This window comes from Pseudomonas sp. LBUM1672, assembly GCF_059695655.1.
Map to the genome: position 1 here is coordinate 112,447 of NZ_CP166781.1, position 115,343 is coordinate 227,789.

The window sequence follows — 115,343 nt, forward strand, 5'->3', positions numbered from 1 at the left end:
AGCCCGGCTTCTGTCAGCTTCACTCCGCGTCGCGAGCGTCGGAAGAGTTCGACGCTGAGGAACTCCTCCAGGCTGGCGATCTGTCGGCAAATGGCGCCTTGGGTGAGCGAAAGCTCCTGCGCCGCTTTGGTAAAGCTCTCGTGTCGCGCTGCCGCTTCAAAGCTGATCAGGGCGGTGGTGCTAGGGATTTTCCGACGCATGTACTCCAACCTCACTAATACATCGCATAAAGGCTATCTCGCGACGTTACGGAGTGAGAAATTAGCACAACAGTATGCAAAATCCTCGTTTGCCGTAATGCCGAACCGGGCCTAGGATCAGTCCACGTTATTTGACCCGATTCGAGAGGACACACTCATGGGCGGTAAAGCTAGCTTCAACTGGATCGATCCCCTGCTGCTGGATCAACAGCTCACCGAAGAAGAACGCATGATCCGCGACACTGCCGAGCAATTCGCTCAGCAGAAGCTGGCGCCGCGTGTTCTTGAAGCTTTCCGCCATGAAAAGACCGATCCGGCGATCTTCCGCGAGATGGGCGAAGTGGGCCTGCTGGGCGCGACTATTCCTGAGCAGTACGGTGGCAGCGGCCTGAACTACGTCAGCTATGGTTTGATCGCTCGTGAAGTCGAGCGTGTCGACTCCGGCTACCGTTCGATGATGAGTGTGCAGTCCTCGCTGGTCATGGTGCCGATCAATGAATTCGGTACTGAGGCCCAGAAGCAGAAGTACCTGCCGAAACTGGCCTCGGGCGAGTGGATCGGCTGCTTCGGTCTGACCGAGCCTAATCACGGTTCCGACCCGGGCGCGATGATTACTCGTGCACGCAAAGTGGAAGGCGGTTACAGCCTGACCGGCAGCAAGATGTGGATCACCAACAGCCCGATCGCTGATGTGTTCGTGGTCTGGGGCAAGGATGATGCGGGTGACATCCGTGGCTTCGTTCTGGAGAAAGGCTGGAAAGGCCTGAGCGCTCCGGCGATTCACGGCAAGGTGGGCCTGCGTGCATCCATTACCGGTGAGATCGTCATGGACAACGTGTTTGTCCCTGAAGAGAACATCTTCCCTGACGTCCGTGGTTTGAAAGGCCCTTTTACTTGCCTCAACTCCGCACGCTACGGCATTTCTTGGGGCGCACTGGGTGCAGCAGAATTCTGCTGGCACACCGCTCGCCAATACACCCTGGATCGTCAGCAGTTCGGTCGCCCATTGGCTGCCACTCAACTGATTCAGAAGAAACTGGCTGACATGCAGACCGAAATCACCTTGGCTCTGCAAGGCTGCCTGCGTCTGGGTCGCATGAAAGATGAAGGCACTGCGGCAGTCGAGATCACCTCGATGATGAAGCGCAACTCCTGCGGCAAGTCCCTGGACATCGCGCGCATGGCGCGCGACATGTTGGGCGGTAACGGCATTTCCGATGAGTTCGGTGTTGCCCGCCACCTGGTCAACCTGGAAGTGGTGAATACCTATGAAGGTACGCATGACGTCCACGCACTGATCCTCGGTCGCGCGCAGACCGGCATCCAGGCGTTCTATTAATAGGAGAACGTCATGGGCGCGCTTTCGCATCTACGGGTACTGGATTTATCGCGGGTGCTGGCCGGACCTTGGGCCGGGCAGATCCTTGCGGACCTTGGCGCCGAAGTGATCAAGGTCGAGCGTCCGGGCAATGGCGACGATACACGCGCCTGGGGACCTCCCTTCCTGAAAGACACCTATGGCGAGAACACCAGCGAGGCCGCCTATTACTTGTCGGCCAATCGCAACAAGCAATCGGTGACCATCGACTTCACGCGTCCAGAGGGTCAAAAGCTGGTGCGTGATCTGGCGGCCAAGTCGGACATCCTGATCGAGAACTTCAAGGTTGGTGGCTTGGCGGCTTATGGGTTGGACTATGACTCGCTTAAGGCCATCAATCCGAATCTGATTTATTGCTCGATTACCGGGTTTGGTCAGACTGGGCCTTACGCCAAGCGTGCGGGTTATGACTTCATGATCCAGGGCTTGGGTGGGCTGATGAGCCTGACAGGTCGACCTGAGGGAGATGAGGGTGCAGGTCCGGTGAAAGTCGGTGTGGCGCTGACCGACATCCTGACCGGGCTCTATTCGACGGTGGCGATCCTTGCTGCGTTGGCTCATCGGAATCATGACGGTGGCGGTCAGCATATCGACATGGCGTTGCTGGATGTCCAGGTCGCGTGCCTGGCCAACCAGGCGATGAATTATCTGACGACGGGCAATGCGCCCAAGCGTCTGGGTAATGCTCATCCGAACATCGTGCCTTACCAGGATTTTCCTACGGCGGACGGTGACTTCATTCTCACCGTGGGTAACGACGGGCAGTTCCGCAAGTTTGCGGAAGTGGCTGGGCAGCCACAGTGGGCGGATGATCCACGCTTCGCGACCAACAAGTTGCGGGTGGCGAATCGCGCGGTGTTGATTCCGCTGATTCGTCAGGCGACGGTTTTCAAGACCACGGCTGAATGGGTGCTGCAGCTGGAGCAGGCGGGTGTACCGTGCGGTCCTATCAACGACTTGGCGCAGATGTTTGCTGATCCTCAGGTCAAAGCGCGTGGGTTGGCGATTGAGCTGCCCCATGTGCTGGCGGGGATGGTGCCCCAGGTCGCAAGCCCTATTCGTCTGTCGGAGACGCCGGTGGAATATCGCAATGCGCCACCCTTGTTAGGCGAGCACACGCTGGAGGTTCTGCAGCGGGTGTTGGGTCTGGACGCTGATGCGGTCGCCGCTTTCAAGGTGGCTGGGGTGCTCTGAAGATCTCTTCTATATAGAGGGAGTGGTTTTGCTCTTCTATATAGAAGGAAAATCAGCCTGTTTCCCGGCTTTCTCCAAGTTATTGATAGAAAAGCCAAATCAGGGGTTGACGGCAGATTCTGGAAGTCTATAATTCGCCCCACTTCCGGCGCAGTCGAAACGGAAAACTCCTTGGTAAACAAAGAGTTACGCAGTTTTCGACAGTGAGTTGCTTCAGGTCATCGAAGCCCAGAAGGAGTTGATCAAGCGGGTTTGTGTGGCTTGATTGACGGTTCGATCTTCTCGGTCGAAAGCGGAGAAAAAGAGGTGTTGACAGCAGCGAGTAACGCTGTAGAATTCGCCTCCCGCTAACGAGAGATCGGAAGCGCAAGTGGTTGAAGTTGCAAAGGAAACTTTGAAAACTTCTGAAAATAACCGCTTGACAGCAACAGAGGCTGCTGTAGAATGCGCGCCTCGGTTGAGATGAAAGATCTTAACCAACCGCTCTTTAACAACTGAATCAAGCAATTCGTGTGGGTGCTTGTGGAGTCAGACTGATAGTCAACAAGATTATCAGCATCACAAGTTACTCCGCGAGAAATCAAAGATGTAACCAACGATTGCTGAGCCAAGTTTAGGGTTTCTTAAAAACCCAAAGATGTTTGAACTGAAGAGTTTGATCATGGCTCAGATTGAACGCTGGCGGCAGGCCTAACACATGCAAGTCGAGCGGCAGCACGGGTACTTGTACCTGGTGGCGAGCGGCGGACGGGTGAGTAATGCCTAGGAATCTGCCTGGTAGTGGGGGATAACGCTCGGAAACGGACGCTAATACCGCATACGTCCTACGGGAGAAAGCAGGGGACCTTCGGGCCTTGCGCTATCAGATGAGCCTAGGTCGGATTAGCTAGTTGGTGAGGTAATGGCTCACCAAGGCGACGATCCGTAACTGGTCTGAGAGGATGATCAGTCACACTGGAACTGAGACACGGTCCAGACTCCTACGGGAGGCAGCAGTGGGGAATATTGGACAATGGGCGAAAGCCTGATCCAGCCATGCCGCGTGTGTGAAGAAGGTCTTCGGATTGTAAAGCACTTTAAGTTGGGAGGAAGGGCATTTACCTAATACGTAAGTGTTTTGACGTTACCGACAGAATAAGCACCGGCTAACTCTGTGCCAGCAGCCGCGGTAATACAGAGGGTGCAAGCGTTAATCGGAATTACTGGGCGTAAAGCGCGCGTAGGTGGTTTGTTAAGTTGGATGTGAAATCCCCGGGCTCAACCTGGGAACTGCATTCAAAACTGACAAGCTAGAGTATGGTAGAGGGTGGTGGAATTTCCTGTGTAGCGGTGAAATGCGTAGATATAGGAAGGAACACCAGTGGCGAAGGCGACCACCTGGACTGATACTGACACTGAGGTGCGAAAGCGTGGGGAGCAAACAGGATTAGATACCCTGGTAGTCCACGCCGTAAACGATGTCAACTAGCCGTTGGGAGCCTTGAGCTCTTAGTGGCGCAGCTAACGCATTAAGTTGACCGCCTGGGGAGTACGGCCGCAAGGTTAAAACTCAAATGAATTGACGGGGGCCCGCACAAGCGGTGGAGCATGTGGTTTAATTCGAAGCAACGCGAAGAACCTTACCAGGCCTTGACATCCAATGAACTTTCCAGAGATGGATTGGTGCCTTCGGGAACATTGAGACAGGTGCTGCATGGCTGTCGTCAGCTCGTGTCGTGAGATGTTGGGTTAAGTCCCGTAACGAGCGCAACCCTTGTCCTTAGTTACCAGCACGTAATGGTGGGCACTCTAAGGAGACTGCCGGTGACAAACCGGAGGAAGGTGGGGATGACGTCAAGTCATCATGGCCCTTACGGCCTGGGCTACACACGTGCTACAATGGTCGGTACAGAGGGTTGCCAAGCCGCGAGGTGGAGCTAATCCCAGAAAACCGATCGTAGTCCGGATCGCAGTCTGCAACTCGACTGCGTGAAGTCGGAATCGCTAGTAATCGCGAATCAGAATGTCGCGGTGAATACGTTCCCGGGCCTTGTACACACCGCCCGTCACACCATGGGAGTGGGTTGCACCAGAAGTAGCTAGTCTAACCTTCGGGAGGACGGTTACCACGGTGTGATTCATGACTGGGGTGAAGTCGTAACAAGGTAGCCGTAGGGGAACCTGCGGCTGGATCACCTCCTTAATCGACGACATCAGCTGCTCCATAAGTTCCCACACGAATTGCTTGATTCATTGAAGAAGACGATAAGAAGCAGCCCGAAATTGGGTCTGTAGCTCAGTTGGTTAGAGCGCACCCCTGATAAGGGTGAGGTCGGCAGTTCGAATCTGCCCAGACCCACCAATTTTGTGTGGGAACCTGTAGAAATACGGGGCCATAGCTCAGCTGGGAGAGCGCCTGCCTTGCACGCAGGAGGTCAACGGTTCGATCCCGTTTGGCTCCACCACTACTGCTTCTGTTTGTTGAAAGCTTAGAAATGAGCATTCCATTGTGATGATGGTGAATGTTGATTTCTAGTCTTTGGATTAGATCGTTCTTTAAAAATTTGGGTATGTGATAGAAAGATAGACTGAACGTTACTTTCACTGGTAACGGATCAGGCTAAGGTAAAATTTGTGAGTTGCTCTTAATTGAGTATTATCGAATTTTCGGCGAATGTCGTCTTCACAGTATAACCAGATTGCTTGGGGTTATATGGTCAAGTGAAGAAGCGCATACGGTGGATGCCTTGGCAGTCAGAGGCGATGAAAGACGTGGTAGCCTGCGAAAAGCTTCGGGGAGTCGGCAAACAGACTTTGATCCGGAGATGTCTGAATGGGGGAACCCAGCCATCATAAGATGGTTATCTTAAGCTGAATACATAGGCTTAAGAGGCGAACCAGGGGAACTGAAACATCTAAGTACCCTGAGGAAAAGAAATCAACCGAGATTCCCTTAGTAGTGGCGAGCGAACGGGGACTAGCCCTTAAGTGGCTTTGAGATTAGCGGAACGCTCTGGAAAGTGCGGCCATAGTGGGTGATAGCCCTGTACGCGAAAATCTCTTGGTCATGAAATCGAGTAGGACGGAGCACGAGAAACTTTGTCTGAATATGGGGGGACCATCCTCCAAGGCTAAATACTACTGACTGACCGATAGTGAACTAGTACCGTGAGGGAAAGGCGAAAAGAACCCCGGAGAGGGGAGTGAAATAGATCCTGAAACCGTATGCGTACAAGCAGTGGGAGCCCACTTTGTTGGGTGACTGCGTACCTTTTGTATAATGGGTCAGCGACTTATTTTCAGTGGCGAGCTTAACCGAATAGGGGAGGCGTAGCGAAAGCGAGTCTTAATAGGGCGTCTAGTCGCTGGGAATAGACCCGAAACCGGGCGATCTATCCATGGGCAGGTTGAAGGTTGGGTAACACTAACTGGAGGACCGAACCGACTACCGTTGAAAAGTTAGCGGATGACCTGTGGATCGGAGTGAAAGGCTAATCAAGCTCGGAGATAGCTGGTTCTCCTCGAAAGCTATTTAGGTAGCGCCTCATGTATCACTGTAGGGGGTAGAGCACTGTTTCGGCTAGGGGGTCATCCCGACTTACCAAACCGATGCAAACTCCGAATACCTACAAGTGCCGAGCATGGGAGACACACGGCGGGTGCTAACGTCCGTCGTGAAAAGGGAAACAACCCAGACCGTCAGCTAAGGTCCCAAAGTTATGGTTAAGTGGGAAACGATGTGGGAAGGCTTAGACAGCTAGGAGGTTGGCTTAGAAGCAGCCACCCTTTAAAGAAAGCGTAATAGCTCACTAGTCGAGTCGGCCTGCGCGGAAGATGTAACGGGGCTCAAACCATACACCGAAGCTACGGGTATCACTTAGGTGATGCGGTAGAGGAGCGTTCTGTAAGCCTGTGAAGGTGAGTTGAGAAGCTTGCTGGAGGTATCAGAAGTGCGAATGCTGACATGAGTAACGACAATGGGTGTGAAAAACACCCACGCCGAAAGACCAAGGTTTCCTGCGCAACGTTAATCGACGCAGGGTTAGTCGGTCCCTAAGGCGAGGCTGAAAAGCGTAGTCGATGGAAAACAGGTTAATATTCCTGTACTTCTGGTTATTGCGATGGAGGGACGGAGAAGGCTAGGCCAGCTTGGCGTTGGTTGTCCAAGTTTAAGGTGGTAGGCTGGAATCTTAGGTAAATCCGGGATTCTAAGGCCGAGAGCTGATGACGAGTGTTCTTTTAGAACACGAAGTGGTTGATGCCATGCTTCCAAGAAAAGCTTCTAAGCTTCAGGTAACCAGGAACCGTACCCCAAACCGACACAGGTGGTTGGGTAGAGAATACCAAGGCGCTTGAGAGAACTCGGGTGAAGGAACTAGGCAAAATGGCACCGTAACTTCGGGAGAAGGTGCGCCGGTGAGGGTGAAGCATTTACTGCGTAAGCCCATGCCGGTCGAAGATACCAGGCCGCTGCGACTGTTTATTAAAAACACAGCACTCTGCAAACACGAAAGTGGACGTATAGGGTGTGACGCCTGCCCGGTGCCGGAAGGTTAATTGATGGGGTTAGCTAACGCGAAGCTCTTGATCGAAGCCCCGGTAAACGGCGGCCGTAACTATAACGGTCCTAAGGTAGCGAAATTCCTTGTCGGGTAAGTTCCGACCTGCACGAATGGCGTAACGATGGCGGCGCTGTCTCCACCCGAGACTCAGTGAAATTGAAATCGCTGTGAAGATGCAGTGTATCCGCGGCTAGACGGAAAGACCCCGTGAACCTTTACTATAGCTTTGCACTGGACTTTGAATTTGCTTGTGTAGGATAGGTGGGAGGCTTTGAAGCGTGGACGCCAGTTCGCGTGGAGCCAACCTTGAAATACCACCCTGGCAACTTTGAGGTTCTAACTCAGGTCCGTTATCCGGATCGAGGACAGTGTATGGTGGGTAGTTTGACTGGGGCGGTCTCCTCCTAAAGAGTAACGGAGGAGTACGAAGGTGCGCTCAGACCGGTCGGAAATCGGTCGTAGAGTATAAAGGCAAAAGCGCGCTTGACTGCGAGACAGACACGTCGAGCAGGTACGAAAGTAGGTCTTAGTGATCCGGTGGTTCTGTATGGAAGGGCCATCGCTCAACGGATAAAAGGTACTCCGGGGATAACAGGCTGATACCGCCCAAGAGTTCATATCGACGGCGGTGTTTGGCACCTCGATGTCGGCTCATCACATCCTGGGGCTGAAGCCGGTCCCAAGGGTATGGCTGTTCGCCATTTAAAGTGGTACGCGAGCTGGGTTTAGAACGTCGTGAGACAGTTCGGTCCCTATCTGCCGTGGACGTTTGAGATTTGAGAGGGGCTGCTCCTAGTACGAGAGGACCGGAGTGGACGAACCTCTGGTGTTCCGGTTGTCACGCCAGTGGCATTGCCGGGTAGCTATGTTCGGAATAGATAACCGCTGAAAGCATCTAAGCGGGAAACTAGCCTCAAGATGAGATCTCACTGGGACCTTGAGTCCCCTGAAGGGCCGTCGAAGACTACGACGTTGATAGGTTGGGTGTGTAAGCGCTGTGAGGCGTTGAGCTAACCAATACTAATTGCCCGTGAGGCTTGACCATATAACACCCAAGCAATTTGCTTGCTTCGAGCCCAAAGGCGAAAGAGCACCAGATTGCGGTGTGTGAAGACGAAACGAACCGAAAGTTCGAGATACTCACAAAACACCAAGCTGTCACATACCCATTCGCTGGAGCGTGAACCCGCAAGGGCCCACGACCTGGCTACCGAATTTCTTGACGACCATAGAGCATTGGAACCACCTGATCCCATCCCGAACTCAGCAGTGAAACGATGCATCGCCGATGGTAGTGTGGGGTTTCCCCATGTGAGAGTAGGTCATCGTCAAGATTAAATTCCGAAACCCCTATCTGCGTATGCAGGTAGGGGTTTTGTTTTAGTAGAAGTCACCAATTTTGCTGGCACGTTACGACTGTAATGGGCTGGTCACAGAATTTCTTGACGACCATAGAGCATTGGAACCACCTGATCCCATCCCGAACTCAGCAGTGAAACGATGCATCGCCGATGGTAGTGTGGGGTTTCCCCATGTGAGAGTAGGTCATCGTCAAGATTGAATTCCGAAACCCCTGTCTGCTAACGCAGACAGGGGTTTTGTCTTTCTGGGAGCCCCAAAAGCTTTACCCCAGACTGGCTCACGGCCTCCAGGCCCGAAGCACTGAGCAAATGATTCAGCGCCTGATCGACCGAACAGTCGCCCTGCACACCCGGTGACTGACGCCCGCTAGTTTGCGCCGGTTGGCAACAAGTCGACACCCAGCGTGGTAGAGAACAGCGCCGCGCGAACGGCGTGGCGTGAAATGCAGGTGTCCGGAGTGAGACAAGGAAGATTCTTACCGATGGCGCGCATATTGACTAAGCCGGGCTTGTACGAAAAACCCGCCACAAATAATTCAGACTTGCCGCTCCAGCGTCACCCACCAGCGAGTGCGATAGCGCAACTGCACGGGCAGGGTTTGCGGCAGAATGGCCATCTGCTTATCGGTGCTATCCAGGCGGAAGACTCCGGACAGTCGCAAGTCGGCAATGTCCGATGAGCACGTCAGATAACCGTGCCGGTAGCGTGCGACCTCATTGAGGAATTCCCTCAGGCGCATGTTGCGAGTGACGATCAAGCCATCGACCCACGCGCCGGCATCCATATCCAGCGGCGCCGCCACTTTCGCCTGGTGGTGGTCGGTTAAATAACTCTGCCCGGCCTGCCTCCGAATCGGCTCACCCTCAGCGACCCGTGGCGAATGAATCGCGACGATGCCGCTGGTGACACTGAGCCGTGTGCAGTCATCGTTCTGACGCAGGATGAACCGCGCGCCCACGCCTTCATACACCGCGTGACCACTTTACACACGCAACGGTGGATCAAATGGAGACGCTTCGTCGATCCCGCCGCAGGTCACGATGATTTTGCCGCGCGTCAGTTTGATTAGCCGTTGCTGCGCGGCGTAATCGAGATCCACCGCGCAGACGGTGTCGAGCTCCAGTCGGGTGCCGTCGGGCAATTGGAACCCCGTCGCTCCCCCTTGGCGGTGACTAGTCGGCGGTCCGCTGTTGCCAACCCACCGCATCCTTTCCCAGCCATGCCGCCGAACCTACCAGCAACGCACCTGACAACAGCTTCAGAGCCTGTCGTCGTCCCAATCCCTGGGCGCTGTTTTCCAGGGTGTTGAAGGGGATTTGAGCACCGGGTACGACGCGCGGATTGCTGCTCAGCTCGGCTTGCAGGGACTGCACGCGCTGCCACCCCAGTTCGTGTTCCAAATGCTACGCGCGCAAGACGGCACGCCGTTCGGCGGGAATGTCGGGCATTTCATACAAACCCCTAAGATTTCTCCGACTGGTGCCGACAGACTGGGGAGACATGCGTGCACCAAAGTAGCGCGGCCGAAGAATACCGCCTGCGCTGTTACATGGAATGTTGCACCTGGAACGCATCCCCACTTTTTGCATAAGAAGTCCCATGAAATGAATCTCAAATTCAGCCATAAAATCCTTCTGGCCGCCTCCGGCGTCGTGGTGCTGGCTTTTGCGTTGTTCACTTTGTACAACGACTATCTGCAGCGAAACACCATCCGGCAAAACCTCGAGTCCTCCGTCCAGCAGGCCGGCGACCTGACCGCCAGCAGCGTGCAGAACTGGATGAGCGGTCGTGTGCTGGTCCTGGAAAACCTCGCACAGAACGTCGCTCACCAAGGCGCCAACGCGGACCTTCCAGGCCTGGTTGATCAGCCGGCCTTCACCTCGAACTTCCAGTTCACCTACGTTGGCCAAGCCAATGGCGTGTTCACCCAACGCCCCGACGCGAAGATGCCGGACGGTTACGATCCGCGTCAGCGTCCCTGGTACAAACAAGCCGTGGCTGCCGACAAAACCATGCTGACGCCGCCGTACATGGCAGCGGTCGGTGGCTTGGTGGTGACTATCGCCATGCCGGTGAAAAAGAACGGTGAATTGCTCGGCGTAGTCGGCGGTGACCTGAGCCTGGAAACCCTGGTGAAGATCATCAACTCGGTGGACTTCGGTGGCATCGGCCACGCGTTCCTGGTCAGCGCCGACGGTCAGGTGATCGTCAGCCCGGACAAAGACCAGGTGATGAAAAACCTGAAAGACATTTACCCGAACGCTGGCGTGCGCATCGAGAAGGGCAATCAGGACGTCACCCTGAACAATCAGGACCGCATCCTCTCGTTCACCCCGGTGAGCGGTTTGCCAAATGCCGAGTGGTACATCGGTCTGTCAATCGATAAGGACAAGGCCTACGCACCACTGAGCCAATTCCGCACCTCCGCGCTGATCGCAATGTTCATCGCCGTGAGCGTTATTGCCGTGCTGCTGAGCCTGCTGATCAACGTGCTGATGCGTCCCCTGACCACCATGGGCCGCGCGATGCAGGACATCGCCCAAGGTGAAGGCGACCTGACCCGTCGTCTGGCCGTGGAAAGCAAAGACGAGTTCGGTGAGTTGGGCGGTTCGTTCAACCAGTTCGTGGAGCGGATTCACGCCTCCATTTCCGAAGTGTCCTCGGCGACCCGTCAGGTCCACGATTTGTCGCAACGAGTGATGGCATCGTCCAACGCCTCGATCGTCGGTTCCGACGAACAAAGCGCACGCACCAACAGCGTGGCGGCGGCGATCAACCAACTGGGTGCCGCCACTCAGGAAATCGCGCGCAATGCTGCCGATGCTTCGCAGCATGCCAGCGGCGCGAGCGAGCAGGCGGACGATGGTCGTCAGGTGGTGGAGAAAACTATCCTGGCCATGACCGAGCTGTCGCAGAAAATCAGCCTGTCCTGCACCCAGATCGAAACCCTGAACGCCAGCACTGACAACATCGGGCACATTCTTGATGTGATCAAAGGCATCTCCCAGCAGACCAACTTGCTCGCGCTCAACGCCGCCATCGAAGCGGCACGTGCCGGTGAAGCCGGCCGTGGTTTTGCGGTGGTGGCGGATGAGGTGCGCAATCTGGCGCATCGCACGCAAGAGTCGGCGGAAGAGATCCACAAGATGATCACCTCGCTGCAGATCGGTTCTCGCGAAGCGGTGACCACCATGAACGCGAGTCAGGTTTCCAGCGAAGAGAGCGTCGAAGTGGCGAACCAGGCTGGCCTGCGACTGGTCAGCGTGACCCAGCGCATCGGCGAAATCGACGGCATGAACCAGTCGGTGGCTGCGGCGACCGAAGAGCAGACGGCGGTGGTGGAAACCCTCAACGTCGACGTCAACCAAATCAACTTGCTGAACCAGCAGAGCGTGGCGAACCTCAATGAAACGTTGAAGGATTGCGATGCGTTGTCGTTGCAGGCGAACCGGTTGAAGCAGTTGGTGGATAGCTTCAAGATCTGATCAAGGCCCGTTCTACCACGTTATCGTTCTTCGCGAGCAAGCCCGCTCCCACATTCGACCGCATTCCTTCAGAAGGAAATCGGTCAACCTGTGGGAGCGGGCTTGCTCGCGAAAGCGGTACAACAATCACCGCTTAACCAAAGCCCTACACAAACAGCTTCAATACATTGTTCATCGCATCATCCGCAAACCCCTGCACAAAATCCTTGAACCCCGGCAGCGCCTCATCACCCCCCTGTGCCGGTTCGGCAATAATGGTCCAGGTCGCTCGCGACTTGCTCGCACCCAACGGTTCAACACTCATCGCCGCCCACAGATTGGCCACGCCCAGCGTGTTGTAAATCGTGGTCCACGTCATGTTCAATGCCTGGTCATCCCGCGAGTTGAGTTGCTCGACCACCAGGTTGCCATCCTTGAAGAATTTCTTGCGCAGCGACGACTCGCCTTCGCCTGTCATCTCGATGTGCGACAGCGCCGGAATGAATTGATCGAATCCGGCAAAGTTGCCGACCACCGCCCAGACCTGCATGGCATCCGCCGGCACTTCCACCGAAGACACGACGTGGCAGCCTTCAGGGTTTTTGATCAGGGTATCGGGTTGCAGGGTTTTCATGGTTTTGCTCCGGTTGAGTGAATCAGATGAAATTGATTTCTTTGAGGTAGTCGCAGCCGCGACGCAGCAGCGCCGGGGATTTTTCCGGGTAGTGCGCGCCCATCTGCCGCACGCCGGCCTGGGCGTTGGCGTGGCCGATCATCGAGATGTCGCCGATGTCTTCCTCGAAGCCGTTCAGGTAGAAACCGAGCACGCCGAACAGCGCGTTGTCGCTGTCGACCCGGCCCAGTTGTTGCTGCCAGTCGGCGACGCTGACCATTGAAAATTCCCGGCCGGCCTCACGGAATGACGCGACGTAATCGTCCCAACTCAGGGGCTCGGGGTTGTGCAGGTTGAACACCGCTTTTTCAGGCGAATAACGGCTGGCATGGAAGGCGATAAAGCGGGCGAGAAAGTCCACCGGCATCAAGTCGAAATTCAGCGCGAACTCCGGCACCTGGCCGAGCTGGATCGAGCCTTTGAGCATCAACATCAAACGATTTTTGTGCGGCTGACAAACGCCAGTCAGGCTGTTGAAACTGATGTTGCCGGGGCGATAGAGATTGACCCGCACCCCACGCTCGCGCGCCCGTTCAAGGATCCGTTCGCCGACCCATTTCGACAGGTTGTAGCCGTTCTTGATGTAGATCGGCGGCGTCTGCGCGGCGGGTAATTCCAGCACCCGGCCATCGTCTGCAATCGTGCTGGACGCCGAGAGCGTGGAGACGAAATTGAAGATCTTCTTGCTGCGCCCTTCGCACAGCCGAAGGCATTCGAAAATCGGCTCGACGTTGTCCCGCGCCAGCGACTCGTAATCGAGCACGTGATTGACGTTGGCGGCGTTGTGCACCAACGCGCCGAACTCTCGATCGAGGCGCTCGTAAACGTGCGCATCGAGCCCCAACGCCGGGCGCGTAATGTCCGCCGCGTAAACCTGCACCCGGCTCAAGTCCAGATGCTCCAGACGATTCTCGCGCAAGGCGTGGGCGAAGCGCTCGGCCGCCGATTGCCCGCCGCCATCGCGCACTAGGCAAGCGACTTCAGTGGCTCCCCACCCCAGCAACGCCTCGACGATGTGCACACCGACAAAACTGTTGGCGCCGGTGACGATCACCTTGTGCACATTGCCCATGTGGCTGATGGGCAGCGGCTGAATATCCAGTTCACGGAAGGCATCCGCCAGCGCCTGCACACTCAGGACTTCCTCGGTGCCAGAGCCACGCACCAACGTCGCCAGCTTCACAATAGTCGGCAATTCAATGAAGCGGTTGATCGAGATGCTGCGACCGAATTCCTCCCGCAATCGCAGCAGCATCCGCGACAACAGAATCGAATGGCCGCCCAGATTGAAGAAGCTTTCGTCGGTCGAAATATCGCTGGCCGGCAGCTCCAGCAGCTCGGCCCAGATCTCCAGCAACAACGCTTCGTCGGCGCTGGCGGGCAAGCGCCGCGCGGTGTTTTCGGCCACATTCACCGGCATCGCCAGCAGCGCTTGGCGGTCGACCTTGCCGTTGCTGGAGAACGGCATGCTCGGCAGTTCTGTCCAGGCAATGGGTTGCATGTAGTCCGGTAAAAACTGCAGCGCATGAGCCTTCAAGCTTTCGCGAGCGGCACTTGGTTGTTCCTCCTGAGGTTGCGCGAGGAAAGCCAGAATTCGTCGCTGACTGTCGATGACCACCGCCACTTGGCGGTACAACTGGCTGTCGCGCAGGCAGCGTTCGATCTCTTCCGGCTCGACACGAAAGCCGCGGATCTTCACCTGATTGTCCCGTCGTCCGCACAGCTCGACTCCGCCGCGGGTCCACTTCGCCATGTCGCCGGTACGGTAGGCACGCAGGCGCTGGCCGTCCGGCAAGTGCAAATCCAGGTAACGCTCGGCCGTCTGCTGCGGATTGTTCAGATAACCCAGGCACACGCCCGGCCCGACGATGTACAACTCACCGACGGTCTGCTCGGCCACCGGTTGAAACGCCTCGTCGAGAATCAGCACCTGGCTGTTGGCGATCGGCGTCCCGAGTGTGCGGTTGTTGTCGCTGGCGCGCAGTTGACGCGCGGTGATCAGCACCGTGGCTTCGGTCGGGCCATAGAGGTTGTAGAGGTTGCCCTGACGGGTGAGCTGTTCGATGACGTAGGGCTCGCAGACATCGCCGCCGGTCATCACATGGTCCAGGACCTGCAGCTGATCCAGCGGCAGAATGCTCAACAATGCCGGCGGCAAAAAGGCGTGGCTGAGGCGTTGATGGCGGATCAGCTCGACCAGTTGCAATGGATCACGGCGCTGGTCATCGCTGGGCACGATCAGTTCGGCGCCCTGAAGCAGGGTTGGGAAGATGTCGATCAGCGACGAGTCGAAACTCAACGACGAAAACTGCAAGGCTCGACTGTGCTCGGTGAGTTGTACATAGTCGGCGTACCACGCGGTGAAGTGCGCGAGGTTGGCCTGGCTGAGCAACACGCCTTTGGGATGCCCGGTGGTGCCCGAGGTGTAGAGCGCCATGCACGGCGCGTCGAGGTCGGGGCGCTGGCGCATCAGGGGTTGGCTGCGGTCCGCGTCATCAACGTCGATGCAACTGATGTCCAGCGCCGGCATTTCATCGGCGAGTGGATGTTGGCCGTCATGCAGCAACAACACCGCCCCGGCATTCGAAAGGATGTACTGCTGACGTTGCAGCGGATGGCTCGGCTCCAGCGGCAAATACACCGCGCCGCTGCCCAGAATCGCCAGGATCCCCGCATACAGCGCGCTGCATTTCGGCAGGCAAATCCCGACCACCAACGGTCCTTGATGCTGAGCGAGCAACGGCAGCAATCGCTGCTGGATCGCGCGGCTGTGAGCATGCATCTGCCGATAGCTCAGCGAGGTGCCGTCGATGTTCAGCGCGGGGCGTTTGGCTGACTTGATGAAACGCTGTTCGAGGCGCTCGATCATCGGGATCCGGGCGAGTTCTTGCAGCCACGGTTGAGCCGTGTTGTTGAGTTGATGGATGAACGCCAGGCGTTCTAAAAACAGCAGATTTTCCACTTGGTCAAAATGGGCTGTCGATGCCGGCTCAGCGTGAAGAAAGTACTCGGCATCCCGTGAGAATCGACTGACCAGCAGCGAGACATGGTCCACCAGTTCCGCCATCACTCGCAGGCGCAACGCCTGGCCGTTGCCAGAGGGCTCACCGGCAATCGGCACGCGGGTGAACAGCGTCGATCCCTGCATGCATAGCAGGTCCATCGACGGCAACCCAGTAATGTCTGGCGCGCCGACGCCCAGTTGCAGCGTCAGGTGCGGCGCATCACCCGGGACTGAAAATGCCTGGCTGGCGTCGTCAATCAGCAGATCAAACGACGGCGCCTCCTCGAATGCCTCTAGCCGCACCAGCGAATGACCTTGTTGTTCAAGTTCCAGCGCCAGGTCGGTCAAGGCCTGGCTGTGCCCAATGAGCAGAATGTCGAGACGTCTCATGATGTTCTCCTCGTTAAACCAGGTAGTCGCTGAGGGCGTCTTGCACGCACGGCGAATCCAGCAGCGAACTGCTGTGGAAAAACCGCACGATGTTGGCGACCAGCGGGTGATGACGATTGATCGGGAAGGCCATGCCCGAGATTTCGTTCTTGAGTGCCTGGCGTGTCGCGTCGCTGATCTGCAAGGATTCGATCAAGCGAAAGTCGAAGGACTTCTGGATGTCGTTGGTCAGGTAATGGCCGATGAACACCGGCAGGATTTTCGCGATGAGCTGGCGGTCGTCTTCGCTCGCGGTGTGCCAATAGATGCGCACCATGCGTGACCAGAACCCGGAGTGGCGGCCTTCGTCGAGCAAGTGGTCGGCCATCAGGCCCTTGATCGATTGTTTGACCGTGTCGTCCTTGGCAAACGCTGCTACATCGCCGGTTACAGTGTTCTCGGCGATGGCCACGCAGATCAGTTCCACGGCGCTGCGCAAATGCTCCGGTGCGAGGGCCACGGCCGCCGGAATCGCCCGGCTCAGCTCGATTTCATCCGGCAGCCGGATCGGCGTGATGCCGGTCATGGCGACGGTCTGCTGCATGAAATCCATGGCCACCAGCGCGTGGTAATCCTCGTCCACCACCACGGTCATGGCGTCATAGCGGCAGGCGAACGGGAACGCCACGGCGAAGCGATTCTTGGCGATGCTGCGGGCGGTCTTGTCGACGATCTCGGTTTCGAAAATCACCACGTCGTTGATGAATTTGTAGAGCGTCTGCACCAGCGCGAAGTCCCGCTGTTCCGGGCATTCACGCAGGAAGGTTTCGCTCAGCACCAGTGGCTGGCGGCTCAACGGGTAGATCAGTTTGTCGTCGTTTTCCAGCACCCGCCGGGGCCGTGTGCGGATGGTCGCTCGGCTTTCCCAGGCGTCGGCGAAGGATTGGTAGTCGGCGGCGTTCATGCGTTCACCTCTGCAACCGGTTCGCTCATGCTCAGGCGCAGGCCATCCCACAGGGCGATGCGGCTTTCCACGGCGGCGATGGCGCTGGCGTAGACGTCTTCTTCGCGTTGCGAATCGCCATTGACCAGCCGTGCCAGGAGCTTTTCTGCCGCCGGGCCGTGGTCCTCGGAATCGACTTCGATGTGCCGCTCCAGGTAGTAGCGGAAGGTAGGCGCTTGCTCGATGCCGATGCCCCAGTCGTCGAGAATCCGCTGGAACATCTGCGGAATGACACTCTCACGACCATGCAGAAACGCCGCGGCGACGCTGTGTCCTGGTGCATGCAGCGCGGTGTGCAAGGTGTGCCGCACGAATTGCGCGGCCGCCGGATCGACGTCAACGCTTTGCAACGCCACGTCATAACTCACGCCTTCTTGTTGCAATGCCACGAAGCGTTCCACGGCGACCGTGCTGGCCCCGACTTCGCGCATTGCATCGAGGTACAACTCGAAGTGACTGTAATGACCCTGGGCCGGACGATCATCAGACTCTTCACCCAGTACGATCTCATTGATAAGACGCGCGGCCTGCGGATCTCGCGGTGGCAGCCAAGGCAGTTGAACGCACGTCAGTTCCTGTTGCAGGCGTTTGGTTAGCGACATGAAATCCCAGACTGCAAAGACATGGGTTTCCATGAACCGTTGAAGTACCGAGAGTGAATGTATTTCAGAGAAAATCGGGTGCGCACTAAGTTCTGCTTTCTTCTGGTTGAGGCGGTCTTTATTCGTTTTCATGAGCGGGCCTATAAGTGATCTGAAGTGCCGTTAAGAATGTTGTGATCAATAAGTGACGGTCGTTTAACGTTTTTTATTGGCGAGCAAATGCCTCAATTAAATTGATCTCATTAAGTGCGATGCAGTCGTTTTGGTGCCGTGTTTACTGGTGGCGGAGAAAAACTAATACACGAATAAAGTGTCGGGCAAGTTATTTTTATATTATTTGCAAGTTCAGCTTTCTCGCGCGCGACAAGTTCCAATAAAACTATAACTGTCGGTTTTATTTGGGCGTAGTTGCTCCTTTCGGCGAAGTATCGTCAAAATTCAAATGAAGAGTGAATGCCTCACTCAAAGCAACTTTCAAAGTTGTTCCGTTGAATGCTTCAAGGGGGTGGAAGTTGGCTGGGATTGACGCCGGTGCTTCCTTTCCCGTGACAAGACTCCTTCCGTAGGTTCTTGGTGCGAGGACTGCACCGCCAATGCGGTGCGCCGCCCGTTCATTATTCGTTGGCAGCCCAAGAGTGAGCGTAAATCACGGCCGCCGCTATCGCCCGGACGTCATCTTTGCTGGCGTATTGATGGAGCTTGAGGAAGGTCAATCGATGGCAAGACGTTGGAGAGGGAAGTGCGGTCGCTGAATGCTTGGTGTGAACCGAGGGGATGGGTAAGGAGATTATCCACGGCAAGCGCGGCGCGCAGTTCGAACTGCGCGCCCAGGCTTGGCGCCGGGATTTACCGGGAAGTTTTCTTGCTCTGTGCTTCAGGGCTGTTGAGGTAGCGCGTGATGACCTCAACACCGCGATTGAGGTGGTGTTCGAGCATTTTCACCGCGCTTTCGATGTCGCGGTCTTCGGCGGCCAGTAACAGCGCCCGGTGATCATCCTGGGACAGTTTGCCCAGGCCCATGGCTTCCAGGTTGAAGCGCAGGAAGCGCTCCTCTTCGTTCAAGCCGTCTTCAATCAGTCTCAAGAGCCGACGGTTAGGTGCCTTGCTGTAAAGCGACATGTGGAAGAGGCGATTGAGCCGTCCGATCTCGGCGTAGTCTTGTTCTGTCTCCAGGCTATCGATATAGCGGGCTGCGTCTTCGAGATCCTTTGCATCAAGCAAGGGAATCGACAGGCGCAACGCCTCTGACTCCAACAGAATCCGTAACGCATAGGTTTCAACGGCATCGCCCTGTACCAGCGGTGCAACCACCGCGCCTTTATGGGCGATGACGTTCAACAGCGACTGAGCTTCAAGTTGGCGCAAGGCTTCTCGCACCGGCATGCGGCTGACACCGAACAGGTCGGCCAGATCTTGCTGGCGCAAAGCGGTGCCGCAGGGAATGCGTCCATCGAGAATGGCCGAACGCAGGGTTTCTTCGATCACCGAGCGTGCCAGGTGAGCAGGAATCGGGCCGTTGACCTTGATGCTGCTGAGGGGATTGGGCTTCTGTGTCACGACTACGCACCCTGTTTGGCTGAAATATTTGGATCCAAATGGACACTAGTGACTGCCATGCAGCTTGTCAAACGGACAAAAGACCGCAGCCTTCGACTCTTCATGTCATTCACCATTCAAAGTCTAGCGCGTCGCCGGTGATTGCACCGTGCCATTGTCTTTTAACGGGCTAACCTGCACCATCAACCGAATTCCACCTGCCTGACCTGGATGCCTCGCATTGGCGGTACGTTTCGCGATCCCTCGGACTTTGCGCTGGTTGTGCTGCGCGTTGCTGCTGGCTGGCGCCATGCTGGGCGGGCTGCATGCCGACTGGGATTTTTCGCTTATCAGCCGCAAGGCGCAGGCCTTGTACGGACCATTGGGCGACGGGAAGCCGCGCATCGACGCCTGGCAACAGTTGCTGGCCACGCAAAAACAGGTCAGCGAGCTTGAACAGCTCAATGTGGTCAACCGGTTTTTCAACAAGCAGGTGCGTTACGTTGAAGACATCGACCTGTGGCACGAGGTCGATTATTGGGAAACACCCATCGAAGCCCTGTGGAAGGGTGCCGGCGATTGCGAAGACTACGCGATCGCCAAATACTTCAGCCTGCGCCATCTCGGCGTTTCCAGTGACAAGCTGCGCATCACTTACGTCAAGGCTCTGCGGCTGAACCGGGCGCACATGGTGCTGACTTACTACTCGAGCCCCGAGGCTATGCCGCTGGTGCTCGACAGCCTGATCGATGCAATAAAGCCGGCCAGCCAACGAACCGATCTGCTACCGGTCTACTCTTTCAATGCCGAAGGGTTGTGGTTGCCGGGCGCCAAGGGCAACAAGAAGGTCGGTGATACCAAACGCCTGTCTCGCTGGCAGGACGTGTTGAAGAAAATGCAGGCCGAAGGTTTCCCGGTCGAGACGACTAATTAGGAGCACGCGCTCAGATGTCTTTGTTCAAACAGCTGTTGATCGCTATCTGTCTGTTCCTGGTGGTCGCCTTCACCGGCAGCTTCATGGTCAGCCTGGAAAGCTCGCGCACCCAGTACGTCAACCAGTTGCGCTCCCACGCCCAGGACGCCGCGACGGCATTGGCGCTGTCCCTGACACCGAATATCGACGATCCGGCGATGGTCGAGTTGCTGGTCAGTTCGATCTTCGACAGCGGGTATTACGCGAGCATCCGCGTGGTCGATCTCAAGACCGACCAGACCATCGTCGAGCGCAACGGCATTCCGGCGGTGAACAACGTGCCGGACTGGTTCATCAAAATGATCGGCCTGGAACCGGCCGGCGGCGATGCGCTGGTCAGCCGAGGCTGGGAGCAGGCGGCGCGGGTCGAGGTGGTCAGCCACCCGATGTTCGCCTTGGCCAAACTGTGGCAGAGCGCGCTCGGCAGCCTCGGCTGGTTGTTGATCTGCGGCGCAGTGAGCGCGGTGTTGGGTGCGCTGTTGTTGCGTCGACAACTGAAGCCGCTGGACTACATGGTCAAGCAATCCCACGCCATCGCTCGCCGCGAGTTCCTCAGCCTGCCGGAACTGCCCCGCACGCCTGAACTGCGCCGCGTGGTGCAGGCGATGAATCAGATGGTCGAGAAGCTCAAGGCGCTGTTTCAGGAACAGGCCGAGCGCAGTGAAAAACTGCGGGTCGAGTCCTACCAGGACAACCTGACGGGTCTGGCGAATCGTCGCTATTTCGAGATGCAACTGAATGCCCGGGTGAGCAATCCGGAGCAGGCGAGTTCGGGTTATCTGCTGTTGTTGCGGGTCAAGGACCTGGCCGGTTTGAACCAGCGTCTGGGTGGTCAGCGCACCGACCAATTGTTGCAAGCCGTGGGCGAGCAACTGTCCCGCGAGTGCGCCAAGTACCCGGAAACTCAGAACCTCGTCACGAGGATCCGTGGCGGTGAGTTTGCCGTGCTGGCGCCGGGGCTGGTGCGCGAAGAAGCGCTGCAACTGGCGCAGAACCTCGACAGTGCCTTGGCGAGCCTGCATGCGACCGGCGCCACTGACGTGGCCTCGGTCGCGTCAATCGGGCTGGCACCGTTTGTTCATGGCGATTCACCGCAAGCCGTACTCGGGCTGGGCGACCAGGCACTCGCCCAGGCTGAAGGGCAGGGAGAACAGAGCTGGGCGTGCCTCGATCACAGCGCTTCGGCCAGCGTCGGGGATGACCATCACGCCTGGAACAACTTGCTGGATCAGGCGCTGAATCAGCGGCGGTTCCAGTTGTATTTCCAACCGGTGGTGGCCACTCAGGACACGCAACTGGTGCTGCATTACAAGGTACTGTCGCGGTTGATCGACTACCAGGGCCAGACCATTCCCGCCGGACGCTTCCTGCCGTGGCTCGAGCGCTTTGGCTGGACCGCGCGCCTGGATCGGCTGATGTTGGAGCTGGTGCTTGAGCAGATGGCCGAGCATGAAGAGTCGCTGGCGCTGAACCTGTCTTCGGCAACGCTGGCCGATCCGCAGGCGCTGAATAAAGTCTTCGAGATTTTGCGTGCCCACTCCGACCTCGGGCCGCGGCTGACCCTGGAAATCGGCGAGGAGCAACTGCCCGAGCAAGCGATGCTGGAAGAACTGACGCGGCGTTTGCGTGAGCTTGGGTTCTCGTTGAGCCTGCAACGGTTTGGCGGGCGCTTCAGCATGATCGGCAACCTGGCGCGGCTGGGGTTGGCGTATCTGAAAATCGACGGCAGTTACATCCGCGCGATTGATCAGGAAAGCGACAAGCGCCTGTTTATCGAGGCGATCCAGCGGGCGGCACACAGCATTGATCTGCCGTTGATTGCCGAGCGGGTGGAAACCGAAGGGGAGTTGCTGGTGATTCGGGAGATGGGCTTGTATGGAGTTCAGGGGCAGTTGTTTGGTGAGCCGAAGCCCTGGCAATAAGGCGTTATAGCTGCATCGCCAATGAGTCCGCCTTCGCGAGCAAGCCCGCTCCCACAGTGGAGCTGTGTTGACCACTAAATCCGGGTCACCCCAAAACCCTGTGGGAGCGGGCTTGCCCGCGAAGGCGCCAGTGCAGACACCAATGAACTCGGGGCCTTAGATCAACCCCGTCTCATCATCATCGATCAAATGACTCAACCCACCCAACGCCTCACGGGCCTGGGTCCGGTCCATCAGCTTGGCCTGGGCGGCAGCCGGCAGGTCGGTGACGCGGATCACGCCTTTGCTGGTCAGGACCTGGATCAAGTCGTCGAGTACCCGGATCATTTCCAGGTCGCTCTGCTTGAGCTGCTTGAGGCTGGTTTCCATCACTTCATTGGCATACCAGGCCTGGATTTCATGGTGGTCGGCTGGCAGCGTTTCCGTGGCCTCGGCGTAGGCCGCGGCTTCCACGCGCACTAACTGACCTTGCGCATCGCGTTGCACGTAGAACATTGAGCATCCCTCAGAATTGAACCAGCGTCATGCTGTCAGCAGCATAGGCCAACTGGACGCGAGTATGCGGTGCGGCGACGAAATCGTCACCGGGGGATGGGCACAAATGCAACGGCCGCCCCATAAGGGCGGCCGTTTTTTGTTGGATCAGCTGTTGTTGTGATCGACTTTGATGGTCGGGTCACTGCCGGCAATCAACGTGTGAATGTTGGCGCTGGACCAGTTGTTGCCTTCCAGTTTGATCGTCACATCCGGCGTTGCGGCGGCCGCGTCGCCCGAATTGAACTTGCCGCCGGAACTGACTTGCAACGACGACACGCCATCCACGGTGCTGATTTTCAGGAAGTTGTCGATGGTGCTGCCGGTTTCGCCTTGCAGCAGATCGCGCAGGTCGATGCGATCACCTTCGCTGGCCTTGAAGTCCTTGATCACGTCGCTGCCCGTGTCGCCAGCCTTCCAGACGAAGGTGTCGGCACCCGAGCCGCCAATCAGGATGTCGTTGCCCTGACCGCCCATCAGCGAGTCGTTACCCGAGCCGCCGAGCAGAATGTCATTGCCCTTGCCGCCGTCGAGCAGGTCATTGCCGCCCTGGCCGAAGATAATGTCATTGCCCGCACCGCCCAACAGCGTGTCGTTGCCGTCATGGGCACCGGACACGTCGAATGCGCTGTAGTGCTCGGTGATGAACTGGTGCACGTTGCTGGTCGTGACTTTGCTGACGTCCACGCCGGTTTCTTTGGCGACGAACGCCTGCATCGCCTGATAACCCTCGCCGGCGATACCGTTGAAGCTCACCAGGTCGCCGAACAGGATGTCGTTGCCGTTGCCGCCATTGACTGTGTCGGCACCCGGCAGGGTCGCTTCGGTGTGACCGATGATCGAGTTGGCCAGGTCTTTCGGATCGATGTTGGTTTGCGGCGTCTTGTCCGAGTCGTACGGCTTGAGGTCGCTGAGGGTGACGTCTTTGTTCAGGCCGATGGCTTCAACCGTCGACACCTTGTCCAGCAGCGCGAAACCGCTGGTGGAGTTGTCGATGGCGCTGGAGCCGGTGCTGCTGCCGTTGCCGTCGCGATAGGACAGCTCATACGTGCCGTTACCCTCAGCGCGAATGGTGCCCAGTTCGGAACTGCTCCAGTAACCGCCCCACGAGCTCTTATACGTCTGCAGCGTGACGGTGCCGGAGTTATCGATGGTCAGGTAGTGAGTGCTGTCCAGGTAGCCCGAGTAGGTCTGCCCCAACTTGTAATTGGTGGTGGTGATGACGTCATCGAGCTTCACGTTGCCGAACAGGGTCGGGTTGGTCTGCTCACCGCTCTGGTAGTAGGTCGGCTTGCCGTCGGTGATGAAGTACGTGAGGTTCTTCGCCCCGGTGTTGGCCATGGCGTCGGCGCTCTGGAACCAGTTCGCCGTGGTTTTGAACACGTCCTCATAGTTGGTGCCGCCGCCGGACGCCATGGAATCCAGTACTGCTTTGAGCAGGATCAGCGCATTCGGATCGTTCAGGTTCACCGAGACAGACTTGTTGACCTGATTATCGAAGTCCGCGAGGAAGATGTTCACGGTGCCGGAGTTGCCGCCCATGCTCTGCTTGAGCGTGTTGAACACGGCGGTCAGCGAGTCCTTGGCGGCGCTGATCGACGACGCACTCATGCTGCCCGAGCTGTCGACCATGAACGCGATGTTGTAGTTGGTGCCTGGCACCACGGTCAGCCCGCCAATGTCGGCGACCATGATGTCGTTGCCGTCGGTGCCAGTGATGGTGTCATCGGCCGCCGTGGCGGTAACGGCGTTGTAGACCGCCGGGTAAACCGTGACCGGGATTGTCGCGGTGCTGACCGCCGAGCCGCCGAGAACCTCGGTGGAGGTTGAGGTCACGGTCAGGTTGAACTGGCCGTTGTAGTACGGCGGCGGGGTCACGGTCAGGGAGCCGAGGTTCCAGCCGGTGACGTTGGCTTCACCCGACGAGGTGCTGGCGGTGAAGGTGTGGCCGGCGCCGTCGGTGAGCACGGAGCCCGCCGGGATGCCGCTGATCTTCACGACCAGGCTTTCGGAGCCGTCGGTGTCCGTGAGCGCAGTCTTGATCGCAGACAGGTGAACGCTGGTGCCTTCGGCCGCTTCGTTGAGCTTGTAGCCGTCGTAGTAGCCTTCGCCGTTGGTGCCGTGCAGGTCGGACACCGTCACGCCGGAAGCGGCCAGGTCTGCAATGCCGGTGTACAGCGGCACACCAGCGCTGCTCAGGTCGACCGCTGCAGCGCCGTTGACCGACAGGTTGACGTCATAGCTGCCCGGGCCGCTCTGGTTGTGGTGGTAGATGTCCAAGGTGTAGTAGCCGCTGGCGGTCGGGGTGAACGAACCGCTCAGGCTGCCGCCCGCGCCCCAGAGCGCGCTGGCTACGTTTTTGCCGCCGATGGTCACGAGCAGGCTGTCATCGCCGGTGCCGTTGAAGCTGTAAGTCTTGCCAGCTTCGAGGTAGATCAGGCCCGAGGTTTTCGACGCGGTGCCCGCGGTCACGCTGCCGTCGGACTGCACGTTGGTCACGGTAGTGCTGCTGTTCGGTTTCCCGGCTGCATCGATCACTGACTTAAGCGTGTTCGACGCCGCGCCGCTGCCGTCGGTGCCGAGGCCCGACAGGCCGGTCCAGACTTCCTTGATCAGCCCGGTGGATTTGACGCTGTTGTTCGCAACGCTCAGGGACGGCGCGTCGGCAACCGGCGTGATGTCGATTTTGATCGTGCCGGTGTTGCCCAGCAGCGAACCGTCGGTTGGCTGGAACTTGATCTGTGCGTAGTCCGCCAGATTGTTGCCCACGCCGGTGCCGCCGTAGCCGTTGGTGCCGGATTCGTTGGCATCCGGCAGGAAGCGCACTTTACCCGCGTCGATGTCAGCCTTGGACAGGGTCTGATTGTTCGTCACGTCGGTCCAGGTCGAGCCGTTCAGGTACTGCAATTTGCCTTCGCCCGGCAGGCCGGTGATTTTTACGCCGAGGCTGGCGGCCGGACTGTCGACATCGCTGACGCCGAAGGTCGACCAGCCGAGGATCAGCGGGGTGTCTTCGGTGCCGGTGACATTAACCGGCGCGGCGGTCGGTGCATCGTTCACGGCCACGACGTTCACGGTGGTGGTCGCGGTGTTGGAGTAGTTGCTGCCATCGGTCACCGTCACGGTGATGATCCGCGGCACGGTGCTCGGGTCTTCACTGCTGTTGGTGAAGCTGATGTTCTTGATCTGTTGCATGTAGTCGGCCAGCGTCGCGTTGCCGGACAACGTCAGCGTGACGGTGCCGTCCTTGCTGTTGGCATTGATGCTGATGCCGTTGACGCTGTTGCCCAGGTTCAGCGCATCGCCCGGCTGACGGTTGGTCAGCACAATGGTCGCGCCGGTCAGCATCGTGCTGTCCGGGTCGGTGATTTTCAGGTCGGTGTCGCCGATGGATACGCCCTGGCCCGTGGTGCCTTCGGTGAAGGTCACGTTGTAGTTGGCACCGCTGGCGCCGCTGGAGTTGTTGGCATCCAGGTCGAGCACGGGCGGCACGTCGTTGTCGACGATCGCGGTGCTGATGCTGCCGTTGGTCGCGCTGATCGCCAGGTTCTCGAAGTTGCCGCCGGTGGCCGAGTCGATCTTGACCACGAAGTTTTCAGTGCCTTCGGTGATCCGGTCGTCGAGGGTCGCGACGTTGAAATTCGCCGTGCTGGCGCCCGCCGGAATTTTCACGGTGTACACACCGGTGAAGTCCGAACCGTCGGCGGCGGTGCCGCTGTAGGTGATCTTCAGGGTGACTTCGGTCTGCGCCGGGCTCGTGAGGCTGACGGTGTAGCTGGCGGTCTGGCCTTCGGTCACCGAAGTACTGCCGGTGATGCTGACCTCAGTTCTGTCTTGAGTGTCGGTGACGCTGGTGACGGCTGCGGCCGGGCTCTTGACCAGGTTCTCGAAGTTGCCACCGGTGGCGTTGCTGATGGTCGCCTGGACCGTGCCCGCGTCTTTGTAAACGTCGTCTTTCGGCGCATCAACGCTCACGGTGCCGGTGGTTTTGCCGGCATCGATGGTGATGGTCGCGCCGTTGCTCAGGGTCACGGTCACCGGTGTGCCGGCGGCGTTGGTCAGGGTGGCGGTGTAGATGATCTGGCCACCTTCGGCCACCGAGTTGCTCGCACTCAGCGACAGCGTGGTCGTGTCGGTGGTGTCGGTCACGGTGGTGCTGACCGGGGTTTTATCGGCCACCAGATTTTCGTAGTTGCCGCCGCTGACGTTGGTGATCGAGTTGGTCAGTGGTGTATGGCCGGTCAACGCATCGTTGGGAGCGAGGGTGGTCACGAAGCCGGTGGTTTTGCCGATGTCGATGGTGATCGTCTGGCCGTTGGCCAACGACACAGTCACTGGCGAACCGGTGACTGGCGCACCGACGGTGGCGGTGTAAGTGACGGTGCCACCTTCAGCCGCGGTGCCGGTAGCGCTGAGTTTGACCGTCGACGTGTCAATGGTGTCGGTGACATTGGTCACGGCTGGAACCGTGCTCGGCACCAGATTTTCAAAGTTGCCGCCGGTCGCGGTGGTGATCGTGGTGCTGACCTTGCCGGCGTCGATGTAGACGTCGTCTTTCGGCGCATCAACGGTCACGGTGCCGGTGGTTTTACCGGCGTCGATGGTGATGGTCGCGCCGTTGCTCAGGGTAACGGTCACTGGCGTGCCGGCCGCATGGGTCAGGTTGGCGGTGTAGACGATCGAGCCGCCTTCAGCGACCGAGTTGGTAGCGCTCAGGCTGACGGTGGTGGTGTCTGCGGTATCCGTAACCGAGGTGTTTGCCGACTTGCCATCGACATCGAGCTTCTCGTAATTGCCGCCCTTGGCTTCGTCGATTTTGACGCTCAGGGAGCTGCCACCGGCCAGGGCATCGTTCGGTGCAACGAAGTTCACGCTGCCGCTGCTCGAACCGACCGGAATGGTGATGGTCTGGCCGTTGGACAAGCTCACGACAACCGGCGAGCCGGTGACCGGAGCGGTGACGGACGCGGTGTACACCACGGTGCCGCCTTCGGCGACAAAAGACGTCGCGGTAAGGCTGACGGTTGACGTGTCGACGGTGTCGGTCACGTCAGTCACAGCCGCAGCCGGATCTTTCACCAGGTTTTCGAAGTTGCCGCCATTCGCGTCCTTGATGGTCGCTTCGACTTTGCCGGCATCTTTGTAGACGTCATCGGCGGGTGCTTTGACGGTGACGGAACCGCTGGTAGCGCCGGCGGCGATGGTGATCACCGCGCCGTTGCTCAGGGTGACGGTGACCGGCGTGCCGGCTGCGTTAGTCAGGTTGGCGGTGTAGACGATGGAACCGCCTTCGGCCACGGAATCCGTCGCGCTGAGGCTCAGAGTCGTAGCGTCCGCAGTATCAGTGATCGAGGTGTCGGCCGACTTGCCGTCGACATCCAGCTTCTCGTAGTTACCACCCTTCGCATCATCAATCTTGACGCTCAGCGAACCGCCGCCAGCCAATGCATCGTTCGGTGCAACGAAGTTCACGCTGCCGCTGCTCGAACCGACCGGAATGGTGATGGTCTGGCCGTTGGACAAGCTCACGACAACCGGCGAGCCGGTGACCGGAGCGGTGACGGACGCGGTGTACACCACGGTGCCGCCTTCGGCCACGCTGCTATTGGCCGTCAAACTGACGGTCGAAGTGTCGACGGTGTCGGTCACATCGGTAACCGCAGCCGCCGGGTCTTTGACCAGGCTTTCGAAGTTGCCGCCAGTAGCATCCTTGATGGTCGCTTCGACTTTGCCTGCGTCTTTGTAGACGTCATCGGCTGGTGCCTTGACAGTCACGGAGCCGGCAGTCGCGCCAGCAGCGATGGTGATCACCGCGCCGTTGCTCAGAGTGACTGTGACCGGCGTGCCGGCTGCGTTGGTCAGGTTCGCGGTGTAGACAATCGAGCCGCCTTCAGCCACGGAATCCGTCGCAGTCAGGCTAATAGTCGTGGTGTCAGCCGAGTCGGTGACCGAGGTGTCCGCCGACTTGCCATCAACATCGAGCTTCTCGTAGTTACCACCCTTCGCATCATCAATCTTGACGCTCAGGGAACCGCCGCCGGCGAGGGCATCGTTCGGCGCAACGTAGTTCACGCTGGCGCTGCTCGAGCCGACCGGAATGGTGATGGTCTGGCCGTTCGAGAGGCTCACAACCACTGGCGAACCCGTAACCGGTGCGGTCACGGACGCGGTGTAAACCACGGTGCCGCCTTCGGCCACGCTGCTATTGGCCGTCAAACTGACGGTCGAAGTGTCGACGGTGTCGGTCACATCGGTAACCGCAGCCGCCGGGTCTTTCACCAGGTTCTCGAAATTGCCGCCAGTCGCGTCCTTGATGGTCGCTTCGACTTTGCCAGCATCTTTGTAGACGTCGTCGGCAGGTGCCTTGACGGTCACGGAGCCGCTGGTGGCGCCAGCCGCGATGGTGATCACCGCGCCGTTCGACAGGTTTACGGTGACCGGCGTGCTGGCAGCGTTGCTCAGGTTCGCCGTGTAAACAATCGACCCACCTTCAGCCACCGAATCAGTCGCGCTCAAGCTCAGCGTCGTGGTATCCGCACTGTCGGTCACTTTGGTGACGACAGCCGAGCGGTCGGTGTCGAGTTTTTCGAAGTTGCCGCCAGCGCTCTCTGCAATCGCTGCCCGGACGGGCGATGCGCCGGTGTAGACGTCATTCGGCACGGTGTACGGCGCCGAGCCGCTGGACTCGCCGGCCTTGATGTTGATCACCAGGCCGTTGTTCAGGGTCACGGTCATGGCTGTGTCGGCCGGGTGGCTCAGCGTGGCGGTGTAGGTGATCTGGCCACCTTCGCCGACGGAGCTCACATCAGCACTGAGTTTCAGTGTGGTGGTGTCGATGGTGTCGTTGACGGTGGTGGTGTGCGTGGTTTTGCTGACGTCGAGTTTTTCGAAGTTGCCGCCTTCGGTGCTGGCGATACCAACGGTGATCTTGCTGCCGTCCTTGTAGACGTCATCGGCCGGCGCCGGGATGGTGATGAAACCCGACTTGTCGCCGGCCTTGATCACGACGCTCTCGCCGTTGCTCAGTTTGACCGTCATGTCAGTGCCGGCGGCGTTGCTGAGGTTGACGGTGTAAGTGATGGTGCCGCCCTCGACCACGTAGTCGCTGGCGGTCATGGTCACTTTGGTGGTGTCCAGGGTGTCACTGATGGCGGTCGAGGTCGGAGTCTTGTCGGCGACCAGGTTCTCGTAATTGCCGCCTGTGACTTCCTTGATGGCATTGGTCAGCGGTTCGTGGCCGACCAAGGCATCGTTCGGTGCTTTGACGGTGATCGAGGCGTTGCTTTCGCCGACCGCGATGGTGATTTTTTCACCATTGGACAATGTCACGACGACCGGCGAACCCGTGACCGGCGCGGTGACGGAAGCGGTGTACACCACGTTGCCGCCTTCGGCCACGGACGAAGTCGCTGTGAGGCTGACGGTCGACGTGTCGATGGTGTCGGTGACGCTGGTCACGGCTGCTGCCGGGTCTTTGACCAGGTTCTCGAAGTTACCGCCAGTGGCGTCCTTGATGGTCGCTTCGATTGTACCTGCATCTTTGTAGACGTCATCGGCAGGTGCCTTGACGGTGACGGATCCGCTGGTGGCGCCGGCGGCGATGGTGATTACCGCGCCATTGCTCAGCGTCACGGTCACCGGAGTACCGGCCGCGTTGGTCAGGCTCGCCGTGTAAACAATCGAGCCACCTTCAGCCACGGAATCCGTCGCTGTCAGGCTAAGAGTGGTGGTGTCAGCCGAGTCGGTAACGGAGGTGTCCGCTGATTTTCCATCGACATCCAGCTTCTCGTAATTGCCACCCTTGGCGTCGTCGATTTTGACGCTCAAGGAGCCGCCGCCGGCGAGGGCATCGTTCGGCGCAACGAAGTTCACGCTGGCGCTGCTGGCGCCAACCGGAATGGTGATGGTCTGGCCGTTGGACAGCGTCACGACGACCGGCGAGCCGGTCACCGGAGCGGTAACGGACGCGGTGTAAACCACGGTGCCGCCTTCAGCCACGGACGAAGTCGCGGTCAGGCTGACGGTCGAGGTATCGAGAGTGTCGGTAACGTCAGTCACTGCCGGAATAGTGCTTGGCACCAGGTTTTCGAAGTTGCCGCCAGTCGCGTCCTTGATGGTCGCTTCGACCTTGCCGGCATCTTTATAGACGTCATCGGCCGGTGCCTTGACTGTCACGGAGCCAACCGTCGCGCCAGCCGCGATGGTGATCACCGCGCCGTTCGACAGGTTCACGGTGACCGGCGTTCCGGCAGCGTTGGTCAGGGTCGCGGTGTAGACAATCGAACCGCCTTCAGCCACCGAATCCGAAGCGCTCAGGCTCAGGGTGGTGGTGTCTTTGACGTCGGTCACCGAAGTGACCGCCGGGGTTTGATTCGCCACCAGGTTTTCGTAGTTGCCGCCGGTGGTGCCGTCGATTTTCACACTCAGCGAACCGCCGCCGGCCAAGGCATCGTTCGGTGCAACGAAGTTCACGCTGCCCGAACTCGCGCCGACCGGGATGGTGATGAACTGGCCGTTGGACAACGCCACCACCACTGGCGAACCGGTCACTGGCGCATTGACCGAAGCGGTGTAAACCACCGTGCCGCCTTCGACCGTGCTGGCCGTGGCAGTCAGGGACACGGTGCTGTTGTTGATGGTGTCAGTCACATCCGTGACCGCTGGCGTCTTGTCGGCCACCAGGTTTTCGAAGTTGCCACCCGTGGTTTTGGTGATGCTGGCGTCGACTTTGCCGGCGTCTTTGTAGACGTCATCCTTGGGCGCGGCGAAGTTCACCGAACCGGTGGTGGCGCCCTTGGCGATGTTGATCACCGCACCGTTGCTCAGCGTCACGGTCATGGCGGTGCCGGCGGCATTGGTCAGGGTCGCGGTGTAGACGATCGAACCGCCCTCGGCGACCGAGCCGGTGGCGCTCAGGTTCAGACCGGTGGTGTCGGCGGTATCGGTGACAGTGGTGACCGCCGGCGAATGGTCGGCGACGACTTTTTCGAAGTTGCCGCCGCTTTGGCTGGCGATCGTCGCCTGGACTTTGCCGCCGTCAATGTACGGCGTGTTGGCCGGTGCAGCGAAGTTGACCGAACCGCTGCTGGCGCCGGCGGCGATGTTGATCACTGCGCCGTTGCTCAACTTCACGGTCATCGCCGTGTCCGTCGGGTTGCTCAGAGTGGCGGTGTAGGTGATCTGGCCACCTTCGCTCACGGTATGGCTGGCCGACAGGGACAGGGACGTCGTGTCCACCGTGTCTTTGACGGTGGTGCTCACGGACGCCTTGCTGATGTCGAGTTTTTCGAAGTTGCCACCGCTGGCGTCAGTCATCTTGACGGTGAGCTTGCCGGCATCCTTATAGACGTCGTCGCTTGGTGCCGCGATGGTGACCGAACCACTGGTCTTGCCGGCCGCGATGGTGATGGTCTCGCCGTTGCTCAGCTTGACGGTCACCGGGGTTTGCGCGGCGTTGCTCAGGGTCGCGGTGTAGGTGATGTTCGAACCTTCGAGTACAGACTTGTCAGCGCTGAGGGTCAGTTGAGTGGTGTTTGTGGTGTCGGCAACGTTGGTCACGGCCGGATTCGGGCTGGTGACCAGGCTTTCAAAGTTGCCGCCAGCGGCGTCCTTGATGGTGACTTCGACTTTGCCGGCGTCCTTGTAGACGTCGTCTTTTGGTGCGTCGACGGTCACGGTGCCGGTGGTTTTTCCGGCCGCAATGGTGATCACGGCGCCGTTGCTCAGGGTCACGGTGACTGGAGTGCCGGCCGGATTGGTCAGGGTCGCGGTGTAGACGATCGAGCCACCCTCGTTGACGTTGCCAGTGGCGGTCAGCGACAGAGTGGTGGTGTCGACGGTGTCGGTCACGCTGGTGCTGACCGGGGTTTTATCGGCGACCAGGTTTTCGTAGTTGCCGCCGCTGACGTTGGTGATCGAATTGGTCACCGGCGCGTGGCCGCTCAGCACATCGTTGGAGACCACGGCGTTGACGGTGCCGCTGCTGGCGCCGACCGCGATGGTGATGGTCTGACCGTTGGCCAGCGTCACGATTACTGGCGAACCGGTGACAGGTGCGCCGACGGAGGCGGTGTAAACCACGGTGCCGCCTTCAGCCACAGTGCTTGTGGCGGTCAGCGTGACGGTCGACGTATCGAGGGTGTCGGTGACGCTGGTCACGGCGGCTGCCGGGTCTTTGACCAGGTTCTCGAAGTTGCCGCCAGTCGCGTCCTTGATGGTTGCTTCGACTTTGCCGGCGTCTTTGTAGACGTCGTCGGCTGGCGCCTTGACGGTGACGGAGCCGCTGGTGGCACCGGCGGCGATGGTGATTACGGCGCCGTTCGAAAGGGTGACGGTGACCGGCGTACCGGCCGCGTTGGTCAGGTTTGCGGTGTAGACGATCGAGCCGCCTTCAGCCACGGAGTCTGTCGCGCTGAGGCTCAGAGTTGTGGCGTCAGCAGTATCAGTGACCGAGGTGTCGGCCGACTTGCCGTCGACGTCCAGCTTCTCGTAGTTGCCGCCCTTCGCATCATCAATCTTGACGCTCAGCGAGCCGCCGCCAGCGAGGGCATCGTTCGGTGCGACGAAGTTCACGCTGGCGCTGCTGGCGCCAACAGGAATGGTGATGGTCTGGCCATTCGAGAGGCTCACAACCACTGGCGAACCGGTGACCGGAGCAGTCACGGACGCGGTGTACACCACGGTGCCACCTTCAACCACGGACGAAGTAGCGGTCAGGCTGACCGTCGACGTGTCGACGGTGTCGGTCACGTCAGTCACAGCCGCTGCCGGGTCTTTGACCAGGTTTTCGAAATTGCCGCCAGTCGCATCCTTGATGGTCGCTTCTACTTTGCCGGCGTCTTTGTAGACGTCATCGGCTGGTGCCTTGACGGTCACGGAGCCGCTGGTGGCGCCGGCTGCAATGGTGATCACCGCGCCGTTCGACAGGTTTACGGTGACTGGTGTGCCGGCCGCGTTGGTCAAGTTCGCGGTGTAGACGATCGAACCGCCTTCGGCGACCGAATCGGTTGCTGTCAGGCTAAGCGTGGTGGTGTCCGCCGAGTCGGTGACCGAGGTGTCGGCCGACTTGCCGTCGACGTCCAGCTTCTCGTAGTTACCGCCTTTGGCGTCGTCGATCTTGACGCTCAGGGAGCCGCCGCCCGCGAGGGCATCGTTTGGTGCAACAAAATTCACGCTACCCGAACTTGCGCCAACCGGGATGGTGATGGTCTGGCCGTTGGACAAGCTCACAACGACCGGCGAGCCGGTCACTGGCGCAGTGACGGACGCGGTGTACACCACGGTCCCACCTTCAGCCACGGACGAAGTCGCGGTCAGGCTGACCGTCGACGTGTCGACGGTGTCGGTCACGTCAGTTACAGCCGCTGCCGGGTCTTTCACCAGGTTTTCGAAGTTGCCGCCGGTAGCGTCCTTGATGGTCGCTTCGACTTTGCCGGCGTCTTTGTAGACGTCGTCGGCTGGCGCCTTGACGGTGACGGAGCCGCTGGTGGCGCCGGCGGCGATGGTGATTACGGCGCCGTTGCTCAGGGTGACGGTGACCGGCGTACCGGCCGCGTTGGTCAGGCTAGCGGTGTAGACGATCGAACCGCCTTCAGCGACCGAATCAGTCGCGGCCAGGCTCAGAGTGGTGGTGTCTGCAGAATCAGTGACCGAGGTGTCCGCCGACTTGCCGTCAACATCCAGCTTCTCGTAGTTACCGCCCTTTGCATCATCAATCTTGACGCTCAGGGAACCACCGCCCGCGAGGGTATCGTTCGGTGCAACAAAATTCACGCTACCCGAACTGGCGCCGACCGGAATGGTGATGGTCTGGCCATTCGAAAGGGTCACCACAACTGGCGAGCCGGTCACCGGAGCGGTCACAGACGCGGTGTAAACCACGGTCCCACCTTCAGCCACAGACGAAGTCGCGGTCAGGCTGACGGTCGAGGTATCGAGGGTATCGGTAATGTCGGTGACTGCCGGAACAGTGCTCGGCACCAGGTTCTCGAAGTTGCCGCCGCTGGCGTCCTTGATGGTCGCTTCGACTTTACCGGCATCTTTATAGACGTCATCGGCAGGAGCCGGGACGCTCACGCTGCCAGTGGTCGCGCCCGCCGCGATGGTGATCACCGCGCCGTTCGAAAGGGTGACGGTGACCGGCGTGCCCGCCGCATTGGTCAGGGTCGCGGTGTACAGAATCTGACCGCCTTCGGCCACTTCGGTGGACGCTGACAGGCTCAGGCCGGTGTCGTCCTTTGAGTCGGTAATGGTGGTCAGCGCCGGTTCGGTGCTCGGGGTCAGCTGCTCGAAATTGCCGCCGGTGGTCCCGGTGATGGTGGTGCTGACGGTGCTGCCGTTGTTGTAGACATCATTCGCCGCCGTATCGACGGTCACACTGCCGGTGGTTTTGCCCGCTTCGATGGTGATGACCGAGCCATTGCTCAAGGTCACGGTCATCGGCGTGCCGGCCGGGTTGGTCAACGTGGCGGTGTAGGTGATCTGGCCGCCTTCGACGACGGTGCCGGTGGCGCTGAGGCTCAGGCCGGTGTTGTCGACCGAGTCGGTAATGGTGGTGACCGCAGGCGTGGTGCTCGGGGTCAGTTGCTCGAAATTGCCGCCGGTGGTCCCGGTGATGGTGGTGCTGACGGTGCTGCCGTTGTTGTAGACGTCATTTGCCGCCGTCTCAACGGTCACGCTGCCGGTGGTCTTGCCCGCCTCGATGGTGATGACCGAGCCATTGCTCAAGGTCACGGTCATCGGCGTGCCGGCCGGGTTGGTCAGCGTGGCGGTGTAGGTGATCTGGCCGCCTTCGACGACAGTGCCGGTGGCGCTGAGGCTCAGGTCGGTGTTGTCGACCGAGTCGGTAATGGTGGTGACCGCGGGCGTAGTACTCGGCACCAGGTTCTCGAAGTTGCCGCCGGTGGCACCAGTGATCGTTGTGCTGACGGTGCTGCCGTTCTGATAAACGTCGTTGGCCGCGGTGTCGACGTTCACGGAGCCGGTGGTTTGGCCGGCTCCGATGGTGATGGTCGAGCCGTTGGACAGGGTGACAGTGACCGGCGTTTGAGCCGGATTGGTCAGGGTGGCGGTGTAAGTGATCTGCCCGCCTTCGGTGACTGTCGAACCCGCCGTCAGTGTGAGGGTGGTGGTGTCCGGCGAGTCGGTAATGGTGGTCACGGCCGGAGCCGGGTTAGGCACCAGGTTCTCGAAATTGCCGCCGGTGGCACCGGTGATGGTGGTGGTGACCGTGCTGCCGTTGTTATAGACGTCGTTGGTCGGTGTTGACACGTCAACAGTGCCGGTGGTTTTGCCAGCCTCGATGGTGATGGTCGAACCGTTGGACAGGGTGACGGTGACCGGTGTCTGCGCCGGGTTGGTCAATGTTGCGGTGTAAGTAATCTGGCCGCCTTCGGTGACGTTGGCGCCGGCGGTCAGGGTGACCGTGGTGGTGTCGACGGTGTCGGTGATCTGGGTTGCGGCCGGGGTCGTCGGCGGGGTGACGGTGATGCCGTTGCCACCCGTGGTGCCGGTGACGGTCACGTTGATCTGGGTCGAGTCGTTATAAACGGTGTCGTTTGGTGCGAGCGGGACGTTGACGGTGCCGGTCAACTGGCCGGCCTGGATCACGATCACCGAGCCGTTGGACAAGGTGATGGTCAGGTCGGTCAGCGGTGCCTGGGTCAGGGTCGCCGTGTAAACGAGTACGCCGCCTGCTTCGGTAATCGTCGGCGTAGCGCTGAGGCTCAGGTTCGATTCGCGCTGCACATTGGCACTGGTGTCAGCCGTCTGGCCGCCAGTGGTGAGTTGTGCAGCCTGTGCCGCAGAACTGAGGCCCGCGGTTGGGAAACCAATGGTCGGATCGACGCGGCCAGCGGTTGCGTCCAGCATCACGAAGCTGTGGCCGCCACCCGCCGCACCGCCCGTGCCCGCAGCAGTAGGGCCGGCTGCGGTGGCTTCGAGTTCAGTGGTCGGGTCGGCACCGGCAACGATGGCTTGTTGCAGTTCTTCAACCGATGGCGCGGCTTGTGCAGTGGCTTCTGACAGGTCAGCGCTGGAATCCGGGTCGCTGGCGCTCCATTGAGTGTCGCGGCCCAGGTCCAGGGTCCGGCCGTCAGCCAGTTCCAGCGTAACGGCGCCCGCCGCGCCCGTGTCTACCTGATCGCCGACAAACAACCGGTCGCCTTCAACGAGTACGCGGCGAATGCCCTCTGGGGACACCGCGAAAACCTGACCGACAATGCTTTTGACGATGGCCACAACACTGCTCATTGAAGACTCTCCGGGTGTCACGTTCAGTTGACTTCCATGAACCTGATGGCGTTTTCGCCAAATCAGTCTGGACGTACTTTCAAGATATAATCGGCACAACTTTGACGCGGTTAATCGTCAACAAATTGGCTATATTTTTTCGCTATAAACTATATGCCAAACTATTGACCTTAGTGCTGTCATCCTAAACACTCGCCTCCGTAATGTCACATTGATATTTAGGTAACTACCCGCCCCACAGAGTGTGACTCAGCTACAAATTCAAACTTTCCGACACACGGTCATTCCGATGGTCATCATCCGATGCAGCGGCACGTCCTGCAGTGATTCAAGACAAGTAATTCCGGGAAATTCCAATCATGCGTTTGCACCTGTTCAAGGCTTTACCGTTCGCCCTAGCCGCCAGTTTTGTTCAGGCGCAGTCACTTCCGGAGGCCATGCAACAGGCGTTGGATGTCCATCCGGAAATCCAGGCAGGTGTTAATAGTCGATTGGCCGCGGATTATCAGTTAAAGGCGGCAAAAGGTGGATACCTTCCACGGGTCGATCTGCTGGGCGGTTATGGTCGCGAGGGCACTGACAGCGTCACCACGCGGGCTGCCGGCAATGACAATCACTGGGAAACCCTGAACCGCAGCGAGTCGAGTTTGCGTCTGTCGCAAATGGTTTTTGACGGTTTTGCGACGTCCAGTGAAGTGGGGCGTCAACAAGCCACCGTTAATTCCCGCGCCTATTCCTTGCTGGGCACGTCCGAACGCACCGCGCTGACTGTCGCCCAGGTTTATCTGGAAGTGCTGACCCGCCGTGAATTCGTGCGCCTGGCCACAGACAACCTGAAGAGCCACGAAAGGATCTATGACCAGATCAAATTGCGCACCCAGCGCGGCGTCGGCAGCGGTGCCGACCTCGATCAGGCCGAAGCGCGTATGGCCCAGGCCCGCAACAACCTGATCACCGAACAGACCAACCTGGCAGACGCCGAGACCAACTTTCTCAGCGCCGTGGGCCAGATGCCCGATCAACTGGAGCGGCCTGCCGATTTCCTCGCGCTGTTGCCGGCCAACCTGAACGAAGCCCGCGCGCAGATGCTGGAGAACAGCCCGATCCTGCGTTCCGCCGAGTCCGACATCGCCGCGGCCGAGAAACAGTACGACGCGGCCAAATCGTCCTTCTACCCGCGCTTCGATGCCGAACTGGGTCGCTCCGCCGACAACGATCTCGACGGTCAGAACGGCCACAGCAACGAATGGCAGGCCATGCTGCGCATGCGCTTCAATCTGTATGCCGGCGGCAGCAACAAGGCTGATCTGGAATCCAAGTCCTACCTGTCGAGCCAGGCGCTGGATATCCGTAACAACGCCCTGCGCGTATTGAATGAAGAGTTGGGTCTGGCCTGGAATGCTTTGAACAACGCCAACGCCCAAGTGCCGATCGCCCAGCAATATGTCGATCACAGCACCAGCGTGCGCACCGCGTACCAGAAGCAGTTCAGCCTTGGCGAGCGCACTTTGCTCGACCTGCTCGACAGTGAAAACGAACTGTTCAGCGCTTCCCGTCGCCTGGCGGAGATCAAGAACATTCAGTTATTTACTCAATACCGAATCAAGGCGACCATGGGCGAGTTGCTCAAGAGCCAGGGAGTGGTCGCACCGTTGGCATCCGTTGTGCAGAACGACGTGAAGCCCAGGGTCCAGCTACCCGGGATGAATTGAGTCTTCCCTTTTTTACTGTTAGCCAAGAGTGCCGAGCGTGGAATCAGAAGTCAGTCGAGTTCAACTCATTCATGATCCACGCGCGCTGCACGACGATCCGTTACTGGATGGTCTGCTAGCCCTTTGCACCCTGCATCAGAAACCGGCCAGCGCCGCGATGCTGACCACCGGCCTGCCGTTGCCCAAGCAGCGCTTGAGCGTCGAACTGCTGCCCCGCGCCGCCGCTCGCGCCGGCCTGCAAGGGCGAGTGCTGGTGCGCAAGCTGGAGCAGATTCCGGCGATTGCGATGCCAGCGCTGTTGCTGCTCAAGGACGGTCGCAGTGCCGTCCTCCTCGGCTGGCACGGTGAAGACCAGGCCCGCCTGCTGATCAGCGAAAGCGACGGTGGCGAAAGCCTTGTCAGTCGCGAACTGCTGGCCGACGACTACATCGGCAAAGTGTTCTTCGCTCAACCCCAGCACAAATTCGACGTCAATCACGGCACGCTGATCCCGCGCGCGCGCTCGTGGTTCCGCGACACCCTCAAGCGTTCGCGCTGGCTGTACGCCGATGCCATCGCCGCCAGTTTCCTGATCAACATCATCGCCATGGCGGCGCCGCTGTTCGTGATGAACGTCTATGACCGCGTGGTGCCGAACCAGGCTGAATCGACGTTGTGGGTGCTGGCTATCGGCATCACCGGCGCTTACTTGTTCGACCTGATTCTCAAAAGCCTGCGCAGTCTCTGCCTGGACTTGGCCGGGAAGAAAACCGACCTGATCATCTCGGCGACGCTGTTTGAACGCATCGTCGGCATGGCCATGAAATACCGCCCGGCCCGGGTCGGCAGCTTCGCCCAGAACATCCATGAGTTTCAGAGCCTGCGCGATTTCCTCGCGTCGCTGACCCTGACCAGCCTGATCGACCTGCCGTTTACGCTGCTGATCTTCATGGTCATCGCGATTCTCGGCGGGCATCTGGTGTGGATTCCGGTGCTGGCGTTCCCGATAGCGCTACTGATCGGCTATGCGCTGCAGAAGCCGTTGGTGGCGACCATGGAACGGACCATGGCCCTGGGCGCCGAGCGTCAGTCGAGCCTGATCGAAACCCTCGCCGGCCTCGATGCGGTGAAGGTCAACAACGCCGAAAGCGAACGCCAGTATCAGTGGGAACAGACCATCGGCACCCTCAGCCGCCTCGAGTTGCGGGTAAAAATGCTTTCCGGCCTGGCGATGAACATCACCTTGCTGATCCAGCAACTGGCCGGGGTGATCATGATCGTCTTCGGCGTGTACCAGATCATCGCCGGCAACCTGAGCATGGGCGGTCTGATTGCCTGCTACATGCTCAGTGGCCGCGCGCTCAGCCCGCTGGCTTCGTTGTCCGGCCTGCTGACCCGCTACCAGCAAGCGCGGGTGACCATGGTCTCGGTGGACCAGATGATGGAGCTGCCGCAAGAGCGCAACTTCGACGAACGCCCGTTGAGCCGCAAGGTGCTGCAAGGCGCCATTGAATGCCGGCAGATGAACTTCACCTACCCGAACCAGCAGAACGCGGCGCTGAACAACATCAACCTGGTGATCAAACCGGGTGAGAAGATCGGCATCATCGGTCGCAGCGGCTCGGGCAAAAGCTCCCTGGCCAAACTGCTGGTCGGTCTCTATCAACCGGATGACGGCGCGCTGTTGGTGGACGGCGTCGACATCCGCCAGATTGATGTCAGCGAATTGCGCCACAACATCGGCTACGTCGCGCAGGATATCCAGCTGCTGGCCGGCACCCTGCGCGACAATCTGGTCTCGGGTGCACGCTATGTAGAAGACGAAATGGTCTTGCAAGCCGCCGAACTGGCCGGCGTGCACGAGTTCGCTCGCCTGCACCCGCAAGGCTATGAACTGCAAGTCGGTGAGCGCGGGCAGAACCTGTCCGGCGGTCAGCGCCAGAACGTGGCCCTGGCCCGTGCGTTGCTGCTCAATCCACCGATCCTGCTGCTCGACGAACCGACCAGCGCCATGGACAACACCGGCGAAGAACGCCTCAAGCAACGCCTCGCGGCAGTAATTGAAAACAAGACCGTGGTGCTGGTGACGCACCGGGCATCGCTGTTGTCGCTGGTCGATCGCCTGATCGTCATCGACCGTGGACAAATTCTCGCCGATGGCCCGAAAGCCGCCGTGATGGAAGCGTTGAAAAAGGGGCAGATCAGTGTTGCTTAAGTCGGGTTTCAAGGATTCGATCCGCCGTTACTTCAAAGGCTCCGAGTCGCTGCATGGCCAGCCACTTCCGGAGGTCAATAAAGCGCTCATCGAAGACGCCCCGCGCGTGGTGCGGCTGACGATCTGGGCGATCATCGGCTTCTTCGTGTTCCTGATGCTCTGGGCCAATTACGCGGTGATCGACGAAGTCACCAAGGGCGACGGCAAGGCGATTCCGTCGTCGAAGATCCAGAAAATCCAGAACCTTGAGGGCGGTATCGTCTCCGAGTTGTTCGTCACCGAAGGGCAGATCGTCGAAGCCGGTGCGCCGCTGATTCGCCTCGACGACACGCGGTTTGCCTCCAACGTCGGCGAAACCGAAGCCGATCGGCTGTCGATGTTGCTACGCGTGGAGCGCTTGAGCGCCGAGGTCGATGACCGTCCGCTGAATTTCCCCGCCGATGTGCTGAAGGCTGTTCCCGGCCAGGCGGCCAGCGAAGAGTCGCTGTACATCAGTCGTCGTCAGCAACTGCACGATGAAATCGGTGGTTTGCAGGAGCAGTTCATCCAGCGTCAACAAGAACTGCGTGAGTTCACCTCCAAACAGTCTCAGTATCGCAACGCGTTGTCGTTGCAGCGTCAGGAAATCAACATGTCCGAGCCGCTGGTGGCCCAGGGCGCGGTGTCGCCGGTCGAGGTGTTGCGACTCAAGCGTGCCGAGGTTGAAACCCGTGGACAACTCGATGCCACGACGCTGGCGATCCCGCGCGCCGAATCGGCGATCAAGGAAGTGCAGCGCAAGATCGACGAGACGCGCGGCAAGTTCCGCAGCGAAGCCCTGACCCAACTCAACGAAGCCCGCACCGACCTGAACAAGGCCCAGGCCACCGGCAAAGCGCTGGAAGACCGGGTCAGCCGGACGCTGGTGACATCGCCGGTACGCGGCATCGTTAACAAGTTGCTGGTGAACACCATCGGCGGCGTGATCCAACCGGGCAGCGACCTGGTGGAAATCGTGCCACTGGACGACACCTTGCTGGTGGAAGCAAAGATTCGCCCGCAAGACATTGCGTTCCTGCATCCCGGACAGGAAGCGACGGTGAAGTTCACCGCGTATGACTACACGATTTATGGTGGGCTGAAGGCCAGGCTTGAACAGATCGGTGCTGACACCATCACCGATGAAGACAAGAAGACCACGTACTACATCATCAAGCTGCGTACGGATCGCAGCCATCTGGGGACGGATGAAAAGCCGTTGCTGATCATCCCGGGGATGGTGGCTTCGGTGGATATCATTACCGGCAAGAAGACTGTTCTCAGTTATCTGCTGAAACCGATTATCCGGGCTCGGGCAGAGGCGTTGCACGAGCGGTAGTTCTCCGCCGGGCCTTATCCTCATCGCGGGCAAGCCCGCTCCCACAGGGTTTTGTGATCGTCATAGAACCTGTGGGAGCGGGCTTGCCCGCGATGGCGGCCTCAAGAGCGATAAAAATCAAAAGCCATATCGTTATTCAATAACGATATTTAAATTTCAATTCTTATATCTATAAAGTCATCCTCCTGCGTACCTGCCGACCAATCGGCGCGCCGCACGACACGAACCAACACGGGACTTCCGTGAGTTTCTTGATCGACGCGCGCGCCCTTGAGCGTGCCGTGCGTGGGAGTGATTTTTATGTCAGCCGTCTCTGCGTCAACCGCAATCGCGCCACAAACCTTCGACATTCGCCCGTTCAGCGGCGCTGTCGGTGCCGAAATCATCGGCCTGGACCTGTCCCGCCCGATCAATGATCAGGATTTCGCCCGTATCCACCGCGCGCATCTGGATCATCACGTCGTGGTGTTCCGTGACCAGCGCATCTCTCCCGAGCAGCACATCGCCTTCAGCCGTCGCTTCGGCGTGTTGCAGATCCATGTGCTCAAGCAATTCCTGCTGGCCGGTCACCCGGAAATCCTCATCGTTTCGAACATCATCGAAAACGGCCAATCCATCGGCCTCGGTGACGCCGGCAAGTTCTGGCATTCCGATCTGTCTTATAAAGAACTGCCCAGCCTGGGCTCGATGCTGCACGCCCAGGAACTGCCTTCCGAAGGTGGCGACACCTTGTTCGCCGACATGCACAAAGCTTGGGACAACCTGCCCGAAGCACTGCGCAAAGCCGTCGAAGGTCGTTCGGCCGCGCACTCCTACACGGCGCGCTACAGCGAGACCAAATTCGAAGGCAACTGGCGCCCGACCCTGACCCCGGAGCAACTGGCTCAAGTCGTCGAAGTGGTCCACCCGATCGTGCGCACGCACCCGGAAAACGGGCGCAAGGCGTTGTTCGTCAGTGAAGGCTTCAGCACGCGCATCGTCGGTTTGCCGGAAGACGAGAGCAAGCAACTGCTCGACGAGCTCTATGCCCACAGCGTCTTGCCGCAAAACATCTACCGCCATCAATGGCAGGCCCATGACCTGGTGTTCTGGGACAACCGTTCGCTGATCCACCTTGCCGCCGGATGCCCAAGCCATCTGCGCCGCAAGCTGTATCGCACCACCATCCAGGGCGACGCGCCTTTCTGATCTGTCGGAGAACTTCCATGTCCAAACGTCTTCCATTCGCGCCGCTGGCCGCTGCCATCGGTTTGGGATTCAGCCTGATCGCCGGCAGTCTGGTGGCGCCGACCGTGGCCCACGCCGAAGGTGAAATCCGCATCGCCGAGCAGTTCGGCATCGTCTACTTGTTGCTCAACGTGGTGCGCGATCAGAACCTGATCGAGAAGTACGGCAAGCAGGAAGGCATCGACATCAAAGTCGACTGGACCCAGTTGTCCGGTGGCGCGGCGGTCAACGATGCGCTGCTCTCGGGTTCGATTGATATCGCCGGGGCGGGCGTCGGTCCGTTGCTGACCATCTGGGACCGCACCCACGGCAAGCAGAACGTCAAGGCCGTGGCCTCCCTCGGCAACTTCCCGTACTACCTGGTGAGCAACAACCCCAAGGTCAAAACCATCGCCGACTTCACCGAAAAAGACCGCATCGCGGTGCCGGCGGTCGGCGTTTCGGTGCAGTCGCGTTTCCTGCAATACGCGGCCGCCAAGCAGTGGGGTGACAAGGAATTCAATCGCCTCGACAAGTACACCATTGCCGTACCGCATCCGGATGCCACGGCTGCGCTTATCGCCGGAGGTACCGAGTTGAGCGGGCACTTCTCCAACCCGCCATTCCAGGATCAGGCGCTGGGCAATCCCAACGTTCATGTGGTGCTGAACACCTATGACCTGCTGGGTCCGAACTCGCCAACCGTGCTGTTCGCCACCGAGAAATTCCGCAACGAGAACCCGAAAACCTATAAAGCCTTCGTTGAAGCGCTGACCGAAGCCGCGCAGTTTGCCCAGAACGATAAAGGCGCCGCCGCCGACACCTACATCCGCGTCACCAAAGCCAAAATAGACCGCGCCGCGCTGCTGAAAATCATCGACAACCCGCAGTTCGAATTCAGCGTCACGCCGAAAAACACTTACCCATTGGCCGAGTTCCTGTACCGCGTCGGCGCGATCAAAAACAAACCGGATTCGTGGAAGGATTACTTCTTCCAGGACGCCAAGCCACTGCAAGGGAGCTGATCGACATGAACGCCCCTTTGCAAGGCCACACGGCCAGCAACCCGATCGCGGCAGCCCAGGCGCTGCTGTCCGTCGACCATGTCAGCCTCGAATACCGCACGCCGCAACGGGTGGTTCGGGCGACGCACCAAGTGAGTTTTGAAATCGATCCGGCGGACCGCTTTGTGCTGCTGGGTCCGTCGGGTTGCGGTAAATCGACACTGCTCAAAGCGGTCGCCGGGTTCATTCAACCGTGCGAGGGCGAAATTCGGCTGCAAGGCCAGACCGTCCATGCGCCGGGGCCGGACCGGATTGTGGTGTTTCAGGAGTTCGATCAGCTGCCGCCGTGGAAAACCGTCAAACAGAACGTGATGTTTCCGCTGCTGGCGTCGAAAACGCTGAAGCGAAAAGAGGCTGAAGAACGGGCGCTGCACTACCTGGACAAGGTCGGTCTGGCGGCGTTTGCCGATGCCTATCCGCACACCCTGTCTGGCGGCATGAAGGCGCGTGTGGCGATTGCCCGGGCGTTGGCGATGCAGCCGAAAATCCTCCTGATGGACGAACCTTTCGCCGCCCTCGATGCGCTGACTCGCCGCAAGATGCAGGAAGAGTTGCTGCTGCTCTGGGAGGAGGTGCGCTTCACGCTGCTGTTCGTCACGCACTCCATCGAAGAAGCGCTGGTGGTGGGCAACCGTATTCTGTTGCTGTCGCCGCATCCGGGGCGGGTGCGGGCCGAAGTTCACAGCCATCAATACGATTTGCACAGCCTCGGCGGCGTGGCGTTTCAGGAATCGGCGCGACGGATTCATCGGCTGTTGTTCGATGAAGGCCAGTCGCCGGAAACCGAGCGTGAGCTGGATTTTTCTGACATTCGCATCGCTTATTGAGCCATTGAGAGGAGTGTCCGATGAGCCATTTATCATCTGCGCGTGAAGAGTTTGAAACCGTTTTGCAGCCATTGACCAGCGTGCCGGTGGAGCGCGAATTACCGCTCGGCCAACGCCTGTGGCAACAGGGCTGGCTGCGTAAGAGCCTGATCCTTATTTTGCTCGCAGTGCTGTGGGAGGTGGTTGCGCGCATTCAGAACAACGACCTGTTGCTGCCAAGTTTTCTACAAACCGGCAGCGCGCTGTATGACGGTTTGCTCAGCGGCGAGTTGCTGGGAAAAGTCTGGATTTCGCTGGTCGTTCTGCTCAAGGGCTACTTGATCGGCATCGTCCTGGCGTTTGCCTTGACCACGTTGGCGGTGTCGACTCAGTTCGGTCGCGACCTGCTGAGCACTTTGACCTCGATGTTCAACCCGCTGCCGGCTATTGCGCTGTTGCCGCTGGCGCTGCTGTGGTTTGGCCTGGGGCAGAACAGCCTGATTTTCGTGCTGGTGCATTCGGTGCTTTGGGCGTTGGCGCTGAATACTTATGCCGGGTTTCTCGGCGTCTCGGAAACCCTGCGCATGGCAGGGCGCAATTACGGCCTCAAGGGTATGCGTTTTGTGTTGTTCATCCTGATCCCGGCGGCGCTGCCGTCGATCCTTGCCGGGCTGAAAATTGGTTGGGCGTTTGCGTGGCGAACCCTGATCGCAGCGGAATTGGTGTTTGGCGCGACCAGTGGCAAGGGTGGGTTGGGCTGGTACATTTTTCAGAATCGTAATGAGCTGTACACCGACAAGGTGTTTGCCGGGTTGGCGGTGGTGATTTTGATTGGGTTGCTGGTGGAGAACCTGGTGTTTGATTCGTTGGAGCGGGTGACCGTTAAGCGTTGGGGGATGCAGCGCTGAGTTTTGCGGTGTCTGAACCGGCCCCATCGCGGGCAAGCCCGCTCCCACAAGGATCTTCAGTGGATGCAGATGTTCTATTCACAAAGAACCCTGTGGGAGCGGGCTTGCCCGCGATGAGGCCAGTCCAGCCAACACAATAATCGGGGATGTTTGCTAGCATTGCGTCTGAATCAACCCATCCCAGGCACGAGTGCTCAGCATGCAACTCCCGGACATGAACCTGTTGGTCGCCCTCGACGCCTTGCTCGATGAGGGCAGTGTGGTGGGCGCCGCGCGGCGGATGAACCTCAGCCCGGCGGCCATGAGCCGAACACTCACGCGTATCCGCGAGGCCATCGGCGACCCGATTCTGGTGCGTGCCGGTCGTGGACTGGTGCCTACGCCCAAGGCGCTGGAACTTCGCGAGCAAGTGCGCGACGTCGTGGAGCAGGCTGCGCTGCTGTTTCGCTCGGCCGATGCGGTGGAGTTGGGTTCATTGCGCCGTCGGTTCAGCATCCGCGCCAATGATTTTTTCGTCGGCGTTTACGGCGGCAAGCTGTTCGACACCCTCGACCGCCAGGCGCCGCATTGCGAGCTGCGCTTCGTCCCTGAAGGCGATGGCGATGATGAAGCGCTGCGCGAAGGGCGGATCGACCTGAACATCAGCAACACCCGGCCGCTGACCCCGGAAGTGAAGGTGCAGAATCTGTTCTCCACTCATTTCGTTGGTCTGGTTCGCGAGGACCATCCGCTGTTCGACGAAGAGATCACGGCCGAACGTTTCGCCGGGTTTTCGCATATCAGCATGTCCCGGCGCGGCATTGCCCGTGGTCCTATCGATACGGCACTGAATGCCTTGGGGCTGGAGCGGCGGGTGGCTGTGATTGCGCCGAGCTTCCACGCGGCGATGTTTGCGCTGCCGGATTCCGACCTGATTTTGCCGGTGCCCAAGGAAGCGTTGTTGAGCGTGCGACGCCTGGGCTTGAAGCTGCGCTCGTTTACCCTGCCGATTCCCTTGCCCACCCTCATGCTGACCCAAGCCTGGCATCCGCGTTTCGACAAGGATCCGGCCCACCGCTGGCTGCGAGAAACGCTCAAGGCTTGCTGTGACGAAACGTGGCTGGCTGCGCAACCCACTTGAAGTTCACCGCCAATCCCTGTGGGAGCGGGCTTGCCCGCGATAGCGGTGTATCAGTCACATTGATGTTGGATGGGCTGCCGTCTTCGCGAGCAAGCCCGCTCCCACAGGGATATGTATTGCTGCACATGGCGCACTTATAACCTGCCGATAAGTCAATTTTCGTAACGTCCCACGCTTCTTAAAATGCTTCGGTATTCAACCCCGGAGCTTGCAGCAAATGACTTCCCTCACGGTCACGGCACCTCTCGCCGCGGCCAGTCCAGCCGCTGTCACGCCCCCGGTCTTCGGCCCGCGAATCATCATCGGTCTGGTGGGGGTGCTGCTGGCGGTGCTGGTGTCGGGCCTCAACGAGATGGTGACCAAGGTCGCCCTGGCGGACATTCGTGGCGCATTGGCCATCGGCTACGACGAAGGCACCTGGCTGGTCGCCAGCTACACGGCGACCTCGGTAGCCGCCATGGCCTTCGCGCCGTGGTGTGCAGTGACCTTCTCGCTGCGGCGCTTCACCCTCTGCGCCATCAGCGCCTTCACCCTGTTAGGCGTGTTGTGCCCGTTCGCCCCGAATTACGAAAGTTTGTTGGTTATGCGTACCTTGCAAGGCCTGGCCGGTGGTGCGCTTCCGCCGATGCTGATGACCGTCGCGCTGCGCTTTTTACCGGCCAACGTGAAGCTCTACGGTCTGGCGGGTTATGCGCTGACGGCCACCTTCGGCCCAGGGCTCGGCACTCCTCTGGCCGGTTTGTGGACCGAGTACGTCGGCTGGCAATGGACCTTCTGGCAAATCATCGCCCCGTGCCTGATTGCCATGGCGGCCGTGGCCTACGGCTTGCCGCAGGATCCGCTGCGTCTGGAGCGCTTCAAACAATTCAACTGGCGCGGTTTGCTGCTGGGTTTTCCAGCGATTTGCATGCTGGTGATCGGCATCCTGCAAGGCAATCGGCTGGACTGGTTTGAGTCGAGCCTGATCTGCGGATTGCTTGGCGGTGGGCTGTTGATGTTGGTGCTGTTCCTGATCAACGAATGGTCGCAGCCGATCCCGTTTTTCAAGATGCAGATGCTCGGCATCCGCAACCTGGCGTTCGCCTTGTTGACCCTGGCCGGGGTGCTGGTGGTGTTGCTGGCGGTGATCATCATTCCGTCCAGCTACCTGGCACAGGTGCAAGGTTATCGCCCGGTTCAGACCGCACCGATCATGTTGCTGGCGGCCCTGCCACAGTTGATCGCGCTGCCCCTGGTGGCGGCGCTGTGCAACCTGCGGTGGGTCGATTGTCGCTGGGTGTTGGGGCTCGGACTGAGCATGTTGGCGCTGTCGTGCATCGGTGGTTCACAGCTGACGTCGGTGTGGATTCGTGACGATTTCTACGCGCTGCAATGGCTGCAAATCTTCGGTCAACCCATGGCGGTGCTGCCGCTGCTGATGCTCTCCACCGGCAGCATCATGCCGATGGAAGGCCCTTACGCCTCGGCCTGGTTCAACACCGTGAAAGGCCTGTCAGCGGTGATCGCTACCGGAGTGATCGAGGCGTTGACCACGGCAAGGCTGCATTTCCATTCGAGCATGCTGGTGGACAACCTCGGCAATTCCCCTCTGGCCGACAGCGACAGCGCCGGTCTTGCTCATCGGCTGCATGAACAGGCCGTGGTGTTGACCTCATCGGATCTTTATCTGTGCATGGCCGGCGTCGCGCTGGCGCTGATCCTGCTGATTTTCTGGCTGCCGACGCGGATTTATCCACCGCGCGCACCGACCTGAACGCTTCACTGAAACAGAAGGTTTTTATGACGACTCAAACAAATCAAAAAGTGGTGGTCGGCGTCGCCGCAGTGGTGGCGGTCGGCGTGCTGATTTATTTGCTGGCGCCAGGCGTTTTTGGCAAGCGCACGCAGCAGAGCACCAACGACGCCTTCGTCTCGGCGGACTTCACCCTGGTGGTGCCTCGCGTGGCGGGGTTCATCAAGGAAGTGCTGGTGGAAGACAACCAGCAGGTCAAGGCCGGGCAATTGCTGGCGTTGATCGACGACCGCGACCTGCGTGCCGCCGCCCAGGCCGCCGACGCCGAAACGCTGGTGGCCAGGGCGCAACTGCAAAACGCTCGGGCAACCCTTGAGCGCCAAACGTCAGTGATCGCTCAGGCCCAGGCCACGGTGGTGTCGGCCAAGGCTGAAATGGCCTTCGCCGAGCATGAATTGAACCGCTACAACCACTTGGCCGGAGTCGGAGCCGGCACGGTGCAGAATGCGCAGCAAGCGCGCACGCGCATCGATCAAGCCACGGCGCGGTTGGCCAACGTCACGGCGGTGCTGGCGGCGGAGCGCAAACAAGTGGAGATTCTCACGGCTCAGCGCGATGCGGCCGAAGGTGGATTGAAGCGGGCGCAAGCGGCACTGGAAATGGCCAGCTACGAGCTGTCTTACACGCGCATCGTTGCCCCTCAGGACGGCATGGTGGGCGAGCGTGCGGTGCGGGTCGGCGCTTATGTGACGCCGGGCAGCAAGATCCTGGCAGTGGTGCCGCTGGCGCAGGCTTACGTGGTGGCCAATTTTCAGGAAACCCAGCTAACCGACGTGAAGCCGGGGCAGGACGTGCAGGTGCGTGTCGACAGCCTCGGTGGCGACGTGTTGACGGGGCGTGTCGAGAGCATCGCGCCGGCCACGGGTGTGACCTTTGCGTCGATCAAACCGGACAATGCCACCGGTAACTTCACTAAAGTGGTGCAGCGGATTCCGGTGAAGATTGTGCTGGAACCGGGTCAGGCATTGGCCGAACGGTTGCGGGTGGGGATGTCGGTGGAGGCGAGCATTGATACCGCCGGTGGGGCGACTGCGTCTGAGGTGGTTCAGCGATGAAGAGCTTTGTTGACCGGGCTGACGCCTTCGCGAGCAAGCCCGCTCCCACATTGGGCCGGTTCAATGCACACAATCTTGGTACAAAAGGAGATCCCCTGTGGGAGCGAGCCTGCTCGCGAAGAGGCCGCCGGCCCCAACTCACCTTATGCGCCTTGCTGGTCATGAGCCTTTCAGCCTGCACCGTCGGCCCAGAGTTTAAAAAACCTCAACCCCAACAAATCACCGAATGGTCAAAACCGTCCAAAACCGCCGCCAGCGAAGCAGTCCCCACCGACATGAACGAACGCTGGTGGGAAGTCTTCAACGACCCGAAACTCGCCGCTCTGACCCAGCGCGCCCTGACGGATAACCTCGACCTGAAACTCGCCAGCAGCCGCTTGCAGCAAAGTCGCGCCGCCCGCCAGGTGATCACCGCTGACCGTTATCCCAACACCGCCGCCACCGGCAGTTACGGGCGCAAACGCAACAGCGGCGAAGGTCTGAACGACCCATCGGGCAACAACGGCAATTCGGCGTTCAACCTCTGGGACGCCGGTTTCTCCGCCTCTTGGGAGCTGGATTTCTGGGGCCGCGTACGCCGCGAAACCGAAGCCGCCGACGCGACCCTGGAAGTCGCGGAAAACGATCGCCGTGGCGTGCTGCTGTCGGTGCTCGCCGAAACGGCTCAGGACTACATTCAACTGCGCGGCGTGCAGAGCACCCGAGTCGTCACCGAGCAAAACCTCGACGTCGCCCGACACAGCCTGAAGCTCTCGCAACTGCGCCTGGCCGACGGCGTTGCCACCGACCTGGACGTCGCCGAAGCGGCCGCGCAAGTCGCCGCCATCGAATCGCGCCTGCCGGCACTGGAACAGCGCCAATCACAACTGATCAACGCGCTTAGCCTGTTGATGGGCGAACCGCCGCAAGCGCTGCACGCCGAGTTATCCACAGACGCCCCCGTGCCGCCTACCCCGCGTCAGGTCGCCATCGGGCTGCCGTCGCAACTGGCCGAACGCCGCCCGGACATCCGTCAGGCCGAAGCCCGCCTGCATGCCGCCACTGCGAGCATCGGCGTGGCCAAGGGTGACTTCTATCCGCGGATAACCCTGTCCGGCAACATCGGTTCACAAGCCATGCAGCTCAGCGATTTCGGCTCCTGGGGCTCGCGCGCGTTCGGCATCGGTCCGCAATTCAGCCTGCCGCTGTTCGACGGCGGCCGCCTGCGCGGGGTCCTGAATTTACGCGAGGCCCAGCAACAGGAAGCCGCCGTCGCCTACCAGCAAACCGTACTGCGCGCATGGCATGAAATCGACGATCAACTGAGCGCCTACAACGCCAGCCAACTGCGCCGCGACAGCCTCGCCGAAGCTGTCCGCCAAAACCAGATCGCCCTGCGCACCGCGCAGCAGCAATATGTGGAAGGGGTAGTGGATTTCGTCAACGTCCTCACGGTGCAAGGCGCGTTGTTGGCGACTCAGGAACAGTTTGTGGAGAGCTCGACCGGGGTGTCGCTGGCGATGGTGGGTTTGTATAAGGCGTTGGGTGGGGGATGGGAGTCGGTGTATCCGTTGGTTAGCGTCGTTACCAGTAATCCGGTCTGATGGCCGGGGCCTTACGGGTAGGTACCTTGTCCGGAAACTGGTGTGACTGCAACTCTTCTGCGGAGATGGCTTTTCGCATCCAGTGCGAGTGTTCTTTCAACGAACCGGGTGGGATTCGTTTGAACCCTTTCCTGTATGGAAGAACGATACCTACGTTTATTTGAGGAAAGTCTTCCCGGATGGCTTTCAGTGCGGGAGCCATGTCTGTATCCCCGGACAGGGCGCGCGTGCAGGTTCGAGTTGGTGGCGACCATAGTGAACGGCAACATTGTGAGCCTTAAGGGCGCGGACGTAAGTGTCTTGAGCCTCCTTGGAAACGATGCCGCGGGTAGCCAGTTCTAGTTTGACCGAAGACGTGAAGTAGTCAATTGAGGCCGTAGAGCTTTGAGGGTTTTCAATGTGAGCGATGTAAGTCAACAACTGCGGCAGGTTTAGCCATTTATAAGGCGTTAGTTGCCAAGTCATGCATTGACAGCACTGACGCCATCGCGGGCAAGCCCGCTCCCACAGGTGATTTTCGGTGAACACAAAGTTTGTGTACGACTGCGATCTCTGTGGGAGCGGGCTTGCCCGCGATATCGATCTTCAACTCACCACAAATCTACCCGGCTAAACCTTTGCCTGAGCCTGCTGAATCTGCAACGCCTCCCAATGATCCATTGCCCGCTCAACCAGCAACTGCACACCATCAGCCATGCGGCTAAGCGCCAGGGCGACCGAGCGCCGTGTCCCGTCCACGTCATCCGCGAGATCGGCCGCAATGGCGCTGATGGACAACAAGTCTTCGGAGGCATTGGCTAGCAGGGCTTCGGTGTCGATGTCGGGGGAGACGGTGAAGAGATGGCCTTTGCGGCGCTTGGCTGGTTTTTCGCTAACCGGGGGGAAGTAGTGGGCGAAGGCGCGGTCTGCGGCTTCTTTGAGTTTTTCGGCTTCGAGAGAATCGTCGGAATCGGTGCCAGGGTTACCTGGCGGATTCGGAGTAATCTTGTGCATATATAAAAATCCTAAACAGTAAGTGAGAGCCGTCACCGTTCGCTTGCACGCGAATGGGGTGGCGGCCGAGCGCAGGTGTGCAAGACCGGGACTGTTTAGGACACCCAGCAGATCCGAGGATCTCCTGCGCGCAGCCGCCATTAAGCAATGAGACATGGCAATTGCGACCCAAACAGTTTCGTCGGACTTGCACGTCCGTGTCACCGTTTATTCAGTGACAAACCCAGACTAGACCTGGGTTCAGGCCGGAACAAGTTCACCAACACCACTACAACTTGAAGGAAATCTCCGACGGAGTTACCAGACGTTGGTGTTTTCGCAGAGGGTCAGGATTTGGACGACAAATCCGCCATCCCCTTGAGCAATTCGATCGGCAGCGGAAAGACAATCGTCGCTGTCTTGTCCCCGGCAATCGAACTCAACGTCTGCATGTACCGCAACTGCATCGCCCCCGGCTGACGCCCCAACATCTCGGCCGCTTGCATCAGTTTTTCCGAAGCCTGCAATTCACCTTCGGCGTGAATCACCTTGGCCCGGCGTTCCCGTTCGGCTTCGGCCTGTTTGGCGATGGCGCGGACCATCGATTCGTTGAGGTCCACGTGCTTGATCTCGACGTTCGCGACCTTGATGCCCCAGGCATCGGTCTGGGCGTCGAGCACTTGCTGGATGTCGATGTTCAGCCGTTCCCGTTCAGCCAGCAGTTCATCGAGTTCATGTTTACCGAGCACCGCCCGCAGCGTGGTCTGAGCCAATTGGCTGGTGGCCATGAGGAAATCTTCGACCTGGATGATGGCTTTCTGTGGGTCGAGTACACGGAAGTACAGAACCGCGTTGACCTTGACCGAGACGTTGTCGCGAGTGATTACGTCTTGTGGCGGTACGTCGAGCACCACTGTGCGCAGGTCGACGCGGACCATTTGCTGGACCACCGGAATCAGCAGGATCAGGCCAGGCCCCTTGACCTGCCAGAAGCGCCCGAGCTGGAAGACCACCCCGCGCTCGTATTCGCGCAGGATGCGGAAAGTCGAACCCGCCAGCGCGATCAGCAGTAACAGTAGCGCGGCAAAACCCAGTTGCAGGCCCATGTCTATTCTCCCTTCGACGCCGCATCAGCTGCGGCCACTTCCAGCAGTAATCCCTTGCGTGCCACCACCCGGACCTTTTGCCCGGGTTGCAGCGGCGTAGTGCTGAGGACTTGCCACTTCTCTCCTTGCAGATGCACCCAGCCGTTGTAGTCATTGCCGGCCAGCGACATCACCGGGGTCACGCTGCCCACCAGTCCTGCATCGCCACTGACGTTTTCGCGTGGTCGGGTTTTCAGGGCGTGAATCAGCAGGGCAACCAGCAGCAGGGCGCTGATCAGACCGAGGCCGATCATCAATGGCACAGGCACTTCGGTGTTGGTCAGAACCACCGCGCCAATCACGAACATCACAATGCCGCCCAACCCGATCACGCCGTAATTGGGCAGCGCCGCTTCGGCGATCAGAAAGGCGATGCCGAATGTGATCAGCCAGATCCCGATAGGGTTGGGGGCCAGCAGGACGACGGTGTCCGCGGCGAAGACCGATCCGCTCACGACCAACAGCGACGCAACTGCACAGCAACGAATGTTCACGTGACCCTCCGGGAGAGTCATTGATGGTTCTTTATACAGTCTAGCTGAGCTCTCGATTGGACGAATTTTGATCAGTTGTTGACGTCCGCCGATGGGCAGATTTCCCTGCGCAATCCCCCAGCGGGCCTAGACTTTCAGTACGAAGAAAAGTGTTAACCATCGTCCGCCAAACAGTGTTTGCGGACACCGAGGTGCATCATGCGTATGGCAAAAACCCTGCAGAGCAGCCTGGAGAAGGCGCACTGCGAATATGACATCGTGTCCCACCCGCACTCGGCCAGCAGCCTTGAAACCGCGCGACTCGCGGGCATTCCTGCTGAACGGGTGGCCAAGTCAGTCATCCTCGACGACCAACACGGGCATTTCCTGATGGCCGTGCTGCCCGCCAGTCGCCATCTGGACCTGAGCAAAGTGCGCAGCAGTGGCGAATGGCAGGTCTCCCGGGAAAGCAACCTGCCGCACCTGTTCGATGATTGCGAACGCGGCGCCGTGCCCGCCCTTGGCGAGGCCTATGGGCTCGACGTGGTCATCGACCCTCTGCTGACCCGGCAGAAAGACATTTACCTTGAAGCCGGCAACCACATCAATCTGCTGCACATGAACGTGCCAGAGTTTCTGAAAATGGTGCCGCATGCGGAGGTGCGTGAGTTGAGCCAGTGAGTTTTGCGGCGTTAGTGATACCGTCTTCGCGGGCAAGCCACGCTCCCACAGGGTTATCGCAATCCTGTGGGCACGTGGCTTGCCCGCGATTGACTGCAAAGCAGTCACCCCATCATCTGCCATAAACAGGAGCCAGACATGGAATCCCCAACCCACACCCTCCCTTCCCTGTTCAAACAACTCGGCCTGCCGGACGACGCTGAAAGCATCGATAAATTCATCGCCACCCACTCACCGCTCAAGTCTGAATTGCATCTGGCCGATGCATTTTTCTGGAGCGAAAGCCAAGCGCAGTTATTGCGGGAGGAGATTCTGGATGATGCAGATTGGGCGGAGGTGGTGGATCAACTGGATGTGCTGATGAGGAAGGGGCGGGGGGTGTGAGAATTACCTTTCTGGGGCCACTGTCGGGATGTATGAACAAGCGCGAGAATCCAGACCGCGTCCGTTTCGACCTGATAAACCAAGCGATAGCTTTGATGGGGAATTGACTCGCGAGTACCTGTAATGATTCCGACGGGGCCGCTTTCAGGAAACTGGGAAATGCGAGATATCGCATCAATGAATCGGTTGTCCATTTCGAGGGCGGCTATTGGATTGACTGCATACAGGTAATCCCAGATGTCTGCACGATCCTGTGCTGCTGCGGGCGTCCATATTATCTTCATCCTTTCTTGGTTACCTGCGCACGCCTGGCAGCGAATTGTGCTTCAACTTCATCATTGGTCAGGCCTTCGCCAGCTCGCATCGAAATACGTGCAGTGTCGACTTTACGTTGCAAGAACGCTTCGTACTCGCGCGACTCTCGTTGTGTTTGAACGAACTGACGCATCATTTCCCTGACGATTTGCGATGCGGGGCGATGGGAGGCTTCAGCTTCTGCCATGAACTCTTCTCGCAGCTCTGGTTCAAGTTTCATCGTAAAAACAGCTTGTTTGGACATTTCCATTTCCTCGAAGTGGATACTGACGAAGTATATACGTCTTCAGTACCGATGTTGATTCAGGCAGCCAACTGGCGACGGATGGCAGCCAAATTGTTTCAAAACTTGACCAACTTTCCCCTCCAATGCCATATTGATAGTTAGCAAACTAACAGTGTGTGTTTCCCCTCGTGCCGAAAAACCTCGACGCTCTCCAGATGAACATCAGCAGCTCCATGGTGGTGGCCGCCAGGCATTGGCGGAAGATCTGCCAGACCACGCTGGTCAACTATGGAATCACTGAAGCCTGCGCCGTCCCGTTGTTGATGATCGGGCGTCTGGGCGAGGGTGTGCGGCAGGTGACGGTGGCGCATGCGGCGGGGATGGAGAGTCCGTCGCTGGTGCGTCTGCTCGATCAGTTGTGTCATGCCGGCTACGTTCGTCGCACCGAAGATGTTCATGATCGCCGCGCCAAATGCCTGAGCCTGACGGAAACCGGTCGGGAGTTGGTGCAGGCTGTCGAGATCGAGTTGGTGCGGTTGCGCCATGAAGTGCTCGAAGGGATCGACCGCAGTGATCTGGAAGCGACGCTGCGGGTGCTGAGAGCCTTTGAAGCGGCCAACCCGCCGTCGGTGGCCAACCCTTGAGCGGATTTTTTACCGGCGTTCCTCCGGCGCGGGACTGGTTTTACGGGGTACGCACGTTCGCGGCGTCGATGATTGCGCTGTACATCGCCATGCTCATGCAAATGCCGCGTCCGTATTGGGCGATGGCCACGGTGTACATCGTTTCCAGTCCTTTCGTCGGCCCTACCAGTTCCAAAGCTTTGTACCGCGCAGTCGGCACCTTGCTCGGTGCGGCGGCAGCGGTTTTTTTCGTGCCGATGTTTGTCCAGAGCCCCTATGTGCTGGTGGTGGTGATCGCGCTGTGGACCGGGACGTTGCTGTTCCTGTCGCTGCATCTGCGCACGGCCAACAGTTACGCGCTGATGCTCGCCGGTTACACCTTGCCGCTGATTGCCTTGCCGGTGGTGGATAACCCGTTGGCGGTGTGGGACGTGGCCGAAGCGCGGACCGAAGAAATCTTCCTCGGCATCGCGGTGGCGGCCGTGGTCGGTGCCATGTTCTGGCCACGGCGGCTGGCGCCGGTGTTCAACGATTCGGTGAACAAATGGTTCGCCGATGCTTCGACTTATAGCCTGCGTTTTCTCAGCCGCAACGTGCAGCCGGACGAAGTCAGCGCCTTGCGCTCGGCGATGGTGGCGACCTTCAACAGCCTGGAACTGATGATCGGCCAGTTGCCCCACGAGGGCGCGCGGCCGCAGACGGTGCGCAATACCAAGGAATTGCGCGGGCGGATGATTCACCTGTTGCCGGTGATCGACGCCCTCGACGACGCGCTCTACGCCCTCGAACGACGCACGCCCGAGCTTGTGGATAAGTTCGCACCGCTGCTGACCGCGACCACCGAATGGCTGGATCACAAGGATGCCGACCTCGGCCGCTGGCAAGCGCTGAAAGATCAACTTGAGGCGTTGCAGCCGTCTGCCGAAGCGCTGGATGACCGCAAGCAGCTGCTGTTTTCCAACGCCCTTTATCGCCTCGGCGAGTGGATCGATGTGTGGCAAGACTGCCGCAGCCTGCAATACGCCATTCAATGCGAAAGCCAGGACAGCTGGCGCGCGGTATATCGGCATTGGCGTCTGGGTCGCCTGTCGCCGTTTCTCGACCGTGGGCTGATGCTCTATTCGGCGGCGTCGACGGTGACCGCGATCATTGTCGCCTCGGTGCTGTGGATTCTGCTCGGCTGGACTGATGGTGGCGCCGCAGTGATTCTGGCGGCGGTGGCGTGCAGCTTCTTCGCCTCGATGGACGACCCGGCGCCACAGATTTTCCGGTTCTTTTTCTGGACGGCGATGTCGGTGTTGTTTGCCAGTCTGTATCTGTTTCTGGTACTGCCCAACCTGCATGATTTCCCGATGCTGGTGCTGGCGTTTTCCGTGCCGTTCATTTGCATCGGCACCCTGACGGTCAAGCCGCAGTTTTACCTGGGCATGCTGCTGACCTTGGTCAACACCTCGTCGTTCATCAGCATTCAGGGTGCTTACGACGCGGATTTCCTCAGCTTCGCCAACTCCAACCTCGCCGGCCCCGTCGGCTTGCTGTTCGCGTTTGTCTGGACGCTGATCGCCCGGCCGTTCGGTGCGGAACTGGCGGCCAAACGCCTGACCCGGTTCAGCTGGCGCGACATTGTCAGCCTCACCGAGCCAGCCACGCTGGCCGAACACCGGCACCTCGGCGTGCAGATGCTCGATCGCTTGATGCAGCATCTGCCGCGGCTGGCCATGACCGGGCAAGACACCGGCATTGCGCTGCGGGAGGTGCGCGTAGCGCTGAACTTGCTTGACCTGCTGGCCTACACGCCGCGAGTGCTCGGCACACCGCAAGCGCTGCTGCAGCAAGTGGTGGCCGAGGTCGGCGAATACTTCAAGGCGTGCCTGAAGGCGGGCGAGCGATTGCCGGCACCGAGCCCGCTGCTGATGACCCTCGACCGCACCCGCCGCGCCCTCAACACCGAGTGCGATGACGGCGCGCGTCTGCACCTGCTGCATGCCCTGAGCGGTCTGCGCCTGTCGCTGCTGCCGGGGGTGGAATTCGTCGCCTCGGGCGAACTCGAAGAACCGCTGCCCCATGGCATCGATGGAGCGCCTTTATGATCGGTGATCTGGATATCAGCGGGGTGTTCCTGCCTACGCTGCTGGTGCTGATGGGCATTACGTACGTGCTGTTCCTGTTGGTGCACGGGTTGCTGACGCGCCTGCACTTTTACCGTCTGGTCTGGCACCGGGCATTGTTTAACGTGGCTCTCTACGCCTTGCTGCTCGGCGCCGTGGACTCACTCAGTCGATACCTGATGACATGAAAAAGCCTTTTTTGACCCTCGGTCGCGTGGTCCTGACCCTGCTGATCGTGACCTTCGCCGTCGTCGTTGTCTGGCGCATGGTGATGTATTACATGTTCGCGCCCTGGACCCGGGACGGGCACATCCGTGCCGACATCGTGCAGATCGCCCCGGATGTGTCCGGGCTGATTCAGCAAGTGCAAGTGCGCGACAACCAGTTGGTGAAACGCGGCCAGGTGTTGTTCAGCATCGATCAGGACCGGTTCAAACTGGCTCTGCGTCAGGCCAAGGCTGCGGTCGCCGACCGTCAGGAAACCCTGGCCCAGGCGCAACGCGAAGCCAAGCGTAACCGTGGCCTCGGCAATCTGGTGCCGGGCGAGCAACTGGAAGAAAGCCAGTCCCGCGTGGCCCGCGCCGAAGTGGCGCTGATGGAAGCCCAGGTGGCGGTGGACAGCGCCCAGCTCAACCTCGATCGCTCGACCATTCGCAGCCCGGTGGACGGCTACGTCAACGACCGTGCGCCGCGTGCACAGGAATTCGTCACCGCCGGGCGCCCGGTGTTGTCGGTGGTGGACAGCAATTCATTCCACATCGACGGCTATTTCGAAGAAACCAAACTCGACGGCATTCATGTCGGCCAGAGCGTCGACATTCGAGTGGTCGGCGACCGCGCGCGTTTGCGCGGCCATGTCGAAAGCATCGTCGCCGGCATCGAGGACCGCGACCGCAGCAGCGGCAGCAACCTGTTGCCCAACGTCAATCCGGCGTTCAGCTGGGTGCGTCTGGCCCAGCGGATCCCGGTGCGGATTGCCTTCGACGACGTGCCGGCGGACTTCCGCATGATCGCCGGGCGCACCGCCACAGTGTCGATCATGGATGACCAACCGCAGGAGCCCGCGAAATGAGCAGGGCCTCGGGTTTGGCGGTTGTCGGCTTAGGTTTTTTGCTGTCGGCCTGTCAGGTGGTCGGGCCGGATTATCATCTGCCGGAAGAGGCCGCTATCCACCGCGAAGACTTGCAGGGCAACCTGACGGTAAACGGTAAAAATGTCGTGTCGGCCCCGGTGCCTGCCGATTGGTGGCGCCTGTATCAGGATCCGCGCCTTGACCAACTGGTGCAGCAGGCCATGGCCAGCAACACCGATTTGCGCGTGGCGGCGGCGAGCCTTGCCCGGGCCCGCGCTCAAGTCGACGAAGCGCAGGCGGCGGGCGGCTGGAGCGGCGGTGTGAAGATCGGCGCGCAGCGCTTGCAGGAGTCCGGCGAAGCGTTCTTGCTGGCGGATAAAGTGCCGGTGGCCAACGTCGGCGACATTGGCATTACCACGTCGTATCAGTTCGACCTGTTCGGTACCTTGCAACGCGGGATCGAAGCGGCCAAGGCCAATGCCGACGCGACTCAAGCCGCCGCCGATACCGCACGCATCACGTTGGTGGCCGATGTAGTTCGGGCTTATACCCAAGTGTGCGCGGCCAATGAAGAGCAGGAAATCGCCCAGCATTCCCTCGACCTGCAGGCTCAAGGCACCACGTTGATCCAGCGTCTGCGCGATGCCGGGCGCGGCGACGAAACCCAGGTCACCCGTTCGCAAACCCAATTCAAATCCTTGCGCGCCGACATGCCGCGTTATGAAGCGGCGCGTCAGGCCGGATTGTTCCGTTTGTCGATGCTGTTGGCCAAACCGGTCGAGCAGTTGCCGGCCGGGACCGCCACCTGCAACGAACTGCCGACAATCACTCAATTGTTGCCAGTCGGTGACGGCGCTACCTTGCTCAAGCGCCGCCCCGATGTGCGCCAGGCCGAACGCCGGCTGGCGGCCGCGACCGCCGGCATCGGTATCGCCACGGGCGAGTTGTACCCGGACATCAGCATCGGCGCGACGGTCGGTACCGTCGGCATCCTCGAAAATCTCGGCAAACCGGCGACTAATCGCTGGGGCTTCGGGCCGTTGCTGACCTGGACCGTGCCGTCCAATGGCTCCCGGGCGCGAATCCGCGAGGCGGAAGCGGCCACCCAAGGCACGTTGGCGCATTTCGATGGCGTGGTGCTCAACGCCATCCGCGAGACCCAGACCGGCCTGGCGCAGTACTCGGCGCTGCTGCAACGTCGCGATGCGTTGGCCGACGCCGAACAATCGGCGCAATTGGCCGCTGACCAGACCCACCGCTTCTTCCAGGCCGGCCGCGCGTCGTTCCTGGCGGACCTGCAAGCCACCCGCACTTACACCGATGTACGGGCGCAACTGGCCGCCGCCAACACCCAAGTTGCCATGAGCCAGATCGATCTGTTCCTCGCCTTGGGCGGCGGCTGGGAAAGCGGACGAACGCAAGCGTCACAGCCCGGCAAACCCTGAGGCCGTTGCTATGCTTTGATTTGATGAGGTCGCGCGTTGGCTTCATCGATCAAGGCTCGCGTTGGTCATGGGGATCTAATAATGAAAAACCCTTATGCTCCCGGCTTCTGGTGCGCTATTACGGCATTGGTCCTGCTGTCGGCCACCTATTTCTACGGCATCATGCTGGCCCACCAGATCGACAAGGCGCTGGTGTTCCTCGACAGCGCTGCCGCGCTGATTGCCGTGATGGCAATCGTCGTGGTGGCCTGGGCTTCAGTCCAGGGCCAGCGCATCAAGAAAAGACAACTCGAACAAGGCAAGACCCTGGTGCTGATCTGGGACACCAAGGTGGCGTTGCGTCGGGTCGAAACAGTGTTTGACCGGTATTTCTGGGGCAGCTACTGGCAACCCGGGCGCACCTTTCAGGAAGTCATGGGCGAACTGACCGGCACGCCACTGGAAAAAAGCCTTGAGACCTTGAAGAAGCAGTGCCTGGAACTGGACAAGCAAGTCTCCGAAGACGACAGGCACTGGCTCAACAATGCCCGTGAACTCTCCGATGTGGCGGCCGCCATGGCCCGTGAACGCTATCAACTGGACTTCTGCGATCCGCGCGCGGAAGTGACGGGCGGGGCCGTCATCAATCGCGATTTTGAAGTGCTGGTGTATACGTGGACGGCGCGGCTCAAAAGCTTTGATCACCAGCTGGATGAGATGGAAGTTCAGTATTCCTGAGCCTGTGTCGTCGGGTCTGACGTCTTCGCGAGCAAGCCCGCTCCCACATTTGATCGCGTCCTATCCCGCGACTCGGTCAAAGGTGGGAGCGGGCTTGCTCGCGAAGGCAATCTAATGACCACTGAAACTCTCGACCCTTACCGGTGGTCCACAGGCATCAGGGTTCTCTAGACACTCTTTAACCTTTAAACATTGGGCCGCCCGGTGCGCCTGATGCTAATCTGCATCGCACTTTCAGCGCAGTCGTGACCGCAACCCGTCATGGGTTCAGGGAAGACGACCACATTTTCAACAACGGACATTGATCGGGTAATTCATGAATAAATCAGCAGGCGTGCTTCTTGGAATCGTCGTTGCCATCGGTGCAATCAGTGCCGGTGGTGCCTGGTACACCGGCACCAAAATCGAAGGCGTGCTGAACACCTCGATCGCCGACGCCAACAAAGAGCTGAAAGCCGCGCTGGTGGGTTCCAACGGCACCGCGACGCTGGAACTGGTGTCGCTGGAGCGACACATTTTCAGCAGCACCGCGCACTACCGCCTCAAGGGCGAAGGCGAAATGTTCGGCGAAGCGCCGGTCGAGTTGCTGTTCGTCGACCGCCTCGAACACGGCCCGCTGCCGTTCTCGCGTCTGGTGTCGCTGAAATGGTTGCCGGTCATGGCCACCAGTCACTACGAACTGGAAAGAACCCCGACGACGGAAAAATGGTTCGCCGCTGCCAAGGACAAATCCCCACTCACGGGTGTGGTCAACATCGGTTACGACAATGCCACCAACGGCACCCTGCAATTGTTGCCGCTGGACGTAGCGCTGGATGACAAGTCCAACCTGAAATTCTCCGGTCTGAACCTCGACGTCGCCGCCAGCGCCCAAGCGCAGAAGGTCAAGGCCAACGGTTACATGGACAGCCTGACGTTGACCACGGTGGCTGAAGACCAGACGCCGGTGAAGGTCGAGCTGAACGGCCTGACCGTGGCCAGCAACCTGACCAAAAGCACCTACGGCTATTACGTCGGCGACAACACCCTGGAGCTGACCGACAGCAAAACCACCTTCGGCGCCAAGCAATCGATTCTGGGTTTCAAGAAATTTGAAATGAAGAACCAAACCGAAGAGTCGGGCACCAGCGCTTCGGGGCGTGCCGATTACAAGGTGGGTGAAGTGTCGCTGAACGGCAAGACCGTCGGCTCTGCGCAGATGGCCATGAGCCTGAAGAACCTCGACATCCCGGCGACCATGTCGCTGATGCAGGTCTACCAGACCAAATTGCAGCCGTACGAGAAAGCCGCTGCTGAAGCCGCTGCCGCCGGTGAACCGGCTCCAGAGCTGGTGCTGACCCCGGCCGAAGAGGCGCAGGTCAAAACCGGCCTGGAAAAACTGCTCGCGGCTGGCCCGCAGGTGGCCCTGGAGAATCTGTCGTTCAAATCCACCAACGGTGAAAGCCGCGCCAATCTGGTGCTCGACCTGACCAAGCCGCAATCCATGGACCTGCCGCCAGACCAGTTGACCCAACAGCTGATCGCGCTGCTGGATTTCAATCTGCAAGTGTCCAAGCCGATGCTCGTTGACCTGCTCACCGTGCAGTCGCAGATCGAAGGCCAGACCGACGCCAAGCTCATTGCAGATCAGGCAACGGCGACCGCGGACATGTTCAGCAGCATGGCGGTCGGCACGCAACTGGCCAAACTGGAAGGCAACGACATCGTCACCAAATTGCATTACGCCAACAATCAGGTGGAATTCAACGGCCAGAAAATGACCGTTGAGCAATTTGTCGGCTTCGTGATGAGCAAGCTCGGCGGCGCTCCACAGATTCAGTAACACCGCTCGTTTCAAGGCAACGCCCGGTCTCTGCCGGGCGTTTTGCTGTGCGCTGTTTAAAGCCTAATCCACGTCCCGAACCAGCCGCCAGGCCTCATCTACCGGCAACGGCTGTTTCATCCGTTCAGCGAGCATCGCCATTGCCCGCTCTTTTTCGCAGGCAACTGCCGCCGCAACCACGCCGTTCTTGCTGAACAGGCCGATAAAGGGAGGATGGTCGGGGTCGCCCTTGAACTCGACTTCGTCCCAGCTTTCGGCGTGGCCGAGGTAGTCGTAGTTTTTGCCGAAATGCCAGGTCCAGAAATACGGTACGTCGAGGTAGTGTTCGTCGCCGCCCAGCATGTTCGCCGCGGCGATCCGCGCCTGTTGCTGGGCCAGGCGCCAGTGCTCGATGCGCTGGGGGTGGCCGTTGAGCGGGAAGGTCGCGATATCACCCGCCGCCCACAACCCTTCGGCCACGCGCATGCCGCCGTCGGCCTGCAGTGAACGATCCTTATCCTTGGGCAGGTCTGTGAACGGTTCCGTTGCCGGGCTGACGCCGATGCCGACCAGCACCAGATCGGCGGGTAAACGTTGACCGTTTTCCAGTTTCACGGCTTCGACCTTATCCGTGCCTTCGATCGCTGCGGCGTCGCCATCGGTATGAAACACCACGCCATTGGCCTCGTGCAGGGCACGAATCGCCTTACCGACCGCTTCGCCGAACTGCTTGGCGAATGGCACCGCGTGGCGTGCCAGTACGGTGACCTCCAGACCGTATTGGCGCAGGGCCGACGCGGACTCGAGGGCAATGAAGCTGTCGCCGATGATCACCGCCCGCTGGCCCGGTTTCGCAGCACTCAGGATGCGCGTCGCCTGATCCTTGGAACGCAGCAGGAAGACCTGCGGCAAGTCGGCGCCGGGCAGCGTGAGGGGGTTGGGTATGCCGCCGGTCGCGAGCAACGCCGCGTCATACGTCAGCGACTGACCGTCGGCCAGGCGCAGGGTTTTGTTGGGGGCATCCAGGCTCGCCACCTGGCCGGTTATTCGTTCGATCCGCTGTTCGCGGTAAAAGCTTTCCTCTCGTAGCGGCGGAACTTCTTCGGGTGGCATTTCCCCGGCGATCACGAATTTGCTCAGTACCGTCCTGTCGTAACCGGCATCGGCTTCGCGGTCGATCAACACGACGCGGCCGCCAAAGCCTTTCTCGCGCAATGCCGCCGCCCCCGCCGTGCCCGCGGCACCGGCACCGATGATCACAAACGTGCGCTCATCATCGGCAGGCGGCGTGTGGGGATCCGACAGCGGCTGATCGTCGACCCAGACCTCGTCATCGCGCATTTCCAGGGGGTAGCGCTTGAGGCTGTCCAGAGATGGCGGTTCACACAGCCCGCCGTCCTCGATCCGGTACGCGGCCTTGTGCCACGGGCAAATCAGGCGCCCGTGACACAGCGCCCCCTCGGCCAGCGGCGCCCCGGCGTGGGGGCATTCGCCTTGATAGGCGCGCAATTGATCGCCGACCCGCAGCAAGACGATTTTGGTGTCCGCGATCCGTACTTCCAGGCCTCGGTTTTCGGGCACATCGGCGAAACGGGCGACGCGGTGCAGGGCCATGATCACTCTCCAGGCGGGCGTTTCACTTAAGAGTTTGGCGCGTAACCCGAGGTTCAGCCAATTCCCACTGCCACCGCACGAACGGTACAGCTATAGTTCGCAAGCCGACGAAGGCCCCATCCGCACAAGGTGCTCCGGAATGACCCGATTGACCTCTCTGAACCCTTGGCTGGCGGCCGTTGCAGTCGCCCTCTGCGTGCAGTTTCCAGCGCAGGCCCAGGAACGCTTCACCGTCAGCATTCCCGGTGTTTCGGATAACCGATTGTTCACCTCGGCAGCGGCCAGCGACGCCAGCGGCTGCGGCGGCAAGAACCAGTCTCCGGCCCTCAGCTGGAACGCCGGCCCACCTGGCACCTTGAGCTACGCCATCGTCATGCACGACCCGGACGGTCAGAAAGGCCTGGGCGTCGATCACTGGATTCACTACGGCATCAAAGCCACAACCCGCCAGATTCCGGCCGGCGTGGGCGCCAAATCCGCGCTCGAAGGTGTGGGCGGCAACAACAGCAAAGGCACCACCGGCTATATCGGTCCTTGCCCGCCCGTCGGCGACAGCTCGCACCACTACATCATCCAGCTCTATGCCCTCGATTTGGCGCCGGACGCGTTGCCTGCCGGCCTGACCCGAGCGCAGCTGATGGAAAAAATCAAAGGTCATGTGCTGCGCAACAGCAGCGTGGTGCGGCGTTATCACCGCTGAAATTTTTTTCAGCAGTGTTAACCCGAACCTGAACGGGGGCTCGTCTCAGAGGATGAATGGATCAATTTCCTCCTGAGGTCAGCCCCCATGTCCCTCCCTCTGCATTTCCTCCGCCCGGCCGCCCAGGGTTTCACCGTCGGGCTGCTGTTGGCCGTTGCCGGTTGCGGCGTTTCCTCTAAACCTGAGTCCGCTGTTGTGTCGCCACCGGCTCAAGGTGCAATGAAGACTGAGGCGCTGGTGCGCAACGAATCCGTGGCGGCGGATGCGTCGATGGCCAAACGCAGCGTTCGTCCGGCCCCCATTGCTGGCTATGCGCCGATGCCGGCGGGTGAGGCCTACCCGCAGGCTTATCGGGATGAGCAGCGCGAGCAATATCAGGTATTGGCGGATAACCCGATTCACAGCGTGGCCGAGACGCCGGTTTCGACCTTCAGCGCCGACGTCGATACCGGCGCTTACGCCAATGTCCGCCGCTTGCTGAACCAGGGACGCCTGCCGCCCGAAGGCGCGGTGCGACTGGAGGAAATGGTCAATTACTTTCCCTACGATTACGCGTTGCCCACCGATGGCTCGCCTTTCGGCGTAACCACCGAACTGGCGCCGTCGCCGTGGAATCCGCATACCCGTTTGCTGCGCATCGGCATCAAGGCCTCGGACCGTGCGGTCGCGGAACTGGCCCCGGCCAACCTGGTGTTTCTGGTGGACGTCTCCGGCTCGATGGACCGTCGCGAAGGTTTGCCGCTGGTCAAAAGCACCCTGAAATTGCTGGTCGATCAACTGCGCGAGCAGGATCGCGTTTCGCTGGTGGTTTATGCCGGCGAATCGCGTGTCGTACTGGAGCCCACTTCCGGACGCGAGAAAGCGAAGATTCGTACCGCGATCGACCAATTGACCGCTGGGGGCTCGACGGCGGGGGCCTCGGGCATCGAACTGGCTTATCAGATGGCGCAACAGGCTTTCATCGCCAAAGGCATCAACCGCATCCTTCTGGCCACGGACGGCGACTTCAATGTCGGCATCAGCGACTTCGACAGCCTCAAGCAAATGGCTGTGGATAAACGCAAGACCGGCGTGTCCCTGACCTCGTTGGGTTTTGGTGTGGATAACTACAATGAACACCTGATGGAACAACTGGCCGACGCTGGCGATGGCAACTACGCCTACATCGACAACCTGCGCGAGGCGCGTAAGGTGCTGGTGGATCAGCTCGGTTCGACCCTCGCGGTGGTGGCGAAGAACGTGAAGCTGCAAGTGGAGTTCAACCCGGCGCAGGTCAGCGAATACCGGCTGTTGGGGTATGAGAATCGAGCGTTGAAGCGTGAGGATTTCAGCAATGACAAAGTCGATGCCGGAGAAATCGGCGCAGGACACACGGTGACGGCGTTGTACGAAATTGTGCCGAAGGGCGAGAAGGGCTGGCTGGAACCGTTGCGGTACGGCAAGGCTGAGTCGGCGGCTTCCGGTACCACCGGGGAATTGGCGATGCTGCGTGTGCGTTATCAACTGCCGGAAGGTGGGAAAAGTCGCTTGATCGAGCGGCCGATCGCGGGTGATTCGGTCGGCAAGGCCAGTGATGACCTGCGCTTTGCGGCGGCTGTCGCAGCGTTTTCCCAGCAACTCAAGGACGGGCGATATACCGGTGATTTCAGCTTGAAGGACACCGAGGCCTTGGCGCGCGGTGCACGGGGCGAGGACCGATTCGGTCTGCGCGCAGAGTTCGTGCAGTTGGTGGAGTTGGCACAGAGCCTGCGAACCACCACCGCCTCCAACACAGACCCGAATAAAGGAGCTTATAACTGACATGTCCGCGCCTGAACCGAGCGACGAATCGCTGCTGGCCCGGTATCGCGCAGGCGACGGGCCAGCGTTCGAGATCTTGTACGCCCGTCATCGCCATGGCCTCTACCGATTCCTCTTCGGTTTGAGCGGCAAACCCGAACTGGCCGAAGAGGTTTACCAGGACACCTGGCTGAGCCTGATCCGCAGCACCAGTCAGCCACAAGGTCGGGCGAATTTTCGTACGTGGCTCTTTCAGATTGCTCGCAATCGACTGATCGACCACTGGCGCAAACATGGCATTCACAACCCGTTGCATGACAGCTATGACGAGCAGATCCACGCCGTGATGGATGAGGCGACCGATCCGGAGCAACTGCTGAGCCTGAGCCGCGACGGCCAGCGCCTCGAAGCCGCGTTGCAAAACCTGCCCGCCGACCAGCGCGAAGTCTTCCTGCTCCGCGCCCACGGCGATCTCGACCTGCCGCAGATCGCCCACCTCACCGAAACACCCCTGGAAACCGTCAAGAGTCGCTTGCGCTACGCCCAGCAAAAACTGCGTCGGCTGCTGGCCGAGGAGGTACTGACATGACTGACGCCCGAAAAACACCGGAAGACGATGTGGTGAAGCATTTTCGTGAACATGCGACTGGCGAGCCGCCGGCTCATCTGGATGCATTCATTCTGGCCACCGCACACCGTGAAGCGCCCGCGCCGAAACCGAACCTGTGGCAGCGCTGGGTCCTGGCTTGCCAGAAACCTCGTTGGCAGGTCGCATTCGCCAGTCTCGTTGGTGTGGCACTGATGTTGGCGCTGGTGCAGCGTGCGCCCGAGCAAGTGCCAACGTTCGATTCCACCCCGGCGCCCAAGACTTCGTCTTTTGTGGCTAAGAAAGAAGCTGCAGAAGCACCTGAATCGGTTGCCCGCTCAATGGCGGCCCCGGCCGGCGCGATGTCCGCGCCTGCGCCTGCAGCACCAATGGCCGAGTTGGCTGCGCCCGCGCAGAGTGAATCGATCAGCGCTGACATGGCTGAAGAAGCAAAGGTCAGCAAACGCCCGGCCGCGGCTCCGGCGAAGTTTATCGACGACCAGTTACGTGAAGTGATCCGCCTGCAAAATGCCGGTCAAACCAAAGCGGCTGATGAGCTGATGGCGACCTTGCACAAACGCTTTCCCAAGGAAAACCTCGCCGCCCGACTGAAGAATTTGCAGAAAAACTGAGGCGCAAAGCGGTCGGCCATTTGGCATCGACACCCGAAAGCGCGCACTATCGGCCTATAGCCGATGCGTTGGAGGATGCCGTGGCAAAAAAAATCGACCGCATCGCCCAAATGCTCAACTGCCCGGAAAAGGGCGAGGAATTGCGGCGAGCAGTGACGGAGAGTCGTAAGGAGTTTCTTCTGGCGAAGCAGGCAGAAGAGGCGCTGGAGGAAGACGTCCTTGATGATGAAGAGGTTGAGGACGAAGAGGATGATGAGTACGACGAGTTTGATTGGACGACTGAATGAAAAAACCGCTTAGGCGGTTTTTTGGTTCCCACAAAAAAGCCCCAGACCCTAAGGCCTGAGGCTTTCTCGTTTCTACTATTATGGTGCACCAGGCGGGATTCGAACCCACGACCCCTGCCTTCGGAGGGCAGTACTCTATCCAGCTGAGCTACTGGTGCAAGCGGGCGCCATGATACTCATATGCACTGCGGGCGTCCATGCTGCTGAATCGACTGCGGTTTTCGCAACCGTAACAACCGTTTGCTACGTTGATCAGAAAAATTAGACAAATGCGGCGTTTTCGTTCTTTTTTTCGAACAGGCTATTGTCCTTTACCCCCTTTGATCCTAGGATTCGTTTGAGATTTCAAACGCTCTTGTCTGGGTGCTGAACCGCACGAGTTTCGAACAGTGCGCTATTTATGTGCTTCAGCCCGGTGAATGATTTCCCTGACGGCAGCCTACAAGGCGCCTTTCTACAATCATAATTCGCTCCGCGCTGGCCGCGGTGCTGTTAAGGAAAGCCGACATGCAGCTTAAAGACACCCAGTTGTTCCGCCAGCAAGCCTTTATCGATGGCGCTTGGGTTGATGCGGACAATGGTCTGACGATCAAGGTCAACAACCCGGCAACGGGCGAAATTCTGGGCACGGTGCCGAAAATGGGCGCTGCCGAAACCCGCCGTGCGATCGAAGCCGCTGACAAAGCGCTGCCGGCCTGGCGTGCACTGACCGCCAAGGACCGTGCGAACAAGCTGCGTCGCTGGTTCGAACTGATCATCGAAAACCAGGACGACCTCGCTCGCCTGATGACCCTGGAACAGGGCAAGCCATTGGCCGAAGCCAAGGGCGAAATCGTTTACGCCGCTTCCTTTATCGAGTGGTTCGCCGAAGAAGCCAAGCGCATCTACGGTGACGTGATTCCGGGCCACCAGCCAGACAAGCGCTTGATCGTGATCAAGCAGCCAATCGGCGTGACCGCAGCCATCACCCCGTGGAACTTCCCGGCCGCGATGATCACCCGAAAAGCCGGCCCGGCCCTGGCCGCCGGTTGCACCATGGTGCTCAAGCCTGCTTCGCAAACCCCTTTCTCCGCATTCGCGTTGGCTGAACTGGCCCAGCGTGCCGGCATTCCTGCCGGCGTGTTCAGCGTTGTGACCGGCAGCGCCGGCGACATCGGCAGCGAGCTGACCAGCAACCCGATCGTGCGTAAGTTGTCCTTCACTGGCTCGACCGAAATCGGTCGTCAGCTGATGGCTGAATGTGCCAAGGACATCAAGAAAGTGTCCCTGGAACTGGGCGGCAACGCGCCGTTCATCGTGTTCGATGACGCGGACCTGGATAAGGCCGTCGAAGGCGCGATCATTTCCAAATACCGCAACAACGGCCAGACCTGCGTCTGCGCCAACCGTCTGTACATTCAGGATTCGGTCTACGACGCGTTCGCCGAGAAGCTGAAAGTGGCTGTGGCCAAACTCAAGATCGGCAACGGTCTGGAAGAAGGCACCACCACGGGCCCGCTGATTGACGAAAAAGCCGTGGCCAAGGTTCAAGAGCACATTGCTGACGCGATCAGCAAAGGCGCGACCGTTCTGGCGGGTGGCAAGGTCATGGAAGGCAACTTCTTCGAGCCGACCATTCTGACCAACGTGCCGAAAAACGCTGCCGTGGCCAAGGAAGAAACCTTTGGTCCATTGGCGCCGCTGTTCCGCTTTAAAGACGAAGCCGAAGTGATCGCGATGTCCAACGACACCGAGTTCGGCCTGGCTTCGTACTTCTATGCCCGCGACCTGGGTCGTGTGTTCCGTGTGGCGGAAGCCCTGGAATACGGCATGGTCGGCGTCAACACCGGGTTGATCTCCAACGAAGTCGCGCCGTTTGGCGGCATCAAGGCGTCGGGCCTGGGCCGTGAAGGCTCCAAGTACGGCATCGAAGATTACCTGGAAATCAAATACCTCTGCCTGGGCATCTAAGCTCGGTAGACGGGAATGCAACAAGCGGAAAGGGCACGAGAGCGCTGTCCCTTTCTGCGCTTCAAACGGAATTTTCTCTGTGGCCGGGAAAGCTGTGGCAGTCGATCATCGCATGCTGCCGTAGTTGCCTCCCCGCCGCATTTTCCTTGAGCCACGCCGCCCGATGAGCGGTGAATGAGGACTTTATGAGCAAGACTAACGCATCCCTGATGAAACGCCGCGAAGCCGCTGTACCACGCGGTGTTGGCCAGATTCACCCGATCTTCGCCGAGTCCGCGAAGAACGCCACCGTGACCGACGTTGAAGGTCGCGAGTTCATCGACTTCGCCGGCGGTATCGCCGTGCTGAACACCGGCCACGTGCACCCGAAAATCATCGCCGCCGTGACCGAGCAGCTGAACAAGCTGACCCACACCTGCTTCCAGGTGCTGGCCTACGAGCCGTACGTAGAAGTGTGCGAAAAAATCAACGCCAAGGTGCCGGGTGATTTCGCCAAGAAGACCCTGCTGGTGACCACCGGTTCCGAAGCGGTAGAAAACGCCGTGAAAATCGCCCGTGCCGCCACTGGCCGTGCCGGCGTGATCGCGTTCACCGGCGCTTACCACGGTCGCACCATGATGACCCTGGGCCTGACCGGTAAAGTCGTGCCTTACTCGGCCGGCATGGGCCTGATGCCAGGCGGCATCTTCCGCGCGCTGTACCCGAACGAACTGCACGGTGTGAGCATCGACGATTCGATCGCCAGCATCGAACGCATCTTCAAGAACGACGCCGAGCCGCGTGACATCGCTGCAATCATCATCGAGCCGGTTCAGGGCGAAGGCGGTTTCTACGTCGCGCCTAAAGAGTTCATGAAGCGTCTGCGCGCGCTGTGCGACCAGCACGGCATTCTGTTGATTGCTGACGAAGTACAAACTGGCGCTGGCCGTACCGGTACTTTCTTTGCCATGGAACAGATGGGCGTTGCTGCCGACCTGACCACCTTCGCCAAATCCATCGCTGGCGGCTTCCCGTTGGCCGGTGTGTGCGGCAAGGCCGAATACATGGACGCCATTGCTCCAGGCGGCCTGGGCGGCACCTACGCCGGTAGCCCGATCGCTTGCGCCGCGGCCCTGGCCGTGATGGAAGTGTTCGAAGAAGAGCACCTGCTGGATCGCTGCAAGGCAGTCGGCGAGCGTCTGGTGACTGGCCTCAAGGCCATTCAGGCCAAGTACCCGGTGATCGGCGAAGTCCGTGCCCTGGGCGCGATGATCGCGGTCGAGCTGTTTGTCGACGGCGACAGCCACAAGCCGAACGCTGCCGCGGTGGCATCGGTAGTGGCCAAGGCTCGCGACAAGGGTCTGATCCTGCTGTCTTGCGGCACTTACGGCAACGTTCTGCGCGTCCTGGTACCGCTGACTTCGCCGGATGAGCAATTGGACAAAGGTCTGGCGATCATCGAAGAGTGCTTCTCGGAACTCTGATCTAAGATGCTCAGATGAATGTGTGAGCTGACCGACAAAAAACCCGCTTCGGCGGGTTTTTTTGTCCCCGAAACAATTCGCACCATTCCAAATGACCAGCATTGACTAAGGTACAAGCATCGCAAAGGGAGTGTGTAGATGACCGCTGTGGTTTTACCCGCTGTACCCCGTGTGCTGATTGCCGAGGCTGACCCTTGGTCTCGGGACCTGCTCAAGCAAGTGTTGTTGAGTGTGCGTTGCGACGCACGGCTGGATTTGTGTGCCGATGGCCCGCAGGCGCTGGAGCTGTTGGCGGAACATCCTTACGACCTGGTGATCGTGGACTGGGCGTTGCCTGGCATCGATGGCCTGAACGTCTTGCGCAACGTCCGTCAGCGCAAACGCAATCCGCCGCTGCCTTTCATTCTGATGAGCAGTCGCAACGACAGTGCCAGCGTGCGTGAAGCCTTGCCCCTGGCGCCCACGGCGTACCTGACCAAACCCCTGAACATGGAAAGCCTGACCCAACGTCTGCAGGATCTGCTGCTGAACGCTGGTGAAGAGGTTTATTGTGAAATGCCGACGTTGGCGGCTGGCATGACCCTTTCGGTGTACCTGGAGCGCCGTCGTGAACTGGCGGAGGGTGCGCCGCTGATGGCCGATGTGCAGGTGGCGGTCAAAGCCAGCCTGAATACCCGTGGACTTGACCTGGTGCGGCTGGAAGAGGAAATCCGCACCGACCCGCACATCACTGCTGTGTTGATCGCGGCGTCTAACAGCGCGGCGCTGCATGTTGGCGATGCGGTCCAGACCTTGTCTCAGGCGCTGCAACGCTTGGGCTCCGCGCAAAGCATGAACCTGATCCTCGGGTTGGCACTCAAGCGAAGTGCCCGGCTCAGCGATCCGTTCCTGGCGGACTATGCCGAGCGTTTTTGGGACTTGTCACTGCACACCGCCGAATACGCTCGCAGGCTGGCGCGCTTGCTGGACCTGGATCAGGAGCGCTGTTATTGCGCGGGCATGCTGCATTGCCTTGGCGACCTTGCGTTGCTCCTGTGTTTGCAGGAATGGAAGCAGGCCGGTGGCGAGCTGGATGAATGGGAGGAGGTGGGCAATGCCTTGGCCGAGTTCGGCGCAGCCTACGGTTCTTCGCTGCGGACGCGCTGGCGGCTGCCGCTGGAGCTGCGAGAGCTGATTGCTGCGACCTACCAGCTCGGTGGTGGGGTTTACTCCCGCGAAGCGCTGGTGATGAACATGGCCGCGCAACTGGCGCACCTGACCGAGCATGAGGGCGTTGAGGCATTGGCCAAGAGCCGGACAGCGCGGTTGCTCAAGATTGGCTTGCCGGAATTGATGCGTTTGCGCAAAAAATAAACACTACGCATAACCCAGTGTGGGAGCGGGCCTTGTGGTGAGGGGATTTATCCCCGTTCGGCTGCGAAGCAGTCGCAGAACGAATGCACTCGGTGCATCTGATACTCCGTATCGCAGGTTTTGGGGCCGCTGCGCGACCCAACGGGGATAAATCCCCTCACCACAAAGGCTCGTCCCCACAGGGGTTTTGGGTTGGATCTGGGTTTTGGGTCAGCCCGAAATGATGCGGTTTTTGCCCTGGCGCTTGGCCTCATACATCGCGGCATCCGCGCGGGCGAACACGCTGTCGAGGGAATCATCCTCCTCCGTCAGGCTGGTCAAACCCTGGCTGACAGTGATGCCGAACGTCTGGTCATCATGGCTGAAGCTCAATTGCTGGATTTGCCGTTGCAGGCGCTCGGCGACTTGCATGGCCATGTCGGGTGCGCATCCCGGGAACACCGCAGCGAATTCCTCGCCACCGATCCTTCCGAACAAATCCCCCCGGCGTAACGCGGCACGACCGCTCTCGGCGATTCGTTGCAGCACGTTGTCGCCGGCTTGATGGCCGTAGGTGTCGTTAACCACTTTGAAGTCATCGATGTCCAGCAGCAGGAACGCCATGGGTGCGCCTTGCTTGCGCGCCAGGGCAAACTCGCGCTGGGCGCATTCGAAGAAGTGTCGGCGATTGCTGCTTTGCGTCAGCACGTCGGTGGTCGCCAGGCGTTGCAGCTCAGCCTCCATTCGTTTCTTTTCGGTGATGTCTTCGGCAATGCCGACGATGATCACCGGTTGGCCCGGCTCGGCCTGGCGATTGATGAAGCACTTGTCGCTGACCCAGCGTACTTGGCCGTCGGCCGCGATGATGCGGTATTCGCGGTCTTCAACGGCGCCTTTGACCAGCACTTCGGCCAGGCTGCGCTCGGCATAGTCCAGATCATCGGGGTAAATGCAGTCGCGCCACTCGTTGTAGTCGGACAGCAACAGCCCGGCGGAACGGCCAAAAATCCGTTCATAGGCCGGGCTGACGTAGAGCACCTGACGGGTTTCCCAATTGAATGCCCAAAGCACCGCGTTGACGCTCACCAGCAGGGAGCTGAACAGCTGTTCGCGTTCGCTCAGACGTGCGACTTCGCCCTGGGCATGCATGAGTGCCATCAGGGTTTGAGCAGCGTCCGGCCACTGAGGAAGGGATGAGTCTTGTGGGTCTTTATGAACCATCGGGACGAATCTCAAAGGGCGTACGCCGCTCGAGTTTCGAAAGCGGCTACAGCAAAGCCCGCCGGGTGGCGAAGTGTCTTTGAGATAGGGGATTTGGCGTTTGGTTCCCGCCCTTGGTGGCGAGGGAGCTTGCTCCCGCCGGGCGGTATAGGCGACGCGTTCAGTCAGTTGAAACGCGTCGCCGGTTTTGCGGTTGCTTCGCAACCGAACGGGGGTAAATCCCCTCACCACAGGCAAGCCCCCTTTCCAGAGGCAAGCTTGTGGCGCCGGGTCAGACGGCGGCAGGGCGCAGGGAGTAGGTCTTCAACTGGTCGGCGAAGTCGCGCAGGGATTGAATCCCGCTGGCTTCGGCTTCGTGAACCCAATCCTTGATGGCGGCCAACATGTCGTGACCATTTGAGCTGGTCTTGACCCAGATCTGCTGCAAGGCCAGGCGTTTTTCGTAAATTACCTTCAGTGCCTGGCTGTGCTCGAGCATGGTCTGGATGCGCACGTGGTGTTTTTCGTCCAGCAGGCTGGTTTCCCGCGAAAGCAGACGTTTGGCCCGGTGGAATTGGTGACGGACCGAGTGATCGACCTTTTCCAGCTCTTGCTTGACCAGTGGCGCGATCACCAATTTGCGGTACTGGGCCATGATCTGGAAGCGGTTGTTGAGGATCGCCATGGCGGTGTCCATGTCCAGGCTGCCTTTGCCTTCGACGCGGTGGGCGATTGGCGCAACCCGCTGGACCTTGGCCAGACGGAAGAAACTGAAGACCTGAATCCAGGCCCAACCGAGGTCGAATTCCCACTTCTTCACCGACAATTTCGCCGAGTTCGGGTAGGTATGATGGTTGTTATGCAGTTCTTCGCCGCCGATCAGGATGCCCCAAGGCACCAGATTGGTCGCCGCGTCGCGGCATTCGAAATTGCGGTAACCGATGGCATGGCCCAGGCCATTGACCACGCCGGCGGCCCACACCGGAATCCACATCATCTGGATGGCCCAGATGGTGATGCCGATGGTGCCGAACAGCAGCAGGTCGATGACCGCCATGATCCCCACGCCCAGCATCGGGAAGCGGCTATACAGATTGCGCTCGATCCAGTCTTCCGGGCAGTTCTTGCCGTAGATGCGCAGGGTCTCCGGGTTTTCCGCTTCGGCGCGGTACAGCTCGGCACCTTTGCGCAGAACGGTGGACAGGCCCTTGATGACCGGGCTGTGCGGGTCATCGACGGTTTCGCACTTGGCGTGATGCTTGCGGTGGATAGCGGTCCACTCGCGGGTGTTCTGCGCCGTGGTCAGCCACAGCCAGAAGCGGAAGAAATGTTTCAGGCCAGCATTGAGCTCAAGCGAGCGATGGGCTGAATAACGATGCAGATAGACCGTGACGCCAACGATCGTGACGTGGGTCATCAGCAGGGTGACTGCCACCAGTGACCAGGGCGACAAGCCGAGAAAACCTTCGTACCACATAGGCTATAGGGCCCTCGATAAATAAAAAAACAGCCGTTGCATTATCACTAAGCCCACAGATAAAACCAGTCACCCTTTCAGATAAGAGTGGCTGGATGTTTCTTTATCCTATAATCCCAATCATTTTGTAGGGACATGGACGGTCGAATGTCTGCCACATATCGCGATGCCTTACGTGCAGCGCTACTTTACTTGGTGCTTTCCGCGGTCTGGCTGCAGTTTAGCGGTTACTTATTGAACAGTTTCTTCGATGACTCTGCTGAGTTACTGCGATGGCAACTGATCAACGGTTACGTCTGGGTCGCGTTTAGTGCCGGGCTGATCTTCATCGCCCGAGCGCGATTGCTCCGGTGCCTTGGGATCGGCGCCACATTGCGTGAACGTCATGACGACCGCGAGCGTTTGCGTCAGGCGGCTGCGGTATTCGATTGCACCCGTGAAGGTGTGCTGGTCACCGATAGCAACGGGTTGATCGTCCACGTTAACCGGGCGTTCATGGAAATCACCGGTTACTCGCTTGAGGAAGTGTTGGGTCAGCGGCCAAGTCTGTTCAAGTCGGGCCATCACCCAGCGGATTTTTACCAGGCGATGTTCGCGACACTCAATAGCATCGGTGAGTGGAGCGGGGAAATCTGGAACCGCCGCAAAAGCGGTGAGATCTACCCGCAATGGCAGACGATCCGCATCATTCACGACGATCATGGCCAGCTCAGTCACTACGTCGCCGTGTTTTCCGATATCAGCGCAATCAAGAACTCCGAACATGAACTCAAGCATCTGGCGCATCACGACCCGCTGACGGATTTGCCTAACCGCCTACTGTTCACCGACCGTACCGAACAGGCATTGACGTCGGCGCAACTCCACAAGCGTGGCTGTGCATTGCTGATGGTCGATCTGGATCATTTCAAGATGATCAACGACAGCCTCGGACACAGGGTCGGCGACGAACTGCTCAAAGCCGTGGCCGAGCGTTTGCAGGCCTTGCTTGGCCCGGAGATCACGTTGGCGCGACTGGGGGGTGATGAGTTCGCGGTGCTCGCCGAAAGCTGTCCGCAATTGATGCAGGCAGCGGCACTGGCGCAGCGGATCATTGATGGACTCAAAGAGCCGTTCCTGATTGGCGGGCATCAACTGTTCATCAATACCAGCATCGGTATCAGCCTGTTCCCCGGCGATGCCTTGAGCGCTGAACAACTATTGCGTAACGCTGACTCGGCGCTGTTCAAGGCCAAAAGCGCCGGCCGCGATGGCTACGCCCTGTATACCGAAGAGCTGACAGCCCATGCCCAGAACCGGGTCGAGACTGCCGTAGAGCTGCGCCGAGCGCTGGAGCAGCAGGAGCTGCGCGTTTATTACCAGCCGGTTCACGACCTCAGGAGCCGTCGCCTGGTTGGCGTCGAGGCGCTGGTGCGCTGGGAGCATCCGAAGCGCGGGCTGGTGCCGCCAGCAGAATTCATTCCCATCGCCGAACGCACCGGGTTGATCGCAGAAGTCGATAACTGGGTGATGCGCCAGGCTTGTCAGCAAATGTGTTTGTGGCAGCAGGCCGGTGTGGCGTTGTCGTTTGTCGCGGTGAACGTCTCTTCTCGATTGTTCGCTCGCCGTGAGCTCTTTCAGCAAGTGGCGAAAGTGCTGCACGAAACCGGGCTCGATCCAGCGTATCTGGAGCTGGAAGTTACAGAGAGCGCGGTGATGGAAGACCCGGAAGTGGCGTTGGAGCAGATGCATCGACTGCGCGAGCTGGGTGTGCGGCTGGCCATCGATGATTTCGGCACAGGCTATTCGTCGCTGCTGCGGCTCAAGCGGTTGCCGGTGCAGAAGCTCAAGATCGATCAGGGTTTTGTCGCCGGTTTGCCGTGGGATGAGGATGACGTGGCGATCGTGCGAGTGATCATCGCGCTGGCGCAAAGCATGGGGATGCAGGTGCATGCCGAGGGGATCGAGCAGGTCGAGCAGGCCCGCTTCCTGCTCGAACAGGATTGCGATCTGGGGCAGGGCTACTGGTTTGGGCGACCGGTTCCGGCCGAGCAGTTGCAGTGGTCGCACGAGCCGGAAATCCGCTAAACCCACGCCCCATCAAATAATTTTATTTGGTTATATAAACATTCTTAAATAGTCTTTTTAAGAATATCTGCGCGTCTCTACTATTGCTCTCACGCCGCAAGCAGTGCCGCCACTGCCAGGCAACCTCTCAGTTGAAGGAGCAGCACGATGAGCGCATCCCTACGTAGCGTTGACGGTCAAGACGAAGCCACCATCTTGCGTGAGATCCAGAGCGCACTGCGTGATCTGCGTTTTGGCGCTGTGGAAATCACCGTGCACAACGCCCAGGTGGTTCAGATCGAACGCAAAGAGAAATTCCGTTTGCAGAACCCGAGCAACAAACCGAGCTGACAAACCGGCAACCCGCTTCCAGCACACCATAAAAAAAGCCAACACACCAAGAATTCCAGGAGCTTTCACCATGTCGTCGATTCGTCATTTCGCTTTGGCCGCCTTGGCCAGTGCCCTTTTTGCGGGTTCCGCGGTTGCCAAGGATTACGAGTTGCTCAACGTGTCGTATGACCCGACTCGCGAGCTGTACCAGGATTACAACGCTGAGTTCGTCAACTTCTGGAAGAAGGACCACGCTGGCGATAACGTGAAAATCCAGCAATCCCACGGTGGTTCGGGCAAACAAGGTCGGGCCGTGATCGACGGTCTGCGCGCCGACGTGGTGACCCTGGCCCTGGCCGGTGACATCGACGAAATCGCCAAACTCGGCAAGACCCTGCCGGCCGACTGGCAGAAGCGTCTGCCGGAGGCGAGCACACCTTACACCTCGACCATCGTGTTCCTGGTGCGCAAGGGCAACCCTAAGGGCATCAAGGACTGGGGCGATCTGGTCAAGAATGACGTGTCGGTGATCACCCCGAACCCGAAAACCTCCGGCGGTGCGCGCTGGAACTTCCTCGCGGCCTGGGCCTACGGCCTGAAAGCCAGCGGTGGTGACGAAGCCAAAGCCAAGGAATACGTTCAGACCTTGTTCAAACACGTTCCGGTTCTGGACACCGGCGCTCGCGGTTCGACCATCACCTTCGTCAACAACGGTCAGGGCGACGTGTTGCTGGCCTGGGAAAACGAAGCGTTCCTGGCGCTGAAAGAAGACGGCGGCGCTGACAAGTTCGAAATCGTCGTGCCTTCGCTGTCGATCCTGGCTGAACCGCCGGTGGCTGTGGTCGACAAGAACGCCGAGAAAAAGGGCAATGCCGAGATCGCCGAGGCGTACCTCAAGCACCTGTACAGCCCGGCGGGTCAGGAAATTGCGGCGAAAAACTTCTATCGTCCACGTGACAAGGATGTGGCCGCCAAGTACAGCAAGCAGTTCCCGACCCTGGAGTTGGTGACCATCGACAAGGACTTCGGCGGCTGGAAAAGCGCTCAGCCGAAATTCTTCAATGATGGCGGCGTGTTCGACCAGATCTACCAGGCGCAATAACCTGACTTAAGCCTCACCACGAGCCTTATGCTTGGGCGCGTACTTTGTGGGAGCGGGCTTGCTCGCGAAGGCGGTGTGTCAGACGACGACAATGTTGACTGATACCCCCTCTTCGCGAGCAAGCCCGCTCCCACATTGATGCGTTTAGCGGATAGCTTTTTAACCAAGGACTTTTATGTCGCGTCGTATCTCCCCCGTCATACCCGGCTTCGGGCTGACGCTGGGCTACACCTTGGTGTACCTCAGCCTGATTGTGCTCATTCCACTGGCGGCGATGTTCGTGCATGCCGCTCAACTCACCTGGGATCAGTTCTGGGCGATTATCTCGGCGCCACGGGTGCTCGCCGCGTTGAAGCTGAGCTTCGGCACCGCGCTCTATGCCGCGATCATCAACGGCATTATCGGCACGCTGCTGGCCTGGGTGCTGGTGCGCTATACCTTTCCGGGTCGAAAGATCATCGACGCGATGATCGACCTGCCCTTCGCATTGCCCACTGCCGTGGCCGGTATCGCGCTGACTGCGCTATACGCGCCCAATGGTTGGGTGGGTCAGTTTGCAGCGGACCTGGGTTTCAAGATCGCGTATACCCCCCTCGGCATCACCCTTGCCCTCACTTTTGTGACGCTTCCATTCGTAGTACGTACCGTACAGCCAGTATTGGCCGATATCCCCCGTGAAGTGGAAGAGGCGGCGGCTTGCCTGGGCGCAAAACCGTTGCAGGTTTTCCGCCATATTCTGGTGCCCGCGCTGCTGCCTGCCTGGCTCACCGGTTTCGCGCTAGCCTTTGCCCGTGGGGTCGGCGAGTACGGTTCGGTGATTTTCATCGCCGGCAACATGCCGATGAAAACCGAGATCCTGCCGCTGCTGATCATGGTCAAACTCGACCAGTACGATTACACCGGTGCCACGTCCATTGGTGTACTGATGCTGGTGGTTTCCTTCGTTCTGTTGCTGCTGATCAACTTGCTGCAACGACGCATCGAAACCCCATAAGGAGGCGCAGAAATGTCCCAATCGTCTATTGCTGCTGCTTCCTCGAACGCCGCCCGCCGTGGCAGCGCTTCATCGCGGCGAATCCTGATCGGCCTTGGCTGGCTGGTGTTCGCCCTGTTCCTGTTGCTGCCGCTGGTGATCGTGGTGTCTCAGGGCCTGAAGCTCGGAATCGGTGCGTTCTTCACCGCGATCTTCGAACCCGACGCTTTGTCGGCCCTGAAACTCACGGTCATCGCCGTGCTGATTTCGGTGCCGCTGAACGTGGTGTTCGGCGTCAGCGCGGCGTGGTGTGTGAGCAAATACTCGTTCCGTGGCAAAAGTATGCTGGTCACGCTGATCGACCTGCCGTTCTCGGTCTCGCCGGTCATCGCCGGTCTGGTCTACGTGCTGATGTTCGGCGCCCAGGGCCTGTTCGGGCCGTGGTTGCAGGATCACGACATCCAGATCGTCTTCGCCTTGCCAGGCATCGTGCTGGCGACGATCTTCGTCACCGTGCCGTTCGTGGCCCGTGAGCTGATCCCGCTGATGCAGGAACAGGGCACCCAGGAAGAAGAGGCCGCGCGCTTGCTTGGGGCCAATGGCTGGCAGATGTTCTGGCACGTCACCGTTCCCAATATCAAATGGGGCCTGATCTACGGCGTGGTGTTGTGTACCGCGCGGGCGATGGGTGAATTCGGTGCGGTGTCGGTGGTTTCCGGGCACATTCGCGGGGTGACCAACACCTTGCCGCTGCACGTCGAGATCCTCTACAACGAATACAACCACGTGGCCGCGTTCGCTGTGGCGAGCCTGTTGCTGATCATGGCGCTCTTCATCCTGCTGCTTAAGCAGTGGAGCGAAAACCGTATTAACCGCCTGCGCGCCAGCGCCGCGGAGGAATAATTCATGTCGATCGAAGTGCGTAACGTCAGCAAGAATTTCAACGCGTTCAAGGCGCTGGACAACATCAGCCTGGATATTCAAAGCGGCGAACTCGTCGCGCTGCTCGGCCCGTCGGGTTGCGGCAAGACCACGCTGCTGCGGATCATCGCCGGCCTGGAAACCCCGGATCAGGGCAACATCGTGTTCCACGGGGAAGACGTTTCCGGCCATGACGTGCGTGATCGCAATGTCGGCTTCGTGTTTCAGCACTACGCGCTGTTCCGGCACATGACGGTGTTCGACAACGTCGCGTTCGGCCTGCGCATGAAACCGAAAAACCAGCGCCCGAGTGAAAGCCAGATTGCGGTGAAGGTGCATGAACTGCTGAACATGGTGCAACTGGACTGGCTGTCGGATCGCTACCCGGAGCAACTCTCCGGCGGTCAGCGTCAGCGCATCGCGTTGGCCCGTGCCCTGGCGGTTGAGCCGAAAGTGCTGCTGCTCGACGAGCCGTTCGGCGCCCTCGATGCCAAGGTCCGTAAAGAACTGCGTCGCTGGCTGGCGCGGCTGCACGAAGACATCAACCTGACCTCGGTGTTCGTGACCCACGATCAGGAAGAGGCCATGGAAGTCGCCGACCGTATCGTGGTGATGAACAAAGGCGTGATCGAACAGATTGGCTCACCGGGCGACGTCTACGAAAACCCGGCCAGCGATTTCGTTTATCACTTCCTCGGCGATTCGAACCGTCTGCATCTGGGTGAAGACAACCACGTGCTGTTCCGTCCGCACGAAGTGTCACTGTCGCGGCATGAGCTGGAAGATCACCATGCGGCCGAGGTACGGGATATCCGTCCGCTGGGCGCGACGACTCGGGTCACGTTGAAGGTCGAAGGCCAGAGCGAGTTGATCGAAGCTGAAGTGGTGAAGGATCACGACAGCCTGATCGGTTTGGCGAAGGGCGAGACGTTGTTCTTCAAGCCCAAGGTCTGGCAGAAACTCGCCAACATCTAGGATCAAAAGCTTCGCGGGCAAGCCTCGCTCCTACAGGGAATCTATGGTGTATATAGAACCCCTGTGGGAGCGAGGCTTGCCCGCGAAAGCGATCTACGCAGCAGCACGCTTCGGATTAACCCGCACACCCCCCACCCGCGCCTCGATCTGCTCTTTCAAATCCCGCCGTAACCCCAGCAAAAACACCAGCTCAACCGCCACAAACAACGGCCCGACAATCAACCCCGTCACATCATCGACAAACGCCGGTTTGCGCCCTTCGTAATGATGGCCGACAAACTGAATCGCCCAGCCCACCACGAACATCCCGATCCCGCTCGCCAGCCACACCAGCGTACTTTGCTGCGCAAGAACCTGACCCGCCCAAACGCACAGCCCCAGCAACACGGTCATCAAAACCCCGAGGCGCACTTCCAGACGCAGGTAAAACCACGCCGAGGCCAGTGCCACCAGCATCGCCGGGGAAACCCAGCCTCCAACCCATTGCGGCCGCGACAGCAACACCGCCACGGCCACCACAATCAACGGAATCCCGATAAAGTGGCTGGCAATGTTGCGCGGGTCACGGTGGTACGCGGCGTATTGACTGAGATGGTCAACGAGGCTTTTCATTGTTATTCCTCCTGTAGGGTGATTGATCATGCCTCGGGCTCACCTTTCGCTCTGTCAGGCAGGCGACAATCTCCAGGAGTTTTCATGGACATGCAGGTCTGGCGTTCGCGCCTGGAGTCGGGGCAGTGGTTCAGTCATTTACCTGTTCCCTTACAGGATAGTCTGCTGGCTGCGGCCCGGGTGCGACGGTTGTCTTCGGGGCAACTGCTGTTCAAGCGCGGTGATCCGCCGTGCGGGCTGTATGCGGTGCTCGAAGGCTCGGTGCGCATCGGCGCGGTCAGCGAGCAGGGCAAGGAAGCATTGCTGAGCCTGGTGGAGTCGCCCCATTGGTTCGGCGAAATCTGCCTGTTCGACGGCCAGCCGCGCACTCACGATGCCTTCGGCGTGGGCCAGTGCACGCTGTTGCACATCCCGCAGGCGGCGCTGCTGGGGTTGCTCGACGAACAACCGGTGTACTGGCGGCAAGTGGCGCTGCTGATGAGCCACAAACTGCGCCTGACCTTCGTCAGCCTCGAACAACTGAGCCTGATGCCAGCGCCGGCACGCCTGGCTCATCGCCTGCTGATGATTGCCGAGGGTTATGGCGAATTCGATCCACCGCGACGGGTGCTGCAACTGCCGCAGGAGCAATTGGCGTCGATGTTGTCGCTGTCGCGGCAGACGACCAATCAGATTCTGAAGGACTTGCAGGGGCAGGGGATTATTGGCCTGGGCTACGGCGAAATCGAAATTCTGGATGCCGTACGGTTGCGGACGTTGGCCGCTATCTAGCTGCAACACATAACCTCTGTGGGAGCGGGCTTGCTCGCGAAGAGGGCGTGTCAGTCGACTTTAATGCAGCTGACACATCGCCTTCGCGAGCAAGCCCGCTCCCACAGGGGGGATGAATTGAAGTTTGTGATGGGCAATCGGCCCGAACGCGCCTAGCCTGTGATGACGACAATCGAGGTGTGCCATGCGTGTGCTGTTAGTAGAAGACGAACCGGAGATCGCCAAACGCCTGGCCAACGGCCTGAACGAGGCGAGTTATACGGTCGACGTGGCGCTTAACGGCATGGACGGCCGGCGTTTTATCGAGTCCGGCGAATACCAACTGATCATCCTCGACGTGATGCTGCCGGGCCTCAACGGCTGGCAGTTGCAGCAGCAGATCCGCAAGCTGGGTGACACGCCGGTACTGTTCCTCACCACCAAGGATGGCATCGAAGATCGCCTGCGCGGGTTGGAGCTGCATGAGGATGATTACTTGCTCAAGCCGTTTGCCGTGAGTGAGCTGGTGGCGCGGGTGCGCAAGTTGTTGCGGCGGGATCGGGGGGCGGTAGATTCAAGGGCCTGGGATAAAAAATGAGCTGGACTTCGGTATAAAACTGCACTAAATACAATGCATATTCACAATTTGTGGAAAATTGCACGGTATACGATGCAGGTTGAGCAATGGAAAACCTTGGCGAACTCATCCGATCTCTACGCAAAGAGCGAAAGCTTTCTCAGGATGCACTGGCAAAACAGTACGGCATGAGCCGTTCCACGATTTCAGGTATCGAGAACAACACCCTCTCGGAAATTGGTCTGCGTAAGGTTGAGGCGATCCTTAATGGATTCGGATACGTGCTTACCGCCGTGCCCCGTCAGTCGAAGCGCCCAACGTTGGACTCTCTGAAAAAGGCCAACTTCCATGGCTGAGCAGCAGGAAAAGGACAGGCTGCACATCAGTGTTTCCGGAGGGGCAATAGGCACCCTCGGTCGTGGTCAGTCTCGCGCAGATTCGGTTTTTACCTACGCCGAAAACGCGCAGGAGGAAAACGCAGTCTCGCTGACCATGCCGACGCGCCTTGAGAGTTACACGTGGGAGCAAGGTGTACTGCCCATTTTCGAAATGAACCTGCCCGAGGGCGCTCTGCGCGATGAATTGGTTCGTCGTTTCAGCAAAGCGGTGCGCGGGTTTGATGATTTCGCGATGCTGGCGATTGTCGGCCCGTATCAGCTTGGACGAGTGGGCATTGCGAACGCGCAAGATGCGAGTGACCGGCCCCCGGAAACCAGCCTTGCGGATCTTCTTGTACATGACGGCGCGCAAGGTTTGTTCGATGATCTGTTGCACACCTATGGCCAGTATTCGGGTGTTTCGGGCGTCCAGCCGAAAGTGCTTGTCCGGGACAGTGCGACAACGGTCGACCGACTGACCCATCGAGGCGCGACGCACCTGGTCAAATCCTTTCGTCCAGAGGAATACCCCGAGCTCGCGGCCAACGAGTATTTCTGCATGCGTGCCGCGCTGCATTGCGGACTTGAAGTGCCGACATTTGAACTCAGCGAGCACGGTAAATTTCTGGTCGTCAAACGTTTCGATCTCAATGATCGAGGGTATTTGGGGTTCGAGGATTTTTGTGTCCTCAATGCCTGGCCATCGAAGGCCAAATACGATGGCTCGTATGAAGGTGCCGCGAAGCAAATCAAAGAATTTGTCTCCCCGTCATTGCTCAACCAGGCGCTTGAATCTTTCTTCAAGATCGTCGCGCTCTCGTCCGGTTTGAAGAATGGCGACGCTCACCTCAAGAACTTCGGGGTGCTGTATGAACATTGCGCCACCGATGCTCAGATCAACCTCGCTCCGGCCTACGACATCGTCACGACGTCGGTCTACATCAAGTCCGACAGCATGGCGTTGCTGTTAGGTGGATCAAAGGCTTGGCCCAAGTACAAAATGTTGATGCGGTTTGGTCGTTCGGCCTGCAACCTGACGGAAGGGCGCTGCAATGAACTGCTGCAACAGGTTGCTCATGGGATGGATGTGGCGATGGGCGAGATGGCTCACTACATTCGGGCTAACCGCGGTTTTGCCGAGGTTGGCGACGCGATGATGGATCAGTGGAAATCAGGTGTTGCACGAAGTCTGGTCAAAAGCTGAGAACGATGTAGTGCATTGACGATCGCCTTCGCGAGCTTGCTCGCGATGAGCCCGGAACAGTCAATCCACCTTCCAGATTTGTCACCGCAACCCATCCCGAAACTGCCCCGGTGTCATCCCGGTCCAGCGTTTGAACGCGCGGCTGAAGCTGCTCGTATCGGCGAACCCCAACAAATAACTGATCTCACTCAATGAGCATTGCGGATCACGCAGGTGCAGCAGCGCCAGGTTTTCCCGACTTTCGTTGAGCAGCGTATCGAACCGACAGCCTTCGTCCGCCAGATGCCGTTGCAGGCTGCGCAAGCTCAAGTGCAGGGCCTTGGCGATGTGTTCGGCGCTGGGTTCGCCTTCGGGCAATTGCTCTTCAATGGCATCGCGGACCTTGCGTTCCCAGGTCAGCGGTTTGAGTTGTGCCAGGGTGCGCTTGAGCACCGCTTCGTTGTGTTCGGCCAGTTCCGGGTTGGCGTCGTCCAGGTGACTGTCGAAGTCCGCGAGGGCGAATTCCAGTCGGTCCTCGTCGGCGGCGAAATACACTGGCGAACGAAAGACTTTGTGCCATTGATGCGGGTCGGCCGGTTCCGGGCGGCGCAAGTACACCGCCATGGGAGCATATTCGCGGCCCAGGCGATTGCGGCAGGTGCGCACGTAGATCGCGGCAAATGCGTCGATGGCTTCGAGTGCCGGTGCGGGATTGCCTTCGGGAATTTTCAGGCGGAAACGGTAGCGATCCTCGGTGCGAGTCAGCTCCAGTTCCAAAGCATCGCTGACCACCTGGTGATAACGCACGATGCGCTCGAACACTTCACGCAGACTGCCACTGGCCACCAATGCATAACCGAGCGCATGAAACGTTGTCGGGCTGACAAAGCGCGACACCCGCAGGCCAATCGCCGGGTCGCCACTGACCTGCACCGCGATTTCCCACAGGCGCGTGGTGCCCGACAACGGGTAACGGGCGTTCGGGTCGTCCATCAACTGCGGGTCGAGCCCCGCCTGTTGGCACAGGGCGGTGCTGTCGAGGCCCAACGCATCAAGTTGCTTGCGCAGGGCGCGGGTCCAGCTGGCGAGGGAGGTCGGTTCAGTCATGCTGATTGGCGCTTCCGGTCAACAGGTTGGCGTTCACGGCTACCACCTTGCGAGGGTTCACAAGGCAGGATGCGAACATCAATAACCAGAGGATGGAAGCATGGACCGTACTTCTGCAAGTCCCCAACGACTGAATGCCGCCCAACGATCAGCCCATATTCGCGAAGTGGTGCTGGCCAGAGGCGTCGAGCTGCGCAAACGCTACCCGATTCTCAACCATCAGGACGCCTTGGGCGCGGGCATTCTGGCCTTCGCCCTGGCTGGAATGATCGGTTCGGCGGCGCTCTACCTGACCGGGCACATGGCCTGGTGGGTGTGCCTGTTGCTCAATGCGTTCTTCGCCTCGTTGACCCACGAGTTGGAACACGACCTGATTCATAGCATGTACTTTCGCAAGCAACGCGTGCCGCATAACCTGATGATGGGGCTGGTGTGGTTGGCACGGCCGAGCACGATCAATCCGTGGATTCGTCGGCATTTGCACCTCAATCACCACAAGGTGTCCGGTACGGAAGCCGACATGGAAGAGCGCGCGATCACCAATGGTGAACCCTGGGGTTTTGCGCGGCTGCTGATGGTCGGCGACAACGTGATGTCGGCGTTCATTCGCATGCTGCGGGCGAATACCTGGGCTCATAAAATCAGCATCATCAAACGCGCACTGAAGGTGTACGCGCCGCTGGCGCTGGTGCATTGGGGGGCGTGGTATGTGTTTCTCGGTTTCCATGCCGCCAACGGCATCGCCTATCTGCTGGGCGCATCGATTGAATGGTCGGCGACCACGCTGTCGGTGATGCAAGTGATCGATATCGCCGCGGTGGTGATCATCGGCCCGAACGTGTTGCGCACGTTTTGCCTGCACTTTGTCAGCTCCAACATGCACTACTACGGAGACGTGGAGCCGGGGAATGTGATTCAGCAAACCCAAGTGCTGAACCCTTGGTGGATGTGGCCGATGCAAGCGTTCTGCTTCAACTTCGGCAGCAGCCACGGGATTCATCACTTTGTGGTGAAGGAACCGTTTTACATCCGCCAGATGACCGTGCCGGTGGCGCATAAGGTGATGCGTGAGATGGGGGTTCGGTTCAATGATTTCGGGACGTTTGCACGGGCGAACCGATTTGTGCGCCAGGGCGCGACAGAGCCACAGCAAGTGCGTGCTGCTCAGGTCTGAGCAATGTCTGCGGAAACTCAAAAGCGAAAACGTCCGTCATCAATTTGACCCAAAGGAACGGTAGGTTGTGACGCAAGCAGCGAAGATTCGGCGGTTGTTCAGGGTGATTGGTATATGCAATTCGGGTCTAACAAAGGAATTAAATATTCCTTTATTGGATAACTGATTTCGCCAATCATCGGCTTCAGAATTGTTGATCAGCGCAAATAGATTTTGAGTTTCCGGGGCCGTCTCCTTGGCAGGGTGCGGTCCCTTTTTTTATCTATTCAAAACCACTGCATATTCCTTGTGGGTCTTAATAAATAGCTTCTTATTCATTAACGAATATAACTCTCCTCCCTATACTCGACCGGGAACAGACACGCAGCAGGAGAGTTCCCCATGCGCAACGAATCAATTCGCTACCTGATTGTGCCGGGCTGGCAAGGATCGCCGGAAGATCATTGGCAAAGCCACTGGCAGAACAGTCTGCCGAACAGCGCGCGGGTGGAGCAGGCCGATTGGCTGACGCCACGTCGTGAAGACTGGGTAGCGGCGCTGGCCGAGGCGATTGCCGCTGACAGCACGCCGGTGATCTTGATTGCGCACAGTCTGGGTTGCATTACCGTTGCGCATTGGGCCGCCACTGCACCTCTGAATCTTTTGCGTCAGGTGCGCGGTGCCTTGCTGGTCGCGCCGGCGGACGTCGAGCGCCCCGCGTGCTCGCCGGCGCTGCGTAACTTCGCGCCGATCCCGAGCCACTTGTTGCCCTTCCCGAGTCAGGTCGTCAGCTCCGACAACGACAGCGCCGTCAGTGCGCCGCGAGCCCTTGAGCTGGCCCGTAACTGGGGCTCCGAGGCGGGGATTCTGGCGGGTGCCGGGCACATAAACGTGAAGTCCGGTCACCAGCGCTGGGAGCAGGGTTTTGCCTATCTCTATCGCCTGCAAAACCGTATGGAACATCACGCCCTGCGACGTGCGTAAACCTTTTTCTTGTTAAACGCCCCCCGTCTCCCCGGCGGTTTTGGGCGGGAGTCTGCCATGAGTTTTGAAGCCTTCGGCCAGCCACTGCTGACCTTCCCCGACGCCGAAAAAAGCCCGCTGAGCATTCGTGCCAAGGCGCTGGTGTTTGTCGATCCGCGCTCCCGTCAGTTGCGCCAGGAGCTGGAGCAACTGGCGCCGCGCTCGATCTCAGTGTTGATCCGTGGCGAGACCGGCAGCGGCAAGGAATTGCTCGCGCGGCATATTCATCGTGCGAGTGATCGCGGCGGGTTGTTCGTCTCGGTCAATTGCGGTGCCATCAGCCCGACCTATGCCGACGCTGAACTGTTCGGCTACGCCGCCGGCAGTTACAGCGGTTCGGCCAGCAGCCGTGCGGGGTGGTTCGGTTCGGCCAACGGGGGAACGCTTTATCTGGATGAGATCGGCGACTTGCCGCTGCCAATCCAGATCAAATTGCTCGTCGCGCTGGAAAACCACGAAGTCACCCGCGTTGGCGCTCATCAACCGAGCCCGGTGGACGTGCGCTTGGTGGCAGCCACCAGCATCGACCTGGCGCAAGCGGTGGCGGCCGGGAAATTTCATGAACGGCTTTATCACTACCTCGGCGAAGGCCAGCTCGAACTGCCCGCATTGCGCGAGCGAGTCGGCGATATCCTTTCGTTGTCCGAATATTTCCTCGGCATCTACAGCCAGCGCCTCGACCTGCCGGTGCCGCTGATCAGCGAAGCCGCGCAGCTTGTGCTGGAGCGGCACAGTTGGCCGGGCAACACCCGGGAGCTGGAAAACGTCATTCACTTTGCGCTGCTGGTCAGCACCGGCGACGAGATTCTGCCTGAGCATTTGAATCTGCCGGAGGTGCCTGTGTCGTTGGTGCAGATTGAGCAACAAGTAACTCACACGATCAAAAGCGGCACGGCTGCCGAGCGTTCGGCACTCAAGCGTTTGCTGGAAAGCCTGGCGCAGACGCTGTAGTTATCGGTATGAACAAAATGGAATATGAAAGTGAATAAAAGATATTGTTCGGGAATAAAAAATCCCGGTATTGTCCGCTTCACGCCAGCGATAGCACTTCAATGGCACTCGTACTAATAGCCGTCGTCGACGACGACCGTGATTTTCGATAAGGACACTGCATGAAAAAGGTTCTGTTGTTCACCGCACTGGCGGCTGCCCTGACTGCGGGTCTGGCCCAGGCTGGCGAGAAACTGGTGGTTGCGGCGACCCCCGTTCCACACGCCGAGATTCTTGAATTGATCAAGCCAACCCTCGCCAAAGAAGGCGTGGACCTGGAAATCAAAGTCTTCACCGACTACGTTCAGCCGAACGTACAGGTCGATCAGAAGCGTCTGGACGCCAACTACTTCCAGACCCTGCCGTACCTGAAAAGCTTCAACGAAGGCAAAGGCACCAACCTGGTGACCGTGATCGGTGTGCACGTCGAACCATTTGGCGGCTACTCGAAGAAAGTCAAATCCCTGGCTGAGCTGAAAGACGGCGCGACCATTGCCATCCCGAACGAAGGCAGCAACAGCGGCCGTGCCCTGATCCTGCTGCAGAAGGCTGGCCTGATCGAGTTGAAAGACCCGAAAAACGCCTTGGCCACCCCGAAAGACATCGCCAAGAATCCGCACAACTTCAAGTTCAAGGAACTGGAATCGGCCATGCTGCCGCGTGTGCTGGACCAGGTCGACCTGGACATGATCAACACCAACTACGCGCTGGAAGCAGGTCTGAACCCGGCTAAAGACGCGCTGGTCATCGAAGGTGCGGATTCGCCTTACGTGAACTTCCTGGTGGCCCGTCCGGACAACAAGGACAGCGTTGCCATCCAGAAACTGGCCAAAGCCCTGACCAGCCCGGAAGTGAAAGCATTCATCGAGAAGAAGTACAGCGGCGCGGTACTGCCGGCGTTCTGATTCGCGAGGTAAAACCCTTCAAGGTTTCGAACGCCGACGGCTGATAGAGCGTCGGCGTTTTTTTGTGTGTGCGAGAAACCTGTGGCGAGGAAGCTTTTGTGGCGAGGGGCAAGCCCCCTCGCCACAAGGGACCTGTTCGCTTCAGGAGGTCAGGCCACCCGGGCCTCCAATGCCCGGCGCAATGCCACCAATAACTTCACGATTTCCTGCGGATCCAACCGCTGCGGCACTTTCACGTCAGCCATTTTTCTCTTCCTTGTGAGGGTTCGGCCAGGGAGTCTGGCCAAAAGCTGTGCGTCCTTGGAGGGGTTTTTCGAAAAAAAGATCCCTCCTACAGCTGCAAGGAAAATAGTCGTGTTCCTTTGCCTCGGCAAATCCGCAGAATAGTTTTTTGCGTGATATCAATATGCTTTTAAAACAAAGGGCATCAAGACAGTTGCTCCCACAGTTGACCGAGTTGCCCAGACGGGACGCGGTCTGATGTGGGAGCGGGCTTGCTCGCGAAAGCGGTTATCAGACGCGGACTTAGTCTGGCCAATGCCAGGCAGGCTCATCCAGCACCCGCTGCCCGACAATCCCCGTCTGGCCCAATGTCTTCTCCAACACAATGCAATTGCACTCCGGATCCTCCTGCAACGCCGAAATCAATCGCCGCGCATGGGACACCACCCAAACCTGGCACTGCTCCGACGCCCGGATAATCAACCGCGCCAGCGCCGGCAACAGATCTGGGTGCAAACTGGTTTCCGGCTCGTTCAGCACCATCAACGTCGGCGGCCGAGGCGTCAGCAGCGCCGCCACCAGCAACAAATAACGCAAGGTCCCGTCCGACAACTCGGCCGCCGACAACGGCCGCAGCAACCCCTCCTGGAAAAACTCAATCGCAAACCGCCCGCCCTGCAACGGCGCGATGTTCAATCGCGCACCGGGGAACGCGTCGCTGATCGCAGTCTGCAGCGCCTCGGGGTCGCCGATTTCACGAATCGTCTGCAACGCGGCGGCGAGGTCGCGCCCGTCGTGGTGCAACACCGGCGTGCGGGTGCCCAATTGTGGTTGGCGCACCGGCGCATCGGCATCGCTGCGAAAGTGATCGTAGAAGCGCCAGCGGCGGATGAATTCCCGCAGTTGCATGACTTCCGGCGAGGTACGGAAGCTGCCGACCTGATCGAACAGGCTGTCGAAATTCGGTGTGTGCTGGGCGAGCACGTCCCAGTCGCGACCGACACGGGCGCGGATCATCGGGCCGTTACGTTCCACTAGAAGACTGGCCGGGCGATAAACCGGACCGTTCCAGATGCATTCCTTTTTGATTTCCGGGTCCAGGGAAAACTCAGACAGGCTCGGCTCCGGTAAACCCAGGGCGATCGAGTAGCTGAAATCCTCGCCAGCGAATCCCAGGCGCAGGCGTTTGGCGCCGTGGCGTACGGTCGCCTCGATCGGGACTTCACCGTTACGCATGCGCCGGGTGATGGTTTCCGGCCCGGCCCAGAACGTCGAGTGCAGCCCGCCCTCGCGGGCCAAAGCGTTGACGACGCCACCCTGAGCAGTTTCCGCCAGCAGGCGCAACGCGCGGTACAGGTTGGATTTACCGCTGCCGTTGGGGCCGGTAATCAGGTTCAGCCGACCCAGCGGAATCACCAATTTATTGATCGAGCGGTAATTGGCCACCGCGAGGGTTTTGAGCATAAGAGCGTCCTGCTGCAGAGGCCGTCAGTTTGCCTTATTGTCGGGAACACTGTGATCTCACTAGCGAGCTTTTGTGGCGAGCGAGCTTGCTCGCGCTGGGCTGCGAAGCGGCCCCAAACCATCCAACGAGGTGTGTCAGGCAAAACGAGGCGCAGGTCTTGCGTCTGCTGCGCAGCCGAGCGGGAGCAAGCTCCCTCGCCACAGGCAAAGCCCCTTGGCAAAGGGGATAGTAGTAATCCTGTGCACCCGTGGAACCCTGTTCTAAGCTCACAGTCGTATCGCCATTGGCACGTCCGTACAACGCAAAGGAGGCTGCATGGCTGGTCCCGGATTGAAAACAGTGGTTGGCCTGAGCCTCCTTGCCCTGCTGAGCGCCTGTGGCGATAAACCCCAGGTCGAGAAGAACCGTCCGCGGGTGTTCGTCCAGGAGGTCAAACCCGCGGATTACGCTGCGTCGGTGACGCTCACCGGCGATGTTCAGGCCCGGGTCCAGACCGAATTGTCGTTCCGCGTGGGCGGCAAGATCATTCAACGCATGGTCGATGTCGGTGACCGGGTGTCGGCAAAGCAGGTACTGGCCAAACTCGATCCCAAGGACCTGCAGACCAGCGTCGATTCGGCACAGGCCCAGGTTGTCGCTGAGCAAGCCCGGGTCAAACAGACCGCCGCCGCGTTCGTTCGCCAGCAAAAACTCCTGCCCAAGGGCTACACCAGCCAAAGCGAATACGATTCCGCCCAAGCCGCCTTGCGCAGCAGTCAGAGCGCATTGGCCGCTGCCCAGGCGCAGTTCGCCAACGCTCGCGAACAACTCAGCTACACCGCGCTGATCGCCGATGCGCCGGGCGTGATTACGGCGCGTCAGGCCGAGGTCGGCCAAGTGGTGCAGGCGACGGTGCCGATTTTCAGCCTGGCCCGCGATGGCGAGCGCGACGCGGTGTTCAACGTCTACGAATCGCTGCTGGCCGAGGCCCCGGAAGATAAAACCATCGTGGTCAGCCTGCTCGACAACCCGGCGATCAAAACCACCGGCACCGTGCGGGAAATCACCCCGGCCGTGTCCGCGCAGACCGGCACCGTGCAAGTCAAAGTCACCCTCAACGGCCTGCCCGAGGGCATGCAATTGGGCTCGGTGGTGAGTGCCACGGCCAAGACGCCGGGCAAATCCGCCGTGGAATTGCCGTGGTCGGCGCTGACCAAAAACCTCAGCGATCCGGCGGTATGGCTGGTAGATGGCGAGGGCAAGGCGCAGCTGCACACCGTCACGGTCGGTCGTTACCTGACCGGCAAAGTGATCATCAGCGCCGGCCTGCAGGGGGGTGAAAAAGTCGTCATCGCCGGCGGTCAGTTGCTGCACCCCGGCGTGAAAGTCGAAATTGCCGAAAACACCTACAAGGATTTAGCCGTGGAAGCCCAGCCATGAAGCGTCTGTTACTGGTGTGCGGCGCTGTGATGCTGGCGGCCTGCTCGGAAAAAGAAGCGCCACCGGAGCCGGTACGCCCGGTGCTCTCGGTCAAGGTCCAGTCGCTGGACGAGGAAAACCTCGGCCGCTTCGCCGGCAGCATCCAGGCCCGTTATGAAAGCAACGTCGGGTTCCGTGTGCCGGGGCGCATCGCCAGCCGCAATGTCGATGTCGGTGCCGAAGTGGAAAAGGGCGCGCTGCTCGCCACCCTGGACCCCACCGATCAGCAGAACCAGTTGCGTTCCGCCCAGGGCGATCTGGCCAGCGTCCAGGCGCAATACATCAACGCCCAGGCCAACGCCCGGCGCCAGCAGGAGTTGTTCGATCGCGGCGTCGGCGCCCAGGCGCAACTCGACATCGCCCAGACCGATCTCAAAACCACCCAGGCCTCGCTCGACCAAGCGAAAGCCGCGGTCGATCAGGCCAAGGATCAGCTCAACTACGTCGAACTGCGCTCCGACCACAAAGCCATCGTCACCGCGTGGAATGCCGAAGCCGGGCAAGTCGTCACGGCCGGCCAGCAAGTGGTGACCCTGGCGCAACCGGACATCAAGGAAGCCGTGATCGACCTGCCGGACACCCTGGTCGATCAGTTGCCGGCCGATGTCGTGTTCCAGGTCGCAGCGCAACTGGACCCGAGCATTACCACCACCGCCATCGTTCGCGAAATCGAACCTCAGGCCCAAAGTGCGACGCGTACCCGTCGCGCCCGCCTGACCCTGACAGACACACCTGCCGGTTTTCGCCTGGGTACCGCGATCAGCGTCACCCTCAGCTCCGCGATCAAACCGCGCATCGAACTGCCGTTGAGTGCGCTCCAGGAGGTCGATGGCAAGACCCGCATCTGGGTCGTCGATACGCAGACCCAAACCGTTGCCCCACGAGACGTCAGCCTGGTCAGCCGCACGGATTCCACGATGATCCTGGCCAGTGGCGTGAAGTCCGGTGAGCGGGTGGTCAGCGCGGGTGTGAACAGCCTGAAACCCGGGCAAAAAGTGAAAATCGATGAGGACAGCCCACAATGAAAGGGAGTTTCAACTTATCCGAATGGGCCCTCAAGCATCAGTCGTTTGTCTGGTATTTGATGTTCGTCGCGCTGCTGATGGGCGTGTTCTCCTACATGAACCTGGGCCGCGAAGAAGACCCGTCGTTCACCATCAAGACCATGGTTATCCAGACCCGTTGGCCGGGCGCGACCCAGGAAGAAACCCTCAAGCAAGTCACTGACCGCATCGAGAAAAAACTCGAGGAACTCGACTCCCTCGACTACGTGAAAAGCTACACCCGGCCCGGCGAATCGACGGTGTTCGTCAACCTGCGCGACACCACCAGTGCCAAGGACATCCCGCAAATCTGGTACCAGGTGCGCAAGAAGATCAACGACATTCGCGGCGACTTCCCTCAAGGGCTTCAGGGCCCGGGTTTCAACGACGAATTCGGTGATGTGTTCGGTTCGGTGTATGCCTTTACCGCCGACGGCTTGTCGATGCGCCAGTTGCGCGATTACGTGGAACAGGTCCGCGCCGAAATTCGTGAAGTGCCGGGGCTGGGCAAGGTCGAGATGGTCGGTGAGCAGGACGAAGTTCTCTACCTGAATTTCTCTACCCGCAAACTGGCAGCGCTGGGCATCGATCAGCGCCAGGTGGTGCAGAGCCTGCAAACCCAGAACGCGGTGACTCCGGCCGGTGTGATCGAAGCTGGCCCGGAGCGCATCTCGGTGCGCACCTCGGGGCAGTTCGCTTCCGAGAAAGACCTGGCTAATGTCAACCTGCGGCTCAATGATCGCTTCTACCGCCTGGCCGACATCGCCGAGATCAGCCGTGGTTACGTTGACCCGGCGACCCCGGAATTCCGCTTCAACGGCCGCCCGGGTATCGGCCTCGCCATCGCCATGAAGAAGGGCGGCAACATCCAGGAATTCGGCAAGGCGTTGCACCAGCGCATGACTGACCTGACCGCCGACTTGCCGGTGGGCGTCGGTGTGCACACGGTTTCCGACCAGGCCGAAGTGGTGGAAAAAGCCGTCGGCGGCTTCACCAGTGCCTTGTTCGAAGCGGTGGTGATCGTGCTGATCGTCAGCTTCGTCAGCCTCGGTGTGCGCGCCGGGCTGGTGGTGGCGTGCTCGATCCCGCTGGTGCTGGCGATGGTCTTTATCTTCATGGAATACAGCGGCATCACCATGCAGCGGATTTCACTCGGTGCGCTGATCATCGCCCTCGGCCTGCTGGTGGACGACGCAATGATCACGGTCGAGATGATGGTCACGCGCCTGGAAATGGGCGAGACCAAGGAGCAGGCGGCAACGTTTGCCTACACCTCCACGGCGTTCCCGATGCTCACCGGTACATTGGTGACGGTCGCCGGTTTCGTGCCCATCGGCTTGAACGCCAGCTCGGCGGGTGAGTACACCTTCACCCTGTTTGCGGTGATCGCCGTGGCGATGCTGGTGTCGTGGGTTGTCGCCGTGTTGTTCGCGCCGGTGATCGGCGTGCACATTCTCAGCGCCAACGTGAAGCCCCATGACGCCGAGCCGGGTCGCATCGGTCGTGCATTCAATTACGGCATGCTCTGGTCGATGCGCAATCGCTGGTGGGCCATCGGCATCACGATCGCGCTGTTCGTGGCGTCGGTGTTTTCCATGCAGTTCGTGCAGAACCAGTTCTTCCCGTCCTCGGACCGCCCGGAAATCCTCGTCGACCTCAACCTGCCGCAAAACGCCTCGATCGCCGAAACCCGCAAGGCGGTGGACAGGCTCGAAGCGACGCTCAAGGATGACCCGGACATCGTGCGCTGGAGCACTTACATCGGCGAGGGGGCGATCCGTTTCTACCTGCCCCTCGACCAGCAATTGCAGAACCCGTACTACGCGCAATTGGTGATCGTCAGCAAAGGCCTGGAGTCGCGTAACGCCCTCAGCCAGCGCTTGAACGAGCGGCTGCGCAAAGATTTCGTCGGCATCGGCAGCTACGTCCAGGCGCTGGAAATGGGCCCGCCGGTGGGTCGCCCGATTCAGTACCGGGTCAGCGGCAAGGACATCGATCAGGTGCGCAAACACGCGATCGCCCTGGCTACCGAACTGGATAAAAACTCGCACATCGGCGAGATCATTTACGACTGGAACGAACCGGGCAAAGTCCTGCGCATCGACATCGCTCAGGACAAGGCGCGGCAACTGGGGTTGTCGTCGGAAGACGTGGCCAACCTGATGAACAGCATCGTCGTCGGTTCGCCGGTCACTCAGGTTGATGACGATATCTACCTCATCAACGTCGTGGGCCGCGCGGTGGACGCGGAACGCGGCACGCCGGAAACCCTGCAGAACTTGCAGATCGTCACCCCGGGCGGCACGTCGATTCCGCTGCTGGCCTTCGCCACGGTGCGCTATGAACTTGAGCAACCGCTGGTCTGGCGCCGCGACCGCAAGCCGACCATCACCATCAAGGCAGCGGTGCGCGACGAGATTCAGCCGACCGACCTGGTGAAACAGCTCAAGCCTGACATCGATAAATTCTCCGCCAGTTTGCCGGTGGGTTACTCGGTTGCCACGGGCGGCACGGTGGAGGAAAGCGGCAAGGCCCAAGGGCCGATTGCCAAGGTGGTGCCGTTGATGCTGTTCCTCATGGCGACCTTCCTCATGATTCAGCTGCACAGCGTGCAGAAACTGTTCCTGGTGGCCAGCGTCGCGCCGCTCGGCTTGATCGGCGTAGTGCTGGCGCTGATCCCGACAGGCACGCCGATGGGCTTTGTGGCGATCCTGGGGATTCTGGCGCTGATCGGCATCATCATCCGCAACTCGGTGATTCTGGTGACCCAGATCGATGCCTTGGAGAAAGAGGGCCTCGCGCCTTGGGATGCCGTGGCGCAGGCCACGGAGCATCGACGCCGGCCGATTCTGCTGACCGCTGCGGCAGCAAGTCTGGGGATGATCCCGATCGCCCGGGAAGTGTTCTGGGGGCCGATGGCGTACGCGATGATTGGCGGGATCATTATTGCGACGTTGCTGACGTTGCTGTTTTTGCCGGCGCTTTACGTCGCCTGGTACAAAATCCGCGAGCCGAAGAAAGGTGATCGGCTTGAGACCCACCCCTCACCCTAACCCTCTCCCCAAGGGGTAGAGGGGACTGACCGAGGTGTTCCGGAGAAATTTTGCGATCGGGGAAATAGAGTTGAACTCAGGTTTTGAAAAGCTTGAAGATCTGCTCCCTTCCCCCTCGCCCCTTTGGGGCGGTCCGACGTTTCGGGAGGGTTGGGGTGAGGGGGTGGATCTCATTGACACACCCCCACAATCACGCCCGACGCCAAACACTCGCCAACCAAGGCTGCTGCTCCCGCGGCAGCCCCGTCGGCCGGTAGTAATGCTCCAGCTCCACAAACCCCGCCTCAGTCAGCAATTGCTGCCAAGCCGCCAGATCGTGATACGCCCCATACCGTGACCCATTCCACCCTTCCTGATTCTCGCCCCGCGGATTGGAACTGAACAACACGCCACCCGGCTTCAACGCCCCGCGCAATTCCTTCAACACCCGAGGCAATTCCTGGCGCGGGATATGAAACAGCACCGCATTGGCGAAAATCCCGTCGAAGCGTTCATTCGGCAGATCCAGCTTCAGAAAGTCCTGCTGCCACACCTCACAACCACTGTCCTCACGCGCCATCTGTGCGAACTTCTCCGACCCATCCAGCCCGACAGCCGTGTGGCCCATGCGCGTGAACGTCTGCAAATCACGCCCCGGCCCACAGCCAAAATCGAGAATGTCGAACGGCGCCTCGCCCTGAATATGCCGCAACAGGGCGTCGATGTTCTGGCTGACATCATGATCGCGAGTCCCCTCGCGAAAACCTTCGGCCACCGAGTTGTAATGGCCCAGGGTGGTGGCGGTGATCTGCTCGAGGTCAGTGGGGGTTTGTTTCATGGTCGGCTGCGCAGGCAATGGGGATTTGTCGAATATACGCCATGAGGCCGGTGGCTGCTGCGCAGCCAATCGCGAGCAGGCTCGCTCCCACAGTTGATCGCGTACACCTGTGGGAGCGGGCTTGCCCGCGATAGCGATGTCTCAGCCCTGCTTCATCCCCAGGCAATCAATGGAACGATCAACCATGGCTTTGGCAATTTCCAGCAGATGCCAGACAGAAAACACCATGGCCCGGTCCGCGCCTTTGAGGTGATCGCCACACTGATACGCCGTGACGGACGCGCAACGCAGCAGATCAGCGACATAGAGTTGGGTGTCTTCGAAACTCACGTCTTCGCTGACGTTGTAGAACCGCAGCTCATCGGGTGCTGAAGGCTGTTCACCGGTGAGGTAGAAATCGATTGCACGATAAAGGGCGGAGCGGTCTCTTGGCGGATCGTCGGTGGGATTGCCTTTGGTGGTTGTCTCGGGAGGTGGATCGGGGACAGATCTTTTCATTGGTAAAACTCCTGGTATTAGTTGGAGCCAACCGATATCGCGACTAAACGAACAGGGGTGGCGGCTGCACGCAGGTTAGTCGACCGGCCACCAGGAGACACCGGCGCACCCGAGGGTGCCCTGCGCACAGCCACCATAAACTGCAGGTGATAAATCACCTGCCGAGAGGTAGCGCTGTGCGCCTGGTAGGTTCCGGGCGACTAAACCCGATCACTGATGAGCAGTGACGGACGGAGACTAGCCACGAGAATCCACCGGCGCAAGCGAGCGGAATGATCTAGGAAATGTCCTGCAAATGAAAGGGAACAGGGCTGTAGGCGCACTGATTTTCCTGTGGGAAATGTTCCTTCTGTCACGAGGGAAATTTCCTGTGTAGAGGACGCTTTTGTGGCGAGGGAGCTTGCTCCCGCTGGGCTGCGAAGCAGCCCCAAGCCATTCAATGAGGTGTGTCAGATAAACCCGGTCTAAAGATCTTGCGATTGCTGCGCAATCGAGCGGGAGCAAGCTCGCTCGCCACAAAAGCTCTACAACCTTGACCGTGTTCAGCGCTTGTTAAGACCCCGTGCCAACCGGTCCCCGCCGAGCTGGATGATCGCCACCAACACCACCAGCAACACAATCACCGTCAACATGATCTGGCTGTCGAAGCGCTGATACCCGTATCGATAGGCGATATCGCCCAGTCCACCGGCACCAATCGCCCCGGCCATGGCCGACGAGTTGATCATGGTCACCAGCGTAATCGTGAAACCACCGACAATCCCCGGCAGCGCTTCTGGTAACAGCACGTGCCAGACGATGTGCCAGCGCCGGCATCCCATCGCTTGCGCGGCTTCGATCAAGCCGTGATCCACCTCGCGCAAACTGACTTCGGCAATGCGCGCAAAGAACGGCGTGGCTGCAATCGTCAGCGGCACCACGGCGGCCCAGACACCATACGTCGTGCCGACGATCAACCGGGTGAACGGAATCAGCGCCACCATCAGAATCAGAAACGGAATCGAGCGGAACAGGTTCACGAAGGCGCCCAGTGCGCGGTTCAGTGCCGGTGCTTCGTAGATGCCACCCTTGGAACTGGTGACCAGAATCACCGCCAGCGGAATGCCCGCCAGCAGCGCAATCAGCGATGACACGCCGACCATCAGGAACGTGTCGATGAAACCTTGCAGCAAGCGATCAAACCACATAACCCAACACCTCCACCTGTTGCGCCCAGTGGCCGGCGCGCTGGCGCAATTCTTCAGCGCCGAGCGCCGAGCCGGTCACCGCCAGCAGCAATTGCCCCAGCGCGTGTCCCTGAATCCGTTCCACGCCACCTTGCAACAAACGCACGCGGCCACCGAGGGCGCTGAACAAGGCCGCCAGATCCGGTTCATCTGTCGCGCTGCCAGTGAATTGCAAACGCAACACCACTGCCGCATCCGAAGACTGTGGTTGCGGGCGCAAGCGGCTTTGCAGTTCTTGCGGCAACGCGTGTTGCAACGGCGCGAGCAAGGTCTTGCTGACGTCATGCTGCGGGTTGCCGAACACTTCCCACACCGGCCCTTGCTCGACGATGTGCCCGTGTTCCAGCACCACGACCCGATCACAGATATCGCGGATCACCGCCATCTCGTGGGTGATCAGCACAATGGTCAACCCCAGGCGCTGATTGATCTCGCGCAGCAGGCCGAGAATCGATTGCGTGGTCTCCGGGTCCAGCGCCGATGTGGCTTCGTCGCACAGCAGAATTTCCGGATCGTGCACCAGGGCGCGGGCGATGCCGACGCGTTGTTTCTGCCCACCCGACAGCTGCGCCGGATAGGCCTTGTGCTTGCCTTGCAGGCCCACCAGCTCCAGCAATTCACGGACTTTCTGTTCGCGTTTTTCCTTGGGCACACCGGCCACTTTCAGCGGCAACTCGACGTTCTGCCAAACGGTTTTGGCGGACATCAGGTTGAAGTGCTGGAAGATCATGCCGATCCGTCGGCGCAGCGCCACCAGGCGGTCTTCATCGAACTCGCCGATGTCCACTTGATCGATCAGCACCCGCCCGGTGCTCGGCTGCTCCAGACGATTGATGGTGCGGATCAGCGACGACTTGCCGGCGCCGCTACGACCGATGATGCCGAACACTTCACCGCGCTGGATCGCCAGGTCGATGCCGTGCAAAGCCGCCACCGGACCTTGCTGGCCAGTGTAGGTTTTACCCAGGCCGATGAAGCGCACGTGCGCCCGGTTCAGGTCCGGGTGCAGTTCGGTCTGTTCGGCTTTATGTGGCTCTGGAATATCCAGTCGCCGTTGGATCGCGGCCGTCATCCTCAGCTTTCCCAACCGGCTTGATAGAGCTTGCCGTGGGCTTTATCCAGGGCTGCGCGAACGGCTGGCGAGTGCTGGTAAATGTCGACGAATTTGATCAGGCGCGGGTCGGTTTTGCTTTTCGGCTGGATCACGAACTGGATCACGTATTCCTTGTGATCGAGGCCATCAAACAGCAGCGCAGAACCGGCATCGAAAGTCTTCGATAGACGGATGTAGGCCGGGTAGCCCTGCACAAGATCAGCGTCGTCATAGGCGCGCACCAGTTGCACAGCCTCAACCTGCAGGATTTTGATTTTCTTCGGGTTGGCAATGATGTCTTCTTCGGTGGCCTTGTAGCCGACACCCGGTTTGAGGGTGATCAGACCAGCCTTGGCCAGCAGCTGCAGGCCGCGACCGCTGTTGATCGGGTCGTTGGCGATGGCGACGCTGGCGCCTTGTGGCAAGTCGTCGAAGCTTTTGTATTTCTTCGAGTAGAGGCCGACGTTGTTGATGATTCCCGGCGCGAACGGCACCAGGTCAAAACCGGCGGCGGCCTTGGCGTTTTCCAGGAACGGGACGTGTTGGAAATAATTCACGTCGATGTCGCCGGCTGCGAGGCTGACGTTGGGGGCGATCCAGTCGCTGAACTCCACCAGGTCGACTTGCAGGCCTTGTTTTTTCGCTTCTTCAACGGCGGCCTCCAGCGGAATGGCGAAGGCGGCGGTGGTGCCGACTTTCAACGGCGCGTCGGCGGCGAAGGTGATGGAGCTGAAGAGGCCGAGGGCCAGGGCCAGTGCTTTGACTGGGTGGGAGAGAAGTTTCTTGGTCATGATGAGTTTTCCAGTCAATTATTCAATATGTGCACGCATTTTGTGGCGAGGGAGCTTGCTCCCGCTGGGCTGCGGAGCAGCCCCATAGCCATTCGATCAGGTGTGTCAGGTACAAATCGGTTTCAGGTTTTGCGACTGCTGCGCAGTCGAGCGGGAGCAAGCTCCCTCGCCACAGGGATCAGCGGCGAAACGCCGAGCCCGTGTGTTGCCCAGGCAAATGCGCCTCGCCGTGAAACAGCTTTTCCCGCAGGCTGCCGCTGTCGTAAGCGGTTTTGTACGACCCTCTGCGTTGCAATTCGGGAATCACCGAATCGATGAAATCCACATAGCTTTCCGGCGTGACAATCCGCGTCAGGTTGAAGCCATCCAGCCCGGTCTCGGCGATCCACGATTCCAGCTCATCCGCCACTTGCTCAGGCGAACCCACCACCGTGATGTAGCGACCGCCGAGGGCGTGTTGCTCAAGCAATTTGCGTCGGGTCCAGTCGTTGTTTTGCAGGTTCTTGGTCGCCGACTGGATGGCGTTGCTCTTCACGTACTGGATCGGTTCGTCGATTTGGTATTCGGAGAAATCGATCCCGGTCGACGCCGAAAAATGCGCGACACCGGCCTCGGCGCTGGCGTAGCTGAGGTACTCGGCGTGCTTCTTCCAGGCAAGCTCTTCGGTGGCGCCGACAATCACGTTCAAGCCCATGAACACCTTGATGTCCTCGGGATTACGCCCGGCTTCAACCGCGCTGGCGCGAACCTTGTCCACTTGCACCTTGGTCGACGGTTTGTTCTGACCGCTGATGAACACGCATTCGGCATGGCGCCCGGCGAACAGCAAACCGCGATCCGAACTGCCGGCCTGGAACAGCACCGGCGTGCGCTGCGGCGACGGTTCGCAGAGGTGGTAACCCTCGACCTGATAGAACTCGCCCTTATGCTCGACCTTGTGCACTTTCGCAGGTAAGGCGTAGATCCGTTGCTGCGGGTCATTGAGCACCGCGCCGTTTTCCCAGCTGCCTTCCCAGAGTTTGTAGAGCACTTCCAGGTATTCATCGGCCTGGTCGTAGCGGCGGTCGTGTTCCACCTGTTCGCTCAGGCCCATGGCTTTGGCGGCGCTGTCGAGGTAGCCGGTGACGATGTTCCAGCCGACCCGGCCGCGACTCAGGTGATCGAGCGTCGACATGCGGCGGGCGAACAGATACGGCGGTTCGTAAGTCAGGTTGGCGGTCAGGCCGAAGCCGAGGTTTTTCGTCACCGCTGCCATGGCCGAAACCAGCAACAGCGGGTCGTTGACCGGCAGCTGGATCGACTCTTTCAGTGGCACGTCCACCGAGTTCTGGTAGACGTCGTACACGCCGACGATGTCGGCGATGAACAGGCCATCGAACAAACCGCGCTCCAGCAACTGCGCCAGTTCGGTCCAGTATTCAATGGTTTTGTACTGAGTGGAGGTGTCCCGTGGATGCGTCCACAGGCCATGGTTGATGTGCCCGATGCAGTTCATGTTGAACGCGTTGAGCAGGATCTTCTTTTTCGCCTCGGCCATCAGAGGGTCCCTCGCAACGGAGGGTTTTCATCGTTGAGGTAGTAGTTGCCGACGGCGTGATACTTCCAGCGCACCGGGTCGTGCAGCGTGTGCACCCGGGCGTTGCGCCAGTGGCGATCGAGGCCGTGTTCGATCAGCGTCGCCTGGCTGCCGGCCAACTCAAACAGCGTGCTGCCGGCGGCGAGGGAAATTTCGGTGCTGATGGCGCGGGCTTCGGCCACGGCAATCGAGGCGGCGGCGACGGTCTCGGCGTTGGTGTCGGCCTGAGCTTTATCGAGGAATTCGCCGGAGCGTTCCAGCAACGCTTCGGCAGCGTGCAGGCGAATGCTCAGGTGGCCGAAGCTCTTGAGGGTCAGCGGATCGTCAGTGGCCTTATCGTGGGTGGCGTCGATCCACGGACGGGTTTTCGTGCGCACGAAATGCAACGCGTCTTCATAAGCGGCGCGGGCGATGCCGGTGTCGATGGCGGCGTGGAGAATCTGCGCCAGCGGGCCGACAGGGGTCGGGCGCTCGAAGGCACTTTGAAACGGGATCACGTCTTCGGCGGCGACGTAGACGTCTTCGAACACCACCGAACCGCTGCCGGTGGTGCGCTGGCCGAAACCGCTCCAGTCGTCGATGACGGTCAGGCCTTTGGCGTTGTGGGGGACGAACGCCAGTTGCTGCACACCGTTTTCATCCACCACCGAAGTCGGAATGCGTTGCGCGTAAATCGCGCCGGTCGCGTAGAACTTGCGGCCGTTGATGCGATAACCGTCACCGTCGCGGGTCAGGCTGGTGACGCGGTCGTGGGCCGTTTTGGTGCCCAGTTCCGCGAGGGCATTGCCGAAGCGCTGGCCGGAGAGCACTTCGGCGTACAGGCGTTTTTTCTGCTCTTCGCTGCCGTTCACACGCAGCACTTCGAGGGCGTAGAAATGGTTCTGCGGGATTTGCCCGAGCGAGCCGTCCGCCTGGGCAATCAACGCGATGACCTTGGCCAGGGTGACGTTGGAAACGCCAGCGCCGCCGTATTCTTTTGGCACGCTGATGCCCCAGAGGCCCGAGCGGGAAAACACTTCCAGCTCCGGGTGCGGCAGGCGACGTTCGCGGTCGCGCAGGGCGCTGTCACGCTTGAAATCTTCGGCCAGATCTGTAGCGACGATCAGGGCCTGCTCATCGCTGGTGATGACCGCGACGTGGTGAGAAAGAGTCATGTGTTTCTCCAGAGATCTGGTCAAAAGTGTTCTGGTCGTTAGATCCAGGAGTGGCGAGCGGGCAAGGTGCCGTTCAAGTGATAAATACCGACTGCGTGGTATTTCCAGCGAACGGGATCGTGCAGCGTGTGCACGCGAGCGTTGCGCCAATGACGGTCGAGGTTGAATTCGGCGAGGGTCGCGCGGCTGCCGGCCAGTTCGAAAAGTTTTTCGCTGGCGAGCAGGGAGATCTCGGTGGTCAGCACTTTGGCTTCAGCCACGGCGATCGAGGCGCGCGCGGCAGACTCGGCAGTGAGTGGCGCGGCGCTGACCTGATCGAGCACTTGCCCGGCCTTGCGCAGCAGCGCTTCGGCCGCGTGCAGTTCGATTTTCAGTTTGCCGATATCGGCGATGACGTAGAGGTCATCGCTGGCCCGTTCGACCTTGGCGTCGATCCACGGCCGGGCGCGGGTTTTCACGAACTCGATGGCGTCGTCGATGGCACCGCGGGCGATGCCGGCGTCGATGGCGGCTTGAATCAATTGCGACACGGCGCCTTGGATGTTCGGGCTGTCGTTGATCTTCCAGTTGTCCACCACCAGCTGGGCGTCGACCCGCACGTTGTTGAGCAAAATGGTGCCGCTGGCGGTTGTGCGCTGGCCGAAGCCCGACCAGTCATCAACGATGCGCAGACCTGGCGTACCGCGACGGACGAAGGCCAGCACTTGCTTGCCGTCGTCGTTCAGCGCCTTGACCGCCACCCAATGGGCGAACAGCGCGCCGGTGGAGTAAAACTTCTGCCCGCTGATGACAAAACCGTCGCCGTCGGCGGTGATTCGTGCCTTGAGTTCGAGGGTGTTTTTGGTGCCGCGTTCCGGCCCGGCATTGCCGATGCGCCAGCCTTCGAGCACGCTTTTGAACAGCTGTTTTTTCTGCGCCTCGGTGGCGCTGCCGAGCACCAGATTGAGGATGCCGAACTGGTTCTGCGGGATCTGTCCCAGTGCCGGGTCCGCCGCGGAAATGATCGCAAAGACCTCGGCCACTGTGACGAACGAAACCTGCGGGCCACCGTACTCGCGCGGGATGGCAATGCTGCCTAAACCGCTGCGGGTGAACTGTTCGATTTCCGACCATGGCAACTTGCGCTGCCGGTCACGTTTGGCTGCTTGCAGGCGGGCAACTTGCGCCAGCTCATGGGCGGCCTTGATGGCTTGTGCGTCGTTGCGCAAGACCTGCGCGGGCAACAACAACGGGGCGATGTCCAGATCACTCTGAACGATTGCATCTGCCAGACTGGACATCAGTGCCGCTCCTTGGCTGCACGCAATGCCCTGGCGATCTGCACTGGGGTGATTGTGTTCCGGACCATACCTACCTCACATCTCATGGAGTCGCCGCGATGGAGGCGGCGAACGAAAATCAAGAATGTCCGGTGGTCCGGTGTATATACCCTAAGCGTGTATAAAAATTAAATAAACTAACTTTTGGGAATATACATAGAAGGGCGTCTGTTCGTAGCGCAACACTTGCCTTGTAGCAGCTGCCGAGCCTGCGAGGCAGCGTTCGGCAGCGCAGCTGTCGCAAAACCAGCCAACTCGGTATTTCATAAGACCGCGTGCTCGGTTTTCACGACTGCTGCGCAGCCGAACGCAGCCTCGCAGGCTCGGCAGCTGCTACAGGGGATCTCAGGGTTTACGCGTTTCGGCGGCTTTCAATTCTTCTTTGAACGGCACTTTCAGATAGGGATTGTTGCAACCGATCTTGAGCCTGCGCGGCGGTGCCCAGCCGGAGTTGTTGCCCACGCGATCGAGGATGCAGTAAGTCACTTCCAGCCGAAGGTCTTCGCCCGCTTCGAGGATGATCGCCGGCGGCACCCAGACTTGAATCGGCTTATCCACCTCATCAGCCTTGAGCTGCGGCAAGTCCATGCGCACATCCCCCCAACGCAAGGTGATTTCATCGTCGACGGCCATGTTCAGGTATGGCTCGATGGTCAATGGCACGCCGCGCTTGATCTGGTTCGGATTGACCCCCTGGCGGCGAATGGTTTCGGGAATGCCCACCGGTGCCAGGTGCTCGTTGTCGTGACCGCACAGGGTGAGCGGCTGGCCGCCCGGACAATCGAGCTTGATCTGTACCCGCGTGGCAAGCGACAGCGCCGGCCCTTGTCCGACCTGCATGACGCGGTAGTGAATGCTTGAGGAGCCATTGGCGATGAAGCTTTGCGGCACACGCAGGCTGACGGCTTCGCCGACCTCATCGGCCGTGATCACGCGGGAGGCGACGTAGCAGTTGTCCCAGAACAGTTCGATCAGGTCGCCTTCGTCCATGCCAGGGTAGGGCGCCACGTCGATCAGCAGATGGGCCGCCGACGTGACATTGATGCAGGTCTTGTGGGATTGCGCCAGGGTAGGGGCCGCAAGTCCGGATTTATTCGAGGTGCTTGTCATGGGGTTCTCCTTGAAGCCTTGCAGCGAAGTCCGTTTCTGAAAGATCGAAAGGCGTGTATTACCGAGCAACAAAGTTGTTCACTATTTAAAAGTTTTAATAATGATCTGGGACGTTGATCGACGCCTGTTGGAGACTAGATAAGAGTGCGCTTGAATAGGTGTCAATAGAGGCGGCTAGTTAAGTAGTGTATTCAGTGTTATTCAGAAAAATCCTACGCTATGAAGTTAAGAAGCTGCACCGCTCCGTCGAATTTGGCAGCGCATTTATCGATTTTCAGGCGTAGGCGGCGGCGACCGTGTGCTGGGGAGGGCCATGGGTTTTGCGGATTTTAGGCGAGTTAAATCTGTTTCAGGACATATATATGTACCGCATGCGGGCATAAAAATTAATCTATTGTTCGAGTCAGCAAGAAGAGAGTTTTGTGGCGGGGATAGTTGTCACTTCCGTCCATGGAAGTTAACAAATGATGAAGCGGTATTAGTGGTGAGCGTTATTCAGAAACTTGCTGAGGAACTGCTTCGTCCGCTCTTCTTTCGGATTGGCAAACAGCGCCTTGGCGTCGCCCTGTTCCACGATCACACCCTTGTCGAAAAACACCACGCGATTCGCCACGTCCCGGGCAAAGCCCATTTCGTGGGTGACGATGACCATGGTGCGCTTCTCCTCGGCCAGGCTGCGGATGGTCGCCAGCACTTCACCCACCAGCTCCGGATCGAGCGCAGAAGTGGGTTCATCGAACAGAATCACTTCCGGCTCCATCGCCAGCGCACGGGCAATCGCCACGCGCTGTTGCTGGCCTCCTGAGAGGCGTCGCGGGTAAGCATCTTCCTTGCCCGCCAGGCCGACCCTGGCCAACAGCTTTTTACCCAGGGCAACGGCGTCGGCGTGCGGGATCTTCTTCACGATGATCGGGCCTTCGATGACGTTTTCCAGGGCGGTGCGATGAGGGAACAGGTTGAAGTTCTGAAACACGAAGCCGACGTGCTGACGCAAGCGTCGCACCAGGCTTTGCTGCTGGTTCAACGGGCGGCTGCCATCGATCTCGATGTCACCGACCTTGATCCGGCCGCTGGTGGGTTCTTCGAGAAAATTCAGGCAGCGCAAGAACGTGGTTTTTCCCGAACCGCTAGGCCCGATGATCGCGACGACCTCACCTTCCTTCACTTGCAGATCGATGCCGTTGAGCACGACTTGACCCTTGAACTGCTTTGTCAGTTTTTCCACGACAATCATGGGGTCAGGACTCCTGGTCGTGCCGATTGACCCGCTCTTCCAACTTGTTCTGCAGGTGCGAGAGCACCGTGGCCAGAATCCAGTAGATCAGCGCGGCGGCAAGGTACATGGTGAACACTTCGAAGGTGCGTGCTGTGATCAGCTGCGCCTGGCGGAACAGCTCCGGCACCTGGATGGTGGCGGCCAGCGCGGTGTCCTTGACCAGCGAAATGAAGCTGTTGCCCAGCGGCGGCAATGCGGTGCGCATCGCTTGCGGAATGATGGCCCGGCGCAGGGTCTGCGCACGGGTCATGCCGATGCTGGCGGCAGCTTCCCACTGACCGCGCTCGATGGAGCTGATCGCCGAACGCAGGATTTCACAGGCGTAAGCGGCCATGTTCAGCGAGAAGCCGATCAGGGCCGCCGGCAGCGGATCGAGTTCCATGCCCAATTGCGGCAAGCCGTAATAGATCACGAACAGTTGCACCAGCAACGGCGTGCCGCGAAAGAACGACACGTAGATGCGGGCGATCCAGCTCACCAGCTTGAAGCGCGACAGGCGCATCAGTGCCAGGCCGAAGCCCAGCATGAGGCCGAAGAACATCCCGCCCAGGCTCAAGATGACCGTGAAGTAGGCCCCCTTGAGCAGGAAGGGCAGGGAGTCCAGTGCGAGTTGGAAAGCTTCTTCCATTATTGAGTGACGTCAGCGCTGAAGTATTTTTCCGAAAGCTTTTTCAGCGTACCGTCGGCACGCAGCTTCTCGATGGCTTTGTTCACCGCAGCCAGCAACTCAGGCTCGCCTTTGCGCAGGGCAATACCGGCTTCCTGACGGGAGAACGCTTCGCCGGCGGCGGTAGTGTCCTTGGCCTTTTTAGCGTATTCGAGCGCGGCGAGGCGATCGATCAGAATGGCGTCGATGCGGCCGACACGCAGATCCTGGAACTTGGTCGGATCATCGTCATAGGTCTTGATGATGGCTTTTGGTTGATTGTCCTTGAGCCACTGCTCGTAGTTGGTGCCCAGGCCTACACCGACTTTTTTTCCGGCCAGATCGGCGGCAGACTTGATGTTCAGCTCCGCAGCCTTCTTGGTCAGAACCAGCGCCTGAATCCCGGAAACGGTGTACGGCTCGGAGAAGTCATATTTCTTCTTGCGCTCTTCAGAGATGGTCACCTGGTTGATCACTGCGTCCAGACGCTTGGATTCCAGTGCCGCGAGGATGCCGTCCCATTTGGTCGGTTGCAGTTTGACCTTCACGCCCAGCTCTTTGGCCAGGGCTTCGGAGAACTCGACTTCGAAACCGGCCAGTTTGCCGTCGGCGTCGACGAAGCTGAACGGCGGGTAGGTGCCTTCCAGACCGACGTTGATCACGCCTGCGTCTTTGATTTTTTGCAGCTGCTCACCGGCAACCGCTTGCCCCAGCAGGCCGGCGCTCAGCGCCAGGCCCAGCGAACCGACCAGCAGATTTCGACGTAGTGCGGAAAAATTCATGACAAGCCCCTGTGTTTTCTTATGAAGACGCTTTTAGGAATGTTGGCAAAATCGGGATTTGGACGACTGCAATATCCTGCCCTAAAGCAGCGTATGCGTCTCGCTGCAAATTCGCCTGCGGCGTGACTATATGATGGCGGATTTAGATAAGAAAATAATGAATATTGAGTTTGTTATTCATTTATTGCATATGAAACTCACGCAATCCCCTGTGGCGAGGGAGCTTGCTCCCGTTCGACTGCGCAGCAGTCGCAAACGCAGTCTCCGCGTACAACTGAGAAACCGTGGTGCAGGTCTTGGGGATGCTGCGCACCCCAACGGGAGCAAGCTCCCTCGCCACGGAATACTTCAACTGGTCAGCGAATCTTTGTAGGCGAACAACGCCGGCGCCCCGCCCGTGTGCAGGAAGATGATCGGGCCCTCGTTAAAGCGCTGACGACCGATGCCATCAAGCAACCCGGCCATGGCTTTCCCGGTGTAAACCGGATCCAGCAACAACCCTTCCTGACTCGCCAACAGCTTCACCGCCGCCAGTGTCCCGGCATTCGGCTCGCCATAACGCGGGCCGAAATATTCGTCCCACAACTCGACCTTGAAACTCGCCGGCAGGCTCACGCCCAGCAACTCGGCAGTGCGCTCGGCCAGGCCCTGGACTTTCGGCCGCTGATCTTCATCGCTACGGGAAACCGTGACACCAATCACTGGCAAATCCGGCAGTGCTTCACTCAGTGCCAGCGCCAGACCACTGTGGGTCCCGGCACTGCCCGAGGCCAGGACCACGGCGGCGAATTCCAGGCCGGTGTCCTTGATCTGTTCCGCCAGTTCCAGCCCTGCGCGCACATAACCCAAAGCGCCCAGTGCGTTGGAGCCACCAATCGGCACCAGATACGGCTTCTTGCCGTTATTGCGCAGACGATCGGCCAGGGCCTGCAATTGCTCGTCGGCGTTGTCGAGGTTTTCCACCAGCTCGACCTTGGCATCGAACAGGTCCAGCAGCAGCCGATTGCCGTTGCCGAGATAGTTGGCGTCGTCGGTGCCCAACGGGTTTTCCAGCAGTGCGATGCAGCTCAGGCCAAGCTTGGCAGCAATGGCGGCGGTCTGGCGCACGTGGTTGGACTGAAGCGCGCCAGCGGTGATCAATGTGTCGGCGCCCTGGGCCAGGGCATCGGCCGCCAGGTATTCAAGTTTGCGTAGCTTGTTGCCGCCCATGGCCAGCGGTGTCAGGTCATCGCGTTTGACGTACAGATCGCGACCGAGCCAGGTCGACAGGCGTTCGAGTTTTTCCAGAGCGGTAGGGTGGCCGAGGAGGTCGAGGCGGTTAAAGCGGGCAAGCTGTTGTTTGATCATGGGTCCGTACTGGCCAAGGGAGATGTCAGGACTATAGGCACGCCTATATGCGTGGGCAACCGCCAATCTTATATATCCAAAAGTGCTGAACACAGCACTATTGGTTCTTAATTCGGCTTCCGGACCTTGCCGTAAAGTAACTGTCGATAGCGCGGCCAGACAGTCCGGCCGCCCGTGAGGAGTTTTTACCGTGAGCGAGCGTTCCAGCCATTGGCAATTGCAGACCATCGTCAGCCAACTGCGTACGGCGCGCGATCAGTGGCGTGCGCAAAACGGCCGTGCCAGCGGTGAGCAGGGCGGTCGCGAATTGCCTTCCCGGGCCGCCATGGCGGAGATTCTTGAAGCGCTGTGCGGTGCGCTGTTCCCGATGCGATTAGGGCCGGTGGATTTGCGTGAGGAGAGTGAAGACTTCTACGTTGGCCACACGCTGGATGTCGCGTTGAACGCGTTGCTGGCGCAGGCCCGACTCGAACTGCGATACGCCGCTCGCCACAGTGCCGAGGCCGACACCGAAGTCGAGGCCAAGACCATTGCGATCATTCAGGACTTCGCCCTCGCGTTGCCGGGGCTGCGCAGCTTGCTGGACACCGATGTGCTGGCGGCTTATCACGGCGACCCGGCGGCCCGTAGCGTCGATGAAGTGTTGCTGTGCTATCCGGGGATTCTGGCGGTGATTCACCATCGTCTGGCGCACCATTTGTACCGCGCCGGGTTGCCGCTGCTGGCGCGGATCAGCGCAGAGATTGCCCACTCGGCCACCGGTATCGACATCCATCCGGGCGCGCAGATCGGTCGCAGCTTCTTCATCGATCACGGGACCGGTGTGGTCATCGGCGAGACGGCAATCATTGGTGAGCGCGTGCGGATTTATCAGGCCGTGACCTTGGGCGCCAAGCGTTTCCCGTCGGATGAGGACGGCCAGTTGCAGAAGGGCCATCCGCGGCATCCGATTGTCGAGGATGATGTGGTGATCTATGCCGGCGCGACGATTCTGGGGCGGATTACTATCGGCAAGGGTTCGACCATTGGCGGCAATGTCTGGCTGACCCGCACCGTGCCGCCGGGTTGCAACCTGACGCAGGCGAATCTGCAACATGATGATGGGACGCAGAAGTAAGGGCCGGAATATTGGTTGACTGGACTGGCCTCTTCGCGGGCAAGCCTCGCTCCTACGGGTTTTGTGTCGAACGACAAATTTGTGAGCTACACAAAACCTGTGGGAGCGGGCTTGCCCGCGAATGGTTTCAAGACGAACCGAAATACTGGCATTTAGCTAATTTCCCGCTGAACGAATCCTCCAAATCCCCCGTCATACCCATCCTTGAGCTAGCGTACAGAACGTACCGCCGAGCCCTGCGATTAGTCCTTAGCACCCTATTCATGTTTAACTTGAACGCTCATTCAAGTTAAACCGCCGGTTTGCTGCCCGTTCACAACAGGAGGCTTGCCTTGCCGAGTCCGTTACTGATTGCCCTGTTTCACCCCTTCGAGGTGCACCTTCCATGAGTGCATCGTCCCTCCCTCCAAGCGGCCAGGTCCGCATGAGTCCGCCGGTGTTTTACTTCGCGGCGACTTTCATCCTGCTGTTCGGCATCGTTGTCATCGCCATGCCTGAACAGGCCGGCGCCTGGCTGCTGGAAGCGCAAAACTGGGCGGCCAACACGGTCGGCTGGTATTACATGCTCGCGATGACGCTGTATCTGGTCTTCGTGGTGGTCACCGCCTTGTCCGGCTACGGCAAGATCAAGCTCGGTGCCGACCACGACGAACCCGAATTCAGTTACCTGTCCTGGGCCGGCATGCTGTTCGCCGCCGGGATCAGCATCACGCTGTTCTTCTTCTGTGTGTCCGAACCGCTGACCCACTTGGCGCAACCGCCCCAAGGCGAGGCCGGCACGGCGGATGCGGCGCGGCAGGCGATGCAGATTCTGTTTCTGCACTGGGGCTTGCACGGCTGGGGCGTGTTCGCTTTTGTCGGCATGGCGCTGGCGTACTTTGCCTATCGACACAACCTGCCGCTGGCCCTGCGTTCGGCGCTCTATCCGCTGATCGGCAAGCGCATCAACGGCCCGATCGGATATGCGGTGGACGGCTTCGGCATCATCGCCACCGTGTTCGGCCTCGGCGCCGACATGGGCTTCGGGGTGTTGCACCTCAACTCGGGCCTGGACTATCTGTTCGGCATCGCTCACACCCAGTGGATTCAGGTCGGCCTGATCACGCTGATGATGGGCGCGGCGATCATCGTTGCGGTGTCCGGCGTCGACAAGGGCGTGCGGGTGATGTCCGACATCAACATGCTGCTGGCCTGTGCACTGCTGCTGTTCGTGTTGTTCGCTGGCCCGACTCAGCACCTGCTCAACACTCTGATTCAGAACATCGGCGACTACCTCGGCGCCTTGCCGATGAAGAGTTTCGACCTGTACGCCTACGACAAGCCTAGCGACTGGCTGGGCGGCTGGACCGTGTTCTATTGGGCCTGGTGGATTGCGTGGTCGCCGTTCGTGGGTCTGTTCATCGCGCGGATTTCCCGTGGCCGGACCATCCGCGAATTCGTCTTCGGCGTGCTGCTGATTCCGCTCGGTTTCACCCTGGCGTGGATGTCGATCTTCGGCAACAGCGCCATCGACCAGGTGCTCAACCACGGCATGACCGC

85 protein-coding genes, 3 tRNA genes, 4 rRNA genes and 2 pseudogenes (2 of these 94 only partly in view) are annotated in these 115,343 nt (G+C 59.6%); 58 read left to right on the forward strand and 36 right to left on the reverse strand.

The features are described from left to right. Positions 1 to 200, reverse strand: partial view of a LysR family transcriptional regulator gene (locus ACA053_RS00560; protein WP_497314805.1) — the start only. Its footprint begins 700 nt before the window's first position; the window shows 200 of its 900 coding nt (coding positions 1-200); the start codon lies at positions 198 to 200; its stop codon lies beyond the left edge, outside the window. 157 nt (positions 201 to 357) lie between these two features. Between ACA053_RS00560 and ACA053_RS00565 the strand changes: the two genes are divergently transcribed. The 8 genes from ACA053_RS00565 (at position 358) to rrf (ACA053_RS00600) (ending at position 8,870) form a co-directional block, all read left to right on the forward strand. Then, positions 358 to 1,539 (forward strand): acyl-CoA dehydrogenase, encoded by a 1,182-nt coding sequence (locus ACA053_RS00565; protein ID WP_010465741.1) that lies wholly within the window; start codon positions 358 to 360, stop codon positions 1,537 to 1,539. A gap of 12 nt (positions 1,540 to 1,551) precedes the next feature. Beyond that, a complete protein-coding gene (locus ACA053_RS00570) occupies positions 1,552 to 2,772 on the forward strand; it encodes a CaiB/BaiF CoA transferase family protein (RefSeq protein WP_497314807.1) in 1,221 nt (406 codons plus the stop codon). 643 nt (positions 2,773 to 3,415) lie between these two features. After that, positions 3,416 to 4,954 (forward strand): 16S ribosomal RNA (locus ACA053_RS00575). 82 nt (positions 4,955 to 5,036) lie between these two features. After that, positions 5,037 to 5,113, forward strand: a tRNA-Ile gene (locus ACA053_RS00580). A 27-nt stretch (positions 5,114 to 5,140) separates the two neighbouring features. Continuing rightward, positions 5,141 to 5,216, forward strand: a tRNA-Ala gene (locus tag ACA053_RS00585). Positions 5,217 to 5,466: 250 nt separating this feature from the next. Beyond that, positions 5,467 to 8,358: ribosomal RNA gene (locus ACA053_RS00590) — 23S ribosomal RNA — on the forward strand. A 173-nt stretch (positions 8,359 to 8,531) separates the two neighbouring features. Next, positions 8,532 to 8,647, forward strand: a 5S ribosomal RNA gene (rrf, locus tag ACA053_RS00595). A 107-nt stretch (positions 8,648 to 8,754) separates the two neighbouring features. After that, positions 8,755 to 8,870: ribosomal RNA gene (gene rrf, locus ACA053_RS00600) — 5S ribosomal RNA — on the forward strand. Together the 16S, 23S and 5S rRNA genes with 2 tRNA genes alongside form the textbook arrangement of a ribosomal RNA operon. 23 nt (positions 8,871 to 8,893) lie before the next feature. Here rrf (ACA053_RS00600) and ACA053_RS00605 read toward each other — a convergent pair. Together ACA053_RS00605 and ACA053_RS00610 are read right to left on the reverse strand one after the other, a co-directional pair. Beyond that, positions 8,894 to 9,073, reverse strand: a complete 180-nt coding sequence (locus ACA053_RS00605; protein ID WP_497394322.1) for an STN domain-containing protein — start codon at positions 9,071 to 9,073, stop codon at positions 8,894 to 8,896. Positions 9,074 to 9,210: 137 nt separating this feature from the next. Next, a pseudogene (locus ACA053_RS00610) lies at positions 9,211 to 10,078 on the reverse strand (FecR domain-containing protein); the annotation flags it as partial. A gap of 201 nt (positions 10,079 to 10,279) precedes the next feature. Here ACA053_RS00610 and ACA053_RS00615 point away from each other — a divergent pair. Next, positions 10,280 to 12,160, forward strand: coding sequence for a methyl-accepting chemotaxis protein (locus ACA053_RS00615; RefSeq protein ID WP_109627161.1), 1,881 nt, complete (start codon positions 10,280 to 10,282; stop codon positions 12,158 to 12,160). A 145-nt stretch (positions 12,161 to 12,305) separates the two neighbouring features. Here ACA053_RS00615 and ACA053_RS00620 read toward each other — a convergent pair whose 3' ends face one another. The 5 genes from ACA053_RS00620 to ACA053_RS00640 all read right to left on the reverse strand — a co-directional run bounded on the left by ACA053_RS00620 (position 12,306) and on the right by ACA053_RS00640 (position 19,347). Further along, on the reverse strand, positions 12,306 to 12,773 hold the full coding sequence (locus tag ACA053_RS00620) for an SRPBCC family protein (RefSeq protein WP_497314809.1): 468 nt from the start codon (positions 12,771 to 12,773) through the stop codon (positions 12,306 to 12,308). Between the two features lie 22 nt (positions 12,774 to 12,795). Next, complete coding sequence (locus tag ACA053_RS00625; protein WP_497394323.1) at positions 12,796 to 16,206, reverse strand: non-ribosomal peptide synthetase; 3,411 nt, start codon at positions 16,204 to 16,206, stop codon at positions 12,796 to 12,798. Between the two features lie 13 nt (positions 16,207 to 16,219). After that, positions 16,220 to 17,149 carry a diiron oxygenase gene (locus ACA053_RS00630; protein WP_109627166.1) on the reverse strand — a complete coding sequence of 310 codons (930 nt, stop codon included), beginning with the start codon at positions 17,147 to 17,149 and terminating at the stop codon, positions 16,220 to 16,222. Next, the gene (locus tag ACA053_RS00635) at positions 17,146 to 17,922 is read right to left on the reverse strand and encodes a DUF3050 domain-containing protein (RefSeq protein WP_109627168.1); all 777 of its coding nucleotides are present in this window, start codon (positions 17,920 to 17,922) and stop codon (positions 17,146 to 17,148) included. The genes ACA053_RS00630 and ACA053_RS00635 overlap by 4 nt, the downstream gene beginning before the upstream one ends. Before the next feature lie 714 nt (positions 17,923 to 18,636). Further along, entirely contained in the window at positions 18,637 to 19,347 is a 711-nt protein-coding gene (locus ACA053_RS00640) for a GntR family transcriptional regulator (RefSeq protein ID WP_109627170.1), read from the reverse strand. Positions 19,348 to 19,567: 220 nt separating this feature from the next. Here ACA053_RS00640 and lapG point away from each other — a divergent pair, with 220 nt between their 5' ends. Beyond that, positions 19,568 to 20,260 carry a cysteine protease LapG gene (gene lapG / locus ACA053_RS00645; RefSeq protein ID WP_497314814.1) on the forward strand — a complete coding sequence of 231 codons (693 nt, stop codon included), beginning with the start codon at positions 19,568 to 19,570 and terminating at the stop codon, positions 20,258 to 20,260. 14 nt (positions 20,261 to 20,274) lie between these two features. Further along, a complete protein-coding gene (gene lapD / locus ACA053_RS00650) occupies positions 20,275 to 22,221 on the forward strand; it encodes a cyclic di-GMP receptor LapD (protein ID WP_497394324.1) in 1,947 nt (648 codons plus the stop codon). 156 nt (positions 22,222 to 22,377) lie between these two features. On the opposite strand, the gene ACA053_RS00655 is transcribed toward lapD, so the two are convergent. Further along, entirely contained in the window at positions 22,378 to 22,716 is a 339-nt protein-coding gene (locus ACA053_RS00655) for a tryptophan synthase subunit beta (RefSeq protein WP_109627175.1), read from the reverse strand. A 147-nt stretch (positions 22,717 to 22,863) separates the two neighbouring features. Beyond that, positions 22,864 to 37,005, reverse strand: coding sequence for a retention module-containing protein (locus tag ACA053_RS00660; protein WP_497394325.1), 14,142 nt, complete (start codon positions 37,003 to 37,005; stop codon positions 22,864 to 22,866). Between the two features lie 359 nt (positions 37,006 to 37,364). Here ACA053_RS00660 and ACA053_RS00665 point away from each other — a divergent pair, with 359 nt between their 5' ends. From ACA053_RS00665 to ACA053_RS00715, 11 genes are all read left to right on the forward strand, one after another. Next, positions 37,365 to 38,717 (forward strand): TolC family outer membrane protein, encoded by a 1,353-nt coding sequence (locus tag ACA053_RS00665; RefSeq protein ID WP_497314818.1) that lies wholly within the window; start codon positions 37,365 to 37,367, stop codon positions 38,715 to 38,717. A 37-nt stretch (positions 38,718 to 38,754) separates the two neighbouring features. Beyond that, positions 38,755 to 40,911, forward strand: a complete 2,157-nt coding sequence (locus ACA053_RS00670) for a type I secretion system permease/ATPase (RefSeq protein WP_497394326.1) — start codon at positions 38,755 to 38,757, stop codon at positions 40,909 to 40,911. Continuing rightward, positions 40,901 to 42,268: an HlyD family type I secretion periplasmic adaptor subunit gene (locus ACA053_RS00675; protein WP_497394327.1), complete on the forward strand. Its 1,368-nt coding sequence runs from the start codon at positions 40,901 to 40,903 to the stop codon at positions 42,266 to 42,268. The genes ACA053_RS00670 and ACA053_RS00675 overlap by 11 nt, the downstream gene beginning before the upstream one ends. 300 nt (positions 42,269 to 42,568) lie before the next feature. Beyond that, a complete protein-coding gene (locus ACA053_RS00680; RefSeq protein WP_497394328.1) occupies positions 42,569 to 43,456 on the forward strand; it encodes a TauD/TfdA dioxygenase family protein in 888 nt (295 codons plus the stop codon). A 17-nt stretch (positions 43,457 to 43,473) separates the two neighbouring features. Further along, the gene (locus ACA053_RS00685) at positions 43,474 to 44,499 is read left to right on the forward strand and encodes an ABC transporter substrate-binding protein (RefSeq protein WP_497314822.1); all 1,026 of its coding nucleotides are present in this window, start codon (positions 43,474 to 43,476) and stop codon (positions 44,497 to 44,499) included. A 5-nt stretch (positions 44,500 to 44,504) separates the two neighbouring features. Beyond that, positions 44,505 to 45,365: an ABC transporter ATP-binding protein gene (locus tag ACA053_RS00690; protein ID WP_497314824.1), complete on the forward strand. Its 861-nt coding sequence runs from the start codon at positions 44,505 to 44,507 to the stop codon at positions 45,363 to 45,365. Positions 45,366 to 45,385: 20 nt separating this feature from the next. Then, complete coding sequence (locus ACA053_RS00695) at positions 45,386 to 46,252, forward strand: ABC transporter permease (RefSeq protein WP_497314826.1); 867 nt, start codon at positions 45,386 to 45,388, stop codon at positions 46,250 to 46,252. Positions 46,253 to 46,451: 199 nt separating this feature from the next. Beyond that, on the forward strand, positions 46,452 to 47,372 hold the full coding sequence (locus ACA053_RS00700; protein WP_109627191.1) for a LysR family transcriptional regulator: 921 nt from the start codon (positions 46,452 to 46,454) through the stop codon (positions 47,370 to 47,372). 217 nt (positions 47,373 to 47,589) lie between these two features. Next, positions 47,590 to 49,125, forward strand: coding sequence for an MFS transporter (locus ACA053_RS00705; RefSeq protein WP_497394329.1), 1,536 nt, complete (start codon positions 47,590 to 47,592; stop codon positions 49,123 to 49,125). A 26-nt stretch (positions 49,126 to 49,151) separates the two neighbouring features. Next, positions 49,152 to 50,219: an HlyD family secretion protein gene (locus tag ACA053_RS00710; protein ID WP_497394330.1), complete on the forward strand. Its 1,068-nt coding sequence runs from the start codon at positions 49,152 to 49,154 to the stop codon at positions 50,217 to 50,219. After that, complete coding sequence (locus tag ACA053_RS00715; RefSeq protein ID WP_497314830.1) at positions 50,216 to 51,802, forward strand: efflux transporter outer membrane subunit; 1,587 nt, start codon at positions 50,216 to 50,218, stop codon at positions 51,800 to 51,802. Before ACA053_RS00710 ends, ACA053_RS00715 begins: the two co-directional genes overlap by 4 nt. Here the strand turns inward: ACA053_RS00715 and ACA053_RS00720 are convergent. The 4 genes and pseudogenes from ACA053_RS00720 to ACA053_RS00735 form a co-directional block, all read right to left on the reverse strand. Continuing rightward, positions 51,783 to 52,267: pseudogene (locus ACA053_RS00720) on the reverse strand (PIN domain-containing protein). The gene ACA053_RS00715 and the pseudogene ACA053_RS00720 sit on opposite strands and share 20 nt — an antisense overlap. Before the next feature lie 144 nt (positions 52,268 to 52,411). Then, positions 52,412 to 52,795 (reverse strand): DUF6124 family protein, encoded by a 384-nt coding sequence (locus tag ACA053_RS00725; protein ID WP_497394331.1) that lies wholly within the window; start codon positions 52,793 to 52,795, stop codon positions 52,412 to 52,414. Between the two features lie 326 nt (positions 52,796 to 53,121). Further along, positions 53,122 to 53,880, reverse strand: coding sequence for a slipin family protein (locus ACA053_RS00730; RefSeq protein WP_094469722.1), 759 nt, complete (start codon positions 53,878 to 53,880; stop codon positions 53,122 to 53,124). A gap of 2 nt (positions 53,881 to 53,882) precedes the next feature. Continuing rightward, the gene (locus ACA053_RS00735; RefSeq protein ID WP_497396104.1) at positions 53,883 to 54,413 is read right to left on the reverse strand and encodes an NfeD family protein; all 531 of its coding nucleotides are present in this window, start codon (positions 54,411 to 54,413) and stop codon (positions 53,883 to 53,885) included. Positions 54,414 to 54,611: 198 nt separating this feature from the next. Between ACA053_RS00735 and ACA053_RS00740 the strand changes: the two genes are divergently transcribed. Next, on the forward strand, positions 54,612 to 55,073 hold the full coding sequence (locus ACA053_RS00740; RefSeq protein ID WP_497314834.1) for an aminoacyl-tRNA deacylase: 462 nt from the start codon (positions 54,612 to 54,614) through the stop codon (positions 55,071 to 55,073). Positions 55,074 to 55,211: 138 nt separating this feature from the next. Then, the gene (locus ACA053_RS00745) at positions 55,212 to 55,457 is read left to right on the forward strand and encodes a DUF2789 domain-containing protein (protein ID WP_497314836.1); all 246 of its coding nucleotides are present in this window, start codon (positions 55,212 to 55,214) and stop codon (positions 55,455 to 55,457) included. Here the strand turns inward: ACA053_RS00745 and ACA053_RS00750 are convergent. Then, positions 55,418 to 55,741, reverse strand: coding sequence for a type II toxin-antitoxin system RelE/ParE family toxin (locus ACA053_RS00750; protein WP_497314838.1), 324 nt, complete (start codon positions 55,739 to 55,741; stop codon positions 55,418 to 55,420). The two genes, ACA053_RS00745 and ACA053_RS00750, sit on opposite strands and share 40 nt — an antisense overlap. After that, positions 55,738 to 56,016, reverse strand: coding sequence for an antitoxin of toxin-antitoxin stability system (locus ACA053_RS00755; protein ID WP_497314840.1), 279 nt, complete (start codon positions 56,014 to 56,016; stop codon positions 55,738 to 55,740). Before ACA053_RS00755 ends, ACA053_RS00750 begins: the two co-directional genes overlap by 4 nt. Positions 56,017 to 56,213: 197 nt before the next feature. Here ACA053_RS00755 and ACA053_RS00760 point away from each other — a divergent pair, with 197 nt between their 5' ends. The 7 genes from ACA053_RS00760 to ACA053_RS00790 all read left to right on the forward strand — a co-directional run bounded on the left by ACA053_RS00760 (position 56,214) and on the right by ACA053_RS00790 (position 63,785). Next, a complete protein-coding gene (locus tag ACA053_RS00760) occupies positions 56,214 to 56,642 on the forward strand; it encodes a MarR family winged helix-turn-helix transcriptional regulator (protein ID WP_497314842.1) in 429 nt (142 codons plus the stop codon). Next, positions 56,639 to 58,711 carry an FUSC family protein gene (locus ACA053_RS00765; RefSeq protein WP_497394332.1) on the forward strand — a complete coding sequence of 691 codons (2,073 nt, stop codon included), beginning with the start codon at positions 56,639 to 56,641 and terminating at the stop codon, positions 58,709 to 58,711. The genes ACA053_RS00760 and ACA053_RS00765 overlap by 4 nt, the downstream gene beginning before the upstream one ends. Then, entirely contained in the window at positions 58,708 to 58,917 is a 210-nt protein-coding gene (locus ACA053_RS00770) for a DUF1656 domain-containing protein (protein WP_008148151.1), read from the forward strand. Before ACA053_RS00765 ends, ACA053_RS00770 begins: the two co-directional genes overlap by 4 nt. Next, entirely contained in the window at positions 58,914 to 59,801 is an 888-nt protein-coding gene (locus tag ACA053_RS00775) for an efflux RND transporter periplasmic adaptor subunit (protein ID WP_077747465.1), read from the forward strand. Before ACA053_RS00770 ends, ACA053_RS00775 begins: the two co-directional genes overlap by 4 nt. Further along, positions 59,798 to 61,246, forward strand: a complete 1,449-nt coding sequence (locus ACA053_RS00780) for an efflux transporter outer membrane subunit (RefSeq protein ID WP_497314846.1) — start codon at positions 59,798 to 59,800, stop codon at positions 61,244 to 61,246. Before ACA053_RS00775 ends, ACA053_RS00780 begins: the two co-directional genes overlap by 4 nt. An 81-nt stretch (positions 61,247 to 61,327) precedes the next feature. Beyond that, positions 61,328 to 61,963, forward strand: coding sequence for an NADH:ubiquinone oxidoreductase subunit N (locus tag ACA053_RS00785; RefSeq protein ID WP_497394333.1), 636 nt, complete (start codon positions 61,328 to 61,330; stop codon positions 61,961 to 61,963). 316 nt (positions 61,964 to 62,279) lie between these two features. Further along, entirely contained in the window at positions 62,280 to 63,785 is a 1,506-nt protein-coding gene (locus ACA053_RS00790; RefSeq protein ID WP_497394334.1) for a YdgA family protein, read from the forward strand. A 63-nt stretch (positions 63,786 to 63,848) separates the two neighbouring features. On the opposite strand, the gene ACA053_RS00795 is transcribed toward ACA053_RS00790, so the two are convergent. After that, positions 63,849 to 65,378 carry an FAD-dependent oxidoreductase gene (locus tag ACA053_RS00795; RefSeq protein WP_497394335.1) on the reverse strand — a complete coding sequence of 510 codons (1,530 nt, stop codon included), beginning with the start codon at positions 65,376 to 65,378 and terminating at the stop codon, positions 63,849 to 63,851. Between the two features lie 139 nt (positions 65,379 to 65,517). On the opposite strand from ACA053_RS00795, the gene ACA053_RS00800 reads away from it, so the two are divergent. From ACA053_RS00800 to ACA053_RS00820, 5 genes are all read left to right on the forward strand, one after another. Next, complete coding sequence (locus ACA053_RS00800; protein ID WP_497314854.1) at positions 65,518 to 66,078, forward strand: YbhB/YbcL family Raf kinase inhibitor-like protein; 561 nt, start codon at positions 65,518 to 65,520, stop codon at positions 66,076 to 66,078. 87 nt (positions 66,079 to 66,165) lie between these two features. Further along, a complete protein-coding gene (locus ACA053_RS00805) occupies positions 66,166 to 67,878 on the forward strand; it encodes a vWA domain-containing protein (RefSeq protein WP_497394336.1) in 1,713 nt (570 codons plus the stop codon). A 1-nt stretch (position 67,879) separates the two neighbouring features. Then, the gene (locus ACA053_RS00810) at positions 67,880 to 68,446 is read left to right on the forward strand and encodes an RNA polymerase sigma factor (RefSeq protein ID WP_497394337.1); all 567 of its coding nucleotides are present in this window, start codon (positions 67,880 to 67,882) and stop codon (positions 68,444 to 68,446) included. Then, positions 68,443 to 69,075 carry a hypothetical protein gene (locus ACA053_RS00815; RefSeq protein ID WP_497314860.1) on the forward strand — a complete coding sequence of 211 codons (633 nt, stop codon included), beginning with the start codon at positions 68,443 to 68,445 and terminating at the stop codon, positions 69,073 to 69,075. The genes ACA053_RS00810 and ACA053_RS00815 overlap by 4 nt, the downstream gene beginning before the upstream one ends. Positions 69,076 to 69,095: 20 nt before the next feature. Next, positions 69,096 to 69,362: a hypothetical protein gene (locus ACA053_RS00820; RefSeq protein ID WP_497314862.1), complete on the forward strand. Its 267-nt coding sequence runs from the start codon at positions 69,096 to 69,098 to the stop codon at positions 69,360 to 69,362. Between the two features lie 81 nt (positions 69,363 to 69,443). On the opposite strand, the gene ACA053_RS00825 is transcribed toward ACA053_RS00820, so the two are convergent. Further along, a tRNA-Arg gene (locus ACA053_RS00825) sits at positions 69,444 to 69,520 on the reverse strand. A 349-nt stretch (positions 69,521 to 69,869) separates the two neighbouring features. Here ACA053_RS00825 and gabD point away from each other — a divergent pair. From gabD to ACA053_RS00840, 3 genes are all read left to right on the forward strand, one after another. Then, entirely contained in the window at positions 69,870 to 71,312 is a 1,443-nt protein-coding gene (gene gabD, locus ACA053_RS00830; protein WP_010464868.1) for an NADP-dependent succinate-semialdehyde dehydrogenase, read from the forward strand. Between the two features lie 185 nt (positions 71,313 to 71,497). Continuing rightward, on the forward strand, positions 71,498 to 72,775 hold the full coding sequence (gabT, locus tag ACA053_RS00835; RefSeq protein ID WP_497394338.1) for a 4-aminobutyrate--2-oxoglutarate transaminase: 1,278 nt from the start codon (positions 71,498 to 71,500) through the stop codon (positions 72,773 to 72,775). A gap of 138 nt (positions 72,776 to 72,913) precedes the next feature. Then, positions 72,914 to 74,128, forward strand: a complete 1,215-nt coding sequence (locus ACA053_RS00840) for an HDOD domain-containing protein (protein WP_497394339.1) — start codon at positions 72,914 to 72,916, stop codon at positions 74,126 to 74,128. Positions 74,129 to 74,338: 210 nt separating this feature from the next. On the opposite strand, the gene ACA053_RS00845 is transcribed toward ACA053_RS00840, so the two are convergent. Together ACA053_RS00845 and desA are read right to left on the reverse strand one after the other, a co-directional pair. Then, positions 74,339 to 75,328 carry a GGDEF domain-containing protein gene (locus tag ACA053_RS00845; RefSeq protein WP_497394340.1) on the reverse strand — a complete coding sequence of 330 codons (990 nt, stop codon included), beginning with the start codon at positions 75,326 to 75,328 and terminating at the stop codon, positions 74,339 to 74,341. Between the two features lie 271 nt (positions 75,329 to 75,599). Further along, positions 75,600 to 76,784, reverse strand: coding sequence for a delta-9 fatty acid desaturase DesA (gene desA, locus ACA053_RS00850; protein ID WP_109627240.1), 1,185 nt, complete (start codon positions 76,782 to 76,784; stop codon positions 75,600 to 75,602). 147 nt (positions 76,785 to 76,931) lie between these two features. Here desA and dibA point away from each other — a divergent pair, with 147 nt between their 5' ends. The 6 genes from dibA to ACA053_RS00880 all read left to right on the forward strand — a co-directional run bounded on the left by dibA (position 76,932) and on the right by ACA053_RS00880 (position 83,134). Beyond that, positions 76,932 to 78,851 carry a phosphodiesterase DibA gene (dibA, locus tag ACA053_RS00855; RefSeq protein ID WP_497394341.1) on the forward strand — a complete coding sequence of 640 codons (1,920 nt, stop codon included), beginning with the start codon at positions 76,932 to 76,934 and terminating at the stop codon, positions 78,849 to 78,851. Between the two features lie 147 nt (positions 78,852 to 78,998). After that, positions 78,999 to 79,181: a sulfur starvation response protein OscA gene (oscA, locus tag ACA053_RS00860; protein ID WP_007945260.1), complete on the forward strand. Its 183-nt coding sequence runs from the start codon at positions 78,999 to 79,001 to the stop codon at positions 79,179 to 79,181. Positions 79,182 to 79,251: 70 nt separating this feature from the next. Next, positions 79,252 to 80,265, forward strand: coding sequence for a sulfate ABC transporter substrate-binding protein (locus tag ACA053_RS00865; protein ID WP_497314873.1), 1,014 nt, complete (start codon positions 79,252 to 79,254; stop codon positions 80,263 to 80,265). Positions 80,266 to 80,440: 175 nt separating this feature from the next. Then, positions 80,441 to 81,259 (forward strand): sulfate ABC transporter permease subunit CysT, encoded by an 819-nt coding sequence (gene cysT, locus ACA053_RS00870; protein WP_109627246.1) that lies wholly within the window; start codon positions 80,441 to 80,443, stop codon positions 81,257 to 81,259. Positions 81,260 to 81,271: 12 nt separating this feature from the next. Beyond that, positions 81,272 to 82,141 (forward strand): sulfate ABC transporter permease subunit CysW, encoded by an 870-nt coding sequence (gene cysW, locus ACA053_RS00875; protein WP_109627248.1) that lies wholly within the window; start codon positions 81,272 to 81,274, stop codon positions 82,139 to 82,141. A 3-nt stretch (positions 82,142 to 82,144) separates the two neighbouring features. Beyond that, entirely contained in the window at positions 82,145 to 83,134 is a 990-nt protein-coding gene (locus ACA053_RS00880; RefSeq protein WP_109627250.1) for a sulfate/molybdate ABC transporter ATP-binding protein, read from the forward strand. Between the two features lie 93 nt (positions 83,135 to 83,227). Here the strand turns inward: ACA053_RS00880 and ACA053_RS00885 are convergent, their stop codons facing one another. Then, positions 83,228 to 83,746 carry an Mpo1 family 2-hydroxy fatty acid dioxygenase gene (locus tag ACA053_RS00885; protein ID WP_497394342.1) on the reverse strand — a complete coding sequence of 173 codons (519 nt, stop codon included), beginning with the start codon at positions 83,744 to 83,746 and terminating at the stop codon, positions 83,228 to 83,230. Between the two features lie 84 nt (positions 83,747 to 83,830). Here ACA053_RS00885 and ACA053_RS00890 point away from each other — a divergent pair, with 84 nt between their 5' ends. The 4 genes from ACA053_RS00890 to ACA053_RS00905 all read left to right on the forward strand — a co-directional run bounded on the left by ACA053_RS00890 (position 83,831) and on the right by ACA053_RS00905 (position 86,654). Next, complete coding sequence (locus tag ACA053_RS00890; protein WP_497314878.1) at positions 83,831 to 84,517, forward strand: Crp/Fnr family transcriptional regulator; 687 nt, start codon at positions 83,831 to 83,833, stop codon at positions 84,515 to 84,517. Positions 84,518 to 84,701: 184 nt separating this feature from the next. After that, complete coding sequence (locus ACA053_RS00895; RefSeq protein WP_497314879.1) at positions 84,702 to 85,094, forward strand: response regulator; 393 nt, start codon at positions 84,702 to 84,704, stop codon at positions 85,092 to 85,094. A gap of 86 nt (positions 85,095 to 85,180) precedes the next feature. Continuing rightward, entirely contained in the window at positions 85,181 to 85,429 is a 249-nt protein-coding gene (locus ACA053_RS00900; RefSeq protein WP_109627262.1) for a helix-turn-helix domain-containing protein, read from the forward strand. Continuing rightward, positions 85,422 to 86,654: a type II toxin-antitoxin system HipA family toxin gene (locus ACA053_RS00905; RefSeq protein ID WP_497394343.1), complete on the forward strand. Its 1,233-nt coding sequence runs from the start codon at positions 85,422 to 85,424 to the stop codon at positions 86,652 to 86,654. Before ACA053_RS00900 ends, ACA053_RS00905 begins: the two co-directional genes overlap by 8 nt. An 81-nt stretch (positions 86,655 to 86,735) precedes the next feature. On the opposite strand, the gene ACA053_RS00910 is transcribed toward ACA053_RS00905, so the two are convergent. Beyond that, positions 86,736 to 87,740: an AraC family transcriptional regulator gene (locus ACA053_RS00910; RefSeq protein ID WP_497314883.1), complete on the reverse strand. Its 1,005-nt coding sequence runs from the start codon at positions 87,738 to 87,740 to the stop codon at positions 86,736 to 86,738. A gap of 100 nt (positions 87,741 to 87,840) precedes the next feature. On the opposite strand from ACA053_RS00910, the gene ACA053_RS00915 reads away from it, so the two are divergent. From ACA053_RS00915 to ACA053_RS00930, 4 genes are all read left to right on the forward strand, one after another. Then, on the forward strand, positions 87,841 to 88,914 hold the full coding sequence (locus ACA053_RS00915) for a fatty acid desaturase (RefSeq protein WP_497394344.1): 1,074 nt from the start codon (positions 87,841 to 87,843) through the stop codon (positions 88,912 to 88,914). 381 nt (positions 88,915 to 89,295) lie between these two features. Then, entirely contained in the window at positions 89,296 to 89,877 is a 582-nt protein-coding gene (locus tag ACA053_RS00920; protein ID WP_497314887.1) for an alpha/beta hydrolase, read from the forward strand. A gap of 57 nt (positions 89,878 to 89,934) precedes the next feature. Then, the gene (locus ACA053_RS00925) at positions 89,935 to 90,867 is read left to right on the forward strand and encodes a sigma 54-interacting transcriptional regulator (protein WP_497314889.1); all 933 of its coding nucleotides are present in this window, start codon (positions 89,935 to 89,937) and stop codon (positions 90,865 to 90,867) included. A 161-nt stretch (positions 90,868 to 91,028) separates the two neighbouring features. Then, the gene (locus ACA053_RS00930; RefSeq protein ID WP_064675356.1) at positions 91,029 to 91,811 is read left to right on the forward strand and encodes a MetQ/NlpA family ABC transporter substrate-binding protein; all 783 of its coding nucleotides are present in this window, start codon (positions 91,029 to 91,031) and stop codon (positions 91,809 to 91,811) included. A gap of 525 nt (positions 91,812 to 92,336) precedes the next feature. Here ACA053_RS00930 and ACA053_RS00935 read toward each other — a convergent pair. Continuing rightward, positions 92,337 to 93,497, reverse strand: coding sequence for an AAA family ATPase (locus ACA053_RS00935; RefSeq protein ID WP_497394345.1), 1,161 nt, complete (start codon positions 93,495 to 93,497; stop codon positions 92,337 to 92,339). Positions 93,498 to 93,813: 316 nt separating this feature from the next. On the opposite strand from ACA053_RS00935, the gene ACA053_RS00940 reads away from it, so the two are divergent. The 3 genes from ACA053_RS00940 to ACA053_RS00950 are packed head-to-tail and all read left to right on the forward strand — an operon-like array spanning position 93,814 to position 99,052. After that, positions 93,814 to 94,917, forward strand: coding sequence for an efflux RND transporter periplasmic adaptor subunit (locus tag ACA053_RS00940; RefSeq protein ID WP_497314893.1), 1,104 nt, complete (start codon positions 93,814 to 93,816; stop codon positions 94,915 to 94,917). Further along, a complete protein-coding gene (locus ACA053_RS00945; protein ID WP_109627279.1) occupies positions 94,914 to 95,981 on the forward strand; it encodes an efflux RND transporter periplasmic adaptor subunit in 1,068 nt (355 codons plus the stop codon). Before ACA053_RS00940 ends, ACA053_RS00945 begins: the two co-directional genes overlap by 4 nt. Further along, the gene (locus tag ACA053_RS00950; RefSeq protein ID WP_497314895.1) at positions 95,978 to 99,052 is read left to right on the forward strand and encodes an efflux RND transporter permease subunit; all 3,075 of its coding nucleotides are present in this window, start codon (positions 95,978 to 95,980) and stop codon (positions 99,050 to 99,052) included. Before ACA053_RS00945 ends, ACA053_RS00950 begins: the two co-directional genes overlap by 4 nt. Before the next feature lie 190 nt (positions 99,053 to 99,242). Here ACA053_RS00950 and ACA053_RS00955 read toward each other — a convergent pair whose 3' ends face one another. The 13 genes from ACA053_RS00955 to ACA053_RS01015 all read right to left on the reverse strand — a co-directional run bounded on the left by ACA053_RS00955 (position 99,243) and on the right by ACA053_RS01015 (position 112,687). Further along, positions 99,243 to 99,869 (reverse strand): class I SAM-dependent methyltransferase, encoded by a 627-nt coding sequence (locus ACA053_RS00955; RefSeq protein ID WP_497394346.1) that lies wholly within the window; start codon positions 99,867 to 99,869, stop codon positions 99,243 to 99,245. A gap of 141 nt (positions 99,870 to 100,010) precedes the next feature. Continuing rightward, positions 100,011 to 100,367: a DUF6124 family protein gene (locus ACA053_RS00960; protein WP_497314899.1), complete on the reverse strand. Its 357-nt coding sequence runs from the start codon at positions 100,365 to 100,367 to the stop codon at positions 100,011 to 100,013. A gap of 542 nt (positions 100,368 to 100,909) precedes the next feature. Then, the gene (locus tag ACA053_RS00965) at positions 100,910 to 101,554 is read right to left on the reverse strand and encodes a methionine ABC transporter permease (RefSeq protein ID WP_154852881.1); all 645 of its coding nucleotides are present in this window, start codon (positions 101,552 to 101,554) and stop codon (positions 100,910 to 100,912) included. Then, positions 101,544 to 102,665, reverse strand: coding sequence for a methionine ABC transporter ATP-binding protein (locus tag ACA053_RS00970; protein ID WP_497394347.1), 1,122 nt, complete (start codon positions 102,663 to 102,665; stop codon positions 101,544 to 101,546). Before ACA053_RS00970 ends, ACA053_RS00965 begins: the two co-directional genes overlap by 11 nt. Before the next feature lie 2 nt (positions 102,666 to 102,667). Next, entirely contained in the window at positions 102,668 to 103,477 is an 810-nt protein-coding gene (locus tag ACA053_RS00975; protein ID WP_497394348.1) for a MetQ/NlpA family ABC transporter substrate-binding protein, read from the reverse strand. A gap of 178 nt (positions 103,478 to 103,655) precedes the next feature. Beyond that, positions 103,656 to 105,014: an LLM class flavin-dependent oxidoreductase gene (locus ACA053_RS00980; RefSeq protein WP_497394349.1), complete on the reverse strand. Its 1,359-nt coding sequence runs from the start codon at positions 105,012 to 105,014 to the stop codon at positions 103,656 to 103,658. After that, a complete protein-coding gene (locus ACA053_RS00985) occupies positions 105,014 to 106,207 on the reverse strand; it encodes an SfnB family sulfur acquisition oxidoreductase (protein ID WP_497394350.1) in 1,194 nt (397 codons plus the stop codon). Before ACA053_RS00985 ends, ACA053_RS00980 begins: the two co-directional genes overlap by 1 nt. Before the next feature lie 38 nt (positions 106,208 to 106,245). Continuing rightward, a complete protein-coding gene (locus tag ACA053_RS00990; RefSeq protein ID WP_497394351.1) occupies positions 106,246 to 107,487 on the reverse strand; it encodes an SfnB family sulfur acquisition oxidoreductase in 1,242 nt (413 codons plus the stop codon). 384 nt (positions 107,488 to 107,871) lie between these two features. Next, positions 107,872 to 108,636 carry a hypothetical protein gene (locus tag ACA053_RS00995; RefSeq protein ID WP_497394352.1) on the reverse strand — a complete coding sequence of 255 codons (765 nt, stop codon included), beginning with the start codon at positions 108,634 to 108,636 and terminating at the stop codon, positions 107,872 to 107,874. Between the two features lie 478 nt (positions 108,637 to 109,114). Then, entirely contained in the window at positions 109,115 to 109,870 is a 756-nt protein-coding gene (gene tcyN, locus ACA053_RS01000; protein ID WP_497394353.1) for an L-cystine ABC transporter ATP-binding protein TcyN, read from the reverse strand. Positions 109,871 to 109,874: 4 nt separating this feature from the next. Then, positions 109,875 to 110,540 (reverse strand): cystine ABC transporter permease, encoded by a 666-nt coding sequence (tcyL, locus tag ACA053_RS01005; RefSeq protein ID WP_084318303.1) that lies wholly within the window; start codon positions 110,538 to 110,540, stop codon positions 109,875 to 109,877. Then, on the reverse strand, positions 110,540 to 111,340 hold the full coding sequence (gene tcyJ, locus ACA053_RS01010) for a cystine ABC transporter substrate-binding protein (RefSeq protein ID WP_109627301.1): 801 nt from the start codon (positions 111,338 to 111,340) through the stop codon (positions 110,540 to 110,542). Before tcyJ ends, tcyL begins: the two co-directional genes overlap by 1 nt. 348 nt (positions 111,341 to 111,688) lie before the next feature. Continuing rightward, positions 111,689 to 112,687, reverse strand: a complete 999-nt coding sequence (locus ACA053_RS01015; RefSeq protein ID WP_497314914.1) for a D-cysteine desulfhydrase — start codon at positions 112,685 to 112,687, stop codon at positions 111,689 to 111,691. A gap of 190 nt (positions 112,688 to 112,877) precedes the next feature. Here ACA053_RS01015 and epsC point away from each other — a divergent pair, with 190 nt between their 5' ends. Beyond that, entirely contained in the window at positions 112,878 to 113,804 is a 927-nt protein-coding gene (epsC, locus tag ACA053_RS01020; RefSeq protein WP_497394354.1) for a serine O-acetyltransferase EpsC, read from the forward strand. A gap of 424 nt (positions 113,805 to 114,228) precedes the next feature. Next, positions 114,229 to 115,343, forward strand: partial view of a choline transporter BetT gene (gene betT / locus ACA053_RS01025; RefSeq protein WP_497396106.1) — the 5' portion only. 841 nt of this gene lie beyond the right edge of the window; only the first 1,115 of its 1,956 coding nucleotides appear in the window; its start codon is at positions 114,229 to 114,231; the stop codon falls past the right edge of the window.

Excerpts from the sequence above, each read along its gene's own strand:
- ACA053_RS00685 (WP_497314822.1), top strand. The coding sequence starts at position 43,474 with ATGTCCAAACGTCTTCCATTCGCGCCGCTGGCCGCTGCCATCGGTTTG.
- ACA053_RS00680 (WP_497394328.1), top strand. The coding sequence starts at position 42,569 with ATGTCAGCCGTCTCTGCGTCAACCGCAATCGCGCCACAAACCTTCGAC.
- ACA053_RS00925 (WP_497314889.1), top strand. The coding sequence starts at position 89,935 with ATGAGTTTTGAAGCCTTCGGCCAGCCACTGCTGACCTTCCCCGACGCC.
- oscA (WP_007945260.1), top strand. The coding sequence starts at position 78,999 with ATGAGCGCATCCCTACGTAGCGTTGACGGTCAAGACGAAGCCACCATC.
- ACA053_RS00620 (WP_497314809.1), bottom strand. The coding sequence starts at position 12,773 with ATGAAAACCCTGCAACCCGATACCCTGATCAAAAACCCTGAAGGCTGC.
- ACA053_RS00885 (WP_497394342.1), bottom strand. The coding sequence starts at position 83,746 with ATGAAAAGCCTCGTTGACCATCTCAGTCAATACGCCGCGTACCACCGT.
- dibA (WP_497394341.1), top strand. The coding sequence starts at position 76,932 with ATGTCTGCCACATATCGCGATGCCTTACGTGCAGCGCTACTTTACTTG.
- ACA053_RS00800 (WP_497314854.1), top strand. The coding sequence starts at position 65,518 with ATGACCCGATTGACCTCTCTGAACCCTTGGCTGGCGGCCGTTGCAGTC.
- ACA053_RS00805 (WP_497394336.1), top strand. The coding sequence starts at position 66,166 with ATGTCCCTCCCTCTGCATTTCCTCCGCCCGGCCGCCCAGGGTTTCACC.
- ACA053_RS00570 (WP_497314807.1), top strand. The coding sequence starts at position 1,552 with ATGGGCGCGCTTTCGCATCTACGGGTACTGGATTTATCGCGGGTGCTG.
- ACA053_RS01015 (WP_497314914.1), bottom strand. The coding sequence starts at position 112,687 with ATGATCAAACAACAGCTTGCCCGCTTTAACCGCCTCGACCTCCTCGGC.
- ACA053_RS00730 (WP_094469722.1), bottom strand. The coding sequence starts at position 53,880 with ATGGGCCTGCAACTGGGTTTTGCCGCGCTACTGTTACTGCTGATCGCG.
- ACA053_RS00930 (WP_064675356.1), top strand. The coding sequence starts at position 91,029 with ATGAAAAAGGTTCTGTTGTTCACCGCACTGGCGGCTGCCCTGACTGCG.
- ACA053_RS00945 (WP_109627279.1), top strand. The coding sequence starts at position 94,914 with ATGAAGCGTCTGTTACTGGTGTGCGGCGCTGTGATGCTGGCGGCCTGC.
- ACA053_RS00710 (WP_497394330.1), top strand. The coding sequence starts at position 49,152 with ATGACGACTCAAACAAATCAAAAAGTGGTGGTCGGCGTCGCCGCAGTG.
- ACA053_RS00565 (WP_010465741.1), top strand. The coding sequence starts at position 358 with ATGGGCGGTAAAGCTAGCTTCAACTGGATCGATCCCCTGCTGCTGGAT.
- ACA053_RS00705 (WP_497394329.1), top strand. The coding sequence starts at position 47,590 with ATGACTTCCCTCACGGTCACGGCACCTCTCGCCGCGGCCAGTCCAGCC.
- ACA053_RS00695 (WP_497314826.1), top strand. The coding sequence starts at position 45,386 with ATGAGCCATTTATCATCTGCGCGTGAAGAGTTTGAAACCGTTTTGCAG.
- ACA053_RS00950 (WP_497314895.1), top strand. The coding sequence starts at position 95,978 with ATGAAAGGGAGTTTCAACTTATCCGAATGGGCCCTCAAGCATCAGTCG.
- ACA053_RS00965 (WP_154852881.1), bottom strand. The coding sequence starts at position 101,554 with ATGTGGTTTGATCGCTTGCTGCAAGGTTTCATCGACACGTTCCTGATG.
- ACA053_RS00915 (WP_497394344.1), top strand. The coding sequence starts at position 87,841 with ATGGACCGTACTTCTGCAAGTCCCCAACGACTGAATGCCGCCCAACGA.
- ACA053_RS00795 (WP_497394335.1), bottom strand. The coding sequence starts at position 65,378 with ATGGCCCTGCACCGCGTCGCCCGTTTCGCCGATGTGCCCGAAAACCGA.
- ACA053_RS00970 (WP_497394347.1), bottom strand. The coding sequence starts at position 102,665 with ATGACGGCCGCGATCCAACGGCGACTGGATATTCCAGAGCCACATAAA.
- ACA053_RS00740 (WP_497314834.1), top strand. The coding sequence starts at position 54,612 with ATGCGTATGGCAAAAACCCTGCAGAGCAGCCTGGAGAAGGCGCACTGC.
- ACA053_RS00905 (WP_497394343.1), top strand. The coding sequence starts at position 85,422 with ATGGCTGAGCAGCAGGAAAAGGACAGGCTGCACATCAGTGTTTCCGGA.
- ACA053_RS00745 (WP_497314836.1), top strand. The coding sequence starts at position 55,212 with ATGGAATCCCCAACCCACACCCTCCCTTCCCTGTTCAAACAACTCGGC.
- ACA053_RS00865 (WP_497314873.1), top strand. The coding sequence starts at position 79,252 with ATGTCGTCGATTCGTCATTTCGCTTTGGCCGCCTTGGCCAGTGCCCTT.
- ACA053_RS00900 (WP_109627262.1), top strand. The coding sequence starts at position 85,181 with ATGGAAAACCTTGGCGAACTCATCCGATCTCTACGCAAAGAGCGAAAG.
- gabT (WP_497394338.1), top strand. The coding sequence starts at position 71,498 with ATGAGCAAGACTAACGCATCCCTGATGAAACGCCGCGAAGCCGCTGTA.
- ACA053_RS00775 (WP_077747465.1), top strand. The coding sequence starts at position 58,914 with ATGAAAAAGCCTTTTTTGACCCTCGGTCGCGTGGTCCTGACCCTGCTG.
- ACA053_RS00770 (WP_008148151.1), top strand. The coding sequence starts at position 58,708 with ATGATCGGTGATCTGGATATCAGCGGGGTGTTCCTGCCTACGCTGCTG.
- ACA053_RS00880 (WP_109627250.1), top strand. The coding sequence starts at position 82,145 with ATGTCGATCGAAGTGCGTAACGTCAGCAAGAATTTCAACGCGTTCAAG.
- ACA053_RS00615 (WP_109627161.1), top strand. The coding sequence starts at position 10,280 with ATGAATCTCAAATTCAGCCATAAAATCCTTCTGGCCGCCTCCGGCGTC.
- ACA053_RS00790 (WP_497394334.1), top strand. The coding sequence starts at position 62,280 with ATGAATAAATCAGCAGGCGTGCTTCTTGGAATCGTCGTTGCCATCGGT.
- ACA053_RS00810 (WP_497394337.1), top strand. The coding sequence starts at position 67,880 with ATGTCCGCGCCTGAACCGAGCGACGAATCGCTGCTGGCCCGGTATCGC.
- ACA053_RS00975 (WP_497394348.1), bottom strand. The coding sequence starts at position 103,477 with ATGACCAAGAAACTTCTCTCCCACCCAGTCAAAGCACTGGCCCTGGCC.
- ACA053_RS00990 (WP_497394351.1), bottom strand. The coding sequence starts at position 107,487 with ATGTCCAGTCTGGCAGATGCAATCGTTCAGAGTGATCTGGACATCGCC.
- ACA053_RS00655 (WP_109627175.1), bottom strand. The coding sequence starts at position 22,716 with ATGTTCTACGTGCAACGCGATGCGCAAGGTCAGTTAGTGCGCGTGGAA.
- ACA053_RS00960 (WP_497314899.1), bottom strand. The coding sequence starts at position 100,367 with ATGAAAAGATCTGTCCCCGATCCACCTCCCGAGACAACCACCAAAGGC.
- ACA053_RS00895 (WP_497314879.1), top strand. The coding sequence starts at position 84,702 with ATGCGTGTGCTGTTAGTAGAAGACGAACCGGAGATCGCCAAACGCCTG.
- tcyJ (WP_109627301.1), bottom strand. The coding sequence starts at position 111,340 with ATGAATTTTTCCGCACTACGTCGAAATCTGCTGGTCGGTTCGCTGGGC.
- ACA053_RS00935 (WP_497394345.1), bottom strand. The coding sequence starts at position 93,497 with ATGCTCAAAACCCTCGCGGTGGCCAATTACCGCTCGATCAATAAATTG.
- cysW (WP_109627248.1), top strand. The coding sequence starts at position 81,272 with ATGTCCCAATCGTCTATTGCTGCTGCTTCCTCGAACGCCGCCCGCCGT.
- ACA053_RS00725 (WP_497394331.1), bottom strand. The coding sequence starts at position 52,795 with ATGCACAAGATTACTCCGAATCCGCCAGGTAACCCTGGCACCGATTCC.
- ACA053_RS00635 (WP_109627168.1), bottom strand. The coding sequence starts at position 17,922 with ATGAAAACGAATAAAGACCGCCTCAACCAGAAGAAAGCAGAACTTAGT.
- ACA053_RS00780 (WP_497314846.1), top strand. The coding sequence starts at position 59,798 with ATGAGCAGGGCCTCGGGTTTGGCGGTTGTCGGCTTAGGTTTTTTGCTG.
- ACA053_RS00625 (WP_497394323.1), bottom strand. The coding sequence starts at position 16,206 with ATGAGACGTCTCGACATTCTGCTCATTGGGCACAGCCAGGCCTTGACC.
- ACA053_RS00690 (WP_497314824.1), top strand. The coding sequence starts at position 44,505 with ATGAACGCCCCTTTGCAAGGCCACACGGCCAGCAACCCGATCGCGGCA.
- ACA053_RS00955 (WP_497394346.1), bottom strand. The coding sequence starts at position 99,869 with ATGAAACAAACCCCCACTGACCTCGAGCAGATCACCGCCACCACCCTG.
- ACA053_RS00755 (WP_497314840.1), bottom strand. The coding sequence starts at position 56,016 with ATGTCCAAACAAGCTGTTTTTACGATGAAACTTGAACCAGAGCTGCGA.
- ACA053_RS00995 (WP_497394352.1), bottom strand. The coding sequence starts at position 108,636 with ATGACAAGCACCTCGAATAAATCCGGACTTGCGGCCCCTACCCTGGCG.
- desA (WP_109627240.1), bottom strand. The coding sequence starts at position 76,784 with ATGTGGTACGAAGGTTTTCTCGGCTTGTCGCCCTGGTCACTGGTGGCA.
- ACA053_RS00700 (WP_109627191.1), top strand. The coding sequence starts at position 46,452 with ATGCAACTCCCGGACATGAACCTGTTGGTCGCCCTCGACGCCTTGCTC.
- ACA053_RS00980 (WP_497394349.1), bottom strand. The coding sequence starts at position 105,014 with ATGGCCGAGGCGAAAAAGAAGATCCTGCTCAACGCGTTCAACATGAAC.
- ACA053_RS00910 (WP_497314883.1), bottom strand. The coding sequence starts at position 87,740 with ATGACTGAACCGACCTCCCTCGCCAGCTGGACCCGCGCCCTGCGCAAG.
- ACA053_RS00785 (WP_497394333.1), top strand. The coding sequence starts at position 61,328 with ATGAAAAACCCTTATGCTCCCGGCTTCTGGTGCGCTATTACGGCATTG.
- ACA053_RS00845 (WP_497394340.1), bottom strand. The coding sequence starts at position 75,328 with ATGGTTCATAAAGACCCACAAGACTCATCCCTTCCTCAGTGGCCGGAC.
- ACA053_RS00890 (WP_497314878.1), top strand. The coding sequence starts at position 83,831 with ATGGACATGCAGGTCTGGCGTTCGCGCCTGGAGTCGGGGCAGTGGTTC.
- ACA053_RS00665 (WP_497314818.1), top strand. The coding sequence starts at position 37,365 with ATGCGTTTGCACCTGTTCAAGGCTTTACCGTTCGCCCTAGCCGCCAGT.
- ACA053_RS00630 (WP_109627166.1), bottom strand. The coding sequence starts at position 17,149 with ATGAACGCCGCCGACTACCAATCCTTCGCCGACGCCTGGGAAAGCCGA.
- tcyN (WP_497394353.1), bottom strand. The coding sequence starts at position 109,870 with ATGATTGTCGTGGAAAAACTGACAAAGCAGTTCAAGGGTCAAGTCGTG.
- ACA053_RS00920 (WP_497314887.1), top strand. The coding sequence starts at position 89,296 with ATGCGCAACGAATCAATTCGCTACCTGATTGTGCCGGGCTGGCAAGGA.
- ACA053_RS00985 (WP_497394350.1), bottom strand. The coding sequence starts at position 106,207 with ATGACTCTTTCTCACCACGTCGCGGTCATCACCAGCGATGAGCAGGCC.
- ACA053_RS00940 (WP_497314893.1), top strand. The coding sequence starts at position 93,814 with ATGGCTGGTCCCGGATTGAAAACAGTGGTTGGCCTGAGCCTCCTTGCC.
- ACA053_RS00715 (WP_497314830.1), top strand. The coding sequence starts at position 50,216 with ATGAAGAGCTTTGTTGACCGGGCTGACGCCTTCGCGAGCAAGCCCGCT.
- cysT (WP_109627246.1), top strand. The coding sequence starts at position 80,441 with ATGTCGCGTCGTATCTCCCCCGTCATACCCGGCTTCGGGCTGACGCTG.
- ACA053_RS00760 (WP_497314842.1), top strand. The coding sequence starts at position 56,214 with ATGAACATCAGCAGCTCCATGGTGGTGGCCGCCAGGCATTGGCGGAAG.
- ACA053_RS00660 (WP_497394325.1), bottom strand. The coding sequence starts at position 37,005 with ATGAGCAGTGTTGTGGCCATCGTCAAAAGCATTGTCGGTCAGGTTTTC.
- lapD (WP_497394324.1), top strand. The coding sequence starts at position 20,275 with ATGTCTTTGTTCAAACAGCTGTTGATCGCTATCTGTCTGTTCCTGGTG.
- ACA053_RS00815 (WP_497314860.1), top strand. The coding sequence starts at position 68,443 with ATGACTGACGCCCGAAAAACACCGGAAGACGATGTGGTGAAGCATTTT.
- ACA053_RS00750 (WP_497314838.1), bottom strand. The coding sequence starts at position 55,741 with ATGAAGATAATATGGACGCCCGCAGCAGCACAGGATCGTGCAGACATC.
- ACA053_RS00840 (WP_497394339.1), top strand. The coding sequence starts at position 72,914 with ATGACCGCTGTGGTTTTACCCGCTGTACCCCGTGTGCTGATTGCCGAG.
- tcyL (WP_084318303.1), bottom strand. The coding sequence starts at position 110,540 with ATGGAAGAAGCTTTCCAACTCGCACTGGACTCCCTGCCCTTCCTGCTC.
- gabD (WP_010464868.1), top strand. The coding sequence starts at position 69,870 with ATGCAGCTTAAAGACACCCAGTTGTTCCGCCAGCAAGCCTTTATCGAT.